Source organism: Sulfitobacter sp. NFXS29, assembly GCF_040148765.1.
Classification (GTDB): Bacteria; Pseudomonadota; Alphaproteobacteria; order Rhodobacterales; family Rhodobacteraceae; genus Sulfitobacter.
Genome location: NZ_JAGDED010000001.1, coordinates 168160 through 278934, shown reverse-complemented (window position 1 = coordinate 278934; position 110775 = coordinate 168160). Strand labels below are relative to the sequence as shown.

The following is a 110775-nucleotide window of genomic DNA, read 5'->3' as shown; positions in this document are numbered from 1 at the left end:
AGAGCCGCCTTCGGGCGTGCGCACCGGCTTGAGGTTGCGCCCCGAAATATCGACCGAATAGAGCGAGGACGACCCACCCGCCCCTTGGGTTTCACGGGCAAACATGATCACCCGACCATTGGGTGCCCAAGTCGGACCTTCATCAAGGAAAGAGGCCGTCAGCAGACGCTCTTCGGAGCCATCGAGACGCATCACGCCAATGTGGAAACGACCCTTGTTCTGCTTGGTGAAAGCCACCAAATCCCCGCGCGGCGACCAAACGGGCGTGCCATACCGCCCTTCGCCAAAGGAAATCCGCGTCGCCTCTCCGCCTGTGGCGGGCATGACGTAAAGCTGCGGACTGCCGGAACGGTCGCTCTCAAAGACGATTTTGCTGCCATCGGGAGAGAAGCTGGGTGCCGTCTCAATGGCGGGGGTATTGGTCAGCCGCACCGATTGGCCGCTGTTGATATCCATGGAGAAGATGTCGGTATTGCCGCCTTGGCTCAACGAATAGACCACCGTCTGGCCACTGGGCGAGAAGCGCGGCGCAAAGGCCATGGAGCCTTCGGCGCTTTGCAGCGCGCGGCGTTGGACGGTGCCGATGTCCAGCACATAGATGCGCGGGAAACCGCTCTCATAGCTGGTGTAAAGCACCCGGTCGCCGCTGGGAGAGAATCGCGGGGCAAGCACGATTGAGCCGGAATCGGTCAGGTACTTCAGGTTGGCCCCGTCGTAGTCCATCACCGCCAAACGCTTCTGGCGGTCGTCCTTCGGCCCGGTTTCGGAAACAAAGACAACACGGCTGTCGAAATAGCCGCCCTCGCCGGTGATCCGGCTGTAAACCGCATCGGCCACCTTATGCGCCATGCGGCGCCAGCCATCAACGGTGCCGCTGAATTGCAGACCGCCCTGCCCGCTGCTGTCGAGCAATTCCTCGCCCGAGAAGACATCGTAGACGCGGAACTTCACATTCACGCTGTTGCCGGTGACATTGACCGCCCCAGTGATCAGCGCCTGCGCGTTGATCGCTTTCCAGTCGGCATATTCCACCGGCGCGTTAAAGTCGCTGACGGTCGAAATATAGGCGCTGGCCGGGATTTCGCGGAAAAGGCCCGTGCCGGTCAGGTCTTCTGAGACGACGCGCGCCAGATCGACGGCCAGTTGCCCAGCCTCACCGCTTTCAGGCTGAAAGCTGGGCACGGCAAAGGGCAAAGGCTCAATCGTCGGGTCGTCGATCACGATGCGCAGCGGTTGGGCCTGCGACGCATTGGGGGCCAGGGTGAACGTGGCCGCCGTGGCGCAGAGCGCCAGTAGTCCCAGAAGTCTAGTCAGCATGTTATCGGCTCCTCATTGGGTCGAATGTCATCTCGATGTCTTGCCATTGGCTGTATTTTTCCTGCGGCAGTTTGTAACCGCTGCTGCCGCAACGAATGACCGCGCGTTTCGCGGCTTCAAAGGCCTGACGTGCGGCGGTGTCGCTGCCACCGCTGGAACTCAGCAGGCGGATCGAACTGGCCACGGGCGTGCCGTCGGTGTTCATCTGCATGCCGACAACGACCGTGGTACGCGCCGCTTCGGTCGACAGCGCGCCGATGTTCCAGCAGGCCGATACCGCGACGCGCAGAGACTCGCGCTCGCCCGATGACAGCGGCGGGCCGCTTGGCACGGGCGCGGTTGTCTCTGGCTGGCCTAGGACTTCGCTCAACGCATCCGCGATGGCATCCTCGGTCGAGCTGGAGGTTGTGGGCTCCTCAACGGGCTCAGGGGTTGGCTCAGGCTCGGGCGTTGGTTCGGGCGTCGGGGCGGGCGCTGGCGTCTCGGCGGGCTCTTCCGGTGCCTCGGCCACCTCGACAGGGGGCGGCGGTGTCGGGCGGCGGCCGGGGGGGCGCGCAGACGCCGCCGGTGCCTTGTCGGCTTCGGTGACGATCTCGGTTGTGCTGTCCTCAGGCGTGCGGGCCTCTTGCGGCTCTTCCACGACGGTTTCCGCCTCGGCTTCGGCATCCGGCGCGACGGCGGGCTGCTCGTCCAGATCGGGGCGCAGTTCGGGGTCGGGCTGCTCTACCGGTTCGGGGGCCACGCGGGGCGCTTCGCGCGGGCGGGCTTCGGGCGCGATCTCGGGCACCAACACAGCGGTATCGCCCACCGGCTCGTTCATTTCGGGCGGCGTGTCATCCACTTGGGTCTGCGGTGGCAGTTCCAGCTCCGTCACCTCGGGGGGGAGGTCTTCGGGCGGGGTTTCGGTCTGCACCGGTTCTGGCTGTTCAATCTGCGTGTCCGGCTCCGCCGTCACCTCGGGGGTCTGTTCGCTTACCTCAGGCGGGGCGGGCTGGGCCACTTCGGTGGCCGAGGCGGGCGGCTGCTGGGCCGCGACCAGCGCGTCATATTCGGCGGCCGAGATCACCGAGACCTCGGTCATCTCAACGGGCTCAGGCTCGGAGGTGAAGATGCTTCCAAACAACAGCCAGCCGATAAGACCCAGATGCCCGGCACCTGATATGTAATGCCCGGTATGCACCGCTCAGCCACCCGACGTGTCGCTGCCGTCCAACGCCGGGCCACCGATGTCGGTCACCAGACCGATGTTGGAAAAGCCGCCTGCGTTGAGCGCGCCCATGACTTCCATGACCTGCGCATAAGACACTTTGCCATCCGCGCGCAAAAACACCCGGTCGCTGGCCCGTTCAGAGGCGATGGCGCGCAGCTTGGTCACCAGTTGATTGCGCGGGGTTTCAGTGGTCTGAATCTGCACCGAGCCTTCGGCGGTCACGGTCACGGTCAGGGGCTCTTCTTGATCCGACGGCAGGGCGCTGGCGGCGGTTTTTGGCAATTCCACCGGCACGCCGACGGTCAGCAGCGGGGCCGCGACCATGAAGATGATCAAGAGTACCAGCATCACGTCGACGAAAGGCGTGACGTTGATCTCGGCCATCGGCTGTGCGCGTCCGCGACGCCGCCCCTTGCCGCCTTGCTTTTTCATGACACCTGCGCCCATGGCTTAGCTGTCCAACTGGCGGCTGAGGATGGTGGCGAATTCGTCCGAGAAAGCCTCGTAATTGCCCAAGATGCGGTCACTGTCGGCGCTCAGCTTGTTATAAAACACAACCGCCGGGATCGCGGCCAGAAGGCCGATGCCGGTCGCCAAAAGCGCCTCGGCAATGCCCGGCGCCACAACGGCGAGGTTGGTGTTCTGCTGGGCTGCGATTTCGATGAAAGAGTTCATGATGCCGAAGACGGTCCCGAACAGACCGACGAAGGGCGCGGTGGAGCCCACGGTCGCCAGCACCGGCAGTCCCTTTTGCAGACGCTCCGCCTCTTTGGCGATGGCCACGTCCATGGAACGGTCGATCCGGGCAGTGGCACCGGGGATCAGCGCGCCATCTTCACGGTGCGAACGGCGCCATTCGGACATGCCAGCGGCGAAGATCTTTTCCGAGGGTCCATCCGGGTCAGCGCCGATGGTGTCAAAGAGCCCGTCGAGCGGCTCGCCCGACCAGAACGCCTGATCGAACTGCGCGGCCTCAGCACGGGCTTTGCGGTACTGGATGGTCTTTTGAACGATGATCGACCAAGACCAGAAAGAGGCCCCGATCAGCATGATCATTACAAGTTTGACCGTGACTGTCGCCTTCGCGAACAGACCCCACAGGGAAAAATCCATCCCCTGTGCCAATGCCAGCGTCTCTGCTTCCATTTAACTATGCTCTTTTACTGCCGCCCCTTTGGGGCATTCTGCCTCTTGGGCCGTATTTTTCCGGCCTCAATTTGGAGCAAAGCTAACGGACTGCAACCGAGATTGCCAGAATTATGGTATCAGGCCGCAGGATCGCCGTCCGACAGGCGGAGTTTCGCTGGCAAACGGGTGGGTTTACCCGCTGTGGTCATGCAAACGGCGGTGACTTTGGCACGAAAGATGACCTTGCCATCGCGTAGCACGTCTTGGTCGAACACCCACCGGACCGGCCCTTCGGCCTGATGAGTGGTCTGCACTTCCAGCCGGTCGCCAAAGCGTGCGGCACCCAGATAATCCGCCTCTACCCGCGTCACGACAAAGACCAGCCCCTCATCGCGCATGGCGCGTTGATCAAGGCCAATCTGTTCGACGATATCCGAGCGCGCCCGTTCGATATAGCGCAGGTAGTTGGCGTAATAGACCACGCCCGCCATGTCGGTGTCTTCGTAGAAAATGCGGACCGGAAAAGTATGGCTCATGCCGACACCTGCACCCGCGCAGCAAGGCGCAGCGCATGGCTTGCGTCATTGGCGGCGGGCGGCATCACCGGATCATAGGCGGCGCGGATCACGTCGGCCACTTCGGGGCGCAGCACCAGCGCCTCATCGGCCAGCGCCAGCGGCGATTGCTCGGCAAAGGCGTCTTCGGACCAGAGCAGGATGACCTGCACCGCTTGGCTCAGCGCCAAGACCTGCGCCGACATATCGCGCAAGCTGTCGTCCATGCGCAGGAAGACAAAGGCCGCCTTGATCGCGCCGTTTTCTTCAAAGCGGAAGAAACGGTACTGATTGGCCCCTGCCGCCTGCAAGCGTTCGACCTGCCCTGCGAGATCCGGCACCAGCCCGTCCATCCCCGGCACGTCCAAAAGCTCCGCCCAATCGGCGAAGAAGAACATCATCAGATTGCTGCCCAGTTCGGGATCGGTCTCGACCATGTCGTGACCGGCGAGTTTGGCGACAGCCTCAAGCGCGCCTTTCACCACCGGCAGCGCCGCCTCTTCGATCCCAAAGGCCACCGGCGCGATGGGGCGGCCCCAGCGGGCAAAGGCGAACTGCCCATCGCGGCGGGTGAAAAGGGTCTCGATTTGCTCTGCGGTCATCGTCATCTGTCTTACCTTCGCTCTGGGGGCGTCAGCCGAAAAGGTCGTTCTGCCCTTTGGGCGCGGCCATGCCGAGGTGGGTCCAAGCCTTGGCCGCCAACATTCTGCCGCGCGGGGTACGCTGGATCAGCCCTTGCTGCAACAGGAACGGCTCGATCACCTCCTCCAGCGCATCGCGGCTTTCTGACAGCGCGGCGGAGAGGGTTTCGATCCCCACCGGCCCGCCTTGGTAATTCTCTGCGATTAGTTTGAGGTAACGTCGGTCAGCGCCATCAAGGCCCAGATGATCGACGCCAAGCCGCGTCAGGGCCATGTCGGCCAAATCGCGGGTCACGCGGCCATCGCCCTCTACAACCGCGAAATCCACCACCCGGCGCAGCAGGCGGCCCGCGATGCGCGGCGTGCCGCGGGCGCGTTTCGCAATCTCGCGGGCACCGCCTTCGTCGGCGGGCGCACCCAGTTTGCGAGCGTTGCGGTCGACGATGATGTAAAGTTCGTCTTCGGTGTAGAATTGCAGCCGGGTCGGGATACCAAAACGGTCGCGCAAAGGCGTGGTCAGCAGGCCCATGCGGGTGGTGGCCCCGACCAGCGTGAAGGGCTGCAACTCGATCCGCACGGTGCGCGCGGCGGGGCCTTCGCCGATCACCAGATCAAGCTCGAAATCCTCCAGCGCCGGATACAGCACCTCTTCCACTGCGGGGTTCAGCCGGTGGATTTCGTCGATAAACAACACGTCACGCGCTTCGAGGTTTGTCAGGATCGCCGCCAAATCGCCCGCCTTGGCCAACACCGGGCCAGAGGTCATGCGAAAGCCCACGCCCAACTCCCGCGCCATAATCTGCGCCAATGTGGTTTTGCCTAGGCCCGGAGGCCCGTGAAACAACGTGTGATCCATCGCCTCGCCGCGCTGGCGGGCGGATTGAATGAACACGGCAAGGTTCGCGCGCGCCTCGGCTTGGCCGACAAATTCCGCCAGCATCTGTGGCCGCAAAGCGCGGTCAAAGTCTTCGGGCATCGGCTCAGGCCGCACGGTGGGGTCAATGTCGGTCATAGGGCCTCGTTATGGCGCAGGGCGGAGGGTTCTGCCAGAGGGGGCGTCACCCCTTGGGCGCCAACAGCTTGAGCGCCGCGCGGATCAGCGTCGGCGTGTCCGCATCCGGCATCTCGCCCGCCGCCTGCGCCACGGCGCCCGCCGCATCACCGGGGCCGTAGCCAAGGTTGCCAAGCGCCGAAAGCGCCTCGGACTGGGCCGAAGCATTGGGCGCGGCGGCTTTCGGCGCGGGGCGTGGGGTCGCGGCTTCGATCACGGTCTCATCGGCGGCGGCCTGCGCCTCTCCCAGAGCGTCGGCCACGGTGCCGGTCATCGCCATCACACCGGGGGCCTTATCCTTGAGATCAAGCACGACGCGCTGTGCGATTTTGGGGCCAATGCCCTTGGCGGCCTTTACCGCGTTCCAATCGCCAAGCGCGATTGCGCGGCTCACGCCATCCGGGCCGAGCGTTCCGAGGATCGCCAGCGACGCCTTTGCCCCGACCCCCTGAACCGAGGTCAGCAACCGGTGCCATTCCTTTTCCACCAGCGTTTGAAAGCCAAACAGCTGCATCAGGTCTTCGCGCACCACCAGATCGGTATAAAGCGCCACGACTTCGCCCACACCGGGCAGCGCGGCCATGGTCCGGTCAGAGACATAGACGAGGTACCCCACGCCGCGCACGTCGATCAGCACATGGTCGGCGGCACGGTAGTCAATGCGGCCCGAGAGTTTGCCGATCATACGCTCGCCCTCGCCACCGCCTGCGCGAGGGTGCTGGCCCCGCCGTGATGCGCGTGACAAATTGCGATGGCCAGCGCGTCGGCGGCATCCGGGCCTGCAATCTCGATCCCCGGCATCTGCATCTTCACCATATGCGCCACCTGCCCCTTATCCGCGTGGCCCACGCCAACCACAGTTTTCTTGACCTTGTTGGGGGCATATTCGCCCACCGTCAAACCAAACTGCGCAGGCACCAGCATCGCGATGCCCCGCGCCTGACCCAGCTTCAGCGTCCCGGCACCGTCTTTGTTCACGAAAGTCTGCTCAACCGCCGCCGCCTGTGGTTGCCACTTGGTCAGCACGCGCGTCAGCTGCCCATGCAAGGACAAAAGCCGCGCGCCAAGGTCGTCGCCTTCGGAATGACAGATGCCATTGGCCACATGGGCGATTCGGCTGCCCGAGACGTCGATCACGCCCCAGCCCAGATTGCGCAGCCCCGGATCTATGCCGATCACCCGTATCATCTCTGCCCTCGATAAAATTGTTGCTTTTTTGGTGCACTAGCACGAAACGCGAACATCGCAAAGCCCTGATGCGCGGCGGGCGCTTTGCGACACGCATCCTGTCGCTTTTGAACCGCGGTGTCGGATTGCGCCTCTCCATGCCGCAAAACCGACATCCGGAAGCCGGAATTTTTCCCGTAAAGATAGTGAGTTAGCCGTCATTTCGACCTATGCAAAAAACGCAAGCCTCACTGTCGTTTTTGAGGGATTGCGCGGGGCGGTTTTCAGGCATAATTGCCGAAAATCACGTTTTGCAGAGCGCGCTTTCCTCGCCCCCTGCAGACACAACCGACGATCAAACAAAGGACGGCCCCATGGCAGCTTTCGACACCACCCGCACCGCTTACGGCTCCACCCCGGCCGTCACACGTATCCTTGCCTTTTTCGGCGCGTTCTTCGCGGCGGTCGAAGATTGGCAAGACAGCCGCGCGACCCGCAAGGCGCTGTCGGACCTGACCGACCTTGAATTGCAGGACATCGGCTTGATCCGGGGTGACATCGACCTCGTCGCACAGAACCACTTTGTGCGTTAAGCCTGCGCGCGCATCGAAACCTACCCAAACGAAAAGCCGCAGCGGAAGGCATCCTCTGCGGCTTTTTCAGGTCAAAAGTCGGTGGCTTAAGATCACCGCATGATCGGGCCAGTCAGCCCGGCCACCGCCTTGGTCAGCGGGTCGATGGCCATCATTTTGGCGCCGATCTGCTCTAGGTTTGAACCATTGGCAAGCCGCGACAGGCGTTCGTTATAGGTCACCGGGCCGATCGCGGCGAGGGTGAAGGCTTTGAAGCCGAAAAATACCAGAACGATCAGGAAAAACCCCATCATCGGGAAACCCCGACGGGCACGTTTCGGCAAGACGGAGATCAACCCGTCGCGCCCGACGCGGGTGACATATCCCCGTTCCATCTTCCGATGCTTGCGCCCTAGAAGTTCGATCCGTTTCGCGAATTGAGCGTGTCCTTCAGCCATCACAGCCTCCGTAGCAATCCGGCCCCCACCGTTTGCTGCCAATTTGAATAAAGGCAAATTGTGGCAACAAAGCGGCAAAAGGGTCAAATGCAACGAAAATGAGGCGCGAATTATGCGTTAGTTTGCAGCGTTAGTGTCGTCCAGTCACCAATGCTCTCACGGTGCACCAGATTGATGCCAGATCGTGCATAAACCTCGATCACCTCCTCGGCCTGCTCGTTCAGAAGACCCGAGAGAATCGCATAGCCCGCAGGTTGCAGCGCCCCGGCCATATCGGGGGCCAAGGCGACCAGCGGCCCTTTGAGGATATTGGCAAAGACCAGATCAAAGGGGGCTGCTTCGGCCAATTGGGGATGATCAAAGCCTGCGGCCTCGACGCAGGTCACGCGGCCCGACAGATTGTTGGCGTCGACATTGGCCTGGGCCACTTCGACCGCGACCTCATCGATGTCACTGGCCAATACCGGCTCGGGCCAGATGCGCGCGGCGGCCATGGCCAGCACGGCGGTGCCGCAACCGATGTCGACCACGTTCTTGCCGTGAAACCCCTCGCCCGCCAGACGGTCCAGCGCGCGCAGGCAGCCCAGTGTCGTGCCGTGGTGCCCGGTGCCAAAGGCCATGGCGGCCTCGATCAACAGCGGTTCGCAGTCTTCGGGCACCTTGTCAGCGTCATGGCTGCCGTAGACGAAAAACCGGCCCGCCTCGACGGGGGCCAACTCGCGGCGCACATGGGCGACCCAGTCGGTTTCGGGCAGTTCAGAGACGGTGAAATCCTTCGCGCCCATCGCCTTGGCCAGCACCGCCAGCGCAGCTGTGTCGGGTGCTTCTTCGAAATAACCGCCGACTTCCCACAGGCCCGAGCCGTCTTCGACCTCAAACACGCCAACGCCGGTGGGCTCGGGGATCAGCCGCTCCATCGCCTCGCCCAAGGCATAGGCGGGGTCGCGGCCCGTGAGGGTAGTGAGGGCGGTGAAAGTGGGCATGGCGCGGTCCTTTGCTGCGGTGCGGTTGCGCTTCGCCTAGGGCTGTGCGCGTGTCGGGTCAAGCCATGCTGGGTTTCGCGGCCTATTCGGCAGCCTGCGGCACAGCAGTTTGAAAGATCGTCTCATGCCCCGGCGCCGGGTGGCGCGGGATCAACAGTGACAGCATCAGCGACACTGCCGCCATCCCTGCGGCAAGGAAGAACACCGCCGCAGGCGAGACGAGCCAAAGCAGGCCGAGCCCGACTGGCAGGAACACCGCCGCGATGTGGTTGATGGTAAAGGCGACCGCCGCCGTGGGGGCGATATCTGCGGGGTCGGCGATCTTTTGGAAATAGGTTTTCAGCGCAAGCGCCAAGGCAAAGAACATGTGATCCAGCACATAAAGCGTTGCCGCGATCACCACGCCCCAGCCAAGGTAATAGACGCCGCCATAGGCAAGGAAGACGATGATCAGCCCGACATATTCGACGGTCAACGTCCGGCGTTCGCCGAAATGACCCACCGCGCGCCCCATCAGCGGAGCGAACAGCATATTGGCGACAAGGTTGATGAGGTAGAGCATCGTGATCTCATGCACGTCAAAACCGAAGCGTTCGACCATCATGAAGCCTGCGAAGACCACGAAAATCTGCCGCCGCGCGCCTGACATGAATTGCAGCGCGTAATAGAGCCAGTAACGCTTGCGCAGGATCATCTTTTTGTTCTGCACCGTGGGCGCTTCGAACTGCGGATAAGCCAGCATCGCGATGAGGGCCACCGCGACGGTGACGCCGCCGCCGATCATGTAAACGATGCTGTAGCTGAGGTTCAGCGTTTCCCACAGCGCCATAATCGCCAGATAGGCCACCAGCGTCGCCAGCGATCCGGCCGCCATGAGCCAGCCGATCATGCGCGGCGCGTCTTCGATCTTAAGCCATTGAAGTTGCAGCGATTGGTTCACCGTCTCGTAATAATGGAACCCGATCGAGCTGAGCATGGTGATTGTCAGGATGCCGCCCATTGAGGGGAAATAAGCGGTGATGGCCGTCGCCGCGCCGAGCAGCGCGAGCGAGATCAGCCCCAGCACCTGTTCGCGGACAAAGAGCAAGATCGCGATGACGCCAATGGCCAAAAAGCCGGGAATTTCGCGCACCGTGTGCAACAGGCCAATGTCGGACCCGTCGAAGTCGGCCACCTCGATGACGAAGTTATTCAGCAGCGCCGACCAGGTGTTGAACGCAATCGGCATCGCCAGCGCCATAAGGAACAGCAGGGCCACGGGGCGACGCCAGAACGGTAGGCGCTTGGCTTCTTCGAGGGTGATATAGCGGGTCATGCGGATTTATTACGCCCGGTATTCGAGAATGGCGAGAGAAAAGGGAGACTTGGAACGCGCCTCAATGCCACGAGGCCCGGAATCAAGCCGCAGGCGCCGGGCCATCGCCTGCCCTCCCCCCGGGCAAGCGCTGGCCCTCAGCTCTAAGCCAGCCAGCCTCAATAAAAACTCTGCGGATCAATATCCACCGCCAGCCGCAGGTCGCCTTTCAGCCGCACCGATCCAACCCAACGGCTCAGCGCCTCCTGCAAGGCGACGCTCTTATCCGCCTTTACCAAGAGCCGCACCCGATGCCGCCCGCGCACCCGTGCAATCGGCGCGGGCGCTGGCCCAAAAACCTGCGCCCCAACCGCCCGCAAAGGCCCGTCATGCCGCGCCAGATGGTTGCCCAGATCAAACACCGCCGCCGCATCGCTGCCGCTGAGGATGATCCCTGCCATACGGCCGTATGGCGGCACCCCGGCCTGCCGCCGCTCGCCAGCCTCGGCAGCCCAGAACTTCTCCTCCTCGCCTGCGAGAATCGCCCGGATCACCGGGTGCTCGGGCTGATAGGTCTGCAACAACGCCGCCCCCGGTGCTTCGGCCCGCCCTGCCCGGCCTGCCACCTGCCGCATCAGCTGAAACGTCCGCTCCGCCGCGCGCAGATCCGACCCGGTGAGGCCGAGGTCCGCATCAATTACCCCCACCAGCGTCAGTTTGGGAAAGTTGTGCCCCTTGGCGACCAGTTGCGTGCCGATGATGATGTCCGCCGCCCCTTCGGCGATGCCCGCGATCTCGGCCTTCAAAGCCCGGGCCGAGCCGTACATGTCCGAACTCAGGGTCGCGATGCGCGCCTCAGGCCAAAGCGCTGTGGCCTCCTCTCCCAGCCGCTCCACGCCGGGGCCGATGGGGGCGAGCTTGCCTTCGACTTCGCAGGAGGGGCAGACCTCGGGCATCGGCTTGGTCTCACCACATTGGTGGCAAACGAGCCGTTTGAGAAACCGATGCTCCACCATCCGCGCATCGCATTGATCGCAGCCAATCTGCTCGCCACAGGCCCGACAAAGTGTGATCGGCGCATAGCCGCGACGGTTGATGAACAGCATCGCCTGCTCGCCGCGTTCCAGCCGCGCGTCGACCTCGCGTTTCATCTCGGCCGAGATCCATTTGTCACCGGGCAGCCCCGCTTGCCGCATGTCGATCGCGCCCATCTGCGGCATCACCGCGGGGCCGAAACGCGAAGTCAGCTCCAACCGGCGATATTTGCCCGCTTCGGCATTAGCCCAAGTCTCAAGGCTGGGGGTCGCACTGGCCAGCACCACCTGCGCGCCGCAGATTGAGGCGCGCAGCACCGCCATGTCGCGCGCGTTATAAAGGACTCCGTCTTCCTGCTTGTAAGAGGTGTCATGCTCCTCATCGACAACGATCAGCCCGAGGTTCTGGAACGGCAAGAACAGCGCCGAACGTGCCCCGATCACGAGCTGCGCATTGCCCTGCCCCACCATGCGCCAGATGCGGCGACGCTCTGTCATGGTGACGCCGGAATGCCACTCGGCGGGCTTGGCCCCGAAACGCACTTCGACACGGTCCAAGAACTGCTCGGTCAGGGCGATCTCGGGCAGCAGCACCAGCGCTTGCCGCCCGGCCTCAATCGCCGCCGCCACGGCTTCGAGATAAACCTCGGTCTTGCCCGACCCGGTGACGCCGCGCAGCAGGGTCGTGCCATAGGTCTCGGCTTTGATCCCTTCGCGCAGCACCGCCGCGGCTGTCGCCTGATCCTCGGTCAGCGCCTTGCCGGGCAAAGACGGATCGAGCCGCCGGAACGGCAGGTCGCGGGGGCTTTCCTCTTCGCGCACGGCACCTTGGTCGACCAAGCCTTTGACCACCGAAGAGGTCACCCCGGCCATCTCCGACAACTCCTTCAACGTGAAGGCCAGATCGCCGTATTCCTCCAACACCGCCATCACCCGCTGGCGCGCGTCGGTCATGCGGGTCGGTACGCCGTCGCCCGCGCGGTAAATCTTGCGCATCGACGGCGGATCGCCCAAACCCGGCGCACGGGTGGCCAGCCGCAGCATCGCGGGCAGCGGGGTCAGCGTATAGGCCGCCGAGCGCAGCAAAAACTCGCGCATCTCATCGCGCATCGGCGGGGCATCCAACACCCGGATGACATGGCGCACCTTGTTGATGTCATAGTCCCCGGCCCCCGCCCCCCAGACCACGCCCATCACCTTGCGCGGACCCAATGGCACCTCGACGAACGCGCCCGCATGGCAACCGCCTTCGGGGGCGCGATAGTCCAACGCGCGGCCCAAAGGCTGGGTGGTCATCACCGACAGCAACTCGCCATGATGGTAGAATTCAGCCATGTCTGCCGCATGCTCCGTGTCACTTGGGGGAATTGAGGCTTTAAGCATCGCAGATCATGCGGTAAAGCCAAGGCAAGCAATAGACCTGTTAGCGATCACATTCCAACCCGGAAGGAAAGCCCATGAAATTCTTTGTAGATACCGCCGAGATCGACGCCATTGCCGAACTCAATGACCTTGGCATGGTCGACGGCGTGACAACCAACCCCTCCCTGATCCTGAAATCAGGCCGCAACATCCTTGAGGTTACCAAAGAGATTTGTGACCTCGTCGACGGCCCCGTTTCCGCCGAAGTGGTGGCGCTGGAAGCCGACGCGATGATCGCCGAAGGCCGCAAACTGGCCGAGATCGCCGACAACATCACCATCAAGCTGCCGCTGACATGGGACGGGCTCAAAGCCTGTAAGGTTCTGTCGGGCGAAGGTCACATGATCAACGTGACGCTCTGCTTCTCGGCGAACCAAGCGCTGATTGCTGCTAAAGCTGGCGCGACCTTCATCTCGCCCTTCATCGGGCGTCTGGACGACATCAACCTCGATGGCATGGACCTGATCCAAGACATCCGCACCATCTATGACAACTACGGGTTCGAGACGCAGATCCTCGCGGCCTCCATCCGCAGCGTGAATCACGTACTCGACGCCGCGCGCATCGGTGCCGACGTGATGACCGCGCCGCCAGAGGTGATCAAGAAACTGGCCTCCCACCCGCTGACCGACAAAGGTCTCGAGCAGTTCATGGCCGATTGGAAAAAGACCGGTCAGAACATCCTCTGATCCGGCCTGAGCGCCAAGACATCAAACCCCTTCCGCCCCTGGCGGAGGGGGTTTTTCTTTGCCCTATGCGGCGTTGCCTTCGACGGTCAGGTGATCGCCCGACCACAGGCCGGGGCGCACCTCGGCCTCGGCCGCGCCTGCGCGGATGCGACGGCACTGCCCCACGGGAATCGCCGGAGCCTGCAACACCAGGTCCATACCCTGCGCCGCCGTCTGGGGCGGCAAGGCCGCGTGCATCCCGTCCAAGGCCACCGACACATCGCAGGGCAGATAGACGCTCGCCCCGCCCACGCCGGTATCCTCTTGCCACGGGGTCAACGGCGCGCCCACCGCGCCGACACAGCACACGGCGGTCTGCAATTCGATCGCCCGCGCCCGTGCACAGCTGAACACACGGTTGTAGCCAGTGATCATGTCGGTCTTGGCAGGGATAATGACCAGATCGAGGTCCAGCTCCCCCAGTTTCGACCAGAGCGCGGTATATTCCGCATCGAGACAGATCGCGATGACACAGCGCAGCCCGTTCCAATCGAACAGGTTGATCCCGGTGCCTGCGATGGTCACACCGCTGGCGCCATTTGCCTCAAGCGGCGTCAGGCTCAGTTTGTTTTGCACCTGCATTCCGCCATCCGGGGTCAGGAACCACGCCTGATTGAGATACCCCTCGGGCGCGTCGACCGATGGAAAGGCCACAGGAAATGTGCCGGGCAGCAGGGCGACGCCTGTTTGCTCCACCATGCGGCGCATCGGGTCAAGCGCCAGCGCGGCGGTCTGCGCGAGCCAGCCCAGTTGCTGCTCTGCGGGCAGGTCCGCCGGGGCAAAGCTCAGCCATTGTGCGCAGCAAAACTCAGGCATCACCAAAAGCTGCGCCTCGCGCGCGGCGGCCTGTTGCAGACGCAGTTCCACACTGGCAAGCCAGCTTTGCAGCGAATCCGGCGTGACCTGAAGGTTGGCGGCCCAAAGATCGACAGAGACATGTTCCATGTAAGATTTCCTCTCCCGGTAAGGCCATTTCGCCACATCCGGGGATATGCAGCAGGCTTCGATCAGGCGCGCGTGCCTTGCGGCTGAAATCCGCGCGTCGACCGGGGCCAACACACCCGCGCCGCTTTTGTTCCCGTGGGCTTCGTTCTACATCCCGGCCTGACGCAAGGCGGCAACAAAGACCGCAGGCGGCAAGACCCGTGACCAATTGGGGGCAGATCTTGACGCCCCACCATGCTATGACACCGCAAATCAAAAAGAGACGCCCATGAGCAGCAGCCCCAAAATCGACGACGCCCTGCGCGAGGCGATCATCTCAGCGCCCGATGTCATCCTTGACGACAGCGATGTGATGCAGGCACTGATTGCAGCGAATGAGAAGGCCATGGGCGGTAACATCGTCGACCTGCGCGGCATCGCGATGGAGCGTTTGGAAACCCGGCTTGATCGGTTGGAAGACACCCACCGCAGCGTCATCGCCGCGGCCTATGAAAACCTCGCCGGGACCAACCAGATCCACCGCGCGATCCTGCAAATGCTGGACCCGGTGGAGTTTGAAACCTTTCTGCGCAATCTGGGTGGCGAAGTGGCCGACATTCTGCGCGTTGATGCGGTGAAACTGGTGCTTGAGTCGGTGCAGAACGACAATGATCCGGCAGTACAACGTTTGGGCGATGTGCTGACCGTGGCCGAGCCGGGCTTTATCGACGACTATCTGTCTCATGGGCGCGGCGGCATGGTGCGTCAGGTGACCCTGCGCGCGATCCAAGACGGTTCTGAGGCGCTGTATGGCACCAAGGCGGGGTGGATCCGTTCTGAAGCCTGCCTCAAGCTTGATTTCGGCACGGGCCGCCTGCCGGGTCTGCTGGTCATGGGGGCCGAAGACCCGCATATGTTTGGCCCGCAGCAGGGCACCGATCTGCTCACTTTCTTTACCGGCGTGCTGGAATGCACCATGCGCCGCTGGCTGTCTTGAGCGAGAAGGCAAATCCGCTGCTGATCAGCCCCGCCGCGCGGGACGCGCTTCAGATGTGGCTGGCGCACCAGAGCGCCTTGAAAGACGCGGCAGAGAATACGATCATCGCCTATCGGGGCGATGTGACCGAGTTTCTCACCTTCATGACCCTGCATAAAGGCGATACCCAAGGCCTTGGCGCGCTGGCGAAAATCACCATCAGCGACATGCGCGCTTGGATGGCCAGCACGCGCAGCGGCGGGGTCGGCTCACGCTCCGTGGCGCGCAAACTCTCGGCAGTGAAAGCCTTTTATCGCTGGCTGGCCGAGCGGGAGGGGTTTGAGCCCACCGCCGTCCTGCTCGCGCGCTCACCCAAGTTTCAGAAAAAACTCCCCCGCCCGCTGGCCGAAGATGCCGCCCGTGCGCTGATCGACTGTGTAGAAACCCAAGCCCGCGCCCCATGGGTCGCGGCGCGCGATGTCGCTGTTCTGACGATGCTTTGGGGCTGCGGGTTGCGGATTTCCGAGGCGCTGGCGCTCAAGGGTTGCGATGCGCCCCTGCCGAATAGCCTGCGCATCATCGGCAAAGGCGGCAAGGAACGGGTCGTACCGGTCTTGCCTGCTGCACGCGCCGCTGTCGAAGATTACCTCGCTGTCTGTCCCTACCCGCAAGAGCCGCAGGCCCCGTTGTTCCGTGCCATTCGCGGCGGCGCATTGGGCGCGCGGGCCGTGGCGCAGGTAATGGCCGATGCGCGGATGCAACTGGGCCTTCCGGCGACGGCCACGCCCCATGCCATGCGCCACAGCTTTGCCACGCATCTGCTCGATGCGGGCGGTGATCTGCGCGCGATTCAGGAATTGCTGGGCCATGCGTCGCTGTCGACCACGCAGGCCTATACCGCCGTCGACACCGCGCGGCTGATGGAAGTCTATAACAACGCCCATCCCAAAGCGGGCCGCTGAGCCCTTCCAAGCTGACCCTCTTGCACCCCGCGCCCCAATCGCCATATTGAGACCAAGCGAGGACGACCTCCCCCATTTGGGCAGCCACTCGGGACGACCCGACCAATACCGGGACCACCCCATGCGCAGCACCGCAGACCGCATCCGCCACGCCCTCAGTTTTGAAGTTCTCGCCCTTTTGATCGTCACACCCATGGGCGCTTGGCTGTTTGACAAGCCACTGCATGAGATTGGCGTCGTCACCATCGTCAGCGCCAGCATAGCAACGGGCTGGAACTACCTCTACAACCTTGGGTTCGACCACGCCCTACGCCGTCTGCGCGGCACGGTGCGCAAGACTGTGCTGATCCGCGTGCTCCATGCCGTCATTTTTGAGATCGGCCTGCTTTTTGTGCTGATGCCCTTCATCGCGTGGTACCTGAGCATTTCGCTGATGGAGGCCTTCCTGATCGACGTGAGCTTTGCACTCTTCTACCTGATCTACGCCTTTGTCTTTAACTGGGTTTACGACGTGATCTTCCCGGTGCCAGAGCCTGCCCGCCCGTCTTAATCAGCGCGCAGGCGGCTGACGAACTCAGCCGCCGCCTCTGCCGGATCGCGCGCGCCTTCGGCCACGGCATCACTGAGCCGTGCCAGATCGTCCTTCGCCTGCGGTGTCTCCAACTGCGCCAAGAGCCGGTGCTTCACGTCTTGCTCAAACCAATAGCGCGCCTGCGCGGCCCGTGTTCGGTCCCAAAAGCCATTTGCGCGCCGCCAGTCGATCAGCTCCTGCAAGGCGGTCCAAGTCTCATCTAGCCCATGTTCCTCCAGCGCCGACACGGCCGTCGCTCGGGGGTAGCCTTCGGGGTCTTGCGGACGCTTGCGCAGAAGACGCAGTGCCCCGGCGTAATCCGCTCGGGTCCGCGACGCGGTGGATTTCAAGTCACCATCCGCCTTGTTGATCACGATAAGATCGGCAATCTCCATGATACCGCGTTTGACGCCCTGCAACTCATCACCGCCTGCCGGGGCCAGCAACAGCACAAAGGTGTCAGACATCTCGGCCACCACCGTCTCAGATTGACCCACGCCCACGGTCTCGATCAACACCACGTCGAAGCCGGCCGCCTCGCAGAGCCGCACCGCCTCGCGGGAACGGCGGGCGACACCGCCAAGATGGGTCTGGCTGGGCGAAGGACGGATGAAGGCGCGCGGCTCCCGGCTGAGCCGGTCCATCCGCGTTTTGTCGCCCAAGATCGACCCGCCCGAACGCGCCGAACTGGGGTCCACCGCCAACACCGCAACGCGCTTGCCTTGTGCCGTCAGCATCATGCCAAAGCTTTCGATGAAGGTGGATTTGCCCACCCCCGGCGTGCCCGAAAGCCCGATGCGCAGCGCCTGCCGGTCGGAGGGCAGTTTCGCCAGCAGCTCCGCCGCCGCCGCGCGATGGTCCGCGCGGCCCGATTCCACCAGCGTGATCGCCCGCGCCAGCGCGCGGCGCTCACCTGCTATGAGGCCCTTGGCCAGATCGTCGATATCCATGGGCCAACTTTTGCGGGGGTGGCGGGGAATTGTCCATCCCCACCCTTGGCGCGGCGGCGGCTTTGCCCGATAACCGCGCCATGTCCAACGCTGATTTCGCCCTGCCCATCGACGCCGTTCTGCCTGACGTGATCGCCGCCCTGCGCGACACGGGCCGCGTGGTGCTGCAAGCCCCCCCCGGCGCGGGCAAGACGACCCGCGTGCCGCTGGCGATGCTCGACGCTCGCCTGACCCAGGGCCGCATCCTGATGCTGGAGCCGCGCCGCCTCGCCGCCCGCGCCGCTGCCGCGCGCATGGCCGAAAGCCTTGGCGAAGAGACCGGCCAGACGGTGGGTTTTCGCGTGCGCGGCGCTTCGGCGGTGTCGAAAAACACCCGCATCGAAGTCGTCACCGAGGGCATCCTGACCCGCATGTTGCAGGACAACCCCGACCTGCCCGGCGTCGGCGCGGTGATCTTTGACGAATTCCACGAACGCTCGCTGAACGCCGATCTGGGCCTCGCGCTCTGCCTTGAAGTGGCGGGCGCCTTGCGCGACGACCTGTTGCTGGTCGCCATGTCCGCCACGCTTGATGCCGCCCCGGTGGCAGAGTTGATGGAAGCCCCCATCGTCACCTCCGAAGGCCGCAGTTTTGAGGTAGAGCCGCGCTGGCTCGACAAGCCCATAGGCAAGCAACGGCTTGAGAATGCGGTGGCCGACCTGACGCTGAAAGCGCTCGCCGAAGCCCCCGGATCGGCGCTGGTCTTTCTGCCCGGCGAAGGTGAAATCAGGCGGGTCGAGGCGCTGTTGCGCCCCGCGCTGCCTCCGGATTGCACCTTAGCCCCGCTCTTCGGTGCGCTGGATTTCAAAGCGCAGCAGGCCGCCATCGCGCCTGTGCGGTCGGGGCGGAAGGTCGTGCTGGCGACCTCCATCGCGGAGACGTCGCTGACCATCGAAGGCATCCGCATCGTCATCGACGCTGGCCGCTCGCGCCGCGCGCTGTTCGACCCGGCCTCTGGCATGTCGCGGCTGGTGACCGAGCGCGTCACCCGGGCCGAGGCCACCCAACGCGCGGGCCGTGCCGGACGGGTCGAAGCGGGTGTGGCCTACAAGCTCTGGACGCGCGGCGAAGAAGGCGCGCTCGCCGCCTTCCCCCCGGCAGAGATTGAGGCGGGGGACCTCACCGGCTTTGCGCTGGAACTGGCGCTTTGGGGCGCACAGGCCGAGGACCTCAGTTTTGTCAGCCCGCCCCATCCGGGCCGTTTGGCCGAGGCGCAGGCGGTTTTGCGGATGCTCGGCGCGCTCGACGCCGCAGGCCGCATCACCGACCATGGTCGCGCCTTGGCGAAACTTCCCCTGCACCCGCGGCTGGCGCATATGGTGGCGCGCGGCGGGCCGCGTGCGCCGCTGCTCGCCGCACTTTTGGCAGAGCGTGACCCGATGCGCGGCGCGCCGGTGGACCTGTCGCTCAGGATGGATGCATTGGACGGAAAGCGCAGCGCCACCCCGCCCCATGCCCCGACGCTGGCGCGGATCAATGCCGAGGCCAAGCGGCTGGGCCGGATGACAAAGGGCAACGGGCCGGACGGACTGGGCGTGTTGGCAGCCCTCGCCTACCCTGACCGCGTCGGGCTGCGCCGCAAGGGCGAGGCACCGCGCTATGTCCTATCGGGCGGCAAGGGCGCGATCCTGCCCGCGGCCGACCCGATGGCAGGCACGCGATTGCTAGTGGCCACCGACCTTGACGGCGACCCGCGTGAGGCGCGTATCCGGCAGGCGGCGCTGATCTCGGACGCTGAGTTGCGCAGTACTTTTGCCGACCAAATCCGGTGGCAGGAAGTCTGCATTTGGTCGCGCCGCGAGGGGCGCGTGCTGACCCGGCGGCAAGAGGTGTTCGGTGCGCTGGTACTCGAAGACCGCACATGGCCCGATGCGCCAGCGGATGCGGTGGCGGTCGCGATGCTTGACGGTGTGCGGCAATTGGGGCTGAACCCCGGCAGGGCGGCGGCGCTGTTTCTGGCCCGCGCCCGGTTGATGCCCGCGCCCTTCCCCGATTTCAGCGAAGCACATCTGATGGAGACGCTGGACGACTGGCTGCTGCCGCATCTGGCCGGTGTGCGCAGCACTGGCGATTGGAAAGGGTTCGACATCACCCCGGCGCTCAAGGCGCGGCTGACGTGGGAGCAACAGCAAGAGTTGGACCGCAACGCGCCCGCGCATTTCGAAACCCCATTGGGGCGGCGCGTGGCAATCGACTACAGCGGTGAGACCCCCGGCATCGCCCTGCGCCTGCAAGAGATGTTCGGCGTTACCCGGCATCCGACGGTGGGCGGGCAGCCATTGCAGGTCACCCTGCTGTCCCCCGCTCAGCGTCCGGTGCAGGTCACGATGGACATCCCCGGATTTTGGGCAAGTTCCTACGGGGATGTGCGAAAAGACATGCGCGGACGTTACCCGCGCCACCCGTGGCCCGAAGACCCCACGGTCGCGGACCCGACCCTGCGGGCCAAACCGCGCGGCACCTGAAACGACAACGCGCGCCGAAAGCGGCGCGCGGTCTAATCGTCATAACGCCCGTACTCAAACGGCGGTGAATTTCAACGAGACACCGTTGATACAGTGCCGCTTGCCCGTGGGTTCGGGTCCGTCGTCAAAGATATGGCCCAGATGGCTGCCGCAACGGTCGCAATGCACCTCGGTCCGGCGCATGAAGAAACTGTTATCGGACATCGTCTCGACCGCATTTTCTAGCGGTTGGTAAAAGCTCGGCCAGCCGGTGCCGCTTTTGAACTTGGTCGCGGCATCGTAGAGCGGCTGGTCACAGCCCTTGCAAACGAACGTCCCGGCGCGCGTCTCATCATTCAGGGGGCTGGTAAAGGCGCGTTCCGTATCGCCTTCGCGCATGACCGCATACTCGGTATCGCTCAGCATGGCGCGCCACTCGGCTTCCGTTCGCTCAACCTCAAAATCGCCTTCGACATAGGCTGCCAAAGCGCCGCGTGCGCCCAACCCGATGGCGGTGGCGCCCAAAAAGGTCGATGTCAGAAAATGACGTCTTTTCATGGTGTTACTCCTCGGGTTTCGGGTTGGATAGCGCCGGGCCAGTATGGGGGTACTGACCCGGCTACAATCGTGTGGGTTGCCTCTTATTTGGGAACCAACACGCTGTTTACAACGTGGATCACGCCGTTGGACTGGTTCACATCTGCGATAGTCACGCGCGAGGCATTGCCGCTTTCGTCAATGATGTAGACGTTTTTACCCTTCACCTGCGCCGACAGCGCGTCGCCGGAGACGGCGTTAAAGTGGTAGAACCCATCGCTGGAGGCGCGCGCCTTGGCGGCGATGTCGGCAGCAGACCAGTTGCCCGCGACCACATGCGCGGTCAGCACTTTGGTCAGCATGTCTTTGTTCTCGGGCTTGAGCAGCGTGTCGACGGTGCCAGCAGGCAGCGCATCAAAGGCGGAATTGACTGGGGCGAAAACAGTGAAGGGACCTTCGGAGGCCAGCGTGTCGACCAGACCGGCGGCCTTCACGGCGGCGACCAGCGTGGTGTGATCGGCGGAGTTCACGGCATTCTCGACGATGTTCTTGTTCTCGAACATGGGCGCGCCGCCCACTTCGGGATTGGCGGCAATGGCACCGGTGGCCAACAGGGCAGCAGTGGCGGTCGCGGCGGCAAATGTCTTGAGCGTTTTCATCTGGTTTCCTCCTCAGATGCCCCCCGTTGTGGGCGGCGATACTGGACCCACGGGCCAAGAGTGAGAGGAGTTTCAGAATGGTTCAAAAAATTCGAAATAAAATTGTAGCGCGTTGTTTTACCCTAGAAAAGTGAAACGCCCCACTCGATTAGAGAAGGGCGTTTCGGGGTCTAGAGTTCGGCCACGGTACCGGCGGCCATGATGGTGCCGGTGGGGGCGCCGTCAGGCGCGCCGCCCGGTGGCTCATCCGTGATGGCCAGTGTGATCTGCGCGGCCTCGGGCGCCAGATCGGCGGGCAAGACCACGCGGTTGACCTCGCCCTCAGGCAACACGCCCAAGGAGATCGGCGCGCGGTCCGGCAAGATGGCCCAAAGCTCCAGTACGCGGCCTTCGGGTGCGGTGCCCGAGACCCGGCGCAGCGCGATATCGCCGCGCGACATGTCCATGACGGCCAGCAGTTCCAGCGCGCTGTCTTCGGCGGCCATGCGGGTGGCATAGACCTCGCCCGGTGTCTGAACCGGTGGCTCGCGCAGCATCGGCAAGGCTAGGAAGGCCACGGTGGCAAGAGCCGCAACCGATATCCCTTGCCAGAGCCAGAGCCGTTGCATCAACGGCACCTGCCGCGCGGGGAAGAGCCGCGACATCAGCGTGCGGCGCAGTTTCGCAGGCGGTGCGACGGGCGCGATATCGTCGGTCATCGCCACGAAACGCTCCTGCCAATCGGCAACGCTGCGGGAAAAATCACGGTCGTGCAGCAGGCGCGCGCGCGCCGCCGCACGGTCTTCGCCTTCCAGCAGGCCCAAGGCCACTTCGGCGGCCAGAAGATCGTCGTCTCCGGCTGGGGTGATGGGGGTGTCACTCATGCGCTCATACACTCCCGCAAGCTCAACAGCCCGCGCCGTAGCCAAGTGCGCATTGTATTGAGCGGCACGTTAAAACGCGCGGCAAGGTCGGCATAGCTGTCGCCATCAAGATAGGCACCGCGGACGGCAGCCCCCCGATCGGCCTCAAGATCATTCAGACAACCAGTCAGGCGCTTGGCTTCAGAAGCAGCGACGGCAGATTGTTCAGGGTTCGGCCCCGGCGCGGCCAGTTCCAGCCCCGGCGTGTCGATATCCTGATGCCCCTTACGGGTCGCGCGCAGCCGGTCGATTGCAGTGTTGCGCGCAATGGTGATCAGCCACGTCATCGGCGACAGGCCATTGGCCTGATAGCGGTCGGAATGGTTCCAGATTTTGACGAAACTGTCCTGCATGGCGTCCTCTGCTGCGGCCCGTGTATCCAACACACGCAGGCAGACCCCGAATAGTTTCGCAGACACCCGATCATAAAGCGCCTCAAAGGCGGCACGGTCCCCCAATGCAACCTGTGCAATCAGACGCTCAATCTCTTCACGGTCGCTGTCCAAGGGCCACTCCTTTGGGCGGTGATGTCTTTTACGGCACATCAATCATGGTGCGACAGCCGCTACAAAAGTCAACGATGCAATAGAACCGCATCTTTCGAATGCCACCCTGCCCCAACCTAGGGCAGTCGCGCAACCCATCGCGGAAAAACGAAAAATCGCCCCGCCGTTCACAGAGATTGCAGGCTCTGGATGCTTAGGCTACCCACGATTCAGAGGGGAATGCGCAAAGGGAGACTGTGCATGCAAAACGCGCTTGAGACGTCATATGACGTGGTGATCGTGGGCGGGGCCATCTACGGCTCGGCCTTGGCTTGGTGGCTGACCAACACGCCGGGGTTTGACGGCGAAGTGTTGGTGGTCGAGCGTGACCCCACCTATGAATTCGCCTCGACCAGCCACACGAATTCCTGCATCCGGCAGCAGTTCACCGCGCCGGTGAACATCCAGATTTCGCAGTTCGGGGCCGAATTCATCAAGAATTTCCGCCACTTCATGCATGACGACCCCGAAGTGCCGGAACTGGCGCTGCAAAGCTTTGGCTACCTCTACCTTGCCGACACGCCCGAGTTTGCCCAGACCCTGCGCGAAGCGCAGAGCATTCAGGCCTCCATGGGCGCGCATACACAGCATATGACCAAGGATGAGATCGCCGCGCGCTATCCGTTTTACATGCTCGACGATGTGATCGCAGGCAACCACAACACTGTGAATGAGGGCTATTTCGACGGCGGCACCATGTTTGATTGGTTCAAGCGTATGGCCAAGCGCCGGGGCGTGACCTTTATCCATGACGAGGTGACGGGCATGACCCTGAACCCCGCAGGCAGCGCGGTGGATGCGGTGAAGCTGAAATCCGGCGCAACGGTCTCTTGTGGCACGGTGGTCAACGCCTCTGGCCCCCGCGCGGCAGCGACGGCGCAGATGGCGGGCATCGCCCTGCCGGTCGTACCGCGCAAACGCTACACCTTCATCTTTGACGCCGCCGAGCCGCTAGAGATGGACCTGCCGCTGACCATCGACCCCAGCGGTGTGCATATGCGGCAAGAGGGTAAGTATTATATGGCGGGTTGCCCGCCCGAAGATGACTATGACGCGGCCTATGATGATTTCACCTTTGACCATTCGATCTGGGAGGAGAAGGTCTGGCCCATCATCGCCACGCGCGTCCCGGCTTTTGAACGGGTCAAGGTTATCAATGAATGGGTCGGGCATTACGCCTTTAACACTGTGGATCAGAACGCAATTGTCGGGCGGCACGACAAGGTCGAGAACTTCGTATTCATGAACGGCTTTTCCGGCCATGGGTTGCAGCAAGCCCCCGCCATCGGGCGCGGCACGGCTGAGTTGATCACCCATGGCGCCTATCGCACGCTGGACCTCACCCCATTGGACTACGGGCGCATCACGCGGTCGGAGAAATTTATCGAAAAGGCCGTGATATGAAACTGCGCGAAAACACATTCCTCACGGCCATCCGCGCCGGGAAAAAGCAGTTGGGCCTCTGGGTCTCCCTCTCGGATAGCTATGCCGCCGAGGTGGTGGCCCATGCCGGCTATGACTGGGTGATGCTGGATATGGAGCATGCGCCGAGCGATATGAAGTCCGTGCTTGGGCAGCTTCAGGCGTTCTCGGGCAGTGACACCACGGCGATGGTGCGGCCCGATTGGAACGACGCGGTCAAGGTCAAACGTCTGATGGACCTCGGCGCGCCGGGGCTGCTGTTTCCGATGGTACAGACCCCCGACGAGGCCCGCGCTGCTGTCGCCGCCTGCCGCTATCCGCCGCGCGGTATCCGGGGCGTGGCCGGGCTGAACCGCGCCAACCAGTTTGGCCGGGTCGAGGATTACAACACCGAGGTTGAAAACCAGACCGCGATCCTGATCCAGCTTGAAACCCGCGCCGCCGTCGAAAATGCCGCCGCCTTTGCCGAGGTTGAGGGGATCGACGGCATCTTCTTTGGCCCCGCCGACATCGCCGCTGATATGGGCCACCTCGGTCAGACCCTGCATCCCGAGGTTTGGGATCTGATACGCCCCGCCGCCAAACTGCTAATGGACAAGGGCATTCCCGTGGGCACGCTGGTCACCGACCCCGATTTCGCTGCCCAATTGCTGAACGAAGGCTTCACCTTTGTCGCCTGCGGCACCGACGTGGGCCTTTTGGCCAAAGGGGCCGATGCTCTGCGCGCCCAAGTACGCGACAAGATTTCTGAGACGTGAAAGGAAAATATTATGAAATTTAAGAAACTGGTCCTGACAGGTGCCGCCGGACGGCTTGGCTCCTACCTGCGTGAGCCGCTGGCCGCGATGTGCGAAGAATTGGTCAGCTCTGACATCGCCGAGGACATCGGCAAGCTCTATGACGGCGAGCGCTATCAGAAGGCCGATCTGGCGGAATACGATCAGGTTGCAGCCCTGATGGAAGGGGCCGATATGGTGGTGCATTTCGGTGCCATTGTGGACGAGAAGCCTTTCATGGAACTGCTCGGCCCGAACTTTGTCGGTTCCTACAACGTGTGGGAGTCCGCCTATCAAGCAGGCGCACGCCGCGTCGTCTATGCCTCCTCGATCCATGCCGTGGGGATGCATAAGAAATCCGATTTCATCGGCATCGACGCCCCCCATAAGCCCGACACGTTCTACGGCCTCGCCAAATGCTTCACCGAAGACCTCGGCTCCATGTATTGGGACAAACGCCAGCTTGAATCCGTGCACCTACGCATCCTCAGCGCCGCGCAGGTCAACAACTCCCGCGCGCTTGGCTCGTGGCTCAGCTATGACGATCTGATCCAGCTTGTGACCCGCGCCGTTGACACGCCCTCGGTCGGTTTCTCGGTGATCTACGGCGTGTCGAACAACGACCGCGCCCCGGTGGACAATGCCAAGGCCGCCTTCCTCGGTTACCGGCCCAAGGACAACGCCGAGCAATTCGCCGCAAAAGTGCTGGCCGAAGAAGGCCCCGTCGACATCACCGACCCCGGCCAAATGTGCCACGGCGGCCCCTTCGCCAAGGTCGATCTGGGCGAAAGCGGCATTGCACAGATGACCATCGTCGACGACAAAAAAGAGACCTGATCAAGCGCGCAGGAGAGACCGTCATGAAGCTACAAGACCTCGACATCATTGTGACGGCCCCGCCCGCTCCCGGCTGGGGCGGGCGCTATTGGATATTGGTCAAGGTGACCACCGACACCGGCGTGACCGGCTGGGGCGAATGCTATGCCGCCAGCGTCGGGCCCGATGCGATGCGCGCGGTGATCGAGGATGTCTTTGCCCGTCATATGCAGGGCGAGAACCCCGAGAACATTGAGCTGATGTTCCGCCGCGCCTATTCCGCGGGCTTCACCCAGCGGCCAGACCTGACCGTCATGGGTGCCTTTTCGGGGCTAGAGATCGCCTGTTGGGACATTCTAGGCAAAGACCGAAACCGCCCAGTGCATGCGTTGATCGGCGGGCGCACCAATGACCGGGTGCGCGGCTATACCTACCTCTACCCGCTGCCGCATCATAGCATGGCGGATTTCTGGACCTCGCCCGAGATGGCGGCGGAATCGGCGGCGGACTGCGTGGCGCGCGGCTATACGGCGGTAAAATTCGACCCCGCCGGCCCCTATACGCTGCGCGGCGGGCATATGCCTGCGATGTCGGATATCAGCACCTCCGTCGCCTTTTGCAAAGCCATCCGCGAGGCCGTGGGCGACCGTGCCGATCTGCTCTTTGGCACCCATGGGCAGTTCACCACCGCAGGCGCGATCCGGCTGGGGCAAGCGTTAGAGCCCTACAGCCCGCTCTGGTACGAAGAGCCGATCCCCCCAGACGCGCCCGAGCAGATGGCTAAGGTCGCGCGCGGCGTGCGCATTCCGGTGGCCACGGGCGAGCGCCTGACGACAAAGGCCGAGTTCGCGCCCCTGTTGCGCGCCGGTGCGGCAGAGATTTTGCAACCGGCGCTTGGCCGCGTGGGCGGTATCGCCGAAGCCAAGAAGATCGCCGCCATGGCCGAGGTCTATAACGCGCAGGTGGCACCGCATCTCTATGCAGGGCCGGTAGAATGGGCAGCGAATGTGCAGCTTGCCACCGCGATCCCGAATATCCTGATGTGCGAATGTATTGAGACGCCGTTTCATGACCAGCTGATCAAAGGATCGATCCGGGTGGAAGATGGCTTCATCACTGCCCCCGACGCGCCCGGTCTGGGGATCGAAGTCGATGAGGAACTCGCCCGCGCGCATCCCTATACTGGCGACGGGCTGCATCTGGAAATGCGCGAAGAGCCTTGCGATTATGTGAATGGGAATAATTTTCAGGGCGGTGCGCCAGCGGATAGCCACTAGGCGCGCAGGGCCCTGGGCCACGGAAAACCGAGGGCCGTCGCCTGCCTGCGGGTCGGCGATCCTGAGGGTGATCCATACCACTTTATGGTGCAACCTTGGAGCTTGCCTTCTAACCGGGCTCCCAGCCTCACCAAATCGCCTACCCGGTCGCACCGAAGGTGCGCCCAGTATAATATGGCACGCCTCCGGCTTGACGGGCGGGCAGGCGATGGCCCGGCGCCTACGGCTTGGTTCCGGGCCGGGTAGCTCCTACGCCCTACCCCAACAACTCCCGCGCCGCTGCAACGATCCCCTCGCGCGAAGGTAGGGTCGCCGCGTAGGCTGGCCCCGTGGCGATAAAACTGTCCTCCGCCGTAAGCCGCGTGAACCGCTTCACACCACGCTCCGCCATCAGCGCCATCAGCGCCTCGGCCTGCCCGCCCGTCCGCCGACATTCATCGACGATCAGCACCGGACGATCCCCGATGACCTCGATCAACGCACCCTCAGGCAAAGGCGCCAGCCAACGCAGGTCGATCACCCGCGCCGCGACACCCTGCTCGGCCAGATCATGCGCCGCCTGCTGGCTCAGATAATGCCCATTGCCATAGCTCACGATCGCCAAATCGGCACCGTCGCCCGAGATACCAACCTCGCCCAGAGCGATCCGCTGGTCCGGCGCCGGGTAGTGCCGCATCCAGCCGCCGTCCCCGGCCTCCAGCAGGTCCCGCATCGGGTAGAGCGCGATGGGCTCGACAAAGACCACCACCCGCTGCTCTTCGCGTGCCAAGCGGTGCGCCTCGCGCAGCATCATCGCCGCATCATCCCCCGCAGAGGGGCAAGCAATGACGATCCCCGGAATGTCGCGCAGCACGGCCAGCGAGTTGTCATTATGGAAATGCCCGCCAAAGCCTTTCTGATAGCCCAGCCCAGCGATGCGCAGCACCATTGGATTGCTCCATTGCCCGTCCGAGAAGAACGGCAAGGTCGCCGCCTCGCCGCGCAACTGGTCTTCGGCGTTGTGCAGATAGGCGAGGAACTGGATCTCAGGCATCGGCACGAAACCGTTATGCGCCATACCGATGGCCAGCCCCAGAATGCTCTGCTCATCAAGCAGCGTGTCAATCACACGCCCCGGCCCAAAGCGGCCCTGCAACTTCTGTGTAACGCCATAAACCCCGCCCTTGCGGCCCACGTCCTCGCCCATCAGCATGGTCTCGGGATGCGAGAGCATCAGATCATGCAGCGCCCAGTTGATCAGCCGCGACATCGGCTGCGGGTTGTCCATCTGCGCCATGTCACTGCCGAAGGCTTCGGCCCGCATTTCCGCGCTCGGCCCATTGCTCGGCGCGCAGTCGCGTTTGGGCGGCACAAGGCTCGCCATGACATCGGATGCCGTCTTGAGACGCGGACGTTTGACCACCTCCTCCGCCGCTTTCGCCACGGCATCTTGGGTCTCACGGTAAATCGCCAGCGCCTCATCGGCGTTCATTCCGGCCTCCACTAACAGGCGCGCAGAATGCAGCAGCGGATCATTCGCCTCATCGGCCTCAACCTCTGCACGCGGCAGATAGGAAGTCGCCACATCTGCACCAGCATGACCGTAAAGCCGCACGGTCCGCAGGTGCAGGAAGGCAGGCTTGCGATGCACCCGCACGTAATCCGCCGCCTCTTTCGCCGCAGCGAAAGCCGCATGCAGATCGAGCCCGTCGCCCTCGAAATACTTCAAGCCCGGTCGGGCAGACATGGAGGCTTTGATCCAGCCCGTCGGGGTCTTGGTTGAGATACCGATGCCATTGTCCTCACAGACGAAAAGCAGCGGCAGCGGCACGCCCTGAACGGCAGTCCAGCAGGCGGCATTGATCGCGCCCTGCGCGGTGGAGTGGTTGGCCGAGGCGTCGCCGAAACTGCACATGGCGATTGCATCGCGCGGCAGGATCGCATGCTCGGGCCGGTTGCGCCGTGCCATGCCGATGGAATGCGCCGCGCCCACCGCCTTGGGCAGGTGGCTGGCAATGGTCGATGTTTGCGGCGGGATCATCAGCGGGCGCGAGCCCAGCACCTTGTGCCGCCCGCCGCTGATTGGATCGTCGGCGGAACAGGCGAAACTCAGGAGCATGTCGCGCAGCATGTCCTGCCCCTCGGCTTGATCCGCGCGGGCGATCTGGAAAGCCGCATCACGGTAGTGCAGGAAGGCGATGTCATCGACCCGCAGCGCCGCCGCCACCGCCGCCATGCCTTCGTGCCCGGACGAGCCGATGGTGTAAAACCCCTGCCCCTCTTTCTGCATCACGCGGCTTTGCAGGTCGAGCGCACGGCTCAGCACCTGTGCGCGGTAGAGCTGCTCTAACGCAGCACGATCAAGCGCCATTTTGTCGGAGGTGGAAACGGGAAAATCCCCCGCCGCAACGCGACGGAGGAAGTTCTCATGAACGATGGCAACGCGGTCCATGGGGCCTCTCGGTATTTAGAAATTTTGTTTTCGGCGAGGCGAGATGGGGGAGGTGATCCCCCCCAAACCGTTTCTTAAAAGAACGCCTGCAGGCCGGTCTGAGCGCGGCCCAAGATCAGGGCGTGCACGTCATGGGTGCCCTCATAGGTGTTCACCGTCTCAAGGTTCATCATGTGACGGATCACTTGGAATTCACCCGAGATACCGTTGCCGCCGTGCATGTCACGCGACATGCGCGCCACGTCGAGCGCCTTGCCACAGTTGTTGCGCTTGACGATCGAAACCATCTCGGGCGCGGCATTGGCGGCATCCATCAAACGACCCACCTGCAGCGAGCCCTGCAGGCCGAGCGAGATCTCGGTCATCATGTCGGCTAGCTTTTTCTGGAACAGCTGGGTTTGGGCCAGTGGCTTGTCAAACTGTTTGCGGTCCAACCCGTACTGCAGCGCGGCGTGCCAGCAGAATTCCGCAGCACCCATCGCACCCCAAGAGATGCCATAGCGCGCGCGGTTCAGACAGCCGAACGGCCCCTTCAGACCCTGCACGTTGGGCAGCAGCGCGTCTTCGCCCACTTCGACGCCGTCCATCACGATCTCGCCGGTGATCGAGGCGCGCAAGGACAGCTTGTTGCCCACTTTCGGCGCGCTCAGGCCCTTCATGCCCTTCTCCAGCACGAAGCCGCGGATCTTGCCGTCATGCGCCTCGGATTTGGCCCAGACCACGAAGACATCGGCGATGGGGGAGTTCGAGATCCACATCTTGGAGCCGGTCAGCTTATAGCCATTCTCGGTCTTCACGGCGCGGGTTTTCATGCCCGCAGGGTCGGAACCTGCATCGGGCTCGGTCAGACCAAAGCAGCCGATCCATTCGCCCGAGCAGAGCTTCGGCAGATACTTCTGGCGCTGCTCTTCGGAGCCATAGGCATAGATCGGGTACATCACGAGGCTCGCCTGCACCGACATCATCGACCGGTAGCCGCTGTCGACCCGCTCAACTTCGCGCGCGACGAGGCCGTAGGAGACATAGCTGCCGCCCAGCCCGCCATATTCCTCGGGGATGGTGACGCCCAGAAGGCCCATCTCGCCCATCTCGCGGAAGATTTCGGGGTCGGTCTTTTCCTCGGCGAAGGCTTCGATGACGCGCGGTTGCAGCTTTTCCTGCGCATAGGCACGGGCGCTGTCGCGGATCATGCGTTCGTCTTCGCTCAACTGGCTGTCGAGGCGGAAGGGATCCTGCCAATCGAAGGTGCCAAGATCGGGTTTGTCCTTGGCGCGCAGCTTGGGGGCGTCTGCAGTCATGATGCATCCTTTCGGGTGATGTGATTTGCGGCAGTATTGCAAATTGACGGCGCAAACTCTATCGCTGCTTTGTCCTGAGTTCATGAGAAAAAGTCATATGATCGCGCCCCGCCGATTCCTGCCCTCGATCTCGGCCCTGCTGTCCTTCGAGGCTGTGGTGCGGCTGGGCACCGCCACGGCGGCGGCGCAGGAACTGAACCTGACGCAGAGCGCGGTAAGCCGCCAGATTAAGACGCTGGAGGAACAGCTGGGCGTGTCGCTGATGATCCGTCAGGGCCGCCGGCTGAGCCCGACGCAGGCGGGGTTGGATTATGTAACGCAGGTGCGCGACATCCTTAACCGGCTGGCGCAGGCCTCGGTCTCGGCCCGGACGAACCCCACGGGCGGCACGCTGGATTTGGCGATCTTGCCCGCCTTCGGCATGCATTGGCTGGCCCCCCGGTTGCGCGATTTCGCAAGGGATCATCCTGAGGTGACAGTCAACCTCTCCACCCGGTTGCGGCCCTTCGCCTTTGCAGGCAGCCGATTCGACGCCGCCATTCATTTTGGTCATGAAGACTGGCCCGGCGTGCGCTATCTGCCGCTTTTGCCGGAAACGGTGGTGGCGGTCTGTGCGCCTGATTTGCTGGCCGAACCGTTGGAGGATGCGCGCGATGTGCGGCATCTGCCGCTGTTGCATCTGGAAACCCGCCCGCGCGGGTGGGCGCGGTGGTTGTCCTCGCTGGGGGTGACCGATGAGCCGCCCGGCGGGATGATGTTCGACCAATTCTCGACCATGGCGCAGGCGGCGATCCACGGGCTGGGGGTGGCACTGCTGCCGACCTTTTTCGCCCGCCCCTACCTGCGCGACGGGCAATTGGTGCTGGCCGCGTCGCAAACCACGCAGAGCATCGGCAATTACTATCTCGTCTGGCCCGAAGACCGGGATGAGACCGCGGCGCTCGCGTCTTTCCGCGGCTGGCTCGCCCAGCAGGCATTGCCCGCGACAGAGAAATAATCAGCCCGAACCGGCCAAAGATATGCCGCATTTACCTTGTATGAAACCGGCTAACCCGCCCGCATCGGGCGATCCAAAGGAGCAGATGATGCTAAGTTCATATCGCAAAAGCGCCGGTGCTCTGGCCCTCGCCCTGAGCGTTTGCGCAGCCAGCGCCATGGCCGAGAACCGCAATGTGCTGATTGTTGACGGTGCCTATTTCCCAGCGCTTTCGCATGTGCAGCCGGGCGATCAGGTGGTCTTTACCAACAATGCCACGGGCAGCCACACGATCACCGGTGAAGGCGATGCCTGGACCAGTGACGCGATCCCCGTGAACGGGAGCTACACGCTCGACATCACGGCAGAGACCCCGACGACCTTCAGCGGCCAGACCTTGGAAGAGCCTGCCTTTGAAGGGGCGATCAGTTTCGACTAACCGGCCCCGCGGTTGCACGGCCCATTCAGACTTACCAAAGCCCCGCCCTCAACCGCGGGGCTTTGGTGTTTCATCGCTTGGCCTTACTGGGCAAAGACACGTTCCATATCGGCAAAGCCTTTGACCTCGATCGGGTTGCCCGAAGGGTCGCGGAAGAACATGGTCGCCTGTTCGCCCGGCTCCCCTTCGAAACGCAGCGACGGTTCGATCACGAAATCAACCTTCGCGCCTTTCAGCCGCTCGGCCAGCGCCTTCCAATCGTCCATCTGCAAGACCACCCCCAGATGCGGCATCGGCACCATATGTTCGCCCACCTTGCCGGTGGCTTCTGTGGCGAAAGGCTCCCCCAGATGCATCGAAATTTGGTGACCAAAGAAGGAATAATCGACCCATGTCTCGGTCGAGCGGCCCTCGGTGCAGCCCAGCACATCGCCGTAGAAGGCGCGGGTCTCATCAAGGTCGCGGACGTTATAGGCAAGGTGGAAGGGGGTGAGCATGGGTGATCTCCTATCTATCTGCTGCCCTGTGTAGCCTGCCCGGTGGAAGGTGCAAGGGTGCTACGTTCCTCTCGGATCACCAAATCAAAAGGGCGCGCCTCTTGCAGGACGCGCCCTTTCCGATCAGGTCGTACCCTGTCGTTACTTCATGGTGATACGACCGTCGGTATAGGGCTTATAGGTGCCATCCTTGGCCAGATACTCGGCCGTGACATCCGCCAGATCGGGGCCATAGTCATAGGCATTGGCCGCATCTTTGAACATCGCGTAGCCATCGCCGCCGTTGCGTACGTAGTTGTTCGAGACGGCGCCATAGGTCTTTTCAAGGTCAATCGGCTCACCTGCCACCATCACATCGCTGATCCGGCTGCCGGCTTCGGCCTTGGGGTCAAAGGCAAAGGACATGCCCGCCACCTGCGGAAAACGGCCAGCCTGCTCTTCATGCTGGCTCACGCCGTTCTCGAGCGCCTCGATCAGTTGCGCCCCTGTGACCTGGAAGGTCGACAGCGTGTTTTGGAACGGCAGCACGGTGAGGACTTCGCCCATGGTCACCTCACCCGCGTCGATGGAGGCACGCAGCCCGCCCGAGTTGGCAATCGCCACGTCGATGCCCTGATCCTTCACCCGGTCGAGCATCGCATCAGCCACAAGGTTGCCCATTGAGCATTCCTGCGCGCGGCAGTTGCCACGTTCACCATCAATCGCCTCGGCGGTTTCAGCGACGACGCGATTGCGAATTTCCTCAAGCGGTTTGGCAGCTTCGGCGATACGGTCAACGGTGGGCTGATCCTCGGTCACGGCTGCGTCCATGATCAGCGGCTCGCCCTCGGCCTTGGTGATATTACCCTCATCATCGAAGGTCACATTCAGCTCACCCAGAAATTTGCCGTAGGCATAGGCCTGCACGATCGCGGTCTCACCCACCATCGTCGGATAGGGGCCCTCCGCGCGCTCATCCGTGTTGCTGAGCAGTGTGTTGGTATGGCCGCCCACGATCACATCGACGCCCGTTGTTTCTGCCGCAACCTTTTGGTCGACACCATAGCCTGAGTGGCTGAGCACGATGATCTTGTTCACGCCTTTGGCGATTAGAAGATCGACCTCCCCCTGCACCGCTGCGACCGGATCAGAAAAGGTGATCTTGTCGCCGGGGCTGGCGAGCTCATGAGTATCTTCCGGGGTCAGACCGATCAGGCCGATTTTCTCTCCCCCCTTCTCGATCACGGTGGATTTGGCAAGCTTATCGGCGAGAAGCGGTTCGCCCGAGACATCTGCGTTGGACATCAGTACCGGGAATTCCACCGCATCCATAAAGCCGCGCAGCACTTCGGGACCATCGTCGAATTCATGGTTGCCCACGGTCATCGCGTCATAGCCCATCTGGTTCATCATCTCAGCGGCGAGTGTACCCTTGTACTGGGTGTAAAACAGCGTGCCCTGAAACTGGTCACCGCCATCCACAAGGATGCTGTTGCCTGCCCGCTCGCGCGCCTCGGCGATCGCGGTCATCAGACGGGCAGAGCCGCCGAAACATTCGCCAGCGGTATTGTCTTCGGCACCGCAGGGACCGTCATATTTGCTGATCGGTTCAAACCGAGCATGGAAATCATTGGTGTGCAAAATGGTGAGATTATACTCAGCCGCCGCCATGCCACTGGTCAAAGCCAGCGCTGCGGTCGCGGTCAGGAATCGTTTCATGATAGTTCCCCTATTGGTTGTTATGCCTGTATCGTGGCGCGGGGTTTGGTCCGTGTCAAAGGTCATATCACCTGCCCTATGGTCACCCGCGGGTCTTGACCCCGCCCCGCCCGGCGGGCATCAGAAGTTATGCTGATTTTCAAGATATTCCGCGCCGACGAATGGGCGGCGCTGCGCAAGAACGGGGTCTCGGACGGGGCGCCGATTGATGTGACCGACGGCTATGTGCATTTCTCCACCGCCGAACAGGCCGAGGAAACCGCCGCCAAGCATTTTAAGGGCGAAGAGGGTCTGTTCCTGCTCGCTCTTGAGGCCGATGGCTTGGGCGATGCGCTGAAATGGGAGCCGTCGCGGGGCGGTGCGCTTTTCCCGCATCTCTATCGCCAGCTGAAACTCGAAGACGTGGTCTGGGCGCAGCCCCTGCCCTTGGTGGATGGCGCTCATGAATTCCCCGCCGGTCTGGGCGCAGCAAGCGCATGATGCCGGTGATCGAGAAAATGGGCCTTAACGCGCTGCACCGCATTGACCCCGAAGCGGCGCATGGGCTGGCGATCCGGGCTTTGCGAGCGGGTTTGGCCCCGGCCCCCGGGCCGCAGACTTCTGCACGCTTACACACAACGGTTGCTGGGCTGGACCTGCCGAATCCCGTCGGGCTGGCCGCGGGTTTTGACAAGAACGCGACCGCGGTCGCCCCGCTTTCCCGCGCCGGTTTCGGCTTTATCGAAGTGGGCGCCGCCACGCCCCTGCCCCAGCCCGGCAACCCGCGTCCGCGTCTGTTTCGCCTGACCGAAGACCGCGCCGCGATCAACCGTTTCGGTTTTAACAACGAGGGGATGGAGGCGATCTGCGCCCGGCTTTCGCGCCGCGGCGCCGGTGTGCCGGTGGGGCTGAACCTTGGCGCGAACAAGACCAGCCCAGACCGCGCTGCCGACTTTGCCCGGGTGATGACCGCCGCACGCAATCACGTCGATTTCGCGACGGTCAATGTTTCCTCCCCCAACACCGAGAAGCTGCGCGACCTTCAGGGCAAGGCGGCGCTTTCCGCCCTGCTCGAAGGGGTGATGGACGTGCGCGGCGCCACGCCCGTTTTCCTGAAAATCGCCCCCGATCTCAGCGAAGCCGAGATTGAGGACGTGGCCGAGGTTGCCCAAAATTCAGGCGTCGCTGCCATCATTGCGACCAATACCACGCTCGACCGGACGGGTCTTGCCAGCGCCCATGCGGCTGAGGCGGGCGGCCTTTCCGGTGCGCCGCTGTTTGAACGGTCGACACGCGTCTTGGCGCGGCTGGCGAGGCTGACGGATATTCCGTTGATCGGCGTCGGCGGGGTGTCGGATGCGCAGACCGCCTATGCCAAGATCTGCGCCGGTGCCTCGGCGCTGCAACTCTACACGGCACTGGTCTTTGGCGGGCTTGGGCTGGTGCGTGAGATCACCACGGGGCTCGATGCGCTTTTGGCGCGCGATGGTTTCGCCACCGTGGCCGAGGCCGTGGGCAGCAAACGCGAGGATTGGCTTTGATCACCCTGTGGCACAATCCGCGCTGTTCGAAATCGCGGCAGGCGCTGGCCTTGATCGAAGAGGCGGGCGTGGACGTGAGCCTCCGGCGTTACCTCGAAGACGCCCCGACGCGAGTTGAGATCATCGCCGCCCGCGACGCCCTCGGCCTGCCCGCGATCGAGATGATGCGGACGGGCGAGAACCTGTTCAAAGAGTTGGGTCTGACCAAGGAAAGCCCCGAAGAGACGCTGATCGACGCCATGGCCGCCCATCCGATCCTGATCGAACGCCCCATCGCCTTTCGCCAAAGCGGCGCCGTGATCGGGCGCCCGCCGGAAGCGGTGCAAAGGCTGCTCTAGCCCGCCGCGCGCTCCAGCGCTGGATAGCGCAGCGCCAAGGTGATCCCCCGCACCACGAAGGACACCAATAGCGATATCCACAGCCCGTGGTTGCCCAAGCCCGGCACCAAAATCAGCGCCGTAACGACATAGACCAGAAATGACACCAGCATCATATTGCGCATGTCACGCGACCGCGTGGCACCGATGAAGATGCCGTCAAACATATAGGCCGCGCAGCCCAGAATCGGGGCCGCGACCATATAGGGCAGATAGACCCGGGCGAGGTCTTGCACCTGCGGCGCCTTGGCCATCAGATCGATGATCACACCGCCCGAAACGGCAAAGACCAGCGCCAGCGCCAAGCTGACCAGCAGCGCCCAAGCGGAGGTCAGCACCGCTCCGCGCCGCAGGACATCACGCTGCCCCGCGCCGTAGGCCCGGCCAATGATCGCCTCGGCGGCAAAGGCAAAACCGTCCAGCCCGTAGGAGGTGATCATCAGGAATTGCAGCAGCACCTGATTGGCCGCCAGCGTCACATCGCCCAAGCCCGACCCCATGAAGAGGAAAGACACGAAGATCGCCTGCAACAGCAGTGAGCGGATCAGGATATCCGTATTCACCCGCATCATGCGCGTCCAGCGCGGCCCGTCAAAGACCTGTGCCCAGTCGCGCCAGGCTACCCCGGCAAAGGCCGCCCGGCAGAACCACAGCCCCAAGGCCGCCCCGCTCCACTCCGCGAGGAAGGTGGCGATGGCCACGCCCTCGACACCCCAGCCGAGGCCCAGCACGAACCAGAGATCCAGCAGAATATTCAGCCCGTTCATCCAGACCTGCAACACCAGCACGGCACGGCTGCGCTCCTGCGCGATGAGCCAGCCGGTGATCGCATAGATCGAGATGGCAGCAGGCGCGGACCAGATGCGGATCGCCATATATTGCCGCGCCAGCCCTTCGACCTCCGGTGATCCGGGGGCGAGTTGAAACGACGCCCAAAAGAGAGGCAGTTGCAGCGCCATCAGCGCCAGTCCGGCGCCCGCGCCGATCAGCAGCCCGCGTGTCAGCAGCGCCGCGACCTCGCCCTCTTCGCCATTGCCCGCTGCCTGCGCGGTCAGGCCCACGGTGCCCATCCGCAGAAAGCCGAAAATCCAGTAAAGCGCCGATAGGATGATCGCCCCCAGCCCCACCGCGCCGATGGGTGCCGCGGCCCCCATCTGCCCGACCACGCCGGTATCGACCGCGCCAAGGATCGGCACGGTGGCATTGGAAATGACAATGGGAACGGCGATTTTGAGCACGCGGCGATGGGTCACCACATCGCGCGCCACCAGCGTGCCACGCTTGACCGCGCGCACCTCGGCCTCGCTGAGCGGCTCGGCTTCTGCTTTGGGGTCAGCCACGCCGCTGCGGCATCAGGAAATGGCCCGTGGCCTGAGCGAAAATGCGGCTGCGGTTGTCCTGCCACGCCTCGACATGAACAGAGGCATAGCGCCGCCCCGACCGGTTGATCCGCGCCCGTGCATAGGCATCGCGCGGCAGGCCCGACCGCAGGTAATCCACGGTGAAATCGATCGTTTTCGGCAGCCGGGGCAAATGGTCGGCATCCAGATTGTCCAGATCAAGCGCGCCGCTTTCCATGTCCTCCCAAATCAGCCCCCAGCTTAGGGTGATGATCGCGGTCACCTCCAAGAACGCCGCTGTCGCCCCGCCGTGCAGCGCAGGCAGGATCGGGTTGCCGATCAACTGTTCGGAAAAGGGCATGATCCCTGTCAGCTCATCCCCACGCCGCTCAAACTCGATGCCCAGAAAGCGGATATAGGGCACGCCCTCGACCATGGCGCGCAGCACCCCGTCGCGGCGTTGCTTGATCACCTGAACCGGCTCTGGCTTGCGATGTGTGGTCATTTGTGCCCCTCCACGGTGAAGGTTCCTGTGGCTGTGGCCACGAAATTCTCGGCGTCCTCATCCGTCGCCGTGGCGCGCACAAAGGCGACCGAGCGGGTGACGTGATAGCAGGTCGCGCGGGTAGTGATCGTCTGGCCCGGCGTGGCGGCGCGCAGGTATTCGATCCGCAGATCCATGGTGGCGGTGGCCGAGGGATTGCTGGGGTGGCTCATCACCGCCGCGCCACAGCAAGTATCCATCAGGGCCGAGACCGCCCCGCCGCTGATCACTCCGGTTTTGGGGTCGCCCACCAGTTTGTCATCATAGGGCATGGTGATCACGGCAGAGCCATCGCCTAACTCCTGCAACTCCATCCCGAGCGCCATGGAATGGGGCAGCGCCTGAATGAACTGTCGCGCCATTTTCAACTTATCCGACATGCAGCCCACCCCTTTGCGTCTGGTTTTGACCTTTATCATGGGGGGATGGCGAAAGGGCAAGACCACCTGTTGCGCATCCCCGCGCGTGACCATAGTTTGCCTGAAGGGAGTAGATGCTTTGGACGATGAACGCCTGACATTCAAAGAGATGTGCGCGGCATTTGACGTGACGCCACGGACGTTGCGCTATTACGAGTATATCGAATTGCTGCAACCGCACCGCGAGGGGCGCTCGCGTTTCTATGGCCCGCGTGAACGGGCGCGGATGAAGCTGATCCTGCGCGGCCGCAAGTTCGGCTTTGCGCTGGAAGACATCCGGCAGTGGCTGTTGATCTATGAAAAAGAGGGGACCGAGGCGCAGATGCGCGCTTGGGTCACCATGGCGGACGGGCAGCTGGAAGAACTGGCCGAGCAGCGCCGCCAGTTGGACGAAGCCATGGCGGAGCTGCAAAAGCTGCGCGACGACACCGCCGCGGCAATCGCTTCGAACAAGGGCTGACCCGCAGCCTCAGCGGCCGCCGGGCTGTGACAGCTGCGCGATTAGCATCTGCAAATCCGCGGTGAGGCGGATGAGGTCGGAAACCACATCTGGGCTCGCATTGCCCGCCAGATCGAATGCGCTGTTCTCGATGGTTTCGGAAGCGGCTTTCAAATCCGCGATCACACGTAGGCGCGTCTGCGCATCGGAACCGTTGTCAGCCCCGTTACTTGTCTGTTCTTGTTTTTGTGACATGCTTCGAACCTCTTAGGGTGAAGCACCCGGACCTATAGCCGGTCCGACGCGGGGTCATGTCACGCAGTCACGCGACAATGACGCGGGGCCAGCCTACCGCCTAGGGCGGCCCTTCTTTTGGACGGCGCAGCAGCCCCGCGCCCAGACCCCGGATGGCGGCGGTGGTACGGTCGTTCACGTCGAGTTTGGAGAATATCCGCCGCACGATCGTATCGACCGTATGAGGCGAAATCCCCAGTATTTCGGCAATGACGCTGTTGCTCTTGCCGGTGGCAATCCACTCCAACACCTCAACTTCGCGCGGAGAAAGGCCGAAATCCCGCCCTGATTGGCTTTCAGCCAAGGCGCAATAGCGCAGATGCGCGATTTGGGCCGCGCCGAGAAGTTTGTACAAGGCCCCCGGCGACAGACGCGCCTGTTTGGCGGCAAACCCCAGCCCCACAACGGCGGAATCCCCACCCGGGCCATGCACTTTGAGGGAGATGCCGTCATTCGGGTAGCGCCGCATCAACCCCTTCATATAGACGCTTTCCGCAGGAGTCAGCCGCGCCGCGCCCGCCACATCCGACCAATAGAGCGGCATCACCTGTTGTCGGGCCAGCGCTTCGACAGGGCTTTCGCGGAGCGTCTCTACATCCAGAAATTGCGAATGCCACTGCGGCCCCTCCGCGCCCTTGCCGTTGAACTTATAGAGGATCGCAGGCGCGCCGGGGCTATCCCCGTGGTAGCTGACTAGATCAATCCCAAGCCCTTGATAGTAGCCTAGACCACAGGCCAAAATACCCGCAGCGGAGGTGGCGTTCTGCGCGCAGTGAACCAGTTCATCCAGCGTTTTCGGCTCGTTTTGATCGAGGTTTGCCATCTCCTACTCACTTTGATGCCCAAGCCCATCAGGGGCGAGGGGCGCCCCACTTGGCCCAACCTATAGGAAATCCCCCCGCGCACAAAGTGACGCAACGTATCGCTTACGTCAACGTCAACTCCCGTTGTATCAGCAAGGTCAGCCCCCAACTGAAGTCTCGAAACGACGATTGGAGAGTGAAGAAATGACCGCCGACACGCTGACCATTCGCCAGATGTGCGACGCTTTTGAAGTCACCCCGCGGACCCTGCGGTTCTATGAGGCGAAAGAGCTGCTCTTTCCGTTGCGCGAGGGCCAAAAACGCCTGTTTACCAAAAGTGACCGTGCCCGGCTCAAGCTGATCCTGCGGGGCAAACGCTTTGGTTTCAGCCTCGAAGAGATCCGTCAGTTGCTCGACCTCTATCACATGGGTGACCAGCAGCAGACGCAAATCGCCGCAGCCTATGAAATCGCCCGCGCCCGTCTGGCCGACCTCGAATCGCGCCGCGAAGAGCTGAATGAAGCAATCGAAGACCTTAAAGACCAGTTAACATGGGGGGAAAAGATGATTTCCTCCATGAACCAACCCCGCCGCGCCGCTGAATAAACGCAGCCAAACAACCCCGGCGGCAATGCCTGCACCCACATCCATAAAAAGACGACCCGGAGAGCAAAGATGCCCAGTTACACAGCCCCCACCAAAGACCTGCAATTCGTTCTGCACGACGTGCTGAAAGTGACCGAAAGCAAGACCCCCGGCTATGATGAGCTGGAGCCTGATTTCACCTCCGCCATTCTTGAAGAAGCAGGCAAGCTGACCTCCGAAGTCCTCGCCCCGCTGAACGCCGTGGGGGACCAAGAAGGCTGCCGCTTGGAGAACGGCGTCGTCTATACGCCCAAAGGCTTCAAAGAAGCCTTTGAAAAGGTGAAAGAAGGCGGCTGGACGGGCCTCGACATGCCCGAAGCCTATGGCGGACAGAACATGCCATATGTCCTCGGCACCGCAGTGGGCGAGATGTTCTCTGCCGCGAACCAAGCCTTCACCATGTATCAGGGCCTGACCCACGGCGCGGCCTCGGCGATCCTTGCCCATGGCAGTGACGCGCAGAAAGACACCTATCTGCCCAAGATGGTGTCTTGCGAGTGGACCGGCACGATGAACCTGACCGAGCCGCATTGCGGCACCGATCTGGGCTTGATGCGCACCAAAGCCGCGCCACAGGATGACGGCAGCTACAAAATCTCCGGCCAGAAAATCTTTATCTCGTCGGGTGAGCACGACATGGCCGACAACATCATCCATCTGGTGCTGGCCAAGATCGAAGGCGGGCCTGAGGGCATCAAGGGTGTGTCGCTCTTCATCGTGCCCAAGTTCATGGTGAACGAAGACGGCTCCCTGGGCGAGCGCAATGGCGTCTCCGTCGGCTCCATCGAAGAAAAGATGGGCATCCACGGCAACTCGACCTGCGTGATGAACTACGACGGCGCCACTGGCTATCTGCTGGGCACCGAGCACAAGGGCATGCGCGCCATGTTCACCATGATGAACGAAGCGCGCGTCGGCGTTGGCATGCAGGGTCTGGCACAGGCCGAAGTCGCCTACCAGAACGCCGTGATTTACGCCAATGACCGCCTGCAAGGCCGCGCCGTGACCGGTGCCGTGGCGCCCGAAAAAGCGGCCGACCCGCTGATCGTGCACCCTGACATCCGCCGCTCTCTGATGGACCAGAAAAGCTTTGTCGAAGCCGCCCGCGCCTTCATCCTTTGGGGTGCCACCATGATCGACGCGGCCCACCGCGCCGACGACAAAGACGCTGATGGCCTCGTGTCGCTGCTGACCCCCGTCATCAAAGGCTTCCTGACCGACCAGGGCTACGACATGACCGTGAAGGCCCAGCAGGTCTACGGCGGCCACGGCTATATCGAAGAATGGGGCATGTCCCAATTCACCCGCGACGCCCGGATCGCCCAGATCTACGAAGGCGCCAACGGCGTGCAGGCGCTCGACCTCGTGGGACGCAAACTGGCCCAAGACGGCGGCAAACACGTCATGGCCTTCTTCGATCTGGTCAAAGGCTTCATCAAAGACAACGCAGGCCAAGATGCCGAGTTCGACGCGGCCTTCCTCGACCCGCTGAAAGCAGCGAGCAAAGACCTGCAATCGGCGGGCATGTACTTCATGCAAAACGGCATGAAGAACCCCAACCACGCGCTCGCAGGCTCCAACGACTTCATGCATATGTTCGGCCATGTCTGCCTTGGCCTGATGTGGGCCAAAATGGGTCTCGCGGCGAATGAGGCGTTGAAGAACGGCAGCGGCGACGCCACGTTCTATGAGACGAAGTTGGCCACCGGGCGCTACTATATGGCACGGCAACTGCCCGCCACGGCGCTGCACCTGACCCGCATCCAATCGGGCGCGGATACTGTCATGGCGCTGGAGGCCGCAAACTTCTAAAACGGGTGGTGGGGGCCTGTCCCCCACCCTGCCCAACACCCGGAGAGACCATGCCCAAACGCTTCCGCCTGACCCGCCGCTTCCCCGTCGCCATGACCGAAGAAGGCTACCGCAGGCTCAAGAAGTTCAGCACGGATGCAGGTCTTGATGAAGGGGAAGCACTGTCGTTCCTGTTCGAGAATTTCAACTCGGTCATGAACGAAGAAAACCTGACCGCGCGGCTGCGCCTGTTCAACGCCGAACTGGAAAGCCGCAAACGCTGAACCCTTGGGGAGGGGGCCAGATAATGCAGAACAAAACATCCACATGGATGACCGACGAACACCAGATGATCGCCGACATGACGGCGCAGTTCATCAACACCGAATGGGCGCCCAAGTTCGAGAAATGGCGCAAGCAGGGCCAGATGGACCGCCAGACTTGGGCGCAAGCCGGCGAGCTCGGCCTGCTCTGCCCCTCGGTGCCCGAAGAATACGGCGGTGCCGGCGGTGATTTCGGACACGAAGCCGCGATTCTGATCGAGGGCTCGCGCGCCAACCTCGCCTCTTGGGGCCATGGCATCCACTCGGGCATCGTGGCGCATTACATCCTCGCCTATGGCACCGAAGACCAAAAGAAGCGCTGGCTGCCAAAAATGGTCTCGGGCGAGTTGGTCGGCGCGCTGGCGATGACCGAACCCTCTACCGGCTCGGACGTGCAGCGGATCAAAACCAAAGCGATCCGCGACGGCAACGCCTATAAGCTGTCGGGCCAAAAGACCTTCATCACCAACGGTCAGCACGCCAATCTGATCATCGTCGCCGCCAAAACCGACCCCAAGGAAGGCTCCAAAGGCGTCTCGCTCGTTGTCGTCGAAACCGACGGCGCACAGGGATTCCAGCGCGGCCGTAACCTCGACAAGATCGGCCTGCATGCGGCGGACACCTCGGAGTTGTTCTTCGACAATGTCGAAATCCCGCCAGAAAACATTCTTGGCCAAGACGAAGGCCAAGGCTTCTACCAAATGATGCAACAACTCCCGCAAGAGCGCCTGATCATCGGTTGCGGTGCGGTCGGCGCAATGGAAGGCGCCGTGGCGCGCACGATCCAATACTGCAAAGAACGTGAAGCCTTCGGCGGCCCGCTGACCCAGTTCCAGAACACCCGCTTCCAACTGGCCGAAGTGAAAACCAAAACCATGGTGGCCCGTGCCTTCCTCGACGAATGCATCAGCGAACATCTGCGCGGGGAACTCAGCGTCGATAAGGCCGCGATGCAAAAATACTGGCTCACCGACACCCAAGGCGAAGTGCTCGACGCCTGCCTGCAACTGCACGGTGGCTACGGCTTTATGCAAGAATATGCCGTCGGTGAAATGTGGGCCGACGCGCGGGTGCAGCGCATCTACGGCGGCACCAACGAGATCATGAAGGAACTGATCGCGCGCAATCTCTAACCGCGCGCCCAGCCCCGGCCGCAGCGCAGAGGTATTTAAGAAAGGATGAAGATATGGGCGCAAGACCTCCTCTTCATCCTTTTCCAAATACCGTCCGACCGTGCCGCGAACGATGACAGATTGAGGAGGAATGATACGTGACCATCCAGCTTTACTGCTTTGGCGAATCCGGCAACGCCTATAAGGCCGCGCTTGCCTTGGAGCTCTCAGGATTGGACTGGGAGCCGGTGAAGGTCGACTTTTTCGGCGGCCAGACGCGGCAGCCCGACTACCGCGCGCAGATCAACAACATGGGCGAGGCCCCGGTGATGATCGACGGCGATCTGCGGCTCACGCAGTCGGGCGTGATTCAGGATTACGTCGCGGAAAAGACGGGCAAATTCGGCGGCCGCGACGCGACGGAACGGCGTGAAATCATGCGGTGGGTGCTATGGGATAACCACAAGCTGAGTGGTGTTGCTGGGATGACCCGTTTCCTGATGAATTTCCTGCCCGAAGACAAACGCCCCGCCGAGGTCATCGCCTTTAGCCAAGGGCGACTCAAGGCAGCCTACGGCGTGCTGAACGACCATCTCGACGGCCGCGATTGGATCGTGGGCGACGAATTGACCAACGCGGACATTAGCTGCTGCGGGTATCTTTATTACCCCGAGCCCTTTGGCTTTGACCGCAGCGATTGGCCGCATATCGACGCGTGGCTCACGCGTTTGAGCGAAACACCGGGCTGGAAAGCCCCATACGACCTGATGCCCGGCAGCCCAGCTGACCGCGCCTGACCCTCGGAGGACATGAACATGACCCAAGACGTTTACATCTACGACGCGATCCGCACCCCCCGCGGCAAGGGCCGCAAGGACGGCGCGCTGCATGAGGTCACCTCGCTGCGGCTGTCGGCGCAGACATTGAACGCGCTGAAAGAGCGCAACAACCTTGAAGGTCATGCCGTTGAGGACGTGATCTGGGGCAACGTCACGCAGGTGATGGAACAGGGCGGCTGTCTGGCCCGCTCGGCAGTGTTGGCGTCCGATTTGGACGAGCGTATCCCCGGTTTGGCCATCAACCGTTTCTGTGCCTCCGGCATGGAAGCCGTGAACCTTGCCGCCAACCAAGTCAAAGGCGGCGCGGGCAATGGGTATATCGCTGGCGGTGTCGAGATGATGGGCCGTGTCGCGATGGGCGCTGACGGTGCCGCGATTGCCGTGGACCCGACGCTGGCGATGGAGAAATATTTCGTGCCGCAGGGTATTTCGGCCGATATCATTGCCACCGAATTCGGTTTCACCCGTGACGAGGCCGACCAGCTGGCCATGCAGTCCCAACAGCGCGCGGCGCGGGCTTGGGAAGAGGGCCGCTTCGACAAATCCGTGATCACTGTGCGCGATCAGAACGGCCTCGCGATCCTTGATCGTGACGAATACATGCGCCCGCAGACCGACATGCAGTCACTTGGCGGCTTGAACCCGGCGTTCCAGCAGATGGGTGAGGTCATGCCCGGCTTCGACAAGGTCGCGCTGATGAAATACCCGCATCTAGAGCGGATCAACCACATCCACCATGCGGGCAACTCGTCGGGCATCGTCGACGGTGCCGCCGCCGTTCTGGTCGGCAACAAAGAGTTTGGCGAGCAGCACGGGCTGAAGCCCCGCGCCCGCATCCGCGCCACCGCCAAGATCGGCACCGACCCGACCATCATGCTGACCGGCCCGGTGCCTGTGACCGAGAAGATCCTCAAGGACAACGGCATGACCATCGACGACATCGATCTGTTTGAGGTCAACGAGGCTTTTGCCGCGGTCGTCATGCGTTTCATGCAGGCCTTTGATGTGGACGACAGCAAGGTGAACGTGAATGGCGGCGGCATCGCCATGGGCCACCCTCTGGGCGCCACCGGTGCCATGATCATCGGCATTCTGCTCGATGAGATGGAGCGCGCCGACAAGGAAGTGGGGCTCGCCACGCTCTGCATCGCCTCCGGCATGGGTGCCGCCACCATCATCGAGCGCGTGTAAGCCGCGTAAGGGAGCAAGAGAATGACCGATTTTACATTGAATAAAGACGCCGACGGCATCGCCACGATCACATGGGACGTCCCGGGCAAAAGCATGAACGTGATGTCCTTTGACGGGCTGCGCGATCTGGAAAAACATATCGACGACGCGCTGGCCGATGACGCCGTGAAGGGCATCGTGATCACCTCGGGCAAGGAAGGGTCTTTCGCCGGGGGCATGGACCTGAACCTGCTGGCCAAAATGAAGGAAGACGCGGGCGACGATCCGGCCAAGGGGCTTTTCGAGGGCACGATGCAGATGCACGCACTGCTGCGCAAGATCGAGCGCGCGGGCATGGACCCCAAGACCAACAAGGGCGGCAAGCCTGTCGCCTGTGTGATCCCCGGCACCGCCGCGGGCATCGGGCTGGAGTTGCCGTTGGCCACGCATCGCACCTTTGCCGCGGATAACCCGAAGGCGCGGATTGGCCTGCCGGAAATCCTTGTCGGCATCTTCCCCGGGGCCGGTGGCACCACGCGGATGGTGCGCAAGCTGGGTGCGATGGCGGCCTCGCCCTTCCTCTTGGAGGGCAAGATGGTCGCCCCTGCTGCTGCCCAGAAGGCCGGGATTATTGATGAGGTCAGCGCAGATCCGATGGCCGCAGCGCGCGATTGGGTGCTGAGCGCCAAGGACGCCGATCTGGTGAAGCCATGGGATGCCAAGGGCTACAAGATGCCCGGCGGTGCGCCTTATCATCCAGCGGGTTTCATGACCTTCGTGGGGGCCTCGGCCATGGTCAACGGCAAGACGCAGGGTGTGTATCCCGCCGCCAAAGCGCTGCTGTCGGCCGTCTATGAAGGGGCCTTGGTGCCTTTCGACACGGCGCTCAAGATCGAGGCGCGCTGGTTCACCAATGTTCTGATGAACCCGTCGTCGGGCAACATGATCCGTTCGCTCTTCCTCAACAAAGAAGCGCTTGAGAAAGGTGCCGTGCGTCCTGAAGGTGTGCCGGACCAGCGCGTGAAGAAGCTGGGCGTTCTGGGTGCAGGAATGATGGGTGCAGGCATCACGCTGGTGTCGGTGCAGGCGGGCATCGAGGTTGTGCTGATCGACCAGACCCAAGAAGCCGCTGACAAAGGCAAGGCCTACTCCGCGAGCTATTTCGACAAGGGCATCGCCCGGAAGAAATCGACCGAGGAGAAGAAGGCCAAGGCGCTTGACCTGATCACTGCGACCACCGATCTCGACGCGCTCAAGGGCTGTGACCTGATTATCGAAGCGGTTTTCGAGGACCCCAAGGTCAAGGCCGAGATGACCCAGAAGGTCGAAGCTGTGATCCCCAAGGATTGCATCTTTGCCTCAAACACCTCGACCCTGCCGATCACCGATCTGGCCAAGGCGTCGAGCCGTCAGGAGCAGTTCATCGGCATCCACTTCTTCTCGCCCGTTGAGAAGATGCTGCTGGTGGAGATCATCAAAGGCCAGCAGACCGGCGACCGGGCTGTGGCCAAGGCGCTCGACTATGTGCGCCAGATCCGCAAGACGCCGATCGTGGTCAATGACGCGCGCTTCTTCTATGCCAACCGCTGCATCATTCCTTACATCAACGAGGGTGTGCGCATGGTCCAAGAGGGTGTCGAGCCTGCGCTGATTGAGAACGCGGCCAAGCTCGTTGGTATGCCTTTGGGGCCGCTGCAGTTGATGGATGAGACCTCTATCGACCTCGGCGCCAAGATTGCCCGCGCAACCAAGGCGGCGATGGGTGATGAGTACCCGAACGACGATCTCGATCCGCTGGTGTTCTGGATGGAAAGCGAGGGCCGTCTGGGCCGCAAAGCGAACGCGGGCTTCTACAGCTATGACGCCAAGGGCAAGCGCGAGGGGCTGTGGAAGGGCATGGGGGACAAGTACCCCGTGGCCGACGAACAGCCCGATCTGATCGAAGTGCAGCATCGTCTGCTCTTCTCGCAGGTCCTGGAGGCCGTGCGCGCGCTGGAGGAAGGCGTGTTGATGGACATCCGTGAGGGTGACGTCGGTGCGATCCTTGGCTGGGGCTTTGCGCCTTGGTCCGGTGGGCCGCTGAGCTGGCTTGATATGATCGGCGCGCCCTATGCGGCGGAACGTTGTGATCAGTTGACTGAGAAGTTCGGTGAGCGGTTTGCTTGCCCCGAGTTGCTGCGCGAGATGGCCCAGAAGAACCAAAGCTTCTACGGGCGGTTCAACCCGGATGCCTCGAAGGCAGCATGATAGATTGGGGCGCTTCGGCGCCCCTTTTTCTTTGTCATGAGGGCCATCGCCTGCCCGCGGGTCGGCGATCCGACAGGGCCTTATACCACTTTATATCTCAACCATGATGTGCGTTTTCACTGTCGCACCCAGCCTCACTAAATCGCCTACCCGGGGGGCGGGCAGGCGATGGCCCGGCGCCTCCGGCTTGTCCCGGGTCTAGTGCCCTTCGTAAACGTAGCCAAACCGCGCGATGTCTTCAGCGCAGATCTCCGCCACCACGTCCCGCAATTCCGGCGTATAGGCCGCAGCCCCTTCTGAGGCATTCACCCGCGGCAACTCCAACTCAAACCCCAGATGCTCAAACAGCGGCCCGGCATCATCGGGGAAATGCTCCAACCGGATATAGCGATCGCAGCGCTCCCGCCCTGCCGCATCCTCCATATACCGCCGCGCGGGCCACGCCCGTAGGCTGGCCTGCGTCTGCGGATGCCGTAAGAACCCCGCGAAATCCGACTGTTTCGCCAGCCCCACCGCCGGATGATCGAACCCCTGCCCGCGCAGCCAGCGGTAGTAGCTCGCCACCCGGTCCCAAGGGTTGCGCACCAGCGTGAAACAAAACAGCCCCTTCAACTCCTCAGGCCGCAGCAGCCCGTCGGCATCCGCCAGCGTTGAATGCTTCCAGAGCCGCCCCGCCGCCTGCACGCCCTGCAACCGCCGCCGCCGTTTCAGCGCCTTCGGCGTGTCGCCCAGCATCAGATCGTCCTTCATCGCCCGCCCTTCCAAAGCCAGCGCCAGCGAGGTGCCCCCGGTTTTGGGGATATGCACAAAGACATAGCGACGGCCCCGGCTGATGATCACTCCACCGCCTCCGGCGCGCGCAAGGTAGATGGCTCATCACTGCGCAGCGCGATGACCGCCCCCGCCAGTGCGATCAGTGCCATGCCTGCAAAGCCCATGGGCGGCACCTGCTGGTCCCATAGGACGTAGGCCCAGAAGCTGGCGAAAATCAGCAGGGAGTATTCAAAAATGGCGACATGCCCGGCCTCGCCCAATTGGTAGCCGCGCACCAGAAACCCGATCCCGATGAGCGAGCCTACCGCCTGCACCGCGATCCAGAACCACATTGCGCCATCCAGCGGACCCCATGTGCGGCTGACGAAACCTTCGGGCCCCGCCACCTCTGCACCCGGCAAAACCATGACACCGATACCGCCCATGACCGCCAACATGCCGAAAAAGCCAGCGGTCATGACCATCGTGCTCTCCCCTTCGCACCATGCCCGCGTCGCCACGGCGCCGATCGCATAGAGCGCCCCGGCCAAGAGCGGCAGAAAGGCCACGGGGTCAAGATCGCTCGGGTCAGGGCGGATCACCATCAATGCCCCGGCAAAGCCCACCGCCACGGCCCCCCACCGCCATGGCCCGACGCGCTTGCCTTGGAACAGGGCCGAGATCATCAGCACGAAGAGCGGCGAGGTGAAAAGCCCGGCCACCACGACGCCGATGGGCAAAAAGGCCAGACAGCCGAAATAGATCAACATGGCGCCCGCCTGAAACAGGCTACGCCCCGCCACGGCCCAAAACCGCTTTGGCCGCAGGATGCCGAAACCAAAGGCCGCCAGCACCATCAGAATGGCCACCGCCATGACACCGCGTACAAAATGAAACTGCCAGAGCGAGCCGCGCTCGGTTATGAAGGGAACGAAGTTATCCGTCAGCCCCAAAGCCGCCATACCGCTCACGGCGCAAAGCGCCGCCAAGCCTGATTTCACCGCTGCGTCTTGCATCTGCCCTCCTTTTCGCTCCTGCCCTCTTTTCAAAGTCACGTCTCGGCAGCAATACTCAACCCCAAATCGCAACCAATGCCTTGGGAGGGGTCACATGGGGTGGATGACGGATGAGCGCGGGCTGGAAAAATGCGCAGCGAATTTTGTGGCGCTGACGCCGCTGTCGCATCTGCGCCGGGCGGCTGAGGTCTTTGCCGGGCAAACTGCGGTGATCTACGGTGACCACCGCGTCACCTATGCCCAGTACCATGACCGTTGCACCCGCCTTGCCGCCTTGTTGGCCGAGATCGGTGTGACCCCGGGCGACGTGGTCGCGACCCTGATCCCCAACCTGCCCGCGCAGGCCGAGGCGCATTTTGGCGTGCCCGCCTGCGGGGCCGTGCTTAACACCATCAACATCCGCCTCGACCCTGAAACGGTGGCATACATTCTCGACCATGGTGGGGCAAAGGTGCTGCTCGTCGATACCGAATTCCTGCCGCTGGCCGAAGACGCCTGCGCGCGGATGGACGGCACATGCCCTGCGATCATCGAAGTGCCCGACCCCGCCGTCGGCCTCCCTCCCAGCGGGCGGCATCCGCAATATGAAGACCTGCTGGCCGAGGCCAATCCGAACTTTAGCTGGATCATGCCCGACGACGAATGGGAGAGCCTCGCGCTGAACTATACCTCTGGCACCACCGGGCGGCCCAAGGGCGTGGTCTATCACCACCGCGGGGCCTATCTGATGACCATGGGCACGGTCGTTTCTTGGCAGATGGTGCTGCGCCCGGTCTTCATGCAGATCGTGCCGTTGTTTCACTGCAACGGCTGGAACCACACTTGGATGATGCCGCTCTTGGGCGGCACGCTGGTCTGCTGCCGCGACATCACGGCGGGCGCAATCTATGACGCCATCGCGGATCACGGGGTCACCCATTTCGGCGGCGCGCCCATCGTGCTGAACATGCTGGTCAACGCCAGCGCGGAAGACCGCCGTGCCTTCGATCACCGCGTCGAGGTTTTCACCGCAGGCGCGCCCCCTGCCCCCGCGACCCTGTCAAAGATCGAGAAACTGGGTTTCAACGTCACACAGGTCTATGGCCTGACCGAGACCTTTGGCCATGTCACCGAATGTCTGTGGCAAGGCGATTGGGACGGGCTGCCCGAGGCTGAACGCGCCGGAATCAAAGCCCGCCAAGGCATCGCCATGCCGATGATGGAGGAGATCACGGTGATGGACGCCGAGATGGCCCAGACCCCACGCGATGGCACCGCACAGGGCGAAATCATGATCCGCGGCAATGCGGTGATGAAAGGCTACCTCAAGAACCCCGAGGCCACCGCCGAAGCCTTTGCGGGCGGTTACTTCCATTCCGGCGACATCGCGGTGCAGCATCCCGACGGCTATATCCAGATTGCCGACCGCGCCAAGGACATCATCATCTCTGGCGGAGAGAATATCTCAAGCGTTGAGGTCGAAGGCGTGCTGATGGGCCACGGCGCGGTCAATCTGGCTGCCGTGGTGGCCCAACCGCATGAAAAATGGGGCGAGGTGCCCTGCGCATTCGTTGAGTTGAAGCCGGGGTCGGAGGCCAGCCAAGAGGAACTCATCGCCTTTGCCCGCGAACGTCTTGCCGGGTTCAAAACGCCCAAGCGGGTGGTTTTCGGAGAGTTACCCAAGACCTCTACCGGGAAGATCCAGAAGTTCGAGTTGCGCAAGCAGGCGGCGGACCTCTAAGGCGGGGCATTATGTCACCTGCCATTGCTGATCCCGCAGCGCGTGGTAGAGTGGCGAAAACTGACAGGCCCGCAGCAGAACCCCATGACCGCCTTGACAAAATACGCCCGGCTCGAAGCGACGGGCCTTTGGCGCGCCACGCCCGATGCGCAGCGGCGCGAGGTGATCGTCTCTATCGGTGACGCGACACTGGTGATCAGCGATCTCAGGGATCAGGCGCTGACCCATTGGTCGCTGGCTGCCGTCGACAGGACCAATCCCGGCCAGACCCCCGCGCTCTATCATCCGGACGGCGATCCGGGAGAGACGCTGGAACTGCCCGACAATGAAACCGAGATGATTGAGGCCATCGAAAAGCTGCGCCGCGCCATTAACCGCAGCCGCCCGAAGCCGGGCCGCTTGCGGTGGGTGGGCATGGTCGCCTCTGTCGCCGTGGTGGCGGCGCTGGCGGTCTTTTGGATGCCCGGCGCGCTGCGCGATCACGCGATCAAAGTGGTGCCAGAGGTCAAGCGCGTCTCTTTGGGCACGGCGCTGCTGAAGCGGCTTGAACGGGTGTCCGGCCCCGCCTGCGAAAGCCCCGGCGGCAGTGCCGCGCTGACGCGGCTTACCAAACGGTTGGAGGTGGGGCGCGTGGCGATCCTGCCAGATATGACCCGCGCCAGCCTGCATCTGCCGGGGCGTCTTATCGTGCTCGACCGCGCGGTGCTGGAGGATTACGAAGAACCCGATGTCGCCGCGGGCTATGTGCTCACCGAAGATGTGGCACGCAGCGAACATGACCCGCTGCGCGCGCTGCTAGAGGCCGTGGGCCTGCGCGAAAACTTCCGCCTGCTGACCACCGGCGATATCTCTTCCGAGGCGCTGGACGCCTATGCCGAGCAACTGTTGATGCGCCCCGCCGCGACACCGAAAGTCGAGGCCCAGTTGGCACGATTTGCCAAGGCCGAACTGCGCAGCAAACCCTATGCTTTTGCCCGCGACATCACTGGCGAAAGCACCCTGCCCCTGATCGAAGGCGACCCGATGAACGGCAAGCTGACCGCGCCGCTGATGTCGGATGCCGATTGGCTGCGACTGCAAAGCATCTGCGGCGGCTGACTGAACGACCCGCCAAAGAAAAAGGCCAGCCGGGGGGACACCGCGGCTGGCCTTTTTTCTTGCTATCGCGACCCGCTTAGCGGCGCAGGTAGGCGTCCCGGTATCCCGCCCGGCGCAGCTGTCCAAGCGCCGCTTGGGCCGAGCCACCCGCGATGGGGCCCGCCTGAACGCTGTGATAGGTCTTGCCGCCGCGTGTCTGTTTGCCGATGCGGGCAGGCATGCCCATGGATGCGATCTGACGCGCCGCGCGCTGCGCATTGGCCGGGCTGCCAAAGACACCAACCTGCACATAGCCTGCCTTGGTGCTGACCTGCGCTGCCGGGGCCGACCGGCTGGAATAAACCGGTGCAGCCTTAACCGGCGCAGCCTTCACCGGCGCTCTCTTAACCGGGCGGGCATCGCGATGGATCGGCGCGGCATTGCGGTAGCGCAGAACCCGTTTCACCACTTGACCGTCCCGCTCAACAATCTTGACCACCCCCAGCTTGCGGCGCTGCGTTTCGATATCAAGATAGGGATAGATAAGCGGAACTTTGGCGGTCACATCTTCGCCGGTGGCCTTGTTCACCAAACGGCGCGGCACGGTCTGGGTCCAGACCAGCAGCATATCGGCGCGGCCTTCCAAGGTCTGCTCGGCGCGATGCGGGTTCAGACGGTCGTCCTCCCAGACCCTACGATAGCCGTGGGGAACTTTGACGTTTGTCGTGTTCAAACGGTTGATCGCCACATGTTTCGGCACGATCCGTGTCTGAGTGCCCACGGCCCGGGCAGGCGGCGCGCTGACCACCGGCGCGGCAACCACGGCGGGGGCGACGACACGTGCGGGCGCTGCGGCAACGCCGGGCATCACCCCTGCGCTACGGTAAGGCTGAGGGGCCGTGCCGCGCTGTGGGGTGGTGGGCGCAAGACGGCCTGTCACGATAGGCTCGGCCTGCGGGCCACAACGCACGCTATAGCCATCCCCGCGCCGCATATAGCGCTGCGACAGAGGCGAAGCGCCGGGGCAAGCGGTCACGAACCCAGCCGGTGCCGGAGCGGCCAGAGCGACGGGTCGGCTCGGCACCACCGGCACGGGGCGCGGTGCAGTTTCGCGCACGACTTTGGGGGCGGATGCGCGAACCGGGGCCGGAGCCACACGGCGCACCACCTTTTGCGGTGCGGGCCGGGCCACGGGGGCTTTTGGTTTCACCTTGGGCGCTTGCACTTCGGCGACGCGGGTCGGCGGCGTTTTGGCGGGGACGGCTTCGACCTTGGACTTCGCTGCTGTTGTCGCCTGTGCAGCCGCCACTTGCACGCCGTTCGTGGGCTGGAAACCACAGATCTGCTGGCGCGCGCGGCTCATGCGGGGGACCCATGACACATCGCCGTCGATGCCCGCACGGATGAACACACATCCCGCGCTGTCGACATATTGCTTGCCCTTGTAGGAAGACGGCGGAAACTCCGCTGGCTGGCTGCGGCTGTCTTGCGCTTGGGTCTGCGATCCGCCGACGCCCAAAGCGGCCACGATCACTGCCATGGCAATACTTTTGGTAAGTGTCATCTAATGCCCCCACACTATCTAGTAGAACGATGCCTCAGCGCGCGGCCTGAGTAAAGCACCACGCGCTGAATAGCGAAACTTACCGGATCACTTTGTGCCGAACATCCGGTCGCCCGCGTCACCCAGACCCGGAATGATATAGCCCTTCTCGTTCAGCGCTTCATCCAGCGAGGCTGTGACGATGCGCACGTCCGGATGCGCGGCCTTCATTGTGGCCACACCTTCGGGCGAGGCGAGCAGGCAAAGGAAGATGATGTTGGTGGCCCCTGCCTCTTTCAGCAGGTTGATCGCCGCGACTGAGGAGTTGCCGGTGGCCAGCATCGGATCCACGGCGATGACCAGTCGGTCTTCCATCGCCTCGGGCACCTTGAAATAATACTGCACCGGCTGCAGCGTCTCTTCGTCACGGTAAAGACCGACAAAACCGACCCGCGCCGAGGGGATCAGCTCCAGCACCCCGTCCATCAGCCCGTTGCCCGCCCGCAGGATCGAGATCAGCGCAAGCTTCTTGCCGTCGAGCGTCGGCGCGTCCATCTCCTGCATCGGGGTCTCAACCCGCTTGGTCGTCATCGGAAGGCCGCGCGTCACCTCATAGGCCAAAAGCTGGCTGATCTCGCGCAGCAACTGCCGGAAGGCGGCGGTCGAGGTGGTTTTGTCGCGCATGATGGTCAGCTTGTGCTGCACCAGCGGATGGTCAACGATCGTCAGATGATTGGGGGTATCGGTCATGCGGCAGGCTCCTTTATTTGCCTCGCTTCTAGCCGCACATGCGCCCCGCTCGCAAGCAAAGGCTGCGCGGCTAGGCTGGCACCTCTACCCCCAGATGCCCGGCGACAAGCGCTGCCACATCAGCAAAACCGATCTGACCCAACTCCCCTGCCCCGGTCCCGGCGACCAGCACCGGCACCCTTTCGCGCGTGTGATCGCTGCCTGCCCATGTCGGATCATTGCCGTGATCCGCCGTCACGACCAGCATGTCCCCCTCGCGCAGCGCGTCGATGACCTTGCCGATCTCACGGTCGAACCACTCCAGCGCGCGGGCATAGCCCGACACATCGCGGCGGTGGCCATAAAGGCTGTCGAACTCCACGAAATTGGCGAAGGTCAGGCTGCCGTCTTCGGCCTCTTCCACCAGATCATGCAGATGGTCCATCAGCTTGGCATCCGGTCCTTTGCGCAATTCATCAATGCCTTGCATGGTAAAGATGTCGCCGATCTTGCCCACCGCATAGACCCGCCCCCCGGCGTTTTGCACCCAATTGGTCAAGACTGGTTTCGGCGGCATGATGGCATAGTCGCGGCGGTTCGCGGTGCGCTGGAATGCGCCCGGTTCGCCGGTGAAGGGCCGCGCGATGACACGGCCCACCTTCATCTCATGCAGGCGGGGTGCGATGTCCTCGCAAAGCTTCAGGAGGCGGTCGAGGCCAAAGGTCTCTTCATGGGCGGCGATCTGGAAAACACTGTCGGCGGAGGTATAGCAGATCGGCCAGCCGCTTTCGCAATGCGCTGCCCCCAGCCGCTCAATGATCGCCGTGCCTGAGGCATGACAATTGCCCAAGATGCCATCGGTGCCCGACAGCCGCGCGACCTCTTCGGTCAGGCCCACCGGAAATGCCGGTGCTTCATCCGGGAAGTAATGCCAAGCCCAAGGCACCGGCAACCCCGCCAACTCCCAATGGCCCGAGGGGGTATCCTTGCCCTGCGAGATTTCCGTCGCGGCACCCCAGCGGCCCTCTGGTGTCGCACAGAAACCCGGCGCCTCCATCCCGCTGGCGAGCGTCAGCGCAGCGCCCAGCCCCAACCGGTCAAGATGCGGCAGGGCAAGCGGCCCGCTCCGCCCCTCTTCGGCCTTTCCCGCGGCACAGGCCCGCGCGATATGGCCCAGCGTATTGGCCCCGGTATCGGGCAGATCGCCGTTAAAGAAATCCCCCGCGTCCGGCGCGCCGCCGATACCCACGGAATCAATCACGACCAAGAATGCACGTCCCATCAGCCGATCCTTTCCAAAATCAATTCCGGCGCTTTGATCGGCGTATCGCCCAGCGTCATTGCCGCCAAAACCGCCGCCTCTGCCGCATCCGCCGCCTCTGGCCCCGCCGCATGGATCAGCGCCATGGGCTGGCCCACACGGACCTCATCGCCCAAGCGCAGCACTTCCGACAGGCCCACTGCCGGGTCGATCTGGTCCGCCTCAATCACCCGGCCACCGCCGAGATTGACCACCGCCATGCCAAGTGCCGCCCCGTCGATCGCGCTGACGGTGCCGCCGCGCGGCGCAGGGACAGCGCGGATCACCGGAGCTTTGGGCAGGATGCGCGCCCAGTTTTCGGCGAAATCGGCGGGCGCGCCCATGGCGCTCAGCATGCGGGTGAAATGATCCAATGCGCGGCCATCGGCGACCGCCGTGCGCAGGGCATCGGCCCCGGCCTCGGCACTCGCGGCCAGACCGCCATTGGCGAGCAGACCGCCTCCCAGTTCAGCCGTTACATCAAGGATTGGCCCGGTGGCCGCCCCGCTTAACACCCGCATCACCTCGGCCACTTCCAGCGCGTTGCCAAGGCTCGGCACCAGCGGCTGGTTCATGTCGCTGATCACCGCCGTCGTGGGGCAACCCGCCGCCGTGGCGGTGCCGCTCAGCGCTTCGGCCAAGGCGCGCGCCTGCCACAGTTCTTTCATGAAAGCGCCCGAGCCGACCTTTACATCCAGCACCAGCCCATCCAGCCCAGCGGCAAGCTTTTTCGATAGGATCGAGGCGGTGATCAGATCAAGCGAATCCACGGTCGAGGTCACATCCCGCACCGCATAAAGCCGCCGATCCGCCGGGGCGATGTCGCCGCTGGCGCTGACGATGGCGCAGCCCACGTCCCGCACGACCGCGCGAAACTGCGCCTCTTCCAATTGCGTGCTAACGCCGGGGATCGCCTCCAGCTTATCCAGCGTGCCGCCCGTGTGCCCCAAACCCCGGCCCGAGATCATCGGCACATAAGCGCCGCAAGCCGCCAGCGCCGGGGCGAGGATCAGCGACACGCAGTCGCCCACGCCGCCTGTGGAGTGTTTGTCGAGCACGGGACCGTTCAAATCCCAGTCCAACACCTGCCCCGAATCGCGCATCGCAAGGGTCAGCGCCACCCGGCCCTGCTGGTCCAATCCATTGAGGCAGATGCCCATGGCAAAGGCCCCGGCCTGCGCGTCGCTGACACGGCCATCGGCCAGCGCTCGGGCCATCCAAGTCAGCGCCTCTACGTCCAATGCCTCACCATGGCGCAGCCGCGCTAGAATATCTCGCGCGCTCATGGGGTTAACCCTGCATATGGGCGGCGCCAAAGGCCCCCGGCAGCAGGTCGCCCATGGTCATCTTCTGCTCTTTTCCCGCTACGGTCGCCATTGTCACCGACACCTTGTCGCCCGAAAACTCGGCCAGTTTTTGGCGGCAACCGCCGCAGGGGGTCACCGGCAGATCGCTGCCCGCCACGACATAGACCTCGGCGATCTCACGCTCGCCCGCCGCGACCATGGCGGCAATCGCCCCGGCCTCGGCACAGGTGCCCTGCGGGTAGGCGACGTTTTCGACATTGCAGCCGCTGAACACCGCGCCCGACGCCGTGCGGATCGCCGCACCGACCTTGAAATTCGAATAGGGCGCATGGGCATTTTCCCGCACCATCACAGCCGCTTCGCGCAAATCAGTCATTAGGCTCTCCCTTTTTTCGGACTATAGAAAATTGCCCCGCCCTGTGCGATGCAAAACCACATGTCACCTTAATCGCCTCATAAAGCCTGCGTAAAATGACCCGCAAGGACGACGCTGGGGCAAAGCCACCTGCCGTGAAGATCGCCCCCCTGAAATGCCGCTTTGCTTGCGCGCAAAAATTAGTTTAACGCTAAACCATTATTCGGGAGGAGCATGAACGATGTCCGACACCCCCAACTTGCGCCAAGCAGCATTGGACTACCACGAACACCCCCGGCCCGGTAAGCTGGAGGTCCGCGCGACCAAACCGCTGGCCAATGGCCGCGATCTGGCCCGCGCCTATTCACCCGGCGTAGCCGAGGCCTGCATCGAGATCAAGAACGACCCCGACACCGCCGCCCGCTATACCTCGCGCGGCAATCTGGTGGCCGTGGTTACCAATGGCACCGCGGTGCTGGGGCTGGGCAATATCGGGGCGCTGGCCTCCAAACCGGTGATGGAGGGCAAAGCCGTGCTCTTCAAAAAGTTCGCCAATATCGACTGCTTTGACATCGAGCTGGACCAAGCCGACCCCGAAAAACTGGCCGAAATCGTCTGCGCGATGGAGCCGAGTTTCGGCGCGATCAACCTCGAAGACATCAAAGCCCCCGATTGTTTCGTCGTCGAGAAAATCTGCCGCGAGCGGATGAACATCCCCGTTTTCCACGATGACCAACACGGCACCGCCATCGTCGTCGGCGCCGCTGCGAAAAACGCGCTGCATGTGGCGGGCAAGAAGTTCGAGGACATCAAGATCGTCTCGACCGGTGGCGGGGCGGCGGGGATCGCCTGCCTCAACATGCTTCTGAAACTCGGTGTGAAGCGTGAAAACGTCTGGCTGTGTGACATCAACGGGCTGGTCTATGAAGGCCGGACCGAGGACATGAACCCCAGCAAAGCGGAATATGCGCAGAAGTCCGATCTGCGCACGCTGGACGATGTGATCGACGGGGCGGACCTCTTTCTTGGCCTGTCGGGCCCCGGCGTGCTGTCGCCTGAAATGGTCGCGAAAATGGCCAAACGCCCGATCATCTTTGCGCTGGCGAACCCGACGCCCGAAATTCTGCCCGATCTGGCCCGCGCCGTGGCACCCGACGCGATTATCGCCACCGGCCGCAGCGATTTTCCCAACCAAGTCAACAACGTGCTGTGTTTCCCCTTCATCTTTCGCGGTGCGCTGGATGTGGGCGCGACCACGATCAACGACGAGATGAAGATCGCCTGTATCGACGGTATCGCCGCCCTCGCCCGCGCCACGACAAGCGCCGAAGCGGCAGCGGCCTATCAGGGCGAGCAACTCACCTTTGGAGCCGATTACCTGATCCCGAAGCCCTTTGATCCGCGCCTCATCGGTGTGGTATCCTCTGCCGTGGCCAAGGCCGCGATGGAAACGGGCGTGGCCGCACGGCCCATCGAAGACCTCGACGCTTACAAACGCAAACTCGACGGGTCGGTCTTCAAATCCGCGCTGATCATGCGGCCGGTCTTCGAATCCGCCCGCTCCTCTCCGCGCCGTCTGGTCTTTGCCGAAGGCGAGGACGAGCGCGTGCTGCGCGCCGCCCAAGCGATCATCGAAGAGACGGTGGAACGGCCCATCCTCATTGGCCGCCCCGAGGTGATCGAACGGCGCATCGAAAAGGCCGGGTTGAACCTGCAACTGGGTCAGAACGTCGATCTGGTGAACCCCGAAAACGACCCGCGCTACCGCGACTATTGGGAGACCTATCACAGCCTTATGTGCCGCCGCGGCGTCAGCCCCGACATCGCGCGGGCGATCATGCGCACCAACACCACCGCCATCGGCGCAGTCATGGTGCATCGCGGAGAGGCCGACAGCCTGATCTGCGGCACCTTTGGCGAGTTTGGCTGGCATCTGAACTACGTCAATCAGGTGCTGGGCCGCGACGGTTTCCGCCCGCATGGCGCGCTGAGCATGATGATCCTCGAAGACGGCCCGCTGTTCATCGCGGATACGCAGGTGAACCTGCACCCCACCCCCGAACAGATCGCCGAGATTGCCATCGGGGCCGCCCGCCACGTCCGGCGCTTTGGGATTGAGCCTAAAGTCGCGCTTTGTTCGCAAAGCCAGTTTGGCAATCAGGGCGAAGGGTCGGGCAAACGCCTGCGCGCGGCGCTGCAAATCCTCGACGCAGGCAACCACGATTTCGTCTATGAAGGCGAGATGAACATCGACACTGCGCTTGATGCGGAATTGCGCGCGCGGCTGCTGCCTTGCAACCGGATGGAAGGGGCCGCCAATGTGCTGGTCTTCGCCCATGCCGATGCGGCCTCGGGCGTGCGTAACATCTTAAAAATGAAGGGCGATGGGCTTGAGGTTGGACCGATCCTAATGGGCATGGGCAACCGGGCGCATATCGTCTCACCCTCGATCACCGCGCGCGGGCTGCTCAACGTGGGTGCCATCGCGGGCACACCGGTCGCGCATTACGGCTAAGCCCCCAAGCAAAACGCCGCCCCCTTCGGGGGACGGCGCTACGTGGTCGGGAATAGGTTTATTTACGGGGCGTGGCGGGCTTGATGTCCGCGACGGAGGACGGGGCCTTGGCGGCGGGTTTTGCCGCGGCCTTGGCTTGCTTCTTCTTATTGCCGATTTTGTCACCCATGGTCGGGCCCTTTGTCATGCGAGGGGCGCTGGCCTCATGCCGCGCCTGCCCTCATCATGGCAAAAAGCGCGCCTCACGCTAATCCGTTTTCGACCATGATGTCGCAAACGAAGCGCCGCCCCGAAAGGCGGCGCAATGCCGCTTAGAACCGCCAGTTGAACGCGCGGCTGACGCCGATGCGCATGGTCCATTGATCATCAGAACCGGCCTGCGTGATCGGGCTGTCGGCCGCGTCATTCAGCAGACGTTGATAGGCCACGGCCCCCTCAAGCGCCCATGCCTCATCCAAGCGGTAGGTCGCCTGCACTTCGACGCCCGCCCCTAGCAGACCGCCTTCGGCCTCATAGGCCGCCAAGGTCGGCGTGGCCGTGTCGACGCCGAAGTAGGTGTCGGCGTAGGTGTCATTGCCAAGGCTGAAACGCGGGCCTGCGGTGATGGTCCAACGCTCATCGGGGCGGAAGATTACGTCAGCGCCGATGTCGCCGGTCACGCCTTCATGCCCGCCAAACCCTTGGCGCACTTTGCCGAAGACCTGCCAGTTCACCTCGCGGTAGACCACGCCAAAGCCAAGTTCGACCGCGGCGTCGATATCCTCAAGCCCCGCTAGTTTGGGGTGATCGGAACTGTCACGCTCGCCCAGATAGCGGAACGCGCCGGTAAAACCGAAACCGGTTTTGGGCGCTTCGCCGATGTTGGTGCCGATCTTGCGCCCGCCCCATTCGATCGAGCCAAAGGTAAAGGCCAAATCCGGCGTCGCGCGGTAGCTGCTGGCGCCCGGATAATCAGGTGCCGCCCCCACCCCGCCACGCAGGGCGAAGTTAAACGAACGGTCCTGCGCCGCCACCGGCAGCGCGGCAACCATGGCGAGGCAGGAGGCAAGGGGCAGAGAAAGGGCGAGACGCATGTGGGCAGGCTCCAAAGGTAATAGGGTTTCGAGGCAATCTAGCATGACGCGCCGCAACTGACAGGAACAATAGCGATCCGCTTGCCGAAATCTTTCTAAGCGGCCAGAGTGGCTGGAAATATTTGCGCGTCAGTACAGCTATACCCGGCCCGCGGGTTTGCCGCACAGTGCAACAGGAGGAGGAACACCATGGGATACCGCGACACCTACGACCGCTGGCAGGCCGATCCGGAAGCCTATTGGCTGGAGCAGGCAGAGGCGATCGATTGGGACATCGCGCCGACGCGCGCCCTGTTTGACCGGGGCGACCTTATCTATGAGTGGTTCGCCGATTCCAGTGTAAACACCTGCTACAACGCTGTGGACCGCCATGTGGAACAGGGCAACGGCAAGCGCGTGGCGATCATCTATGACAGCCCGATCACCGGCAATAAATCGACCCTGACCTATAGCGAATTGCAGGCACATGTCGCCTCGCTCGCCGGGGCGCTGGTGGCCCAAGGCATCGAGAAAGGCGACCGCGTGGTGATCTATATGCCCATGGTCCCCGAAGCGGTTGAGGCGATGCTGGCCTGCGCCCGGATTGGCGCGATCCATTCGGTGGTCTTTGGCGGTTTTGCCTCAAGCGAGCTGGCGGTGCGGATCGACGATTGCAAACCCAAGGCGATCATAGCCGCCTCTTGCGGGGTCGAGCCATCCCGCGTGGTGGATTACAAACCTTTGCTGGACGGCGCCATCGAACAGGCCACGCATAAGCCTGACACCTGCATCATTCTGCAACGGGGCCAGAAACCCTGTGAGTTGAACCCCGAGCGGGATATCGACTGGTACGCCGCCCAAGATGGCGTGCGTCCCGCGCCTTGTGTTCCGGTTGAGGGGAACCACCCGGCCTATATCCTTTACACCTCTGGCACCACCGGCGCGCCCAAGGGCGTGGTGCGCCCCACAGCGGGGCATCTGGTGGCGCTGAACTGGACGATGAAGAACATCTATAACGTCAATCCGGGCGAGGTGTTCTGGGCCGCGTCAGACGTGGGCTGGGTCGTGGGCCACAGCTACATCTGCTATGCCCCGCTGATCGCTGGCAACACCACCGTTGTGTTCGAGGGCAAGCCCGTTGGCACCCCCGATGCGGGCACCTTCTGGCGGGTGATCGAAGAGCATGGCGTGTCGAGCTTCTTCACCGCCCCCACCGCGATCCGCGCCGTAAAACGCGAAGACCCCAAGGGCGAAGAGATCAAAAAATACGACCTCTCCAGCCTGCGTGCGCTTTACCTCGCGGGGGAACGGGCCGATCCGGATACCGTCGAATGGGCGCAGGAAAAGCTGGGCAAACCGGTCTACGATCACTGGTGGCAGACCGAAACGGGCTACACCATCGTCGGCAACCCCGCAGGGCTTGAGGCGCTGCCGGTCAAGGTCGGCTCCCCCACCGTGCCGATGCCGGGCTATGACGTGCAAATCCTTGACGAGCGGGGCGAACCACTGCCTGCCGGAGAGTTGGGCGCGATTGCCATCAAACTCCCCCTTCCCCCCGGCACCCTGCCAGGCCTGTGGAACGCCGATGACCGCTTTCGCAAATCCTACCTCACCACCTTCCCCGGCTATTACGAGACCGGCGATGCGGGCCGGATTGATGAGGACGGCTATGTCTGGATCATGGCGCGCACCGATGACGTGATCAACGTCGCGGGCCACCGCCTGTCGACCGGCGCGATGGAGGAGGTTCTAGCGGGCCACCCCGATGTGGCGGAATGCGCGGTTGTGGGGGTCAGTGATGACCTCAAGGGCCAATCGCCCGTTGGTTTCTTGTGCCTCACCAAAGGCGTCGACCGCCCGCATGAGGAAATCGTCGCGGAATGCGTCACCCGAATGCGCGAGCAGATCGGCCCCGTCGCCGCCTTTAAACAGGCCGTGGTAGTGGACCGCCTGCCCAAGACCCGATCGGGCAAGATCCTCCGCGCGACCATCGTTAAAATCGCGGATGGGGAGGATTTCAAGCCGCCCGCGACCATCGACGACCCTGCGATTCTGGACGAGATTCGTGACGCGCTAAGGGGCATCGGCTACCCGCAAAGCTAACCAATCAGACCTATGGCGGTGGACCTTTGCAGGACTGGCGCTAAACTCAGACCCAAGGAAACGCGCGTGCCGTCCAGCCCGCGCGTTTTTTTTACAATTGCGTTGCTTGCGCGAAATATGCGAAGCGCCACCGGAAATGCCCTCTAGCGGGGCCAACCACGACAGCACATTCAGTGGGTCTTTTCCCTCCCGGAGCTTGCCCTCCGGCCGCGCAGAAAGGTTTTCGACGTGCAGACACCCTATTACCTGATCGACAAGGCCAATCTCCGCGACAATATGGAGAAGATCGCCCGCCTTCGCGCCCTTTCAGGCGCCCGTTGCCTGCTGGCGCTGAAATGCTTCGCCACATGGTCGGTCTTCGACTTCATGTCAGAATATATGGACGGCTCGACCTCCTCCTCGCTCTACGAGGTGCGGCTGGGGGCCGAGAAATTCCCCGGTGAGACCCATGCCTATTCCGTCGCCTATGCCGAGCATGAGATCGACGAGGTGTTGAGCCACGCCGACAAGATCATCTTCAACTCCATCGGCCAGCTCGACAAGTTCGACACCCAATCCTCGGGCCACATCCGCGGCCTGCGGGCGAATCCCGGCGTCTCGACCTCCGAGTTCGACCTTGCCGACCCCGCGCGGCCGTTCAGCCGTCTGGGCGAGCATGACCCGGCGGCGATTGACGCGGTCGCAGACCGGATTAGCGGGCTGATGTTCCACAACAACTGCGAGAACGAGAGTTTCGAGCGGTTCGACGAGATGCTGACCCTGATCGAAGACCGCTTTGGCGAAGTGCTGCATAAGATGGACTGGATCAGCCTTGGCGGCGGCATCCATTTCACCGGGGCGGACTACCCGCTTGATGATCTGGCGCTGCGGCTGAAATCCTTCGCCGAAGCTTTTGGCGTGCAGGTATATCTTGAGCCGGGCGAGGCCGCGATCACCGGGGCGGCGACGCTGGAGGTCACCGTGCTCGACACGATGCACAACGGCAAGAACCTTGCCATCGTCGACAGCTCGATCGAGGCGCATATGCTCGATCTGCTGATCTACCGCGAACCGGCCATGATCGCGCCCGACACAGGCGACCACGAATGGATGATCTGCGGCAAATCCTGCCTTGCGGGCGATATCTTTGGCGAGTTCCGTTTTGACGCGCCGCTGAAGGCGGGCGACCGCCTCTCGTTCCAAGACGCTGCCGGTTACACGATGGTAAAGAAAAACTGGTTCAACGGCGTCAAAATGCCCGGCATCGCAGTACGCGAGCTGGACGGAACCACCCGAATGGTGCGCGATTTCGACTATGACGATTTCGCCGCCGCCCTGTCGTGACAAGAAAGAGGTCAACACTATGAAACGCAATGTTCTTATCATCGGCGCGGGCGGCGTCGCACAGGTTGTGGCGCATAAATGTGCCCAGAATAATGATCGTTTGGGTGAGCTTCATATCGCCAGCCGCACGGTTTCCAAATGCGAGGCGATCATCGCCAGCGTGCATGAGAAAAACGCGATGAAACAGGACGGCGTGTTCAAGGCGCACGAAGTCGACGGTATGGACACCGACGCTGTCGCCGCCCTGATCAAGGAAACCGGCTGCCAGATCGTGATCAACGTGGGCTCGCCTTTCGTGAACATGACCGTGCTGCAGGCCTGCATCGACACCGGTGCCGCCTATATCGACACCGCGATCCACGAAGACCCCCGCAAAATCTGCGAGACCCCGCCGTGGTATGGCAACTACGAATGGAAGCGCCGCGAGGCCTGCGCCGAGGCGGGTGTGACCGCGATTCTAGGCGCTGGTTTCGATCCGGGCATGGTCAATGCCTTCGCCCGTTTCGCGGTTGATGAGTTCATGGACGAGGTCAAATCCATCGACATCGTCGACATCAACGCAGGCGACCACGGCAAGTATTTCTCGACCAACTTCGACCCCGAAATCAACTTTCGCGAGTTTACCGGCACAGTCTACAGCTGGCAGGAAGGCGCGTGGCAAGAGAACAAGATGTTCGAAGTGGGCCGCGAATGGGACCTGCCCGTGGTCGGCAAGCAGAAAGCCTATATGTCGGGCCATGATGAGGTGCATTCGCTGGCCGCGAACTACCCCGAGGCCGATGTGCGCTTCTGGATGGGCTTTGGCGATCACTACATCAATGTCTTCACCGTACTGCAGAACCTCGGCCTCCTGTCCGAGCAGCCGGTAACCACTGCCGAGGGGCTGGAAGTCGTACCGCTGAAGGTAGTGAAAGCCGTACTCCCCGACCCGTCTAGCCTTGCGCCGAACTACACCGGCAAAACCTGCATCGGCGACCTGGTGAAAGGCGTGAAGGACGGCGAGGAGGTTGAGGTTTTCGTCTACAACGTCGCCGATCACAAGGACGCCTATAACGAGGTCGGCAGCCAGGGCATTTCCTACACCGCAGGTGTGCCGCCCGTGGCCTTTGCGATGCTGATCGCCGATGGCACCTATGACACCGCCACCATGGTCAATGTCGAAGAACTGGACCCGAAACCGCTGTTCGACCTGCTGGATGACATTGGCCTGCCGACCCGCGTGAATGACGACAAGGGCGACCGCGCTTGGCACGAGGCGTGAGCCTCTCTTGAAACGCAAAAGGCGACCCCCGAGGGGGTCGCCTTTTTTAATGCCAGCTACGAAAATTAGTATTTCGCAGCGAAGTCATCGACTTGACGCTCGGCCTCATCTTTGGCGATGCCATAGCGTTCTTGAATCTTACCCACCAGTTGCTCGCGATTGCCGCGCGCTTCGGTGATTTCATCATCGGTCAGATCACCCCATTGCGATTTCACCGCGCCGGTCATCTGGTTCCAATTGCCTTCGATACGGTCCCAATTCATGTCAGGTCTCCTTTCATAGGCTGTGAAGATGCGGGATTGTCCCGCTCTTGCAGGCACAACGCTGGCGCGAAGTCAGGGTTCCCTGCCGGAGGAGCGCAGAGGCGGAAAGACGCCGTCTGCAGGGCCGCAGTGACGGGGGACGTTAGTTGAACTGTTCCGAGATTAACCGCTCTTCCAACCCATGACCGGGATCGAAGAGGATCCGATGGCTCACGCTTGGATCCGAAGAGACCTCAACCGTGGTCACATCGCGGTGCGATTGCCCGTCGGCATCCGCCATCACGGGGCGTTTTTGCGGCTCTTGCACATCAAAGCGCACCGTCGCCCGTTTCGGCAGCAACGCCCCGCGCCAGCGGCGTGGACGGAAGGCGGCGATCGGGGTCAAGGCCAGCACGTCCGAACCAATTGGCAGGATCGGCCCATGCGCGGAATAGTTATAGGCGGTGGAGCCCGCAGGCGTCGCGACCAGCGCCCCATCACAGACCAGTTCCTCCATCCGCTGCCGCCCATCTATCGTGATGCGCAGCTTGGCCGCCTGCGGCCCGGCACGCAGCAGGGACACCTCATTGATCGCCAGCGCGGTCGAGATGGTCCCGTCGATATGAGTGGCACGCATGACCAGAGGGTTGATCACCGCCTCTTCCGCCGCCGCCAGCCGCGCTTGCAAGTCGCCCTCGCGGTAAGCGTTCATCAAAAAGCCGATGGTGCCGCGGTTCATCCCATAGACCGGCGCGTCCATGTCTTGGGTGCTGTGCAGCGTGTGCAGCATGAAGCCGTCACCCCCCAAGGCCACGATCACCTCGGCCTGACGCAGGGGCACGTCACCATAGCGCCCTATCAAAGCGGCCCGCGCCGTTTGGGCCACGCTGGCCCGGCTGGCCACAAAAGCGATCTTTAGAGACATGTCAGCAGGCTCATTCCGGCGAAGTTTCCGATCATCGGCGTTTGGGGCCAAAACAATCACATTATTCCGCGCGCCACCAGTGTTGACGCACATATCTTGCAACCTGTCGGTTTACAGCCTTCACCTCGGCCCGCGTTTCCGATAGGCAACACGCGAAACCAGCCCCAATGAGGATCCCCTGATGTCCGATTTCTTCACCAAATCTCTTGCTGATTCCGACCCGGCCCTCGCCGCTGCGATTGATGCCGAACTGGGCCGCCAGCGCGACGAGATCGAGTTGATCGCCAGCGAGAACATCGTCTCTGCTGCGGTGCTCGAGGCGCAGGGCAGCATCATGACCAACAAATACGCCGAAGGCTATCCGGGCCGTCGGTATTATGGCGGGTGCGAGCATGTCGACGTGGCCGAGAACCTTGCCATCGAACGCGCCTGTGCGCTGTTCGACTGCGCATTCGCCAACGTCCAGCCGAACTCGGGCAGCCAAGCGAACCAAGGTGTCTTTACCGCGCTGCTGCAACCCGGCGACACCATTCTGGGGATGAGCCTTGATGCCGGGGGTCACCTGACCCACGGGGCCAAGCCGAACCAATCCGGCAAATGGTTCAACGCCGTACAATACGGTGTGCGCAAGCAGGACAACCTGTTGGACTACGATCAGGTTGCCGAACTGGCTGCCGAGCATAAGCCCAAAATGATCATCGCCGGCGGCTCCGCCATTCCGCGCCAAATCGACTTTGCCAAAATGCGTGAGATTGCCGACAGCGTCGGTGCCTACCTGCTGGTCGATATGGCGCATTTCGCGGGCCTCGTGGCGGCGGGTGAGCACCCCTCCCCCTTCCCGCACGCGCATGTGGCGACGACCACGACACACAAGACCCTGCGCGGCCCGCGCGGCGGCATGATCTTGACCAATGACGAAGCGATCTCGAAAAAGATCAACTCCGCCATTTTCCCCGGCATTCAGGGCGGCCCCTTGATGCATGTGATCGCGGCCAAGGCCGTGGCCTTTGGCGAAGCACAGCGCCCCGAGTTCAAAGCCTACGCCAAGCAGGTCATCGCCAATGCGCAGGCGCTGTCGGATCAGTTGATCAAAGGTGGCCTCGACACCGTGACCCATGGCACCGACACCCATGTGGTGCTGGTCGATCTGCGCCCGAAAGGCGTGAAGGGCAACGACACCGAAAAGGCTCTGGGCCGGGCGCATATCACCTGCAACAAGAACGGCGTGCCGTTTGATCCCGAAAAGCCGATGATAACTTCGGGCATCCGTCTCGGCTCCCCTGCTGGCACGACGCGCGGCTTTGGTGAGGCTGAGTTCCGCCAGATCGCCGATTGGATTATCGAAGTGGTCGACGGGCTTGCGGCCAATGGTGCTGAAGGCAATGCCGAGGTTGAGGCGAAAGTCGCCGCCAAAGTCGAAGCGCTGTGCCAGCGTTTCCCGATGTATCCGAACCTCTGAGAAGTTTGGCCCTCGCAGGGATGCGGGGGCCTTTCTTTGCCCGGAATCAAGGCGCCCCGCGCCGCCGGGCAGCACCCGACCGCCCCATGGGCGGGCGCTTTTGCAGCGGCACAAGCCAAACCAACCCCACATCAAACTTGAGAAATTAAGTGGTATCGACATCGCTTGTGATGCTCACCCGCGGTCCGGCGCTGCCCTCTGGTGCATTGTTACGCTTCCCCTTGCCGATCCCCCCTCCCCGCGCCACATTCTTCTGCAAAGGAGAACCGCATGATCATTCACCCCAAAGGCAGCCGCCCCTCTGAACCCGGCCCCGAAGATTACTTCACCGGAGAGGTCGAGATGGCCCCGCTGATCTCTGCCCCGGCCCCCGCGCGCCTGCGCGGGGTGACGGTGACCTTCCAGCCCGGAGCGCGCACGGCGTGGCATGTCCACCCCTTGGGCCAGACCCTGATCGTCACCGAAGGCACCGGCCGCGCCCAGACCGAAGGCAGCCCGGTGCAAACGCTGAACAAAGGCGATGTCGTCTGGTTCGGGCCCGGAGAGAAACACTGGCACGGCGCCGCGCCAGACAGCGCCATGACCCATATCGCTCTGCAAGAGGCGCAGGTCGGCGAGGCTGTAGAATGGATGGAAAAGGTGACGGACGCGGATTACGACCCGGCCTGAGCCCTTGGGCGCGGCGGCTTAAACGTAGCCGCGCCACCAAAGCCAGATCACGAAGCCCACGAAAACCACGAGGATGTTAAAGGCCACCCCCGCCAAGCGATCCAGAATGATCCCGCGCCGCCGGGCCTTGGGGTCGATCTCACGCAGATGCGCCGTGACCCGGTTGAAGGCCGCCCAAACGGGGGCATCCTCCAACTGGCGGGCGATATGAGGGTTGGCGACCAGATGTTCGGTCTTGCTCAGCAACACCCCATCGCCGCGAATGCCGCGCGGCAGTTCCGGCCCGGCGCGGTGAAACGCCTCGCGCAGATCGCGGGCTTTGATGCGCAGCCGATCCTCGAACAGGGGGCGCAGCGCCTCGGCGCGGGTGTTGAAATCTTGGCGGTCAATCATGCGTGCATCTAATCGCTCTGGTCCCCGGGCTGCAATGCCCGTAATTTGACCGCATGTTGAATTACACCGAATATGGCGAAGCCGCCGCCGACCGTCCGTCCCTGTTTATCGTTCATGGCCTCTATGGCTCTGGCCGCAACTGGGGCGTCATCGCGAAACGCCTGTCAGACGAGCGCCACGTCGTCACGGTGGACATGCGCAACCACGGCAGCAGCCCGCATCACGACACCCATAGCTACCCCGAGATGGCGCAGGATCTGGCCGAGGTAATCACGCATCTTGGCGGCCCGGTGGACATCTGCGGTCACTCCATGGGCGGCAAGGCGGTGATGATGCTGGCGCTGACCCAGCCCGATCTGCTGCGCCGGGTGATCGTCGCCGATATCGCGCCCGTCACCTATGGCCACACACAACAGATGTTCATCGACGCCATGCGCGGCGTGGACCTCACCCAGATCGAACGCCGCTCGGACGCCGAAGCGCAACTGGCCACAGCCGGGGTAGAGCGCGCGCTGCAGAGCTTCTTTACCCAATCGCTCGACGTGCCCGGAAAACGCTGGCGGCTGAACCTTGACGCGCTCGAGGCTGAGATGCCCAAGATCATTGGCTGGCCCGAGGACGTGAGCGGGCAGTTCGAGGGGCCGACCCTGTTCCTCTCGGGAGGGGCCTCGGACTATGTCCAGTCCGAACACCGCGAGGCGATCAAGGCGCTTTTCCCGCAGGCGCGCTTTGCCAAAATCCCCGGCGCGGGGCATTGGCTTCACGCAGAAAAACCGCGCGAGTTCGAGGCGACGCTGCGCATCTTCCTCAATACCGAAGGGTCCGACCAGCCAAGCTGATCCCTTCAGCAGCCCCAGCAGCCCCCGGATCGCTGCCCTTGAGGGGGTGAAGCCACAACGCCACCCTTATTTCTCGGGCCGTGATGGCCATTCCCCCCTTGCAGCCAGAGCCGCCTTGCCTATAAGGCAGGACAATTTGCAAATTTAGGGGGCCGCCATGCCGAAACGTACCGACATCCAGTCGATCATGATCATTGGTGCGGGGCCGATTGTCATCGGACAAGCCTGCGAGTTTGACTATTCCGGCGCTCAAGCCTGTAAGGCGCTGAAAGAGGAAGGCTACCGCGTCATCCTCGTCAACTCCAACCCGGCCACGATCATGACCGATCCAGGGCTCGCCGATGCCACCTATATCGAGCCCATCACACCTGAAATCGTCGCCAAGATCATCGAAAAAGAGCGCCCCGACGCGCTGTTGCCCACCATGGGCGGCCAAACCGGGCTGAACACCTCGCTCGCGCTCGAAGAGATGGGTGTGCTTGAGAAATTCGGCGTCGAGATGATCGGTGCCAAGCGCGAAGCCATCGAAATGGCCGAAGACCGCAAGCTCTTCCGCGAGGCGATGGACCGTTTGGGCATCGAAAACCCCAAAGCCACCATCGTCACCGCGCCCAAGCGCGAGGACGGCAAGAAAGACCTCGCCGCTGGCGTGAACCTCGCCCTTGAGGCGCTGGAATACGTCGGCCTGCCCGCGATCATCCGCCCCGCCTTTACCATGGGCGGCACCGGCGGCGGCGTGGCCTACAACCGCGAGGATTATGAATTCTACTGCCGCTCAGGCATGGACGCCTCGCCGATGGGGCAAATCCTCGTCGATGAGTCGCTGCTGGGCTGGAAAGAATACGAGATGGAGGTGGTGCGCGACACCGCCGACAACGCCATCATCGTCTGCTCGATCGAGAACATCGACCCGATGGGCGTGCATACCGGCGACAGCATCACCGTGGCCCCAGCCCTGACGCTCACGGACAAAGAATACCAGATCATGCGCAACCACTCCATCGCCGTGCTGCGCGAGATCGGGGTGGAGACCGGCGGCTCCAACGTGCAATGGGCCGTGAACCCCGCCGATGGCCGCATGGTCGTAATCGAAATGAACCCGCGCGTTTCGCGCTCCTCGGCGCTGGCGTCCAAGGCCACCGGCTTCCCCATCGCCAAGATCGCGGCGAAGCTCGCCGTGGGTTTCACGCTGGACGAGCTCGACAACGACATCACCGGCGTTACGCCCGCGTCTTTCGAGCCGACCATCGACTATGTGGTCACCAAGATCCCCAAATTCGCCTTTGAGAAATTCCCCGGCGCCGAGCCTTACCTCACCACCGCGATGAAATCGGTGGGCGAGACCATGGCCATCGGCCGCACCATCCACGAAAGCCTGCAAAAGGCGCTGGCGTCGATGGAATCGGGCCTCACCGGCTTTGACGAAGTGGCCATCACCGGTCTCAACAGCGACCTGCCCGGCGACGCGCCAGAGAATATGGCAGCGCTGATCAAAGCCGTGTCGGCGCCCACGCCCGACCGAATGCGCACCATTGCCCAAGCGATGCGTCACGGCATGTCCGACGACGATCTGCACGCACACACGATGTTCGACCCGTGGTTCCTTGCCCGCATCCGCGAGATCATCGAAGCCGAAGAGGGCATCCGTGCCAGCGGCTTGCCCGACGATGCCGATACCTTCCGCGAGTTGAAGATGATGGGCTTCACCGATGCCCGGCTCGCCATGCTGACCGACAGCCGCGAAGCGCAGGTTCGCGACGCGCGGCTGGCTCTCGGTGTCAAAGCCGTCTTCAAACGCATCGACACCTGCGCCGCCGAATTCGAAGCGCAGACCCCCTACATGTACTCCACCTACGAAAGCCCATTGATGGGCGAGGCGGAATGCGAAGCGCGGCCATCAGACCGCAAAAAGGTCGTCATCCTCGGCGGTGGCCCAAATCGCATCGGCCAGGGCATCGAGTTCGACTATTGCTGCTGCCACGCCTGCTATGCGCTGACCGACGCGGGCTATGAGACCATCATGGTCAACTGCAACCCCGAGACGGTTTCGACCGACTATGACACCTCGGATCGTCTGTACTTTGAGCCACTGACCTTTGAGCACGTCATGGAAATCCTGCGCGTCGAGCAGGAGAACGGCACGCTGCACGGCGTCATCGTTCAGTTCGGCGGCCAGACCCCCTTGAAGCTTGCCAACGGCCTGCAAGAGGCCGGCATCCCGATCCTTGGCACCACGCCCGACATGATCGATCTGGCCGAAGACCGCGAGCGTTTCCAGCAGCTTGTGCTGAACCTTGGCCTGAAACAACCACACAACGGCATCGCCCATTCCGACGCCGAAGCGATGGAAATCGCCAAGGAAATCGGCTTTCCGCTGGTGATCCGCCCCTCCTACGTTCTGGGGGGCCGCGCGATGGAGATCGTCCGCGACCAAGCCAGCCTTGAGCGCTACATCACCAACGCGGTGGTCGTGTCCGGCGACAGCCCCGTGTTGCTCGACAGCTACCTCTCGGGCGCGGTTGAGCTGGATGTCGACGCCCTCTGCGACGGCGAGAATGTCCATGTCGCGGGCATCATGCAACATATCGAAGAGGCGGGCGTTCATTCCGGCGACAGCGCCTGCTCCCTGCCGCCCTACTCGCTCCCGCGCGAGATCATCGCAGAGGTCGAAGAGCAGACCCGCGCGCTGGCAAAAGCGCTTAACGTCGTGGGCCTGATGAACATCCAGTTCGCGGTGAAGGACGGTGAGATTTACCTCATTGAGGTCAACCCCCGCGCCTCGCGCACTGTGCCCTTCGTGGCCAAAGCGACGGACAGCGCCATCGCTTCCATCGCCGCGCGGATCATGGCTGGGGAGCCGCTCAGCAACTTCCCGCAGCGCCCGCCCTACCCCGATCAAGCCGCATATGAAGACACCCTTCCGCTGGGCGATCCGATGACACTGGCCGACCCGAATATGCCGTGGTTCTCGGTCAAAGAAGCGGTGCTGCCCTTCGCCCGTTTCCCCGGCGTCGACACGCTTTTGGGGCCGGAAATGCGCTCTACCGGCGAGGTCATGGGCTGGGACCGCGACTTCCCCCGCGCTTTCCTCAAGGCGCAGATGGGCGCGGGCAACCCACTGCCGCGCAACGGCTGTGCCTTCCTCTCGGTCAAGGACGCCGACAAGGGCCAGAACATGCTGGAGGCCGCGGAAATCCTGCTGGGCCAAGGCTTTACCCTGATCGGCACCCGCGGCACCGCAGAATGGCTCACCGCCAATGGCCATGCCTGCGATGTGGTGAATAAGGTCTACGAAGGCCGCCCCGACATCACCGACATGATGAAAAACGGCGATGTGCATCTGGTGATGAACACCACCGAGGGCGCGCAGGCGGTCGAAGACAGCAAGTCGATCCGCTCCATCGCGCTCTATGACAAGATCCCCTATTTCACCACCGCCGCAGGCGCCCATGCCGCGGCACTGGCGATCAAGGCGCAGGCCGAGGATGCAATCGGTGTGAAAGCACTTCAGGGGTAAGAAATCGGGGCTGTCCATTGGGCAGCCCCTTTTTTCAGGCGGCACAGTGCCCGCTTAGCTGATGATGCACCTTATCCAGCAAAGCTGGGGCGCAAAACGCATCCGTGTGGCGTGCGACACGCTGACCTCTTTGGCCTCCAAGCCGATCTGCGCAATCGGTTCGTGGGTAAAACTTGTCTCGACCAGCACCAGACGGTCGCCATCGGCCATCAGCGGCACGCGCTCACGCGAGAGACCGGCGACAAAGTCGAGATCGAGCAGGCTGTCCAGACCGATCCCCTGCGAGAAATCCACTGCGAGGATCCGACGGCCTAGACTGTCACAGTCCAGAATGCAGCGCACCTGAGTGATCCGCAAAGAAACCTCATACCCGGTGAGCTGCTCTGCGACCGATTGCAGCCCCAAGAGATCATCGGCGGTGATCGGCGTTGTCTGGCGCGACAGGCTGTCGGCGATGACGGCGGCGGCATCGGTCGCCATCCCGCGCACCCGAAACGCATCCGTAAAGGTCAGCATCGCCATGATCGACCAGACCAACAAAGGCAGCAACACCAAGAAGGCAATTGTCTGGCTGCCCTCTTCGGACTGGAAAAAACGCTTTAATGAAATCGCCCTCATCCGCGTGGCTCCGTTACGAAAGCGGTGGTGACCCGCACGCCATATTGCCCGTCGGACCCTTCGGGCAGTTGACGGCCTAAACCGGTCCCCGGCAAAAGCGGCTCAAAAAGACGACACACCCGCATCATCATCAGATTGTTCTGCTGGCCGGGTAGAAAACCGTTTGCGGGATCGAAATCTTCGTCCCGGTCCACGCAAGGCGCAGGGCCGCTCAAATCGGCCCAATCGGCAATCGGCAAGGCGCGCATCTCGATCCGGATATTCTCCAGGCAGCCCGCATCAAAGACCGAACGCTCGCAAATCAGCGCCTTCATCGCGTCATAGCCCGGCGTGGCGCCGGTCGCCAAACGCACGTCCCGAACCGCCAAATTCGTGGCACGGCGCAGCATGATCTCACGCGCGCTCCACAGGCCGGTCTCAAGCGCGAGGAAAAAGAAGTAAAAGACCAGCGGCAACAAGATGACGAACTCAACGGTGACCCCGCCCGCCTCGGACCGGCGAAAGCGGTCTTTGAGAAAGCGGATCATTTCGTCAGCCTCAGCATAGAGATGGATGCGGCGATCATGTCGAATGCGGTTTGAATTTCCAAACCCTGAACGTCGAAGTAATGGGCCTCGGATGAGGCGCAATCTTTCAGGAGGTTGAGCGAATTGGTACTGTCGACATCCATACCGATGGAATAGACCACGACCCCAGCGGTATTTGCGACACCGCAGATTTGACGCAGCCGCCGGTCCTTCTCGCTCGCACTGGTTGTGTTGGTTACATAGTCTCGGAAATCTATGGCTCGATTTGCAGCACCTGAACGCCGTCGGATGCCATATAGGTTGTAACCAAAGTAATAGGGGGACATTTCGGCCCAAACCTGAGGCCAAGTCAGGTCCTCTTCTTCCGCGCGCCATGCATCACCGAAATTTGGATGGTCAATTAGCCTGTAATCGCTCCAAATTCGGTCATTGGAAGAGGAATGGGTGGCGTAGAAGTATCTTTCTGGATAGGGGTACTGCCCATCGTTTTCATAGGAATTTTCGGGAGAATCTACAGTATAGTAGTCTGTATTTCCTACACTGGTTCGCGTCACCCCAGATGGGCCGGACGTATAGTTTGGGTGAAGCCGGTATTCCTCACGGTTCTCGCCGTCAGTCATCAAGACCAAAACCTTCATACTGTTATCGGCGTCATAGGGGTGCGGACGGCCTCGAAACTCCGGCTCAATGCGCCCTGATGTAACCAAATTTGCCACGGGGACTTGTGCGGAAGGGTCAAGCAATGCCAACCCCCACTTGGCCCCGATATCAATTGAGGTCGACCCCTCCCCCGTTAAAGCCGCAATCTGAGCTTGCAATTCACGCACCGAGCTGGACAGCGGGGTAATGGGAAAACCGGCATCAAATCGGCAGACCCACTGTCCTGCGGTGGGATACCATGCGGACATATTTCCGATCAAAAAATGGCCTGTGCGCTGTAGCTCCTTGCTTGTGCTTAACCCTAATTGGATGAAATCATCCGCATCGAAATCAACACAGTCTGAATATGCGTGTTCCTCCGTTACTGAATATTGGCTAAGAAGCTCTTCTCCGGCATTCACCTTGGTCGAATACGGAACGATAGAAATCGATACACGCCCCTCTTCGGAATCGCTCAGGATCGTCTCAACAAAATCACTGGCCGCATTTTTGAGTAGGTCAAGCTTGATCATCCTACTGCGGTCGCTGGTCCTTTCATTCATCGAGCCCGACACGTCGAGCACGAGCGAAATCTCGATATCTTCCACCCGCTCGGTCGCCTCTGACGTAACCGTCATGCCAAGCGTGTCGATGTCGAAAAACCGGAAGAAATAGGTGTTCAGCCCGGCGGGAAGCGAGGCTTCGACCGTCCGCCCCACCAGAATGCCGCCGATCTTCTCTTCGCTCGTGTCGATCGCCACCTCGGATGGGTCAAGCCCCGCAGAAGTCAGGTAGCTGCGCACGACCTCTTCGGGGTCGAGGTCTTGCGACAGGCTGGCCGCGGCCAACACGGCGTTGTCGAGATGGGTCTGAAATGTGGTCCGCGTCCGCTCGTGGTTCGCCAGATCCACGGCGAGACCGCCAAAGATCGTAATGCCGAAAAACACGACCAACATGAGGACCAGCATCCCGCCGGCCTCGTCTTTGGAAAACCGCTTCACCCGATCGAAAAGCATTCGACTAATAACTTTGCGCCTCATGACACCTCTCTTTTTCGGAGGTTGAAATCGTAAGTAAATTCTGTGCTCTAGGCTGCGGCATCCGCCATTGGTGGACCTGTAAATCACGCGCCGAAATGGCCGCTGCCCTAAAAAAATCTGTCTGTCTTGTTCAATTAATGATTGCTAACGAGCGATCACTGCGCCCTAGCGGTTGCATAGTCAAGCCAGCGCGTATCGCCCTAGGCGCTCAAATTTTGCAACTGTAGCGGCATTCACACGCCTGCCACCTCAAAGCCGTGGCAAGTCCTGCGCGGTTTCGCTAAACTATGGAACCTGCACCTTGCTGCCCCCTGCGTCAGCGTGCGCCGACCATGACAACGGCCCCTTGCAATTCCACCGGGGCTGCTCAGCTTTAGTAGACCAGCCACGCCGTTGGAGAGAAAGGGATCACACCGATGTATCAAGCCGCCATCACCGGCACGGGCGTTTTCACGCCTCAGCAGACCATCACCAACGCCGAACTGGTCGAAGCCTTCAACGCCTATGCCGACCTCTACAACGCCGAGAATGCCGAGGCGATCGACGCGGGCACCCTAGAGGCCAAGGCGCATTCTTCGGAAGAGTTCATCGTCAAAGCCAGCGGCATCGAGCAGCGCTATGTCATGGACAAATCCGGCGTGTTGGACCCTAATGTCATGCATCCCCTGCTGCGCCAGCGCGCGGATGAGGAACCCTCCCTGATGGCGGAAATGGCCGTTGATGCTGCACAAAAGGCGCTCGCCGCCGCTGGAAAGACCGCCGAAGATGTGGATGCGGTGATCTGCGCGGCTTCCAATCTTGAGCGCGCCTACCCTGCCGTGGCCATCGAAATTCAAGAGCTTCTGGGCGTGAAGGGATTTGCCTTCGACATGAATGTGGCTTGTTCTTCGGCCACATTTGGCATTCAGGCGGCGGCGGATATGATCCGCTCTGGCTCTATCCGCTCTGCCTTGGTGGTGAACCCGGAGATTTGCTCCGCCCACCTCGAATGGCGCGACCGGGATTGCCACTTCATCTTTGGCGATGTCGCCACCGCCACGCTGCTGGAGCGTGCCGAAGATGTCGAAGGCCCCTGTTTCGATGTCATCTCCACCCGATGCGCGACTGAGTATTCCAACAACATCCGCAACAACAACGGCTTCCTCCGCCGGTCCCGCCCCGACGGGCTGAGCGACCGACGCGATATGCAGTTCATGCAGAATGGGCGCAAAGTGTTTAAGGAAGTGTTGCCCATGGTGGCCGATCATATCGGCGGGCATATGGCCGACAATGGGCTGGTCTCCGACGACCTTAAACGCATTTGGCTGCATCAGGCGAACAAATCGATGAACGATTTCATCGGGCGCAAGGTGCTGGGCCGGGAGCCTGAGCAGGGCGAACAGCCCAACATTCTGCAAGACTACGCCAATACCTCCTCCGCTGGCTCGATCATCGCTTTCGCGAAGAATTCCGATGACCTGCAAGACGGGGACACAGGACTGATCTGCTCTTTCGGCGCGGGCTATTCCGTCGGATCGGTGATCGTTAAAAAGCGCGGTTAACCGCCCGCGCCTTGCCCCGCCCGCCTGCGAGATTGAGGCGGGGTTTCTATCTTGATCCGCTGTCATGGGCGGCGTAACACCCTGCCCATGGCAAAGCTCTACTTCAATTACTCCACCATGAACGCTGGCAAATCCACTGTGCTGCTACAGGCGGCGCATAACTATGTGGAGCGCGGCATGGTGCCCTTTTTGCTGACCGCGCAGTTCGACAATCGCGCTGGCGAAGGGCGCATCGCCTCGCGCATCGGCATCGGGCAAGAGGCCGATACCTTCGCCCCGGGCGAAGACCTTTTGGCCAAAATCGAAAGCCGGTTGGAGCAAGGCCCCTGCGCCTGTATCTTTGTCGATGAGGCGCAGTTTCTTGAGGTCGAGCAGGTCTGGCAACTGGCCCGCGCGGTGGATGATTTGGGCGTGCCGATCATGTGCTTTGGGCTGCGGGTCGATTTCCGGGGTGAGCTTTTCCCCGGCTCTGCCACGCTGCTCGCGCTGGCCGATGAGATGCGCGAAGTGCGCACCATCTGCCACTGCGGCAAGAAGGCCACGATGGTGGTGCGCCGCGACGCCGAAGGGCAAGCGATGCGGGACGGCGCGCAGGTGCAGATCGGCGGGAACGAGACCTATGTCTCACTCTGCCGCAAACACTGGCGCGCCGCCGTGGGCGATGGCTAAACCCGGTTCGGCGGGGTGCTTCCGTCGATAAAGGCTTGTAGATTGGCCACCGCCATCAGCCCCATATCGACGCGGACCTCATGCGCCGCTGTGCCTAGATGCGGCAGCAGCACGACATTGTCGAGATCCCGCAGCGCCTCCGGCACTTTAGGCTCGAATTCATAGACATCCAGCCCGGCGCCGCCGATGCGCCCCGCTTGCAAGGCCGCGATCAACGCCGCCTCCTGCACCACATCGCCGCGGGCAATGTTGATCAGACGCGCATGGGGCTGCATCGCCCCGAGCACGGCCTCATCGATCAAATGCCGCGTCGCACCGCCGCCGGGCACGGCCACGACAAGCACATCAACAGCCTCCGCCAGCGCAGTCAGGCTTTCGACACGGGTGGCCGGGAACTCCACCTCCTTCGCGCTGCGGTTAAAATAGCTGACCTGCATCTCGAACCCATAGTGACACCGCCGCGCGATGGCCTGCCCGATCCGACCCATGCCGACGATGCCGACCCGCTTGCCGGTCAGGTGCAGCCCCAGCATCTGGGTCGGGTGCCACCCTTCCCACGCGCCCGCGCGGACCAACCGCTCCCCTTCGGCGGCGCGGCGGGCGGACATCAGCATCAGCGTCATGGCGACATCCGCCGTCGCATCGGTGACAGCGCCGGGGGTGTTGGTCACCTCCACCCCCGCCGCGCGGGCCGCCGCGGCGTCGATATGATTATAACCAACGCCGAAATTGGCGAGGATCTTGCAGCGCGGGGCGGGCACATCGGCAAAGACTTCGGCCGAGAACACATCCCCCAAGGTCGGCATCACCCCGTCATAGTCGCGCAAAGCCGCGCGCATTTCTTCGGCCGAGAGGGGCGCGGTTTCCCCGCGAACGGTTACTTCGCAGCCCGTCAAGGTGCTGGTGACCTCTTTGGGCAAGGGCCTGGCAATCAGTATCTTTTTCAATGCATCCGCCCTCCTTCGGGCACTTTTTGATCGGGCGACAACAGCACGATCTCTCCGTCCTTATCCGGCAGACCAAGCACCAGCACTTCGGACATGAAAGGCCCGATCTGGCGCGCGGGGAAATTCACCACGGCAACGACCTGTCGCCCCACCAACGTCTCGGGTGTATAATGCGCCGTGATCTGGGCAGAGGTCTTACGCTCCCCGATCTCAGCGCCGAAATCCACCCAGAGTTTGATCGCCGGTTTGCGCGCCTCGGGGAAGGCTTCGGCCCGGGTCACGGTGCCCACGCGAATGTCGACCTTGAGAAAATCGTCAAAAGTGATCTCAGCCATTGGCCAGTTCCCGCGATCTGTCCGCGGCAGCGGCCACGGCGCGTTTCAACAAGGGCAGGAAGCCTTCGGTCTCATCCATCAAAACCTCAAGCGCCGCTTGGGTGGTGCCATTCGGGCTGGTCACGTTGACGCGAAGCTGGGCGGGGTCTTCTTCGGCCTGCATCGCCAGCGCCCCTGCCCCGGCCACGGTCGCCTTGGCCAATTGCATGGCCAATTCTTCGGGCAAGCCTTGGGCCACCCCGGCGGCGGCCATGCATTCGATCATGTGAAAGACATAGGCCGGGCCCGAGCCGCTGACCCCCGTGACCGCGTCGATCTGCGCCTCTTCGGACAGACGTACGACATCCCCCACGGCGCTGAGCAGGGTCTCGGCCTCATCCAAAGATCGGCTGCCCGCCTTGGCGTTGCCAACGATGGCGGTGATCCCTTTGGAAATGGCAGCGGGGGTATTGGGCATGGCCCGCACGATGGGTGTGTCGCCGCCGAGGACGTTTTCGAAATAGCCGATGGTGGTGCCCGCTGCGACGCTGACGAAAAGCGTCTCGCCGTTGCCCATCGCCTGAAGCGTCGGCAGCGCATCCGCCATCATCTGCGGCTTAACCGCCACCAGCACCACGGCCGGAGCGGCAGGCAGCGTGGCGTTGAGGTTCACGCCCGTGCTTTGCAACCAATCGGAGGGCTTGGGGTCTACCACCCAAACCGAGCTTGCGGGCAGTCCCTTTGCCAGCCAGCCTTCCAACATGGCCGATCCCATTTTGCCACAGCCCAGCAAAACCAAGCCGTCGCGCGCCACTCTGCCGTCTTTCATCGTCATCCCCCGAAGTTGTTCGGGGACTTTGTTACGCCCGGCCGTAAGCCTCTGCAATGGCGACGTCGATCGCGGCCTTGGGGGTTTGATCGCCCCAGACGAGCAATTGCAGCGCGGGGTAGTAGCGTTCGGCGCTCATGACAGCGGCACCGATCATCGTATCAATCTGCTCTGGCCCCGCGACCTGCCCACCGGCCAGCACCAAGCCGTAGCGGTAGACCATCAGCTGCTGATCCGGCCAGAAACTGAAAGCCCCCGCCCAGCATTGATCGTTGACCAGGTTTAACAATTCGTAAAGCTGCGGCAGTTTTTCGGCAGGCGGCTCCATCTCGAAGGTGCAAATCAGGCGCAGCGTTTCGTCATAGGCAGACCATGCCAGCGTGATCGAATAAGTTCGCCATTGGCCTTCGACAGCCATGGCGATCTGGTCATCCGCCACGCGGTCGAACTCCCAATCATGGTGCGCCGCGATATTTTCAACGATATCAATCGGGTGAACGTCTTCTTCAAGGTAATGCTCGGACAGGGCCATTTCGCCACCTCTCAATCTGTTCCACGGGGCGGGACGTGGCCCACCATTCATGGAAGCCTGCACAAATAGGCGTGTAGGTTCACATCACCTATACAAGATATGGTGCTTCTAGCGGAACAGTCTGGCAAGGTTTTTCTTGGGGATAACCACAATTGATAGGGGATAACCGCAATAACTTGTGGGTAAATCGCGGAAAACGTCTACAATTTGGAGAGCGGTGCTGCGCCGGGGCATAATTAGCCTTAGTCGGCGCGGAGGATCCCCGCCCCACCTTGGGGGCGGCAGATCAGATTTGGCCTAGGCTCGGGCCTCAGCCTTTTGCTTCGAGCTTCTCGAGCCGCGCTTTCAGCGCTTCGTTCTCTTCGCGGGCCTTTTGCGCCATGGCACGCACCGCGTCGAACTCTTCGCGGGTGACAAAATCACGATCAGCGAGCCAACGGTCGAGCATGCCCTTCATGGCAGTCTCGGCCTCATCCTTGGCACCTTGGGCGACGCCCATCGCATTTGTCATCATCTGTGATACGTCATCGAAAAACTTGTTACGGGTCTGCATGTCTGGCCTCCGGAGGTTTGTTAGCCTCTATATGGGGCGCGAAGCCCTTACTCGCAAGGTTGACTTCCCCGCGTGGCCTTGCTCAATCAGCACCATGATAGCCATGCTCCCCTTCCCCGATATCGCGCCGGAGATCTTTTCGGTTAACCTGTTTGGTGCCACCTTCGCGCTGCGCTGGTACGCGCTGGCCTATATCGTGGGCATATTGCTGGGCTGGCGCATCGCCACCGCGGCAGTCAAACGCCCGCAACTGTGGAAGAATGACACGCCCGTCATGAAGCCCGGACAGGTCGAGGACCTGCTCTTTTGGGTGATCTTGGGCGTAATCCTCGGCGGACGCTTGGGCTATGTGCTCTTTTACCAACCCGCCTATTACCTGTCGAACCCCGCTGCGATCTTGCAGCTTTGGGAGGGCGGCATGTCCTTCCACGGTGGGGCGCTTGGGGTTATTCTGGCCGGACTCTTCTATACACGGCGGCATCGCATCCCGGTGATCTCAACCGGGGATATGGTCTGTTTGGGGCTGGCCCCGGGGCTGTTTCTGGGGCGGCTGGCGAATTTCATCAACGCCGAGCTCTGGGGTCGTCCGACCGATCTGCCTTGGGGCGTGGCCTTCCCCGGTGAGGCAGCGCAATTCTGCCCCGACGTGGCCGGCATCTGCGCCCGGCACCCCTCGCAACTCTACGAGGCGCTGCTGGAGGGGCTGATCTTGGGCGGCGTGCTGATCTGGCTGGCGTGGAAACGCGGCGCGCTGAAAATGCCCGGCCTAATCGGCGGCACCTTCCTTGCGGGCTATGGTGCGGCACGTTTCGCGGTTGAGTTCCTGCGCCAGCCAGATGCGCAATTCGTCACCCCCGGCAACCCCCTGGGGCTGGCGTGGCATATCGGCGGCTGGGGGCTGACCATGGGGCAGATCCTATCACTGCCGATGATCGCCGTTGGCATCTTTCTGATCATCCGGGCGCGGCGGCAGGCATGAGCCTGAAGGACCATCTGCTCGCGCGGATCGCACTGGAAGGGCCGATGCGGCTGGACGACTATATGCAGTCCTGCCTGCTTCATCCCGACTGGGGCTATTACACGACCCGCGCGCCCTTTGGCGCGGAGGGGGATTTCATAACGGCGCCGGAGATCAGTCAGATGTTTGGCGAGTTGATCGGCCTGTCGCTGGCGCAAAGCTGGCTGGATCAAGGTGCGCCTGCGCCTTTCACATTGGCCGAGCTTGGGCCGGGGCGCGGCACTTTGATGGCCGATATGCTGCGCGCCTGCGCGCAGGTGCCGGGATTTCTGGCCGCAGCGACGATTACGCTGGTCGAAGCCTCCCCCGCTCTGCGCGACGTGCAGCGTGAGACGCTGCAAGGCCATGACGTCACCTGGTTGGATAGCGCTGCAGACTTGCCCGATGCACCGCTTTTCCTGATTGCGAACGAGTTTTTCGACGCGCTGCCGATCCGCCAGTTCATCCGCCAAGGCGCGGGTTGGGCGGAACGGCGGGTCGGCGCGGCAGAGGGCGCGCTAACCTTCGGCCTTGGGCCCGCGACCCCGCAGCCCACCCTCACGCACCGGCTGGAGGATACGAAGGACGGCGATCTGATCGAGCTTTGCGCCCCGGCAGCAGAGATCACGCAACAGATCGGCAGCCGCATCGCAGCCCATGGTGGCGCCGCGCTGATCGTCGACTATGGCGATTGGCGGGCCTTGGGCGACACCCTGCAAGCCCTGCAGAATCACGCCCCCGTCGACCCGCTGGCCAGCCCCGGCCACGCCGATCTGACCGCTCATGTCGATTTCGAGGCGCTCGCCCTCGCTTGCCCCTGCCCCCATAGCCGCGTCGTCACCCAAGGCGTTTTTCTTGAGCGTTTGGGCATCACCCCCCGCGCGCAAAAATTGGCCGAACTCCTGACCGGTGACGCGCTTGGCAGTCACATTGCCGCACATCGGCGGTTGACGCACCCGGCGGAAATGGGAAACCTGTTCAAAGTAATGGGGCTCTACCAAAAAGGTCAGACCCCACCCCCGGGGACAGAAGTATGACGCTCGAAATTCTCACATCAGATGCGCTTGCCCCTCTGCGGCACGGGTTCTTCACCCGCCGTGGCGGCGCGTCATCGGGGGTGTTTTCCGGGCTGAACTGCGGCAGCGGCAGCTCGGACCAGTCCGAGATCGTGCGCATCAACCGCGCCCGCGCTGCCGAGGCGATGGGCCTCCCCGCCGACCACCTTGTCGGGGTGCATCAGGTCCACTCTGCCACCGTCGTCACCGTGACGGAACCGCGCGACGACAAGCTCCGCGCCGATGCGCTGGTGACCAAAACCCCCGGCATCGCCCTGTCGATCCTGACCGCTGACTGCCAGCCCGTGCTCTTTGCGGATGCGCAGGCCGGTGTGGTCGGCGCGGCCCATGCGGGCTGGCGCGGCGCGCTTGATGGGATACTTGAGGCGACTGTAGATGCGATGGTTGATCTGGGCGCTACGCGCGAAAAGATCACCGCGGTGATTGGCCCGTCGATCAGCCAGCGCGCCTATGAGGTCGGGCCAGAGTTTCTTGACAACTTCATGAGCGCCGACCCAGAGTTTGCCCGTTACTTTGCCCAAGGCGAAGGTGACCGTCTGCATTTCGACTTGCCGGGCTTTGGCCTGAACCGTCTGCGCGCGGCGGGTGTGGGCCATGCGGAATGGACGCGGCATTGCACCTATGCCGACGCCTCGCGATTCTATTCCTACCGGCGCACGACCCACGCCAAAGAGGCGGACTATGGCCGCCTGCTCTCGGCCATCACGCTCTGAACGGGGCGAGATTGGGGCAAGGGTCGCCCGGTTCGTGCCGCATTGCTGTTGCCAGACTGGACGCAATTGCGCCCGATTTGCTGAATTGTTTCCCGAGTGGGCGGTATCTGTAGGATTTTAAACACTTTAGAGATTGTGGCATCCCCGCCCCAATGCGCCCAGCCTATCCGTCAAATTTGCGCAAGTTTCTCACCCATCGTCAAAAACCGGCCCGATTGCACTGCGATAGTGAATGGAACGATGCCCGCATGACCGAAGAGGAACCGAGCCATGAAAAAGAACCCGCGCTTCATCAAGTCCGTCGTTGAGACTGCCGCAAAGACGGACACCGTCATGCCATGGGCGCGTGGCGCGCGCCGCGCCGCCTTTATCGCAAAGCGCGCTGGCAACGCCCCGGTCCGCAAGACCGCCTGAAAAGTTTCCCCCGGTACCGGCGCCAAAGCGTCCGGTACAAATGACCGCCCCTCGGGACATTGATTCGTCTCGGGGGGCGTTTTCATGCAAATATGGCAGCCAAGAGCCGGGCCAAGAAACATACCGCGGTTTTAGCCAAAATTGGCGCGGGATGGGCTGTGAATATCCCGGATATTTTGACAATTCCGGCAGAACATGGCGCATTATCTATCAGTCCGCGCCCAAAAGGGCCGCGTTCCGCCCCGCTGCGCCGGGTAGATAAGGGGTTTTGCATGGTACAGACCGCCGCCGCCGATCTTGAAGTCCCGCCGCCTGCGCCGATGCGCAGCTATGAAGTTGCCGCCCTGCGCACCGATGGTTCACTTTATATCGGGCAAGACACTGCGCCCGCCGCGCCGCTTTTCGAATCCGCCTTTGCGGCCTTCGCCCGCGGGACGCTGATCCAAACGGTGCAGGGTGACATCGCAATTGAGGATCTTCAGCCCGGCGACATGATCAACACCTCATCGGGGGAACCCGCGCGATTGATCTGGATCGGATCCAGCAGCTTTATCCCGGCGGACAGCGGGCGGCGGCTTTCGCTGATCCGCATTATGCCCGACAGTTTCGGAGAGGGGCGCCCCAGCTCGTTCCTCACTCTAGGTCCCGCCGCACGGGTGTTACACACGCCGCCTCACCTGCGGGCAGAGGCGGGCAGCACCCGTTTGCTGACCCCGGTTCGCGCGTTTTTGGATGGGGTCAACGTGATTGAGGTCGCCCCGCCGACCCCGGTGCGCCTGTTCCATATCTGCCTGTCGCGCCATGCGGCGATCAAGGCAGGCGGGTTGGAGATGGAGACTTTTCACCCCGGTGCGCAAGCTCTGCGCGACGCCGCGCCCAGCCTTCGGGATCGGTTTTTGTCAATGTTTCCGCAGATCGCGCAAGCGACGGATTTCGGCCCCCTCGCCCATCCCCGCGCGCCTGAAACCACTGAAGACAGTCCAAAGGACTGATTCAGGGCGCGGTCGACAGCCGCGCTTCCAGCACGTCGAAGGGCACGCCGGGATCGTCCTTGGCCCCACGGATCACAAGGCTCGTCTTTACGCTTTCCACATTCGGCGTCGTCAGCAATTGCCCCGTGAGGAAGCTTTGAAAGCTCGACAGGTCCGGCGCCACGCATTTCAGGATGAAGTCAACCTCACCGTTGAGCATATGGCACTCGCGCACCAGCGGCCAACCGCGACATTTCTCTTCAAAAGCGCTCAGATCGGCCTCGGCCTGACTGGCAAGTCCGACCATGGCGAAAACCTGCACCTCAAAGCCCAGTTCGCGCGCATCCACATCGGCGTGATAGCCTTTGATGTAGCCTTGTTCTTCCAAGGTGCGGACCCGACGCAAACAGGGCGGCGCAGAGATGCCCACGCGCTTGGCCAGTTCGACATTCGTCATCCGGCCATCCGATTGCAATTCGGCCAAGATCATCCGGTCGATCGGATCTAGTCGTGTACCCGCCATATCATCCTCAGTGAATTTTCGATTCTTATAGCATCCTGCGTGGTACGCGCAATAAAGTTTCACACAGGCGCAATATTCTTTGTCTCACCCATCGAGCCGAACCGGCCGCCTGCTCACGCAAGCGTAATGGCAGGGCGGTGACGGTGGGGGTTTAACGGCTTCCCTGCTATCGCTATATGAGGCGGGCAATATCAATGACAGCCCGGGGGCGCCAGATGGCCGAGACACGTAAAACCAAGGTACTGATCATCGGCTCCGGCCCTGCGGGCTATACCGCCGGGGTCTACGCGAGCCGCGCCATGTTGGAGCCGATCCTCGTTCAAGGGATCGAGCCCGGCGGCCAGTTGACCACCACCACCGAGGTCGAGAACTGGCCCGGCGACAGCGAGGTCCAAGGCCCCGACCTGATGATCCGCATGCAGGACCACGCCAAGGCAATGGGCACCGAGATCATCGGCGACATCATCACCGATCTCGACCTGTCCAGCCGTCCGTTCCACGCCAAGGGCGACAGCGGCACGACCTATGTCGCCGACGCTGTGATCCTTGCCACCGGGGCGCGGGCCAAATGGCTGGGGCTGGAGAGCGAGGAAAAGTTCAAAGGGTTCGGCGTCTCGGCCTGCGCCACCTGTGACGGGTTCTTCTACCGGGGCCAAGAGATTGTGGTGATCGGCGGCGGCAACACCGCCGTGGAAGAGGCGCTGTTCCTGACCAACTTCGCCTCCAAGGTCACGTTGATCCACCGCCGTGATGAGCTGCGCGCAGAGAAAATCCTGATCGACCGGCTGATGAAGAACCCCAAGATCGAGCCGCTGTGGTTCCACGAGCTTGAGGAAGTCTATGGCACCGACAGCCCGCTGGGCGTCGAAGGCGTGAAGGTTAAACACGTTAAGACCGGCGAAATCACTGATATCCCGGCCAAAGGTGTCTTTGTGGCCATCGGTCACGCGCCCTCGAATGAACTGGTTAAGGACACCTTGGAAACCCACATGGGCGGCTATGTCGTGACCAAACCGGACAGCACCGAAACCTCCATTCCCGGCGTCTTTGCCGCGGGCGATCTGACGGATCATAAGTATCGCCAGGCGGTGACAAGCGCCGGCATGGGCTGCATGGCCGCGCTGGAAGCTGAGCGTTTTCTGGCCGAAGTGGGCGATGATGAGGGAAAAGACACCTCCCTTCCGCTTGGCTATGGGGCCGAAGTGAAGGAAGACGTTTAAGTCAGTGCATGGGAGGGCGGACAGAATTCTTTCTCTGTTTCGCTCTCCCCATGTCTTTACTGCAAATCGGACTTTCTAGGGGACTTCCGACCCTTCTGGCCCCTTATTCTAAAGTGCTATAGACTTTCCTAGCCTTCAGGCGCTAAGGCGGCCCCACCGGGATCCGCCCCCTTTCTTGTTGCGAAAAGTGATAGTTATGATGCAAAACAACCTCGCCCCTATTTCCGAACTCTATGTCTCTTACGAGTCTGCGCAGAAACTGAAGATCGAAGCCGGCAATCTGGTGAGCCTTGATCTCACCCCGCGTCAGATTTGCGATCTGGAGCTTTTGATGAACGGCGGTTTCAATCCGCTCAAAGGTTTCCTGTCCGAGGAAGACTATGACGGCGTGGTTGAGAACATGCGTCTGGCGGATGGCAGCCTCTGGCCGATGCCGATCAACCTCGACGTCAGCGAAGCCTTCGCCGAAAAGCTAGAACTCGGTCAGGACATCGCCCTGCGCGACCAAGAGGGCGTGATCCTTGCGACGATGACCATCACCGACCGTTGGACCCCAAATAAGGCACGGGAGGCCGAGAAGGTCTTTGGCGCGGATGACGTTGCGCATCCGGCGGTGAACTATCTGCACAATCAAGCCGGCAACGTCTATCTTGGCGGTCCGGTGACCGGCATCCAGCAGCCCGTGCACTATGATTTCCGCGCGCGCCGCGACACGCCCAACGAATTGCGCGCCTATTTCCGCAAGCTGGGCTGGCGCCGCGTCGTGGCCTTCCAAACCCGCAACCCGCTGCACCGCGCGCACCAGGAACTCACCTTCCGTGCCGCCCGTGAGGCGCAGGCCAACCTACTGATCCACCCCGTGGTCGGCATGACCAAACCCGGCGACGTGGATCACTTCACCCGCGTGCGCTGCTATGAGGCCGTGCTCGACAAATACCCTGCCGCCACCACCTCGATGAGCCTCTTGAACCTCGCCATGCGCATGGCTGGCCCGCGTGAGGCCGTCTGGCACGGGCTGATCCGCAAGAACCACGGCTGCACCCATTTCATCGTGGGCCGCGACCACGCTGGCCCCGGTAAGAACTCCGCGGGTGAAGATTTCTATGGCCCCTATGACGCGCAGGACCTGTTCCGTGCGCATCAGGAGGAAATGGGCATCGAAATGGTCGATTTCAAACATATGGTCTGGGTGCAGGAACGCGCCCAATATGAGGCTATGGATGAGATCGAGGACAAGGATAGCGTCACCATCCTGAACATCTCGGGCACCGAGCTGCGCCGCCGCCTGCGCGAAGGGCTGGAGATTCCTGAGTGGTTCTCCTTCCCCGAGGTCGTCAAGGAACTGCGCCGCACCTCTCCGCCGCGCTCGAAACAGGGTTTCACCGTTTTCTTCACTGGTTTCTCCGGCTCGGGCAAATCCACCATCGCCAACGCGCTGATGGTCAAGCTGATGGAGATGGGCGGCCGCCCTGTAACGCTGCTGGATGGCGATATCGTGCGGAAAAACCTCTCCTCCGAGCTGGGCTTCTCCAAAGAGCACCGCGACCTGAACATCCGCCGCATCGGCTATGTTGCAAGCGAGATCACCAAGAACGGCGGCATCGCCATCTGTGCGCCGATCGCGCCCTATGCCACCACCCGCCGTGCGGTGCGCGAGGATGTGGAGAACTTCGGCGCCTTCGTAGAGGTGCATGTCGCGACCTCTATCGAAGAGTGCGAACGCCGCGATCGCAAGGGGCTCTACAAGCTGGCGCGCGAAGGCAAGATCAAAGAGTTCACCGGCATTTCTGACCCCTATGATGTACCGCAGAATGCCGAGCTGGTGCTGGAGACCGAGAATGTCGAGGTCGACAACTGCGCGCATCAGGTGTTGCTGAAGCTCGAAAACATGGGGCTAATCGCGGGTTAACCTCCCCCGATTCAGTTCAACCGAAAACGCAGCCCCTCGGGGCTGCGTTTTGCGTTTGGGTCAGGCCGTTTCCGGCATGAGGACCCGCCCCGACATCACAACACGCCCCTGCCCCGCCACGCGTACGCCCGTGATCGCATCGCGCGGGCCCAGCACTTCGACCTCTGCCCGTCCTGGACGGCCCATGAGGTGCCCCTGTTCGGCGACAAATCGGGGGCTATCGATCAGCCCCCGCGCCCAGAGATAGGCCGCCATTGCGCCTGTCGCCGATCCGGTGAAAGGGTCTTCGGCGGGGCTCGGCGGGGCCAATAGCAGCCGCGCATAGGTGTCGCCCGCCGCAGTTGCGCCGTCGAGTGTGACCCAAAAAGGCTCCATCATATCGCTGTCTTGCCCCAGATGGGCGTTGTAATCCGCCAGCGCGCGGGGGTCGAGCTTCAGCCCTTCCAGGGCCGCGCGGCTGCGCAAGACCGTGATGCAAAAGGGCAGCCCGGTAGAGACCACCTGCGGCTGCCCGATGATATCGCCCGGCTCCAACCCGCCCACGTCTGCGACGAGATCAACAGGCACTTCGGCCCCAAAAACCGGCGCAATCTGGGTCATTGCGATCTGGGCGCCGCGGACCTCTACCTCCACGATCCCCGCGCCGGTCTCCAACCGCAGCGGCCCATCACCGATCAGCCCGCGATGGCGCAGGGCCGCGACGGTGGCGATGGTTGGATGGCCGGCAAAGGGTATCTCGCGGCTGGCGAGGTAGTATTTCACCTTGAAGTCAGCGATCTCGGACGGCCCTGTAAAGGTGCATTCTACCAAAGATGTCTCACGCACATAGGCCGTGCAAATGGCATCAGGCAGCACCGCCCCGCCATGCACCACGGCACAGCCGTTGCCGCCAAAGACCTGATCGGTGAAAGCATCCACCCAGTCGAAATCGAAATCCATACGCCCGCTCCCAATAACAAAAGGCCGCAGCGGACTGCGGCCTTGCATCGGGCTTAGCGTATCGTGATGAACGTCGGCGTCAATGCACCATGACCGGGCGGTAGTCGTGCTCTCGTGCCAGTGAGAAGGCGAGTTTTTGATCGCCCACCAGCGCCAGCTGCTGCCCTTCGGCGTCATGGACCGCATAAAGAAGCTCAAGCCCTTCCGCCTGGTCGCGCACTTCGCGCGGCAGATCGGCGACAGCGATGGTTTTGACATAGACCATACGGTCATTTCCGTGGGTGATTGCGTCTTGCATGATGTTACCCCTTCTTGATCTTGATGGTTTGAACCACCGTTTCAGGCTTGGCACGGGTCAGGTCGACATGCAGCAGACCATTCTCCATAACGGCTTCGCCCACATCGACCCCATCGGCCAGAACGAACGAGCGCTGAAATTGTCGCGCGGCGATCCCACGGTGCAAAAACACCCGATCTTCGCCATCGTCAGACTGACGCCCACGGATCACGAGCTGTCTATCCTCAACTGTTATCGACAGATCCTGTTCCGAAAAACCAGCCACGGCAAGTGTGATCCGGTAGCTGTAGTCAGATGTTTGTTCGATATTGAACGGCGGATAACCTTCGTTTCCGGCTTTGGCGCTGCGTTCAAGCACCCGTTCCAATTGTTCAAACCCAAGCATATGTGGGTAAGAGGCAAGCGTTAATTTCGTCATGCGACACGTCCTTATCAGGTCAAGCGACAGTGTTTCACAGGCCCCGCAACCGGCAGCCCGTTGCATTGAATATGGGGGGGCTTTCTTGCCTGCGCAAGGGCTATGCCAAATGATCTCAAGCGCTTATATTCAAGGTTCAGCTGCCCAACGGAATCACCTACCCATGAATGCCCCTACCGATCTGTCGATGAAAACGGACGAAGTGCTGCGTGTTGAACTTGAGGTCTTCCGACGGGAACATCGCGATCTAGACGACGCCATCCATGCGCTGGTCGAACGCGGCACGGGCGATCAACTGACCCTGCAACGGCTGAAAAAGCGCAAGCTGCGGCTCAAGGATCTTATCGCCCAGATCGAAGACCGCCTGACCCCCGATATCATCGCCTAAACCTTGATCTCTGTTGCCCGCGGCAATCATCGTTGCCACATGGGCCGGGATGGGTATAGTGCGCGCTCTGATCCACCAAGAGAAGGCCCTGCGCAATGACCACGCCCCCGGTTGGCATCATCATGGGGTCCCAGTCCGACTGGGCCACCATGCGCGAAGCAGCAACCCTGCTGGAAGAGCTTAACATCCCCTTTGAGGCGCGCATCGTGTCTGCGCATCGCACGCCCGACCGGCTGTGGGACTATGGCAAAACGGCCGTCGACCGTGGCCTGCAAGTGATTATCGCAGGCGCTGGCGGTGCGGCGCATTTGCCGGGCATGATGGCCTCCAAAACCCGTGTGCCGGTGATCGGCGTGCCGGTGCAAACCAAAGCGCTGTCGGGTGTGGATTCGCTCTATTCCATCCTGCAGATGCCGCGCGGCTTTCCGGTCGCGACCATGGCCATCGGTGCCGCAGGCGCGGCCAATGCGGCTTTGATGGCGGCGGGCATCCTTGCCTTGCAAGATGCGGGACTGGCCAAGCGGTTGGACGATTGGCGCGACGCGCTTAGCGCCTCGATCCCCGAGGTGCCGCATGACTGAGCCCCTGCAAACCGGCGCCACCATCGGCATTCTGGGCGGCGGTCAACTGGGACGCATGCTCTCGGTCGCCGCCGCGCGGCTTGGCTTTCGCACCCATATCTTTGAGCCGGGCGCCAACCCGCCCGCCGCCGATGTGGCCCATGCGGTGACCACCGCAGGCTATGACGACCACAGCGCGCTAGAGGCTTTCGCCCGCGTCTGTGACATCGTTACTTTCGAGTTCGAGAACATCCCGACCGAGGCGCTCGACGTGGTGGAGGCAATCACTCCGCTCCGTCCGGGCCGCGAAGCCCTGCGCATTTCCCAAGACCGGCTGACCGAGAAGACCTTCCTCGGTGACCTCGGCCTGCGGGTGGCGCCTTTTGCCGATGTGACCGATGCCCCCACGTTGAAAGCCGCCGTGGCGCAGATCGGGACGCCCGCGATCCTCAAGACCCGGCGTTTCGGCTATGACGGCAAAGGCCAAGCGCGGCTGAAAGACGATGCCGATCTCGACACCGCTTGGGCTGAGATGAACGGCGCGCCTTCAGTGCTCGAAGGGTTCGTGAACTTTAGCGCCGAGATTTCCGTCATCGCCGCGCGCAGCGCCACGGGTGAAGTCGCCTGTTTCGATCCCGGTGAGAACGTCCACCGCGATGGCATCCTGCACACCACCACCGTCCCGGCAAAGATCAGCAACGCGCAGCGCACCGATGCGGTCTTGCTCGCCGGTCGGGTGCTTAACGCGCTTGAGTATGTCGGCGTCATGGGGGTTGAGCTTTTCGTCACGCCGCAGGGGCTGATCGTGAATGAGATAGCGCCGCGGGTGCATAACTCGGGCCATTGGACCCAGAACGGCTGTGCCATCGACCAGTTCGAGCAGCACATCCGCGCCGTGGCCGGGTGGCCCTTGGGCGATGGGCAACGCTTTGCCGATGTGGTGATGACCAACCTCATCGGCGACGATATGGACCGCGTGCCAGAGCTTGCCCGCGCGCGCGACACCGCGCTGCACCTCTACGGCAAGGCCGAGGTGAAGCCGGGCCGCAAGATGGGCCATGTGAATCAGATCATCCGCGCCTGAGATCAGGCGACGAAACGCTCCGCTGCCGCGCCGGACATGAAGCTTACCCGCCCCGCCACGAAAGTGGCGGCGACGCGGCCCGTGGCCTTGTCCAACACAACGATATCGGCACGCTTGCCCGGCGCCAGCGTGCCACGATCGGCAAGCCCCAACACCTGCGCCGGTCCGGACGAGACCAGCGCCCAAGCCCCCGCAAGGTCGAGCAGCCCGCTTTGCGCCAGCATGAGGGCGGCACGGCGCGGCGAAGGGTAATGGTAGTCTGACGCCAAGGCGTGGCACAGCCCCATGCTGATCAGGTCCAGCGCCGACAGATTGCCGTTATGCGACCCGCCGCGCACCACATTGGGCGCGCCCATGATCACCGCATCGCCCGCCACATGCGCGGCCTCGGCGGCCTCCTGCGTTTCGGGGAATTCTGCCAGTGTCACACCCCGCGCCCGCCACAGGTCGCGCCCCTCGGCGGTCTGATCATCATGGCTGCCCATTTTGACCCCGCGCTGCGCCAGTTCTGCGCACAGTCGATCCAAGGCCGCTGGCACCTCATCGCGCCGGGCGTGCATCTGCTGCATCTGCGCCAGATGGCTCTCGGGGCTACGCCCGGCCTTCAGCGCCTGCCCCACCAGCCGTTTCGGCATCTTACCCGCCGCCAAGCGGTCATGCGGCAGGTGATCGTTGAACACCACATAGCCCACGCCCCACTCCGCCATACGCCGCGGCAGACTGTCGTAGAGGTCGAGCATATGGGTCTCAAACCGCAACTGCGGGCGGATATCAGTGACCAATTCCGGCGCCGTGTCGCGGATGCCGCTAAAGACCTGATCGGCAAATTCCAGCCCCCGCAGGCCGCCCTCCCAGCTGACGAACTGGGCCAAAACCGCCGTGGTCATGCCATTGGCCGCCAGTTCCGCCTCTGCAGCGACCAGCCCTTCGGAGAGCTGCTTCATCGCTCCGCGGCGCGGTGCCAGATGCCGCTCGAACGCATCGCCATGCAGATCGACAATCCCCGGCAGCACTTGGAAGCCAGTTAAATCAACGCTCCGCCCCACCCGGCGGTCATTAATCACCCCCTCGGCAAAAGACAGCGGCGCGCGGCTAAGCCCTTCAGGATGCAGGACCTCTGCGTTTATCAGGTCAAGGTTTGGCATCGTCCCCTCCCAACCCCGGCAGGCACCCGCCTTCGGGGCAGCCGATCGCATTCAATACACCATCGATAAAGGTCATCGACCGGTCAAAACTGCCGGTTTTCAAAAACGCCATGGTCTGCGCGATAACGCGCGGGTTGTTCATCATGAAAGTATGGGTCACGGGCAAGACGATATGCTCTTTCATCCCCGCCACTCGGGTCGACGCGACCGAAACCTTCCCGTCATCCGGACCCGGCAAAAGGCTTGAGAAATAAGGGTTTAGAGACTGTGACCCCGCGATCACGCCCAACTCAAACGGCACAGGCGGCAATTGGTTCGGGAGCGCCCCATCCCCGGTGCCGATCTCGGCCCCGGCCGGGCCATTCAACCACTCAAAGGCGGGGTTCTCGACCAATTCGTCGACCACTTCGCTGCCGTGATTGGGTGGCCCCAGCATCACCACGCGGCCGACACGATCGGCGCCAGCCTCTGCCACCCATTTGCGCACCAGAATACCGCCCATGGAATGGGTCACGAAATCAATCTGCGCGGTGCCACAAGCGGCAATCGCCTGCGGCAGGGTCTGCTTGGTCAACTCGGCGATATTAGCCTCGGTCGAGGGATAGCCGGGGCGCACCACGCGGTACCCTTCGGCGGCCAAGGCGGCTTCCATAACGGCGAAAGACATCTCGGTTCGGGCCAGCCCATGCAGCAATACAACACAGCGGCCCGCCGCCGTTTCAGCCGCCGCGGGCAAAGGAATCGCCAGCCAAATCGCGGCGATCAGCAAGGTGAGAGGTTTCATCATGCCCTCCAGATAGACTGATTGGCGGGACTGTGAAATGGTCTTGGCGCGTTACCTGACGAAAGTATGCCGATGCCCCGCCCCTGCCCCCGATTGGCCGCCCGCGCTGTCTTGTTGCACGAGGACCGCCTGCTGCTGGTCAATGCCTATGCCGATAATCGGCTGGGTTTGATGTGCGCCCCCGGCGGTGGAGTAGAGGCCGGCGCCTCCCTGCCCGACAACCTGCGCCGCGAGGTTTTCGAAGAGACGGGTCTGACAATCTCTGTCGGTGCGCCCTGTCTGGTCAACGAATTCCACGAACCCGGTGGCGATTTTCATCAGGTGGATATCTATTTTAGGTGCCATATCCTCGGCCCCGCCCAGATCGCGTCAGACTGGAAGGATCACGAAGCCATCGTCACCCGACATCAATGGGTCACCAAATCCGAATTGGCGCAGATTCCACACAAGCCCGACAGCCTCGGCGGGGTCGCCTTTGGTCCGGAGGAGGCGGCGATCACCTACGATCCGTTGGAGCCGATCTTGCGCTGATCGCCCAAGCAATCCCGCCCAAAACCAACGCCGTTGCGATAAGCAGCGTGAGGTTCAGCGGTTCATCCAAAAGCAGCGCGCCAGCAAGAATGGCGATGATCGGCACGCTAAGCTGCGCCACTGCCGCCGTGCCTCCGTCGATCCGGGCCAGCACTGCATACCACAATGCGTATCCAAGGCCGGAAGTTACCCCACCGCAAAGCACGCCCAATAGAAGCCCCGCTATACTGAAATGCGTCCCTGCCAAAGCGGGCAGGATAAGCATGAAAGGCAGGCAAAGCAGGAAGTTCGCCGAAGTCGCTGCCAATGGATCGCCCGATGTGCGGCCAATGATCGTATAGGCGGCCCAGCCCATCCCCGCGGCGACCATCAACCCAGCGCCCATGAAATCTGTTGAACCCTGGCCATCCGGCCAAAGAACAAGCACCAATCCGGCAAAGGCCGCCGCGGCGCCTGTGATTTGCCGTGCGGTGGGGGCCGCGCCGATCATCGCGGCGTAGGTAAACATGGTAATCTGCACGACACCAAAAAGAATAAGCGCGCCGAGCCCGGCATCCAACGTCAGATACGCGAGGCTGAAACCAATCATATAGACGGCAAGGCTCACGGCGCCGCCGATCCTATTGCGTCGCAAGAGCGGCAGCCGCCCGCCCCGTAGCGCCACCATGACCCCCAAAACCAGAGCACCTGCGGCGACGCGAACAAGCGCAAAGCCAGCAGGATCAATATGCCCTCCGTCTACCGCCATCCGCGTCAAAATGGAGTTTGCCGCAAAAGCGCACATGGTGAGAGCGGAGAGTAGGAAAAGCTGCATGACCATTCGCTTAGCCTCCCGACCCGTCTGCGCCAAGCGCCGAGTTTCTTCTCCATAGCAATTTAACTGGGTCGTGATGACAAACCCCCTCAATTTGACCAGCGCGATCGGGTGAGGCGGTACAAACAGCGCATCATCCCGACAGGTGAAGCCAGATGCCTTTGCCAGGGGCATTCGAGTTTCATGTTGCACTGCCTATATTGCCCCCTCCAAACGCACCTCTACCGACGTACCGCGTTCGGCACCGGTCGAAATCAAACGGGCATGTCCGCCATAATTCCCGGCGATCTTTTGAACCAAAGCCAGCCCAAGCCCGGAGCCTTCCACCTCGTCCCGGGATCGCAACGTGGTCATCGGCTTGAAAACACGCTCGTGAAATCGCGGATGAATCCCCGGCCCATCGTCTGAAACGGTCACCATCAGGGCAGACCCTTCGCGCCATGCCGCCACCGCGACCCTTCCTGAAAACTTGTCATGATGCTTGATCGCGTTCTCAATCAATGCCGAAAGGAGCGTGTGAAGGTCTCCTTCATCGATTAGAAATGAGCCGCAACCAAAGCTATGATCGATCCGAAAACCACTGGTCGGCCCAATCTCCTTTATCACAGCATCGAATGTCTCTTGGAGACTAACCTCTCGGATATTCGCCATCTTTCCTGCACGGGAATACTGCAAAAGATCGAACAGCATCCGATCCAAACGCTGCGTATGCCGTTTCATCAAAGCGACGGAACTATGCACCGAAGGACTTACCTCAAGCCCAGACTCCTCGATATCCTCTGCAATCCATTCTGGCAGCTCCAATAACGCGCGGATTGAACCGCGCAGATCATGGCTTACCAAATGGATAAACTCCTCTGCGTCCGGCGCCGTATTTGGCTGTTTCCTCAAAGTTATTTCAAAGTCGAGGGACGAATCTAGCTGGGGATGAGTCATATCACTAACGCCCTACGCATGACCGTTGGACAGAGCCCCGCACCTGCCGGATCGAAGAATAAGGCTGCCATTACGCGATATCCCGCAGCAAACGGCGCGCATTCGGCGGATACTTTTGGCGAAGCCGCGCCCAACGTTGTATCTGCTTCTCGCGCCCCGCTCGGCTGGTGATAAGCTGCCACTGCTGCGCCACACGGCTCAGGGCCATTTTCGGCGCAACCTCGCCCTGCAGCGCCCGATCCAAGCCTCTTCCTAAAGCCTGAAAATACTCAGATTGCCCTTTCAGGTAGAAATCTGGAATTGCCCCGTCAAGCGACGCGCGATGCACCTTGAGAAACGATTTTGAATAAGCATCTTCAACGCCCGGATCGCTATAGTGTTCCTTTCGGTAAGGGTCAAAAAAGCCCTCTGGCTGCCGAACGGCCAGTGTCGACATCTCAGGTGTGACCGCGAAAAGAGCAAATAAATAGGCGAGTTCCTTCTGCGTCGATGTTGCGCTGACGACATAGCTCCACCCCCAGTTGAAATAGGGTGTTGCAAGGAGTTCCCCCCCAACTTTCCCACCGGGCGTCGGGCCGTAAATCATCCGCCCCCTCATTGGCGACCGAGCAGAATTCAGATATTTCTGCGTCCCTCCCCAGCCAATATTGCAATAGACATCGCCCTTCGCGTATCGCTCCCAGTTTTCGAATAGCCCGAGGTTAGAAGTATCGGAGACGAGGCTGTCCGTAATCGCAATCAATTCTTCCAACGCTGCCACACCCGGGTCTTCAGCAATTTGTGGTGTCATATCGGGGGACAACGGCCAGAACCCTTTGGCGTGAAATCGAACCCACCACTCCCACGCCAGATACCCCGGGGTGCGAAACAACAACCCGCCATATCGACCAGTTTCCGGCGCATGAAAGAACCGTATCTGCCGATCCAGTTCCCCCCAAGTCTTTGGCATGGCGAGAGAATAACCAAAACGATCCGCATAGCGGGCCTGCTCATCCGGATCGTGAAGTATTTCGCGGTGGTAGAACATCACATAGGCGTCGCCATCTGTTTGGAAACCATAGGTCTGACCGTCAAACCTATCCCCCTCTTGGTAGAGCATAGGACCGCGAAATCCCGGCGGCTCATAGCGTGCGGCGTAGTCATCCAACGCATGAATCGCCCCGGCGGCAACGAGGTCTGCCACCCCAAAGGTCGCGGGCAAGGCAACGTCATATTTCGCCCCACCAAGTACACTATTTAGCATAAGTTCCGCGTTGATCTGATCGACATGCACCTCTTGAAGGTCGACTTTCACCCCGGTTCGCTTCGTAAACACCGCTGCGACCGGTTCAAGATTGGCACGCGATCCTTCCGGAAGCAGCACAGAGAGCGTTCTAACATTTCCAGCCAAACCACGGGCTTGCGCGGTCACCTTCATATCAATTGTCTCCCCGAATACCGGACCGGCGATAAGCGTGCTGAGGCCCGCTCCCAGGCCGATAGAAAACCTTCGCCTTGTCAACCTGCGCCCTTCTAACACACTGCAATCCTCCAATCAGCGGCTGGGGCATGCCCCCTCTCGCTCTGAACCCGGTTTTAGGTCCGTGGCGATTAACATTGCGTTAATTGGTCCCAGCTATTCAGTCAGCATGGTTTCGATGCATCCCCCATGGCCGCTGCTGCAGTTTCTCGGCAGTCGTATCAGCTCCCGCCTAAGGGCAGCGCTCCTTCTCGTGGCGGCCATCATTGGCGTGGCGGGATGGGCAGCTACGGGTCAGATGAGGTCTGTGCTGGTTAGTCACGCTCATTTAAGCGAAACGGCGCTTCCTACGTTGGCCATTTCCCAACAAATTGAGCGGTCCTTGAACGGTGTATTCCTCTCGATTGAGCAGCTTAATCAATTAGATACCTCCGTGTCGCCGGAGACGCTCGCAAAAGACATCACAACAAAAATCGACGAAACTTTGGAGCTTTTAGAAAATCTGAAGACAATGGAAATTGCGCTCCCGTTGGCAGCGCGGCTGGAGGGGCGGCTACATATGGCACGGCGTGCATCTGATGCGACAGTTTTCAGCCTTCTAGAAATGCGGCGCGCCGAGGGCCAGATCCTCACAACGCTTGATCTTGTCGAGCAAATTCAAGAACAGAATCATACGACTATCGATGATTTGGCCTACCGGCTTTCACAGCAAACTGAGGCCCTGTTAAGCGAAGCCTCTGAAAGCTCTGCGTCCGACGATGTTGCCCCAGCAAATCGCCCTTCAGGCTTTCCCGAGACGCTGTTGAGCGCAATTAATCTGAATGACATTCGGCTAAGCCTCGACACGCTTATTAACATCATCAATTCACAAGGGCTACAGAACCAACTTCTTCAACCCGAGCGCGCGCGGCTCCTTGTCGAAGAACATTTCCAAGATGCCATAACCCGATTGCCGCGCATTCATGAAGCAGCCAGTAGACGGACGCTGGCCCGCCAAATTGACGCGCTGCGCGACGTGCTGCTTGATCCCGAAAAGGGCTTCTTCGCGCATTCAGCGGCACGTCTGCGGTTTCACGAAAGCGTTCAAACGCTGCAAGCCGAACACCTGCCCATGATCGTGGGGATTTCCGACATATCCTCCGATCTGACTCAGAACACTTTACGGCGAGTGGACCTCGCGACCGATGAGCTGCGCGACACCATCTATCGGGTTATATGGACCGTTGGCCTCACCGTTGGAAGCGCGCTTCTCGTGATTGCCCTTACCAACGGCTTTGTTGTTGAGCGGCAGTTCAACCGTCGCATCAATCGGTTGACCGATTCCGTCACGGCTATCGCTCGGGGTGACCTTGATCACCCCGTCACCGTGCGAGGGCAGGATGAACTAGGAGAGATGGCACGTGCATTAGTTGTGTTCCGCACAACTGCGGAAGAGTTGCGGCGCTCGAACATCGAGCTCGAGAAATTCGCCTATGTGGCCGCCCACGACCTGCGCTCTCCCCTCCGTGCGGTGCATGAATTAAGCCTTTGGGTACTAGAGGATGAGGAAAATGCGCTGAGTGCGGAAAGCCGAAGCTATTTGCTTATGTCACAACAACGGATTGATCGGCTTAACCGCCTTCTGAACGATCTTTTGGACTACGCCCGGGCGGGACAGGACCAACCTGCGCCAGAGCCGGTGCACCTTGCGCGATTGGTGGCAGACCTTGCCCGCTATACCGACACCGAGGGTCGGTTCAAAATTAGCTTTGCCGGGACAAATCAAGTCATCGATTTACAACTTACGCCGTTGCAGCAGATTTTGGGCAACCTGATCTCAAATGCAATCAAACACCATGACCGGGGTCATGGCATCATCCATGTTAACGCCGAGGTAAAGCAGGACCGTGTTGTTCTAAGCGTCCGCGATGACGGGCCTGGAATAGAGCTTCGGCACCAAGCAAAGATATTTGAGCTGTTTCAAACACTTAAACCGCGTGATGAGGTTGAGGGGAGCGGCTTGGGCCTCGCCATCGTAAGCAAGCTCGCCACCCACCAAAAAGGCAAGGTCACGCTGTCCTCCGACCCCAACAAAGAGCGCGGGTCGACCTTTGTTGTGGAGCTTCCATTGGCACCACGTGCACACCGCAATCTGCCCGTGGCGGCGGCGGCGTGACCCAAGCCGAAAAGGAAAATTGGATGAAAACGACGCCCGCGAAGTTTCTTATCGTAGACGATGACAAAGTCAGCGTGATGGCCATGCAACGGGCGATGCGCAAGTTGAAGATCGTCAATGAAACGGCGGTTTGTCACGACGGGCAACATGCGCTCGAATTTTTAGCGGAGGAGGTGAAGCGGCATGGTCGATTGCCGCCCTATATCGTCACACTTGACCTCAATATGCCGCGTATGGGCGGGCTTGAGTTCTTAGAAGTTGTCCGGGCCGATCCGGCGTTGGAACGGATGGTGGTTTTTGTCTTTACCACCTCCGATATGCCCACGGACGTGCAATCCGCCTATAGCAAGAATGTCGCGGGCTATATCGTGAAGGAAAACCCCTCGGAGACCTTTGCCAATGCGCTCGGCATGCTCAACGCCTACTCGCGGATCGTAGAGTTGCCGGGGTAATCACTGAGCACCGGATAGAGCGCCGTCAAATGCGGATAGCCCCCACTTTTAACGAAAAGAGGCGCGCCATTGCTGGCACGCCTCCTGAACTTTAGCCAATAGGTCTGGCTTACATCATGCCGCCCATGCCGCCCATGTCGGGCATGCCGCCACCGGCGGGTGCGCCGTCTTTTTGCGGACGGTCAGCGACCATGGCTTCGGTGGTGATCAACAGACCAGCGATCGAGGCCGCGTCCTGCAGAGCAGTACGAACAACTTTGGCCGGATCGATGACGCCGAACTTGAACATGTCGCCATATTCTTCGGTCTGCGCGTTGAAGCCGAACTTCAGGTCGTCGCTTTCGCGGATCTTGCCCGCCACGACGGAACCGTCGACGCCAGCGTTCTCAGCGATCTGACGCAGCGGTGCTTCCAGTGCCTTGCGCACGATGGAGATACCGACGTTCTGGTCGTTGTTGTCGCCGGTCAGGCCTTCGAGCTTTTTGCCCGCCTGAACCAGAGCAACACCACCGCCAACAACGATGCCTTCTTGAACAGCGGCACGTGTCGCGTTCAGGGCGTCGTCAACGCGGTCTTTGCGCTCTTTCACTTCGACTTCGGTCATGCCGCCGACGCGGATAACGGCAACACCGCCTGCCAGTTTGGCAACGCGCTCTTGCAGCTTCTCACGGTCGTAGTCGGAAGTGGTTTCTTCGATCTGGTTACGGATCTGAGCAACACGTGCTTCGATCTCGGCCTTCTCGCCAGCGCCGTCAACAACAGTGGTCTCGTCTTTGGTGATCGCGACTTTCTTGGCAGAACCCAGCATGTCCATGGTCACGGACTCAAGCTTCATGCCGAGGTCTTCGGAGATCACCTGACCACCGGTCAGAACCGCGAGGTCTTGCAGCATCGCTTTGCGACGGTCACCGAAGCCCGGTGCCTTCACAGCAGCAATCTTCAGACCGCCGCGCAGTTTGTTCACGACGAGTGTCGCCAGGGCTTCGCCCTCAACGTCTTCGGCGATGATCAAAAGCGGCTTCTGGGACTGGATCACTTGCTCAAGCAGCGGAACCATCGGCTGAAGGCTCGACAGTTTCTTCTCGTGCAGCAGGATGATCGCGTCTTCCAGCTCGACAGTCATTTTGTCGGAGTTGGTGACGAAATAGGGGCTCAGGTAGCCGCGGTCGAACTGCATGCCTTCGACGACATCGGTCTCTGTTTCCAGGCCTTTGTTCTCTTCGACGGTGATGACACCCTCGTTGCCGACTTTCTGCATCGCGTCTGCGATTTGACGGCCGATCTCTTTTTCGCCGTTGGCGGAGATGGTGCCGACCTGCGCGACCTCGTCGCTGTCGGACACGTCACGGGCCGCGGCTTTGATCGCTTCAACGACCTTGGCAGTGGCCAGATCGATACCGCGCTTCAGGTCCATCGGGTTCATGCCAGCGGCAACCGATTTCATGCCTTCTTTGACGATGGCCTGGGCCAGAACAGTCGCGGTGGTGGTACCGTCGCCTGCTTCGTCGTTGGTCCGGGAAGCAACTTCCTTGACCATCTGTGCGCCCATGTTTTCGAACTTGTCTTCCAGTTCGATTTCCTTCGCCACGGATACACCGTCTTTGGTGATGCGCGGTGCGCCGAAGGATTTGTCCAGAACCACGTTCCGGCCTTTGGGGCCGAGTGTGACTTTCACCGCATCGGCAAGGATGTTTACACCCTTGAGCATCCGGTTGCGGGCATCGGTGTCAAATTTGACGTCCTTAGCAGCCATGTTGTCTTCTCCTAAAATCTTGGATTGATGTGAGCGTCTTCAAAGGGTCGGCAAGCCGGGTGGCTTACGCGATGATCCCCATGATGTCGCTTTCTTTCATCATCAGCATTTCTTCGCCGTCGACGGTGACCTCTGTGCCGGACCACTTGCCGAACAGGATTTTGTCGCCGGGTGCGACGGCCATTTCGATCAGCTCGCCGTTGTCTTTCCGTGCGCCGGTGCCCACGGCGACAACTTCACCCTCGGAAGGCTTTTCTTTGGCGGAATCAGGAATGATCAACCCGCCGGCGGTTTTTTCTTCGCTTTCGGTACGCTTTACCAGCACACGGTCATGAAGCGGTTTCAATGCCATCTTTGCAGCTCCTTAAGGCTCAAAGTTACTCTTCCAAGCCACCCCCTCCGGGCGAGGGGTGCAGCCGTTAGCACTCAACCCTTGTGAGTGATAACGATGCATAGCTAAGCAGCAGTCTGCGTTCTGTCAACAACGGCTTCGAAAAATTTTGCGGGGCCGGGAACTGTTAATCAGCACCCAAAACACGGCCCGCCATGGCCACCGCTTCGGCCCCCGTTGGCGTTAGTCCGTATATGCCTTTGTCGACCTTTTCAAACCAACCGTAGTGGTCATCCCGCATCATGCGGGTTGCCGCCGAGACACCGGTTGCGCGGGCCACATGCGCGCCTTTGCTTGCGCCTGCTTCGAACAGATAGACCGCGATTTTCAACGCATCCTGTCGGTAGGCGGTCACCAGCCCCGCGCGGGTCTGGCCGCCGTCATTCGGATCCCCCTGCCGCCGGGCGAATTCGCGCAAAAGCATCGCCGCCCGTTTGGCATTCTTGCGCGGCGCATAAGGGCCGGGATCGCAATGCACCTCGACCAACCCATCCGACAGCCGCACGGTAATCAGCCCCAACCCCAGCCGCCGCGCCAGCATGACGTTGTCCTTCACCGCCTTAGCAAAGCGTTTGCCCGGTTGGCGCGCAACAGCGAGGTAGACATCATCCGTCACCTTCAGCCGCGCCAGACATTGATGGAACAGCGCCAGCGAAAAGCCGAGCTTCAGCTCCACCACCACCGGCGGCTCGGCCCCGCGCAGCGCCACCACATCTGCCGCGCCGACTTCGGCCTTCACCACATAGCCCTGATCCTCAAGGAAAGCCTTGATCGGCGGGTAAAGATCGGTTTCACGCGGGTTGCTCATGGCGCGCAACTTGCCCCATCGCGCGGCGCTATGCAAAGGGGCTGCGCGGCCCTAGACTGACGCGATGACCCGCGACGAATTCAACGCCTTCTGCGCCGCCCTGCCCCGAACAACCCATGTCGTGCAATGGGGCAATGCGGATGTCTGGAAGGTGGGCGGCAAGGTCTTTGCCATCTGCGGTTGGGCCGAGGATGCGCCCGCCTTTACTTTCAAGGTGACTGAACTGGGGTTTGAGGTGCTCTCCGACAGCCCCGGCTTGCGGCCCGCGCCCTATCTGGCTTCGCGCGGACTCAAGTGGATACAGCATTACGCCGCATCGGGGCTGAGCGATGACAGTCTGCGCGACCACATCCGCGCCTCCTACGACATGATCGTCACCGCGCTCTCTAAAAAGAAGCGCGCGGAACTGGGGCTTTAGCCCCCGGCGCGCAATGCCGCATTGCAGCAGGCGCAGGTGACAAGCCAATTGAACCTGCTATAAGGCCCGCAAATCCACCCGAACAGACAGGACCACCCCATGACAACGCTTGTTTTTGGCCACAAATCCCCCGACACCGACAGCACCGGCAGCCCGATCGTCTGGGCTTGGTATCTCAATGAGATCAAAGGCATCCCCGCCAAACCCGTCCTGCTGGGCGAGCCGAACACCGAAGCATTGTTCATGCTCGACAAATGGGATCTCGATAAGCCGGAAATCCTGACCGCGCTTGAGGCCGACACCAAGGTTGTCATCGTCGACACCAACAACCCTGCCGAACTGCCCGACAACATCAATGACGCCGACATCACCGGCATCATCGACCACCACCGTCTGGTGGCCGGGCTGGAAACACGCGGCCCGATTGAGATCAACATCCAGCCGCTTGCCTGCACCGCAACCATCATGTTCAAGATGATCGGCAAAGACTGGGCGCAGGCCCCGCGTGGCGTGAAAGCCGCGGCCCTGTCCTGCATCCTGTCGGACACGCTGGAATTCCGCAGCCCGACCACCACCCAAGAAGACCGCGCCATTGCCGAAGAGATCGCGCGGGACTTGGGCGTCGACATCAGCGACTACGCGGCGGAAATGTTCGCCGCGAAATCCGACGTGTCGTCCTTCAGCGAGGCGGAACTGCTGCGCATGGACAGCAAGGCATTCGACCTCGATGGCACCAACCTGCGCGTGAGCGTGCTGGAAACCACCTCCCCCGCGCCGCTGTTGGAGCGCAAGGACGCGCTGATGGCTGAGATGCCGAAGGTGGCCGAAGCCGACGGTGCCGCGCAGGTGCTCTTGTTCATCGTCGACATCCTGAAAGAAGAGGCGACGCTGCTGGTGCCCAACGACATGGTCAAACATATCGCCGAGCAGAGCTTTGGCGCTGAGGTTTCGGGCGACACGGTCGTGCTGCCCGGCGTGATGAGCCGCAAAAAGCAGATCATCCCCAACCTCAAGATGTAAGCCAATCGGGCGGGCCAAGTGCCCGCCCTCGCTCTTTGAAAGGCCGCCCCATGACCCGCATTATCTCTGCCCTGCCGCAAGTTTCCGATCAATACGACGCGCTCTTTGTCGATCTTTGGGGCTGCGTTCATGACGGGCGCAAAGCGCTGCCCGATGCGGTGGCGGCCTTGCAGGCCTATCGCAAGACCGGCGGCAAGGTCGTGCTGGTGACCAACTCCCCCCGTCCGCGCACGGGCGTGGAGAAACAGTTGCAGCAGTTTGGCGTGCCGGAAGACGCATGGGACAGCATCGCCACCTCGGGCGATTCCGCGCGCTCTGCCATGTTCCGGGGTGCTGTGGGCGAGAAGGTCTGGTTCATTGGCCACCCCGGTGAGCGCAAGTTTTTCGAGCCGCTGGCGATCCTCGAAAACCCGGTACAAGTGGAAACCGTCCCGCTAGCCGAAGCCGAAGGCATCGTCTGCACCGGCCCGGTCGACCCGATGGCCGACCCCGAGATCATGCGCCCCGAGTTCGAACAGGCCATCGCCCGCGGGCTGAAACTGCTCTGCGCCAACCCCGATATCGTCGTGGATCGGGGCGAGGTGCGCGAATGGTGCGCCGGGGCACTGGCCGCGCTCTATACCGAGATGGGCGGCGAAAGCCTCTATTTCGGCAAGCCGCATGGCCCGATCTACGATCTCGCCCGCCGTCGCCTTGCCGCCCTTGAGGTCGACATCCTCGACAATCGCATCCTCGCCATCGGTGACGGCATCCTGACGGACGTCAAAGGCGCGATGGACGAAGGCATCGATTCGCTGTTCATCACCGGGGGACTGGCCGCCGCGGAAACTGCCACCACCGAGCAACCCGACGAAGACAAGCTCCGCGCCTATCTCGATCGCGAAGCCTCGGCCCCGACCTATGCCATCGGATTCCTGCGCTAACTCAGAAAGGGGCTTGATTTTCTGCATCTGCAAAGTAATAAAGTTGCATCTTGACGCGCGAGCGCGCCACTTTATTGCCAAGGAGCCGTCATGTTGGACAATATGCCACGCGGGACGATCTGCATCGAAGACATCGAAATCGGGATGACTCGCCATCTGCGTAAAGTCGTGACCGATACGGATATCGAAATGTTCGCGCAGGTCTCTACCGACCATAACCCGGTGCATCTGGATGACGATTACGCCCGCGACACGATCTTTGAAGGGCGCATTGCCCATGGGATGCTGACCGCCGGGCTGATCTCGGCGGTGATTGGTGAGCAGCTGCCCGGGCACGGCACAATCTACCTCGGGCAATCGCTCAAGTTCCTCGGCCCCGTGCGCCCCGGCGATATGGTGCTGGCCGAAGTCACCGTGACCGACATGGACATTGCCAAACGTCGCGTGAAAATGGACTGCCGCTGTTCGGTCGATGGCAAACCGGTGCTCGCCGGTGAGGCCACGGTGCTTGCCTCCTCGGCCAAGCTGGACTGAGGGGACGGTTTCGCAGCCTGAGCATCTTGCCCTTGCCCCGCCGCGCAGCTAGGCAAGGCACATGCGGATCATCCGAGATTATCAATTCGTCGACCTTGCAGATCGCGGTGCCACCGCCGCGATTGGCAATTTTGATGGCGTGCACCTTGGCCACCGGTCGGTGATCGAACTGGCGCAGAGTGCCGCTCCCGATGCGCCCCTTGGCGTCGTCACCTTCGAGCCGCATCCCCGCGAGTATTTTGCCCCCGATGCCCCGCCCTTCCGCCTGATGGGCCCCGAATCCCGCGCGCATCGGCTGGAAAAGATCGGCGTTAAGCGGCTCTATGAGCTGGCATTCAACAGCACACTGGCCAGCCTCAGCCCTGAGGCATTCGCCCGCGACGTGCTCCACGACGGGCTGGGGCTGGCGCATGTGGTTGTGGGCGCAGACTTCTGCTTTGGTAAGGGCCGCGCGGGCACGGCGGAAGATCTCGTCCGTTTCGGCGCGCAATTTGGTTTTGGTGTCACCATCGCCCCGCTGATGGAGCGCGATGACCTCACCGTGTCCTCAACCGCGATCCGCGAAGCGCTGACCCGTGGTGAAACCCGCGAAGCGGCGGCAATGCTGGGTCATTGGCACCGCATCGACGGGCCCGTGATCTCGGGCGAGCAGCGCGGGCGTGAATTGGGCTTTCCCACGGCGAATATGTCGATTGACGGGCTGCACCCGCCTGCCTTTGGTGTCTATGCCGTGCTGGTGGATGTGCTGGCGGGGCCGCATAAGGGCAGCTATCACGGGGCGGCCAGCATTGGCGTGCGGCCCATGTTCGGTGAGAACAAAGCCAACCTTGAAACCTATATCTTGGACTTCAAAGGTGATCTCTACGGCGCGCCGCTGTCCGTCGGGCTGGTCGAACACCTGCGCGGCGAAGAAAAGTTTGACAGTCTCGACGCGCTGATCACCCAGATGGGAGCCGACTGCGACCGCGCCCGAACCATTCTGGCGGCGCTATGAGCGATCCGATCCCCCGCAAGGGCCTGACCCCGAAGTTCTGGGAGAAGAAGCCGCTCAAAGAGATGTCGCAGACCGAGTGGGAAGCGCTCTGCGATGGCTGCGGCAAATGCTGCCTGAACAAGCTAGAAGACGAAGACAGCGGCGAAGTGGCCCTCACCCGTGTCGCCTGCCGCCTGCTTGATGATAGCACCTGCCGCTGCGTGCATTACGAAAACCGGCACGAGTTCGTGCCCGACTGCATCGTGCTGCGCCCCGACAACCTCGATACCCACGCCTATTGGATGCCCCAGACCTGCGCTTACCGCCTGCTGTGGGAGGGCAAGCCCCTGCCCGAATGGCACCCCCTGCTGACCGGCACGCCGGACAGCGTCCATGACGCCGGGGTCAGCGTGCAATTTGATACCGTGTCCGAATTTGATACCCCGTTCGAGGAATGGGAAGACCATATTATCGAGGAGCCCACCTGATGTTTTTCGCCTCTGACAACGCCGGCCCCGTCCACCCCAAGGTGATGGAGCGCGTGATCGCGGCCAACAGCGACTACGCCATGCCCTACGGCAAAGACCCGATCATGGATGAGGTGCGCACGCAGATTCGCGAACAGTTTGAGGCACCTGAGGCCGAGGTTTACCTCGTCGCCACCGGCACCGCGGCCAATGCGCTGGCGCTGGCCTGCTATACCCAGCCGTGGCAGACGATCTTCTGCTCCAAGGTCGCGCATATCGAAGAGGATGAGTGCAACGCGCCGGAGTTCTACGCGGGGGCGGCCAAGCTGACGCTGGTAGAGACCGACGACAAGATGACCCCCGAGGCCCTGCGCCGCGCCATCGTCGCGCGGACGGCGGGCGATGTGCACACGCCGCAACGCGGCCCGGTGTCGATCACGCAGGTGACGGAACGCGGCGGGGTGCATAGCCTTGAAGAATTGCAGGCGCTGACAGCGGTGGCCAAGGAATACGGCCTGCCCGTGCATATGGACGGCGCGCGTTTTGCCAATGCGCTGGTGGCTCTGGGCTGCACCCCGGCTGAGATGACGTGGAAGTCGGGCGTTGATGTGGTCAGCTTCGGCGGCACCAAGAACGGCTGCATGGGGGTCGAGGCGGTGGTCTTTTTTGTTCCCAAAAAAGCATGGGAATTCGAGTTGCGCCGCAAGCGCGGTGCGCATCTATTTTCCAAACACCGCTTTCTGTCGGCGCAAATGGCAGGCTACCTTGCGGATGGTGCTTGGCTGGAAACGGCCAAGACGGCCAACGCAAATGCGGCGCATCTGGCCCAAGGGC

General features: G+C 62.0%; 115 protein-coding genes (2 of these 115 cut by a window edge). 55 read left to right on the top strand and 60 right to left on the bottom strand.

Going from position 1 to position 110775, the window contains the following annotated elements; all coding sequences use genetic code 11:
* The 9 genes from tolB to ruvC all read right to left on the bottom strand — a co-directional run.
* Positions 1-1317 carry the 5' portion of a Tol-Pal system beta propeller repeat protein TolB gene (gene tolB, locus J3456_RS01435; RefSeq protein ID WP_259945788.1) on the bottom strand. It extends 30 nt beyond the left edge of the window, so 1317 of the gene's 1347 nt are visible here — the first part of the coding sequence; the start codon lies at positions 1315-1317; its stop codon lies off the left edge, out of view.
* A gap of 1 nt (position 1318) precedes the next feature.
* A complete protein-coding gene (gene tolA, locus J3456_RS01430) occupies positions 1319-2497 on the bottom strand; it encodes a cell envelope integrity protein TolA (protein ID WP_120351652.1) in 1179 nt (392 codons plus the stop codon).
* Between the two features lie 3 nt (positions 2498-2500).
* Entirely contained in the window at positions 2501-2974 is a 474-nt protein-coding gene (tolR, locus tag J3456_RS01425) for a protein TolR (protein WP_349578590.1), read from the bottom strand.
* Positions 2975-2977: 3 nt separating this feature from the next.
* A complete protein-coding gene (tolQ, locus tag J3456_RS01420; RefSeq protein ID WP_120351653.1) occupies positions 2978-3673 on the bottom strand; it encodes a protein TolQ in 696 nt (231 codons plus the stop codon).
* Between the two features lie 119 nt (positions 3674-3792).
* A complete protein-coding gene (locus tag J3456_RS01415) occupies positions 3793-4191 on the bottom strand; it encodes a YbgC/FadM family acyl-CoA thioesterase (RefSeq protein WP_067626446.1) in 399 nt (132 codons plus the stop codon).
* Positions 4188-4811: a hypothetical protein gene (locus J3456_RS01410; protein ID WP_067626452.1), complete on the bottom strand. Its 624-nt coding sequence runs from the start codon at positions 4809-4811 to the stop codon at positions 4188-4190. Before J3456_RS01410 ends, J3456_RS01415 begins: the two co-directional genes overlap by 4 nt.
* 31 nt (positions 4812-4842) lie before the next feature.
* The gene (gene ruvB / locus J3456_RS01405) at positions 4843-5862 is read right to left on the bottom strand and encodes a Holliday junction branch migration DNA helicase RuvB (protein WP_243262441.1); all 1020 of its coding nucleotides are present in this window, start codon (positions 5860-5862) and stop codon (positions 4843-4845) included.
* A 46-nt stretch (positions 5863-5908) separates the two neighbouring features.
* A complete protein-coding gene (ruvA, locus tag J3456_RS01400) occupies positions 5909-6586 on the bottom strand; it encodes a Holliday junction branch migration protein RuvA (RefSeq protein ID WP_349578589.1) in 678 nt (225 codons plus the stop codon).
* Positions 6583-7089 (bottom strand): crossover junction endodeoxyribonuclease RuvC, encoded by a 507-nt coding sequence (ruvC, locus tag J3456_RS01395; RefSeq protein WP_349578588.1) that lies wholly within the window; start codon positions 7087-7089, stop codon positions 6583-6585. Before ruvC ends, ruvA begins: the two co-directional genes overlap by 4 nt.
* 353 nt (positions 7090-7442) lie before the next feature.
* Here ruvC and J3456_RS01390 point away from each other — a divergent pair, with 353 nt between their 5' ends.
* Positions 7443-7661: a DUF1127 domain-containing protein gene (locus J3456_RS01390; RefSeq protein ID WP_349578587.1), complete on the top strand. Its 219-nt coding sequence runs from the start codon at positions 7443-7445 to the stop codon at positions 7659-7661.
* Between the two features lie 92 nt (positions 7662-7753).
* Here J3456_RS01390 and J3456_RS01385 read toward each other — a convergent pair whose 3' ends face one another.
* The 4 genes from J3456_RS01385 to J3456_RS01370 all read right to left on the bottom strand — a co-directional run bounded on the left by J3456_RS01385 (position 7754) and on the right by J3456_RS01370 (position 12744).
* Positions 7754-8098, bottom strand: a complete 345-nt coding sequence (locus J3456_RS01385) for a hypothetical protein (protein WP_067942535.1) — start codon at positions 8096-8098, stop codon at positions 7754-7756.
* Between the two features lie 110 nt (positions 8099-8208).
* Positions 8209-9081, bottom strand: a complete 873-nt coding sequence (locus tag J3456_RS01380) for a 50S ribosomal protein L11 methyltransferase (protein ID WP_349578586.1) — start codon at positions 9079-9081, stop codon at positions 8209-8211.
* A gap of 82 nt (positions 9082-9163) precedes the next feature.
* Positions 9164-10396 (bottom strand): MFS transporter, encoded by a 1233-nt coding sequence (locus tag J3456_RS01375; protein ID WP_349578585.1) that lies wholly within the window; start codon positions 10394-10396, stop codon positions 9164-9166.
* A gap of 158 nt (positions 10397-10554) precedes the next feature.
* Entirely contained in the window at positions 10555-12744 is a 2190-nt protein-coding gene (locus J3456_RS01370) for a primosomal protein N' (RefSeq protein ID WP_349578584.1), read from the bottom strand.
* 122 nt (positions 12745-12866) lie between these two features.
* On the opposite strand from J3456_RS01370, the gene fsa reads away from it, so the two are divergent.
* Positions 12867-13520, top strand: coding sequence for a fructose-6-phosphate aldolase (gene fsa, locus J3456_RS01365; RefSeq protein ID WP_067623130.1), 654 nt, complete (start codon positions 12867-12869; stop codon positions 13518-13520).
* A gap of 63 nt (positions 13521-13583) precedes the next feature.
* Here fsa and J3456_RS01360 read toward each other — a convergent pair whose 3' ends face one another.
* Positions 13584-14504 carry a nitrilase-related carbon-nitrogen hydrolase gene (locus J3456_RS01360; protein WP_162931871.1) on the bottom strand — a complete coding sequence of 307 codons (921 nt, stop codon included), beginning with the start codon at positions 14502-14504 and terminating at the stop codon, positions 13584-13586.
* Positions 14505-14772: 268 nt separating this feature from the next.
* Between J3456_RS01360 and J3456_RS01355 the strand changes: the two genes are divergently transcribed.
* The 3 genes from J3456_RS01355 to J3456_RS01345 all read left to right on the top strand — a co-directional run bounded on the left by J3456_RS01355 (position 14773) and on the right by J3456_RS01345 (position 16971).
* Positions 14773-15480, top strand: a complete 708-nt coding sequence (locus J3456_RS01355) for a DUF484 family protein (RefSeq protein ID WP_349578583.1) — start codon at positions 14773-14775, stop codon at positions 15478-15480.
* Positions 15453-16421, top strand: coding sequence for a tyrosine recombinase XerC (locus J3456_RS01350; protein WP_349578582.1), 969 nt, complete (start codon positions 15453-15455; stop codon positions 16419-16421). The genes J3456_RS01355 and J3456_RS01350 overlap by 28 nt, the downstream gene beginning before the upstream one ends.
* A gap of 121 nt (positions 16422-16542) precedes the next feature.
* Positions 16543-16971: a PACE efflux transporter gene (locus J3456_RS01345; RefSeq protein WP_349578581.1), complete on the top strand. Its 429-nt coding sequence runs from the start codon at positions 16543-16545 to the stop codon at positions 16969-16971.
* On the opposite strand, the gene meaB is transcribed toward J3456_RS01345, so the two are convergent.
* Entirely contained in the window at positions 16968-17942 is a 975-nt protein-coding gene (meaB, locus tag J3456_RS01340) for a methylmalonyl Co-A mutase-associated GTPase MeaB (protein WP_349578580.1), read from the bottom strand. The two genes, J3456_RS01345 and meaB, sit on opposite strands and share 4 nt — an antisense overlap.
* A gap of 80 nt (positions 17943-18022) precedes the next feature.
* Between meaB and hrpB the strand changes: the two genes are divergently transcribed.
* A complete protein-coding gene (hrpB, locus tag J3456_RS01335) occupies positions 18023-20446 on the top strand; it encodes an ATP-dependent helicase HrpB (protein WP_349579124.1) in 2424 nt (807 codons plus the stop codon).
* Positions 20447-20500: 54 nt separating this feature from the next.
* Here hrpB and msrB read toward each other — a convergent pair whose 3' ends face one another.
* The 4 genes from msrB to J3456_RS01315 all read right to left on the bottom strand — a co-directional run bounded on the left by msrB (position 20501) and on the right by J3456_RS01315 (position 23068).
* Positions 20501-20983 carry a peptide-methionine (R)-S-oxide reductase MsrB gene (gene msrB / locus J3456_RS01330; protein ID WP_349578578.1) on the bottom strand — a complete coding sequence of 161 codons (483 nt, stop codon included), beginning with the start codon at positions 20981-20983 and terminating at the stop codon, positions 20501-20503.
* A gap of 83 nt (positions 20984-21066) precedes the next feature.
* Positions 21067-21621, bottom strand: coding sequence for a fasciclin domain-containing protein (locus tag J3456_RS01325; RefSeq protein WP_349578577.1), 555 nt, complete (start codon positions 21619-21621; stop codon positions 21067-21069).
* A 170-nt stretch (positions 21622-21791) separates the two neighbouring features.
* Positions 21792-22484, bottom strand: a complete 693-nt coding sequence (locus J3456_RS01320) for an anti-sigma factor (RefSeq protein WP_349578576.1) — start codon at positions 22482-22484, stop codon at positions 21792-21794.
* Entirely contained in the window at positions 22481-23068 is a 588-nt protein-coding gene (locus tag J3456_RS01315) for a sigma-70 family RNA polymerase sigma factor (RefSeq protein ID WP_349578575.1), read from the bottom strand. The genes J3456_RS01320 and J3456_RS01315 overlap by 4 nt, the downstream gene beginning before the upstream one ends.
* Positions 23069-23269: 201 nt before the next feature.
* Here J3456_RS01315 and J3456_RS01310 point away from each other — a divergent pair, with 201 nt between their 5' ends.
* The 4 genes from J3456_RS01310 to J3456_RS01295 are packed head-to-tail and all read left to right on the top strand — an operon-like array spanning position 23270 to position 27359.
* Positions 23270-24472, top strand: a complete 1203-nt coding sequence (locus J3456_RS01310) for an NAD(P)/FAD-dependent oxidoreductase (protein WP_349578574.1) — start codon at positions 23270-23272, stop codon at positions 24470-24472.
* Complete coding sequence (locus tag J3456_RS01305; protein WP_349578573.1) at positions 24469-25248, top strand: HpcH/HpaI aldolase family protein; 780 nt, start codon at positions 24469-24471, stop codon at positions 25246-25248. Before J3456_RS01310 ends, J3456_RS01305 begins: the two co-directional genes overlap by 4 nt.
* A 12-nt stretch (positions 25249-25260) precedes the next feature.
* Positions 25261-26103, top strand: coding sequence for an NAD-dependent epimerase/dehydratase family protein (locus J3456_RS01300; RefSeq protein ID WP_349578572.1), 843 nt, complete (start codon positions 25261-25263; stop codon positions 26101-26103).
* A 23-nt stretch (positions 26104-26126) separates the two neighbouring features.
* Entirely contained in the window at positions 26127-27359 is a 1233-nt protein-coding gene (locus J3456_RS01295) for a mandelate racemase/muconate lactonizing enzyme family protein (protein ID WP_349578571.1), read from the top strand.
* A 256-nt stretch (positions 27360-27615) separates the two neighbouring features.
* Here J3456_RS01295 and J3456_RS01290 read toward each other — a convergent pair whose 3' ends face one another.
* Together J3456_RS01290 and J3456_RS01285 are read right to left on the bottom strand one after the other, a co-directional pair.
* Positions 27616-29790: a thiamine pyrophosphate-dependent enzyme gene (locus J3456_RS01290; RefSeq protein WP_349578570.1), complete on the bottom strand. Its 2175-nt coding sequence runs from the start codon at positions 29788-29790 to the stop codon at positions 27616-27618.
* 74 nt (positions 29791-29864) lie between these two features.
* Positions 29865-31088, bottom strand: coding sequence for an acyl-CoA dehydrogenase (locus J3456_RS01285; protein ID WP_349578569.1), 1224 nt, complete (start codon positions 31086-31088; stop codon positions 29865-29867).
* Between the two features lie 97 nt (positions 31089-31185).
* Here J3456_RS01285 and J3456_RS01280 point away from each other — a divergent pair, with 97 nt between their 5' ends.
* Both J3456_RS01280 and J3456_RS01275 read left to right on the top strand, forming a co-directional pair.
* On the top strand, positions 31186-32085 hold the full coding sequence (locus tag J3456_RS01280; protein WP_349578567.1) for a LysR substrate-binding domain-containing protein: 900 nt from the start codon (positions 31186-31188) through the stop codon (positions 32083-32085).
* Between the two features lie 88 nt (positions 32086-32173).
* Positions 32174-32503, top strand: coding sequence for a cupredoxin domain-containing protein (locus J3456_RS01275; protein ID WP_067630150.1), 330 nt, complete (start codon positions 32174-32176; stop codon positions 32501-32503).
* An 83-nt stretch (positions 32504-32586) separates the two neighbouring features.
* Here J3456_RS01275 and J3456_RS01270 read toward each other — a convergent pair whose 3' ends face one another.
* Positions 32587-33000 carry a VOC family protein gene (locus J3456_RS01270; RefSeq protein WP_120351671.1) on the bottom strand — a complete coding sequence of 138 codons (414 nt, stop codon included), beginning with the start codon at positions 32998-33000 and terminating at the stop codon, positions 32587-32589.
* Positions 33001-33141: 141 nt separating this feature from the next.
* A complete protein-coding gene (locus J3456_RS01265; protein ID WP_349578566.1) occupies positions 33142-34698 on the bottom strand; it encodes a bifunctional metallophosphatase/5'-nucleotidase in 1557 nt (518 codons plus the stop codon).
* A gap of 129 nt (positions 34699-34827) precedes the next feature.
* Between J3456_RS01265 and J3456_RS01260 the strand changes: the two genes are divergently transcribed.
* From J3456_RS01260 to arsC, 3 genes are read left to right on the top strand one after another with little or no spacing between them, the layout of a single operon-like run.
* Positions 34828-35178 carry a DUF952 domain-containing protein gene (locus J3456_RS01260; protein WP_349578565.1) on the top strand — a complete coding sequence of 117 codons (351 nt, stop codon included), beginning with the start codon at positions 34828-34830 and terminating at the stop codon, positions 35176-35178.
* The gene (locus tag J3456_RS01255; RefSeq protein ID WP_349579123.1) at positions 35178-36218 is read left to right on the top strand and encodes a quinone-dependent dihydroorotate dehydrogenase; all 1041 of its coding nucleotides are present in this window, start codon (positions 35178-35180) and stop codon (positions 36216-36218) included. Before J3456_RS01260 ends, J3456_RS01255 begins: the two co-directional genes overlap by 1 nt.
* Entirely contained in the window at positions 36215-36556 is a 342-nt protein-coding gene (gene arsC, locus J3456_RS01250) for an arsenate reductase (glutaredoxin) (RefSeq protein ID WP_349578564.1), read from the top strand. Before J3456_RS01255 ends, arsC begins: the two co-directional genes overlap by 4 nt.
* Here arsC and J3456_RS01245 read toward each other — a convergent pair.
* Genes J3456_RS01245 through J3456_RS01235 form a run of 3 tightly spaced genes read right to left on the bottom strand, consistent with a single transcriptional unit; the run spans position 36553 to position 38859 of the window.
* The gene (locus tag J3456_RS01245; protein ID WP_349579122.1) at positions 36553-37890 is read right to left on the bottom strand and encodes an MATE family efflux transporter; all 1338 of its coding nucleotides are present in this window, start codon (positions 37888-37890) and stop codon (positions 36553-36555) included. The genes arsC and J3456_RS01245 overlap by 4 nt on opposite strands.
* A 37-nt stretch (positions 37891-37927) precedes the next feature.
* On the bottom strand, positions 37928-38440 hold the full coding sequence (locus J3456_RS01240) for a PaaI family thioesterase (RefSeq protein ID WP_349578563.1): 513 nt from the start codon (positions 38438-38440) through the stop codon (positions 37928-37930).
* Entirely contained in the window at positions 38437-38859 is a 423-nt protein-coding gene (locus J3456_RS01235) for a PaaI family thioesterase (RefSeq protein WP_067938691.1), read from the bottom strand. Before J3456_RS01235 ends, J3456_RS01240 begins: the two co-directional genes overlap by 4 nt.
* Before the next feature lie 118 nt (positions 38860-38977).
* On the opposite strand from J3456_RS01235, the gene J3456_RS01230 reads away from it, so the two are divergent.
* On the top strand, positions 38978-39358 hold the full coding sequence (locus J3456_RS01230) for a MerR family transcriptional regulator (RefSeq protein ID WP_349578562.1): 381 nt from the start codon (positions 38978-38980) through the stop codon (positions 39356-39358).
* Between the two features lie 9 nt (positions 39359-39367).
* Here J3456_RS01230 and J3456_RS01225 read toward each other — a convergent pair whose 3' ends face one another.
* Both J3456_RS01225 and J3456_RS01220 read right to left on the bottom strand, forming a co-directional pair.
* On the bottom strand, positions 39368-39592 hold the full coding sequence (locus J3456_RS01225; RefSeq protein ID WP_349578561.1) for a hypothetical protein: 225 nt from the start codon (positions 39590-39592) through the stop codon (positions 39368-39370).
* 100 nt (positions 39593-39692) lie between these two features.
* The gene (locus tag J3456_RS01220; RefSeq protein WP_349578560.1) at positions 39693-40454 is read right to left on the bottom strand and encodes a helix-turn-helix transcriptional regulator; all 762 of its coding nucleotides are present in this window, start codon (positions 40452-40454) and stop codon (positions 39693-39695) included.
* 184 nt (positions 40455-40638) lie between these two features.
* Here J3456_RS01220 and J3456_RS01215 point away from each other — a divergent pair, with 184 nt between their 5' ends.
* The 7 genes from J3456_RS01215 (at position 40639) to J3456_RS01185 (ending at position 48561) form a co-directional block, all read left to right on the top strand.
* On the top strand, positions 40639-41040 hold the full coding sequence (locus J3456_RS01215; RefSeq protein WP_349578559.1) for a MerR family transcriptional regulator: 402 nt from the start codon (positions 40639-40641) through the stop codon (positions 41038-41040).
* A 69-nt stretch (positions 41041-41109) separates the two neighbouring features.
* Entirely contained in the window at positions 41110-42891 is a 1782-nt protein-coding gene (locus J3456_RS01210) for an acyl-CoA dehydrogenase C-terminal domain-containing protein (protein WP_349578558.1), read from the top strand.
* 50 nt (positions 42892-42941) lie between these two features.
* Entirely contained in the window at positions 42942-43154 is a 213-nt protein-coding gene (locus J3456_RS01205; protein WP_067630099.1) for a hypothetical protein, read from the top strand.
* Between the two features lie 23 nt (positions 43155-43177).
* Complete coding sequence (locus J3456_RS01200) at positions 43178-44326, top strand: acyl-CoA dehydrogenase family protein (RefSeq protein WP_349578557.1); 1149 nt, start codon at positions 43178-43180, stop codon at positions 44324-44326.
* A gap of 137 nt (positions 44327-44463) precedes the next feature.
* Positions 44464-45102 carry a glutathione S-transferase family protein gene (locus J3456_RS01195; protein ID WP_349578556.1) on the top strand — a complete coding sequence of 213 codons (639 nt, stop codon included), beginning with the start codon at positions 44464-44466 and terminating at the stop codon, positions 45100-45102.
* Positions 45103-45120: 18 nt separating this feature from the next.
* A complete protein-coding gene (locus J3456_RS01190; RefSeq protein WP_349578555.1) occupies positions 45121-46335 on the top strand; it encodes an acetyl-CoA C-acetyltransferase in 1215 nt (404 codons plus the stop codon).
* Between the two features lie 21 nt (positions 46336-46356).
* On the top strand, positions 46357-48561 hold the full coding sequence (locus J3456_RS01185) for a 3-hydroxyacyl-CoA dehydrogenase NAD-binding domain-containing protein (RefSeq protein ID WP_349578554.1): 2205 nt from the start codon (positions 46357-46359) through the stop codon (positions 48559-48561).
* 198 nt (positions 48562-48759) lie between these two features.
* Here the strand turns inward: J3456_RS01185 and J3456_RS01180 are convergent, their stop codons facing one another.
* Both J3456_RS01180 and J3456_RS01175 read right to left on the bottom strand, forming a co-directional pair.
* Positions 48760-49401: a sulfotransferase family protein gene (locus J3456_RS01180; RefSeq protein WP_349578553.1), complete on the bottom strand. Its 642-nt coding sequence runs from the start codon at positions 49399-49401 to the stop codon at positions 48760-48762.
* The gene (locus J3456_RS01175; protein WP_349578552.1) at positions 49398-50330 is read right to left on the bottom strand and encodes a DMT family transporter; all 933 of its coding nucleotides are present in this window, start codon (positions 50328-50330) and stop codon (positions 49398-49400) included. The genes J3456_RS01180 and J3456_RS01175 overlap by 4 nt, the downstream gene beginning before the upstream one ends.
* Positions 50331-50424: 94 nt before the next feature.
* Here J3456_RS01175 and J3456_RS01170 point away from each other — a divergent pair, with 94 nt between their 5' ends.
* Together J3456_RS01170 and J3456_RS01165 are read left to right on the top strand one after the other, a co-directional pair.
* Positions 50425-52050 carry an AMP-binding protein gene (locus J3456_RS01170; RefSeq protein WP_349578551.1) on the top strand — a complete coding sequence of 542 codons (1626 nt, stop codon included), beginning with the start codon at positions 50425-50427 and terminating at the stop codon, positions 52048-52050.
* Positions 52051-52134: 84 nt separating this feature from the next.
* On the top strand, positions 52135-53148 hold the full coding sequence (locus J3456_RS01165) for a hypothetical protein (protein WP_349578550.1): 1014 nt from the start codon (positions 52135-52137) through the stop codon (positions 53146-53148).
* 76 nt (positions 53149-53224) lie between these two features.
* On the opposite strand, the gene J3456_RS01160 is transcribed toward J3456_RS01165, so the two are convergent.
* The 5 genes from J3456_RS01160 to J3456_RS01140 form a co-directional block, all read right to left on the bottom strand.
* Positions 53225-54691: an SPOR domain-containing protein gene (locus J3456_RS01160; RefSeq protein ID WP_349578549.1), complete on the bottom strand. Its 1467-nt coding sequence runs from the start codon at positions 54689-54691 to the stop codon at positions 53225-53227.
* 87 nt (positions 54692-54778) lie between these two features.
* Positions 54779-55420 carry a uracil phosphoribosyltransferase gene (gene upp / locus J3456_RS01155; RefSeq protein ID WP_067626049.1) on the bottom strand — a complete coding sequence of 214 codons (642 nt, stop codon included), beginning with the start codon at positions 55418-55420 and terminating at the stop codon, positions 54779-54781.
* A 70-nt stretch (positions 55421-55490) separates the two neighbouring features.
* Entirely contained in the window at positions 55491-56681 is a 1191-nt protein-coding gene (locus J3456_RS01150) for a phosphopentomutase (RefSeq protein WP_349578548.1), read from the bottom strand.
* A complete protein-coding gene (locus tag J3456_RS01145; protein WP_349578547.1) occupies positions 56681-57985 on the bottom strand; it encodes a thymidine phosphorylase in 1305 nt (434 codons plus the stop codon). The genes J3456_RS01150 and J3456_RS01145 overlap by 1 nt, the downstream gene beginning before the upstream one ends.
* A gap of 4 nt (positions 57986-57989) precedes the next feature.
* The gene (locus tag J3456_RS01140; RefSeq protein WP_349578546.1) at positions 57990-58382 is read right to left on the bottom strand and encodes a cytidine deaminase; all 393 of its coding nucleotides are present in this window, start codon (positions 58380-58382) and stop codon (positions 57990-57992) included.
* A gap of 220 nt (positions 58383-58602) precedes the next feature.
* Here J3456_RS01140 and J3456_RS01135 point away from each other — a divergent pair, with 220 nt between their 5' ends.
* A complete protein-coding gene (locus J3456_RS01135) occupies positions 58603-60876 on the top strand; it encodes an NADP-dependent malic enzyme (RefSeq protein ID WP_349578545.1) in 2274 nt (757 codons plus the stop codon).
* 58 nt (positions 60877-60934) lie between these two features.
* Here J3456_RS01135 and J3456_RS01130 read toward each other — a convergent pair whose 3' ends face one another.
* Together J3456_RS01130 and J3456_RS01125 are read right to left on the bottom strand one after the other, a co-directional pair.
* Positions 60935-61045, bottom strand: coding sequence for a malic enzyme (locus J3456_RS01130; protein WP_067267274.1), 111 nt, complete (start codon positions 61043-61045; stop codon positions 60935-60937).
* 142 nt (positions 61046-61187) lie between these two features.
* Positions 61188-61949: a MipA/OmpV family protein gene (locus J3456_RS01125; RefSeq protein WP_349578544.1), complete on the bottom strand. Its 762-nt coding sequence runs from the start codon at positions 61947-61949 to the stop codon at positions 61188-61190.
* 189 nt (positions 61950-62138) lie between these two features.
* On the opposite strand from J3456_RS01125, the gene J3456_RS01120 reads away from it, so the two are divergent.
* The 3 genes from J3456_RS01120 (at position 62139) to J3456_RS01110 (ending at position 66615) form a co-directional block, all read left to right on the top strand.
* Positions 62139-64031 (top strand): propionyl-CoA synthetase, encoded by a 1893-nt coding sequence (locus tag J3456_RS01120; protein ID WP_349578543.1) that lies wholly within the window; start codon positions 62139-62141, stop codon positions 64029-64031.
* Between the two features lie 228 nt (positions 64032-64259).
* On the top strand, positions 64260-65354 hold the full coding sequence (locus J3456_RS01115) for a carboxynorspermidine decarboxylase (protein WP_349578542.1): 1095 nt from the start codon (positions 64260-64262) through the stop codon (positions 65352-65354).
* Positions 65355-65373: 19 nt separating this feature from the next.
* Positions 65374-66615, top strand: coding sequence for a saccharopine dehydrogenase family protein (locus tag J3456_RS01110; protein ID WP_349578541.1), 1242 nt, complete (start codon positions 65374-65376; stop codon positions 66613-66615).
* A gap of 65 nt (positions 66616-66680) precedes the next feature.
* Here the strand turns inward: J3456_RS01110 and J3456_RS01105 are convergent, their stop codons facing one another.
* Entirely contained in the window at positions 66681-66878 is a 198-nt protein-coding gene (locus J3456_RS01105) for a CsbD family protein (protein ID WP_067937510.1), read from the bottom strand.
* 142 nt (positions 66879-67020) lie between these two features.
* Positions 67021-67782: an NAD kinase gene (locus J3456_RS01100; RefSeq protein WP_067267283.1), complete on the bottom strand. Its 762-nt coding sequence runs from the start codon at positions 67780-67782 to the stop codon at positions 67021-67023.
* Between the two features lie 181 nt (positions 67783-67963).
* On the opposite strand from J3456_RS01100, the gene glyA reads away from it, so the two are divergent.
* Both glyA and J3456_RS01090 read left to right on the top strand, forming a co-directional pair.
* A complete protein-coding gene (gene glyA / locus J3456_RS01095) occupies positions 67964-69241 on the top strand; it encodes a serine hydroxymethyltransferase (RefSeq protein ID WP_349578540.1) in 1278 nt (425 codons plus the stop codon).
* A 270-nt stretch (positions 69242-69511) separates the two neighbouring features.
* Positions 69512-69910: a (R)-mandelonitrile lyase gene (locus tag J3456_RS01090; protein ID WP_067916484.1), complete on the top strand. Its 399-nt coding sequence runs from the start codon at positions 69512-69514 to the stop codon at positions 69908-69910.
* Between the two features lie 18 nt (positions 69911-69928).
* Here the strand turns inward: J3456_RS01090 and J3456_RS01085 are convergent, their stop codons facing one another.
* Positions 69929-70303 carry a hypothetical protein gene (locus tag J3456_RS01085; protein ID WP_120351696.1) on the bottom strand — a complete coding sequence of 125 codons (375 nt, stop codon included), beginning with the start codon at positions 70301-70303 and terminating at the stop codon, positions 69929-69931.
* 53 nt (positions 70304-70356) lie between these two features.
* Here J3456_RS01085 and J3456_RS01080 point away from each other — a divergent pair, with 53 nt between their 5' ends.
* Positions 70357-71142: an alpha/beta fold hydrolase gene (locus J3456_RS01080; protein ID WP_349578538.1), complete on the top strand. Its 786-nt coding sequence runs from the start codon at positions 70357-70359 to the stop codon at positions 71140-71142.
* A 157-nt stretch (positions 71143-71299) separates the two neighbouring features.
* Positions 71300-74659 (top strand): carbamoyl-phosphate synthase large subunit, encoded by a 3360-nt coding sequence (gene carB, locus J3456_RS01075; protein WP_349578537.1) that lies wholly within the window; start codon positions 71300-71302, stop codon positions 74657-74659.
* 54 nt (positions 74660-74713) lie between these two features.
* Here carB and J3456_RS01070 read toward each other — a convergent pair whose 3' ends face one another.
* From J3456_RS01070 to J3456_RS01060, 3 genes are read right to left on the bottom strand one after another with little or no spacing between them, the layout of a single operon-like run.
* Positions 74714-75277 (bottom strand): TadE/TadG family type IV pilus assembly protein, encoded by a 564-nt coding sequence (locus J3456_RS01070; RefSeq protein ID WP_349578536.1) that lies wholly within the window; start codon positions 75275-75277, stop codon positions 74714-74716.
* Complete coding sequence (locus tag J3456_RS01065) at positions 75274-75804, bottom strand: TadE/TadG family type IV pilus assembly protein (protein ID WP_349578535.1); 531 nt, start codon at positions 75802-75804, stop codon at positions 75274-75276. Before J3456_RS01065 ends, J3456_RS01070 begins: the two co-directional genes overlap by 4 nt.
* Entirely contained in the window at positions 75801-77483 is a 1683-nt protein-coding gene (locus J3456_RS01060; protein ID WP_349578534.1) for a TadE/TadG family type IV pilus assembly protein, read from the bottom strand. Before J3456_RS01060 ends, J3456_RS01065 begins: the two co-directional genes overlap by 4 nt.
* 416 nt (positions 77484-77899) lie before the next feature.
* Between J3456_RS01060 and J3456_RS01055 the strand changes: the two genes are divergently transcribed.
* Both J3456_RS01055 and J3456_RS01050 read left to right on the top strand, forming a co-directional pair.
* A complete protein-coding gene (locus J3456_RS01055) occupies positions 77900-79024 on the top strand; it encodes a beta-ketoacyl-ACP synthase III (protein ID WP_349578533.1) in 1125 nt (374 codons plus the stop codon).
* A gap of 87 nt (positions 79025-79111) precedes the next feature.
* On the top strand, positions 79112-79693 hold the full coding sequence (locus J3456_RS01050) for a thymidine kinase (RefSeq protein ID WP_120351703.1): 582 nt from the start codon (positions 79112-79114) through the stop codon (positions 79691-79693).
* On the opposite strand, the gene J3456_RS01045 is transcribed toward J3456_RS01050, so the two are convergent.
* The 5 genes from J3456_RS01045 to J3456_RS01025 form a co-directional block, all read right to left on the bottom strand.
* Positions 79690-80640, bottom strand: a complete 951-nt coding sequence (locus tag J3456_RS01045; protein ID WP_349578531.1) for a 2-hydroxyacid dehydrogenase — start codon at positions 80638-80640, stop codon at positions 79690-79692. The two genes, J3456_RS01050 and J3456_RS01045, sit on opposite strands and share 4 nt — an antisense overlap.
* Entirely contained in the window at positions 80637-80975 is a 339-nt protein-coding gene (locus J3456_RS01040; RefSeq protein WP_349578529.1) for a tRNA-binding protein, read from the bottom strand. The genes J3456_RS01045 and J3456_RS01040 overlap by 4 nt, the downstream gene beginning before the upstream one ends.
* The gene (gene proC, locus J3456_RS01035) at positions 80968-81783 is read right to left on the bottom strand and encodes a pyrroline-5-carboxylate reductase (RefSeq protein WP_349578528.1); all 816 of its coding nucleotides are present in this window, start codon (positions 81781-81783) and stop codon (positions 80968-80970) included. Before proC ends, J3456_RS01040 begins: the two co-directional genes overlap by 8 nt.
* 31 nt (positions 81784-81814) lie before the next feature.
* Positions 81815-82315 (bottom strand): type III secretion system chaperone family protein, encoded by a 501-nt coding sequence (locus tag J3456_RS01030; protein ID WP_349578527.1) that lies wholly within the window; start codon positions 82313-82315, stop codon positions 81815-81817.
* 310 nt (positions 82316-82625) lie between these two features.
* Positions 82626-82868 (bottom strand): accessory factor UbiK family protein, encoded by a 243-nt coding sequence (locus J3456_RS01025; RefSeq protein ID WP_349578526.1) that lies wholly within the window; start codon positions 82866-82868, stop codon positions 82626-82628.
* 94 nt (positions 82869-82962) lie between these two features.
* On the opposite strand from J3456_RS01025, the gene lgt reads away from it, so the two are divergent.
* From lgt to J3456_RS01000, 5 genes are all read left to right on the top strand, one after another.
* The gene (gene lgt, locus J3456_RS01020; protein ID WP_349578525.1) at positions 82963-83847 is read left to right on the top strand and encodes a prolipoprotein diacylglyceryl transferase; all 885 of its coding nucleotides are present in this window, start codon (positions 82963-82965) and stop codon (positions 83845-83847) included.
* A complete protein-coding gene (locus J3456_RS01015) occupies positions 83844-84902 on the top strand; it encodes a class I SAM-dependent methyltransferase (RefSeq protein WP_349578524.1) in 1059 nt (352 codons plus the stop codon). Before lgt ends, J3456_RS01015 begins: the two co-directional genes overlap by 4 nt.
* Positions 84899-85654 carry a peptidoglycan editing factor PgeF gene (gene pgeF / locus J3456_RS01010; protein ID WP_349578523.1) on the top strand — a complete coding sequence of 252 codons (756 nt, stop codon included), beginning with the start codon at positions 84899-84901 and terminating at the stop codon, positions 85652-85654. Before J3456_RS01015 ends, pgeF begins: the two co-directional genes overlap by 4 nt.
* Positions 85655-85924: 270 nt before the next feature.
* Complete coding sequence (locus J3456_RS01005) at positions 85925-86068, top strand: hypothetical protein (RefSeq protein WP_162931872.1); 144 nt, start codon at positions 85925-85927, stop codon at positions 86066-86068.
* 272 nt (positions 86069-86340) lie between these two features.
* Positions 86341-87060, top strand: a complete 720-nt coding sequence (locus J3456_RS01000; protein WP_349578522.1) for a Hint domain-containing protein — start codon at positions 86341-86343, stop codon at positions 87058-87060.
* Position 87061: 1 nt separating this feature from the next.
* Here J3456_RS01000 and J3456_RS00995 read toward each other — a convergent pair whose 3' ends face one another.
* Entirely contained in the window at positions 87062-87562 is a 501-nt protein-coding gene (locus J3456_RS00995; RefSeq protein WP_040700523.1) for an Lrp/AsnC family transcriptional regulator, read from the bottom strand.
* A 215-nt stretch (positions 87563-87777) separates the two neighbouring features.
* Between J3456_RS00995 and trxB the strand changes: the two genes are divergently transcribed.
* Both trxB and J3456_RS00985 read left to right on the top strand, forming a co-directional pair.
* Positions 87778-88782 carry a thioredoxin-disulfide reductase gene (gene trxB / locus J3456_RS00990; protein ID WP_067622778.1) on the top strand — a complete coding sequence of 335 codons (1005 nt, stop codon included), beginning with the start codon at positions 87778-87780 and terminating at the stop codon, positions 88780-88782.
* Positions 88783-88978: 196 nt separating this feature from the next.
* Positions 88979-90691, top strand: a complete 1713-nt coding sequence (locus J3456_RS00985; protein WP_349578521.1) for a bifunctional sulfate adenylyltransferase/adenylylsulfate kinase — start codon at positions 88979-88981, stop codon at positions 90689-90691.
* Positions 90692-90751: 60 nt separating this feature from the next.
* Here the strand turns inward: J3456_RS00985 and J3456_RS00980 are convergent, their stop codons facing one another.
* The 3 genes from J3456_RS00980 to J3456_RS00970 all read right to left on the bottom strand — a co-directional run bounded on the left by J3456_RS00980 (position 90752) and on the right by J3456_RS00970 (position 92346).
* The gene (locus tag J3456_RS00980; RefSeq protein WP_349578520.1) at positions 90752-91630 is read right to left on the bottom strand and encodes a PhzF family phenazine biosynthesis protein; all 879 of its coding nucleotides are present in this window, start codon (positions 91628-91630) and stop codon (positions 90752-90754) included.
* Positions 91631-91709: 79 nt separating this feature from the next.
* Positions 91710-91928: a DUF1150 family protein gene (locus tag J3456_RS00975; RefSeq protein ID WP_007119022.1), complete on the bottom strand. Its 219-nt coding sequence runs from the start codon at positions 91926-91928 to the stop codon at positions 91710-91712.
* A gap of 4 nt (positions 91929-91932) precedes the next feature.
* Positions 91933-92346 (bottom strand): Hsp20 family protein, encoded by a 414-nt coding sequence (locus tag J3456_RS00970; RefSeq protein ID WP_067267324.1) that lies wholly within the window; start codon positions 92344-92346, stop codon positions 91933-91935.
* Between the two features lie 163 nt (positions 92347-92509).
* Between J3456_RS00970 and J3456_RS00965 the strand changes: the two genes are divergently transcribed.
* The 3 genes from J3456_RS00965 (at position 92510) to J3456_RS00955 (ending at position 94378) form a co-directional block, all read left to right on the top strand.
* The gene (locus tag J3456_RS00965; protein ID WP_067267347.1) at positions 92510-92734 is read left to right on the top strand and encodes a YdcH family protein; all 225 of its coding nucleotides are present in this window, start codon (positions 92510-92512) and stop codon (positions 92732-92734) included.
* Between the two features lie 95 nt (positions 92735-92829).
* On the top strand, positions 92830-93315 hold the full coding sequence (gene purE, locus J3456_RS00960; protein ID WP_349578518.1) for a 5-(carboxyamino)imidazole ribonucleotide mutase: 486 nt from the start codon (positions 92830-92832) through the stop codon (positions 93313-93315).
* Positions 93308-94378 carry a 5-(carboxyamino)imidazole ribonucleotide synthase gene (locus J3456_RS00955; protein WP_349578517.1) on the top strand — a complete coding sequence of 357 codons (1071 nt, stop codon included), beginning with the start codon at positions 93308-93310 and terminating at the stop codon, positions 94376-94378. The genes purE and J3456_RS00955 overlap by 8 nt, the downstream gene beginning before the upstream one ends.
* Before the next feature lie 2 nt (positions 94379-94380).
* On the opposite strand, the gene J3456_RS00950 is transcribed toward J3456_RS00955, so the two are convergent.
* Together J3456_RS00950 and J3456_RS00945 are read right to left on the bottom strand one after the other, a co-directional pair.
* Complete coding sequence (locus tag J3456_RS00950) at positions 94381-95523, bottom strand: alpha-D-ribose 1-methylphosphonate 5-triphosphate diphosphatase (RefSeq protein WP_349578516.1); 1143 nt, start codon at positions 95521-95523, stop codon at positions 94381-94383.
* Positions 95510-96310 carry an alpha/beta fold hydrolase gene (locus J3456_RS00945; protein WP_349578515.1) on the bottom strand — a complete coding sequence of 267 codons (801 nt, stop codon included), beginning with the start codon at positions 96308-96310 and terminating at the stop codon, positions 95510-95512. The genes J3456_RS00950 and J3456_RS00945 overlap by 14 nt, the downstream gene beginning before the upstream one ends.
* Before the next feature lie 63 nt (positions 96311-96373).
* Between J3456_RS00945 and J3456_RS00940 the strand changes: the two genes are divergently transcribed.
* The gene (locus J3456_RS00940) at positions 96374-96838 is read left to right on the top strand and encodes an NUDIX domain-containing protein (protein ID WP_349578514.1); all 465 of its coding nucleotides are present in this window, start codon (positions 96374-96376) and stop codon (positions 96836-96838) included.
* Here the strand turns inward: J3456_RS00940 and J3456_RS00935 are convergent.
* The 3 genes from J3456_RS00935 to J3456_RS00925 form a co-directional block, all read right to left on the bottom strand.
* Positions 96804-97652, bottom strand: a complete 849-nt coding sequence (locus tag J3456_RS00935; protein WP_349578513.1) for a DMT family transporter — start codon at positions 97650-97652, stop codon at positions 96804-96806. The genes J3456_RS00940 and J3456_RS00935 overlap by 35 nt on opposite strands.
* Before the next feature lie 195 nt (positions 97653-97847).
* Entirely contained in the window at positions 97848-98588 is a 741-nt protein-coding gene (locus J3456_RS00930; RefSeq protein ID WP_349578512.1) for a sensor histidine kinase, read from the bottom strand.
* Between the two features lie 70 nt (positions 98589-98658).
* On the bottom strand, positions 98659-100005 hold the full coding sequence (locus tag J3456_RS00925; RefSeq protein WP_349578511.1) for an ABC transporter substrate-binding protein: 1347 nt from the start codon (positions 100003-100005) through the stop codon (positions 98659-98661).
* A gap of 166 nt (positions 100006-100171) precedes the next feature.
* On the opposite strand from J3456_RS00925, the gene J3456_RS00920 reads away from it, so the two are divergent.
* Together J3456_RS00920 and J3456_RS00915 are read left to right on the top strand one after the other, a co-directional pair.
* Positions 100172-102202, top strand: a complete 2031-nt coding sequence (locus tag J3456_RS00920; RefSeq protein ID WP_349578510.1) for a sensor histidine kinase — start codon at positions 100172-100174, stop codon at positions 102200-102202.
* A 23-nt stretch (positions 102203-102225) separates the two neighbouring features.
* Entirely contained in the window at positions 102226-102654 is a 429-nt protein-coding gene (locus J3456_RS00915) for a response regulator (protein ID WP_349578509.1), read from the top strand.
* A 109-nt stretch (positions 102655-102763) separates the two neighbouring features.
* Here the strand turns inward: J3456_RS00915 and groL are convergent, their stop codons facing one another.
* The 3 genes from groL to J3456_RS00900 form a co-directional block, all read right to left on the bottom strand.
* Positions 102764-104407: a chaperonin GroEL gene (gene groL, locus J3456_RS00910; RefSeq protein WP_349578508.1), complete on the bottom strand. Its 1644-nt coding sequence runs from the start codon at positions 104405-104407 to the stop codon at positions 102764-102766.
* Between the two features lie 64 nt (positions 104408-104471).
* Entirely contained in the window at positions 104472-104759 is a 288-nt protein-coding gene (gene groES / locus J3456_RS00905; RefSeq protein WP_067267338.1) for a co-chaperone GroES, read from the bottom strand.
* 166 nt (positions 104760-104925) lie between these two features.
* Positions 104926-105606 carry a DUF2161 domain-containing phosphodiesterase gene (locus J3456_RS00900; RefSeq protein WP_349578507.1) on the bottom strand — a complete coding sequence of 227 codons (681 nt, stop codon included), beginning with the start codon at positions 105604-105606 and terminating at the stop codon, positions 104926-104928.
* A gap of 64 nt (positions 105607-105670) precedes the next feature.
* Here J3456_RS00900 and J3456_RS00895 point away from each other — a divergent pair, with 64 nt between their 5' ends.
* From J3456_RS00895 to J3456_RS00865, 7 genes are all read left to right on the top strand, one after another.
* Positions 105671-106024: an MmcQ/YjbR family DNA-binding protein gene (locus J3456_RS00895; RefSeq protein WP_349578506.1), complete on the top strand. Its 354-nt coding sequence runs from the start codon at positions 105671-105673 to the stop codon at positions 106022-106024.
* A 99-nt stretch (positions 106025-106123) separates the two neighbouring features.
* Complete coding sequence (locus tag J3456_RS00890; RefSeq protein WP_349578505.1) at positions 106124-107044, top strand: manganese-dependent inorganic pyrophosphatase; 921 nt, start codon at positions 106124-106126, stop codon at positions 107042-107044.
* Between the two features lie 50 nt (positions 107045-107094).
* Positions 107095-107967, top strand: a complete 873-nt coding sequence (locus J3456_RS00885) for a TIGR01459 family HAD-type hydrolase (RefSeq protein WP_349578504.1) — start codon at positions 107095-107097, stop codon at positions 107965-107967.
* A 90-nt stretch (positions 107968-108057) separates the two neighbouring features.
* Positions 108058-108501, top strand: coding sequence for a MaoC family dehydratase (locus J3456_RS00880; RefSeq protein ID WP_349578503.1), 444 nt, complete (start codon positions 108058-108060; stop codon positions 108499-108501).
* 61 nt (positions 108502-108562) lie between these two features.
* Positions 108563-109495 (top strand): bifunctional riboflavin kinase/FAD synthetase, encoded by a 933-nt coding sequence (locus J3456_RS00875; protein WP_349578502.1) that lies wholly within the window; start codon positions 108563-108565, stop codon positions 109493-109495.
* Positions 109492-109962, top strand: coding sequence for a YcgN family cysteine cluster protein (locus J3456_RS00870; RefSeq protein WP_120351725.1), 471 nt, complete (start codon positions 109492-109494; stop codon positions 109960-109962). The genes J3456_RS00875 and J3456_RS00870 overlap by 4 nt, the downstream gene beginning before the upstream one ends.
* Positions 109962-110775: the 5' portion of a threonine aldolase family protein gene (locus J3456_RS00865; protein ID WP_349578501.1), read on the top strand. It continues 221 nt past the right edge of the window; only the first 814 of its 1035 coding nucleotides appear in the window; the start codon lies at positions 109962-109964; its stop codon lies beyond the right edge, outside the window. Before J3456_RS00870 ends, J3456_RS00865 begins: the two co-directional genes overlap by 1 nt.

Coding starts and splice junctions, on each gene's coding strand:
- upp (WP_067626049.1), bottom strand. CDS start 55,420: ATGACCGATACCCCCAATCATCTGACGATCGTTGACCATCCGCTGGTG.
- J3456_RS00885 (WP_349578504.1), top strand. CDS start 107,095: ATGACCCGCATTATCTCTGCCCTGCCGCAAGTTTCCGATCAATACGAC.
- J3456_RS00955 (WP_349578517.1), top strand. CDS start 93,308: ATGACTGAGCCCCTGCAAACCGGCGCCACCATCGGCATTCTGGGCGGC.
- J3456_RS00950 (WP_349578516.1), bottom strand. CDS start 95,523: ATGCCAAACCTTGACCTGATAAACGCAGAGGTCCTGCATCCTGAAGGG.
- groL (WP_349578508.1), bottom strand. CDS start 104,407: ATGGCTGCTAAGGACGTCAAATTTGACACCGATGCCCGCAACCGGATG.
- J3456_RS01300 (WP_349578572.1), top strand. CDS start 25,261: ATGAAATTTAAGAAACTGGTCCTGACAGGTGCCGCCGGACGGCTTGGC.
- J3456_RS01100 (WP_067267283.1), bottom strand. CDS start 67,782: ATGTCTCTAAAGATCGCTTTTGTGGCCAGCCGGGCCAGCGTGGCCCAA.
- carB (WP_349578537.1), top strand. CDS start 71,300: ATGCCGAAACGTACCGACATCCAGTCGATCATGATCATTGGTGCGGGG.
- J3456_RS01130 (WP_067267274.1), bottom strand. CDS start 61,045: ATGGGTGACAAAATCGGCAATAAGAAGAAGCAAGCCAAGGCCGCGGCA.
- J3456_RS01310 (WP_349578574.1), top strand. CDS start 23,270: ATGCAAAACGCGCTTGAGACGTCATATGACGTGGTGATCGTGGGCGGG.
- J3456_RS01165 (WP_349578550.1), top strand. CDS start 52,135: ATGACCGCCTTGACAAAATACGCCCGGCTCGAAGCGACGGGCCTTTGG.
- J3456_RS01255 (WP_349579123.1), top strand. CDS start 35,178: ATGCCGGTGATCGAGAAAATGGGCCTTAACGCGCTGCACCGCATTGAC.
- J3456_RS01240 (WP_349578563.1), bottom strand. CDS start 38,440: ATGACCACACATCGCAAGCCAGAGCCGGTTCAGGTGATCAAGCAACGC.
- J3456_RS01145 (WP_349578547.1), bottom strand. CDS start 57,985: ATGAGCGCGCGAGATATTCTAGCGCGGCTGCGCCATGGTGAGGCATTG.
- ruvA (WP_349578589.1), bottom strand. CDS start 6,586: ATGATCGGCAAACTCTCGGGCCGCATTGACTACCGTGCCGCCGACCAT.
- J3456_RS01055 (WP_349578533.1), top strand. CDS start 77,900: ATGTATCAAGCCGCCATCACCGGCACGGGCGTTTTCACGCCTCAGCAG.
- J3456_RS01150 (WP_349578548.1), bottom strand. CDS start 56,681: ATGGGACGTGCATTCTTGGTCGTGATTGATTCCGTGGGTATCGGCGGC.
- J3456_RS01290 (WP_349578570.1), bottom strand. CDS start 29,790: ATGGACCGCGTTGCCATCGTTCATGAGAACTTCCTCCGTCGCGTTGCG.
- J3456_RS01345 (WP_349578581.1), top strand. CDS start 16,543: ATGCGCAGCACCGCAGACCGCATCCGCCACGCCCTCAGTTTTGAAGTT.
- J3456_RS00935 (WP_349578513.1), bottom strand. CDS start 97,652: ATGCAGCTTTTCCTACTCTCCGCTCTCACCATGTGCGCTTTTGCGGCA.
- J3456_RS01305 (WP_349578573.1), top strand. CDS start 24,469: ATGAAACTGCGCGAAAACACATTCCTCACGGCCATCCGCGCCGGGAAA.
- J3456_RS01000 (WP_349578522.1), top strand. CDS start 86,341: ATGGTACAGACCGCCGCCGCCGATCTTGAAGTCCCGCCGCCTGCGCCG.
- ruvB (WP_243262441.1), bottom strand. CDS start 5,862: ATGACCGACATTGACCCCACCGTGCGGCCTGAGCCGATGCCCGAAGAC.
- lgt (WP_349578525.1), top strand. CDS start 82,963: ATGATAGCCATGCTCCCCTTCCCCGATATCGCGCCGGAGATCTTTTCG.
- J3456_RS01140 (WP_349578546.1), bottom strand. CDS start 58,382: ATGACTGATTTGCGCGAAGCGGCTGTGATGGTGCGGGAAAATGCCCAT.
- J3456_RS01370 (WP_349578584.1), bottom strand. CDS start 12,744: ATGGCTGAATTCTACCATCATGGCGAGTTGCTGTCGGTGATGACCACC.
- J3456_RS00915 (WP_349578509.1), top strand. CDS start 102,226: ATGAAAACGACGCCCGCGAAGTTTCTTATCGTAGACGATGACAAAGTC.
- J3456_RS01225 (WP_349578561.1), bottom strand. CDS start 39,592: ATGTCACAAAAACAAGAACAGACAAGTAACGGGGCTGACAACGGTTCC.
- trxB (WP_067622778.1), top strand. CDS start 87,778: ATGGCCGAGACACGTAAAACCAAGGTACTGATCATCGGCTCCGGCCCT.
- J3456_RS01235 (WP_067938691.1), bottom strand. CDS start 38,859: ATGTCGGATAAGTTGAAAATGGCGCGACAGTTCATTCAGGCGCTGCCC.
- J3456_RS00870 (WP_120351725.1), top strand. CDS start 109,492: ATGAGCGATCCGATCCCCCGCAAGGGCCTGACCCCGAAGTTCTGGGAG.
- J3456_RS01170 (WP_349578551.1), top strand. CDS start 50,425: ATGGGGTGGATGACGGATGAGCGCGGGCTGGAAAAATGCGCAGCGAAT.
- J3456_RS01065 (WP_349578535.1), bottom strand. CDS start 75,804: ATGATCCGCTTTCTCAAAGACCGCTTTCGCCGGTCCGAGGCGGGCGGG.
- J3456_RS01185 (WP_349578554.1), top strand. CDS start 46,357: ATGACCGATTTTACATTGAATAAAGACGCCGACGGCATCGCCACGATC.
- tolQ (WP_120351653.1), bottom strand. CDS start 3,673: ATGGAAGCAGAGACGCTGGCATTGGCACAGGGGATGGATTTTTCCCTG.
- J3456_RS01355 (WP_349578583.1), top strand. CDS start 14,773: ATGAGCAGCAGCCCCAAAATCGACGACGCCCTGCGCGAGGCGATCATC.
- J3456_RS01085 (WP_120351696.1), bottom strand. CDS start 70,303: ATGATTGACCGCCAAGATTTCAACACCCGCGCCGAGGCGCTGCGCCCC.
- J3456_RS01350 (WP_349578582.1), top strand. CDS start 15,453: ATGCACCATGCGCCGCTGGCTGTCTTGAGCGAGAAGGCAAATCCGCTG.
- J3456_RS01220 (WP_349578560.1), bottom strand. CDS start 40,454: ATGGCAAACCTCGATCAAAACGAGCCGAAAACGCTGGATGAACTGGTT.
- J3456_RS01275 (WP_067630150.1), top strand. CDS start 32,174: ATGCTAAGTTCATATCGCAAAAGCGCCGGTGCTCTGGCCCTCGCCCTG.
- J3456_RS01315 (WP_349578575.1), bottom strand. CDS start 23,068: ATGTGCCGTAAAAGACATCACCGCCCAAAGGAGTGGCCCTTGGACAGC.
- J3456_RS01265 (WP_349578566.1), bottom strand. CDS start 34,698: ATGAAACGATTCCTGACCGCGACCGCAGCGCTGGCTTTGACCAGTGGC.
- J3456_RS00970 (WP_067267324.1), bottom strand. CDS start 92,346: ATGACGAAATTAACGCTTGCCTCTTACCCACATATGCTTGGGTTTGAA.
- J3456_RS01125 (WP_349578544.1), bottom strand. CDS start 61,949: ATGCGTCTCGCCCTTTCTCTGCCCCTTGCCTCCTGCCTCGCCATGGTT.
- J3456_RS01120 (WP_349578543.1), top strand. CDS start 62,139: ATGGGATACCGCGACACCTACGACCGCTGGCAGGCCGATCCGGAAGCC.
- J3456_RS01025 (WP_349578526.1), bottom strand. CDS start 82,868: ATGCAGACCCGTAACAAGTTTTTCGATGACGTATCACAGATGATGACA.
- J3456_RS01360 (WP_162931871.1), bottom strand. CDS start 14,504: ATGGAACATGTCTCTGTCGATCTTTGGGCCGCCAACCTTCAGGTCACG.
- J3456_RS01030 (WP_349578527.1), bottom strand. CDS start 82,315: ATGGCCCTGTCCGAGCATTACCTTGAAGAAGACGTTCACCCGATTGAT.
- J3456_RS00900 (WP_349578507.1), bottom strand. CDS start 105,606: ATGAGCAACCCGCGTGAAACCGATCTTTACCCGCCGATCAAGGCTTTC.
- J3456_RS00895 (WP_349578506.1), top strand. CDS start 105,671: ATGACCCGCGACGAATTCAACGCCTTCTGCGCCGCCCTGCCCCGAACA.
- J3456_RS01280 (WP_349578567.1), top strand. CDS start 31,186: ATGATCGCGCCCCGCCGATTCCTGCCCTCGATCTCGGCCCTGCTGTCC.
- J3456_RS00995 (WP_040700523.1), bottom strand. CDS start 87,562: ATGGCGGGTACACGACTAGATCCGATCGACCGGATGATCTTGGCCGAA.
- J3456_RS01325 (WP_349578577.1), bottom strand. CDS start 21,621: ATGAAAACGCTCAAGACATTTGCCGCCGCGACCGCCACTGCTGCCCTG.
- J3456_RS01060 (WP_349578534.1), bottom strand. CDS start 77,483: ATGAGGCGCAAAGTTATTAGTCGAATGCTTTTCGATCGGGTGAAGCGG.
- J3456_RS01320 (WP_349578576.1), bottom strand. CDS start 22,484: ATGAGTGACACCCCCATCACCCCAGCCGGAGACGACGATCTTCTGGCC.
- J3456_RS00985 (WP_349578521.1), top strand. CDS start 88,979: ATGATGCAAAACAACCTCGCCCCTATTTCCGAACTCTATGTCTCTTAC.
- tolR (WP_349578590.1), bottom strand. CDS start 2,974: ATGGGCGCAGGTGTCATGAAAAAGCAAGGCGGCAAGGGGCGGCGTCGC.
- J3456_RS01070 (WP_349578536.1), bottom strand. CDS start 75,277: ATGAGGGCGATTTCATTAAAGCGTTTTTTCCAGTCCGAAGAGGGCAGC.
- J3456_RS01295 (WP_349578571.1), top strand. CDS start 26,127: ATGAAGCTACAAGACCTCGACATCATTGTGACGGCCCCGCCCGCTCCC.
- J3456_RS01385 (WP_067942535.1), bottom strand. CDS start 8,098: ATGGCTGAAGGACACGCTCAATTCGCGAAACGGATCGAACTTCTAGGG.
- groES (WP_067267338.1), bottom strand. CDS start 104,759: ATGGCATTGAAACCGCTTCATGACCGTGTGCTGGTAAAGCGTACCGAA.
- J3456_RS01390 (WP_349578587.1), top strand. CDS start 7,443: ATGGCAGCTTTCGACACCACCCGCACCGCTTACGGCTCCACCCCGGCC.
- J3456_RS01110 (WP_349578541.1), top strand. CDS start 65,374: ATGAAACGCAATGTTCTTATCATCGGCGCGGGCGGCGTCGCACAGGTT.
- J3456_RS01285 (WP_349578569.1), bottom strand. CDS start 31,088: ATGACTGCAGACGCCCCCAAGCTGCGCGCCAAGGACAAACCCGATCTT.
- J3456_RS01200 (WP_349578557.1), top strand. CDS start 43,178: ATGCAGAACAAAACATCCACATGGATGACCGACGAACACCAGATGATC.
- J3456_RS01080 (WP_349578538.1), top strand. CDS start 70,357: ATGTTGAATTACACCGAATATGGCGAAGCCGCCGCCGACCGTCCGTCC.
- J3456_RS01040 (WP_349578529.1), bottom strand. CDS start 80,975: ATGGCTGAGATCACTTTTGACGATTTTCTCAAGGTCGACATTCGCGTG.
- J3456_RS01015 (WP_349578524.1), top strand. CDS start 83,844: ATGAGCCTGAAGGACCATCTGCTCGCGCGGATCGCACTGGAAGGGCCG.
- J3456_RS01105 (WP_067937510.1), bottom strand. CDS start 66,878: ATGAATTGGGACCGTATCGAAGGCAATTGGAACCAGATGACCGGCGCG.
- J3456_RS01270 (WP_120351671.1), bottom strand. CDS start 33,000: ATGCTCACCCCCTTCCACCTTGCCTATAACGTCCGCGACCTTGATGAG.
- J3456_RS01205 (WP_067630099.1), top strand. CDS start 42,942: ATGCCCAAACGCTTCCGCCTGACCCGCCGCTTCCCCGTCGCCATGACC.
- J3456_RS00945 (WP_349578515.1), bottom strand. CDS start 96,310: ATGATGAAACCTCTCACCTTGCTGATCGCCGCGATTTGGCTGGCGATT.
- J3456_RS00940 (WP_349578514.1), top strand. CDS start 96,374: ATGCCGATGCCCCGCCCCTGCCCCCGATTGGCCGCCCGCGCTGTCTTG.
- J3456_RS00930 (WP_349578512.1), bottom strand. CDS start 98,588: ATGACTCATCCCCAGCTAGATTCGTCCCTCGACTTTGAAATAACTTTG.
- meaB (WP_349578580.1), bottom strand. CDS start 17,942: ATGGATATCGACGATCTGGCCAAGGGCCTCATAGCAGGTGAGCGCCGC.
- msrB (WP_349578578.1), bottom strand. CDS start 20,983: ATGAAAAGACGTCATTTTCTGACATCGACCTTTTTGGGCGCCACCGCC.
- J3456_RS01260 (WP_349578565.1), top strand. CDS start 34,828: ATGCTGATTTTCAAGATATTCCGCGCCGACGAATGGGCGGCGCTGCGC.
- J3456_RS01005 (WP_162931872.1), top strand. CDS start 85,925: ATGAAAAAGAACCCGCGCTTCATCAAGTCCGTCGTTGAGACTGCCGCA.
- hrpB (WP_349579124.1), top strand. CDS start 18,023: ATGTCCAACGCTGATTTCGCCCTGCCCATCGACGCCGTTCTGCCTGAC.
- J3456_RS01210 (WP_349578558.1), top strand. CDS start 41,110: ATGCCCAGTTACACAGCCCCCACCAAAGACCTGCAATTCGTTCTGCAC.
- fsa (WP_067623130.1), top strand. CDS start 12,867: ATGAAATTCTTTGTAGATACCGCCGAGATCGACGCCATTGCCGAACTC.
- J3456_RS00875 (WP_349578502.1), top strand. CDS start 108,563: ATGCGGATCATCCGAGATTATCAATTCGTCGACCTTGCAGATCGCGGT.
- J3456_RS01160 (WP_349578549.1), bottom strand. CDS start 54,691: ATGACACTTACCAAAAGTATTGCCATGGCAGTGATCGTGGCCGCTTTG.
- J3456_RS01215 (WP_349578559.1), top strand. CDS start 40,639: ATGACCGCCGACACGCTGACCATTCGCCAGATGTGCGACGCTTTTGAA.
- ruvC (WP_349578588.1), bottom strand. CDS start 7,089: ATGATACGGGTGATCGGCATAGATCCGGGGCTGCGCAATCTGGGCTGG.
- J3456_RS00925 (WP_349578511.1), bottom strand. CDS start 100,005: ATGAAGGTGACCGCGCAAGCCCGTGGTTTGGCTGGAAATGTTAGAACG.
- J3456_RS00975 (WP_007119022.1), bottom strand. CDS start 91,928: ATGCAAGACGCAATCACCCACGGAAATGACCGTATGGTCTATGTCAAA.
- J3456_RS00965 (WP_067267347.1), top strand. CDS start 92,510: ATGAATGCCCCTACCGATCTGTCGATGAAAACGGACGAAGTGCTGCGT.
- J3456_RS01410 (WP_067626452.1), bottom strand. CDS start 4,811: ATGACCGCAGAGCAAATCGAGACCCTTTTCACCCGCCGCGATGGGCAG.
- glyA (WP_349578540.1), top strand. CDS start 67,964: ATGTCCGATTTCTTCACCAAATCTCTTGCTGATTCCGACCCGGCCCTC.
- J3456_RS00880 (WP_349578503.1), top strand. CDS start 108,058: ATGTTGGACAATATGCCACGCGGGACGATCTGCATCGAAGACATCGAA.
- J3456_RS00890 (WP_349578505.1), top strand. CDS start 106,124: ATGACAACGCTTGTTTTTGGCCACAAATCCCCCGACACCGACAGCACC.
- J3456_RS01090 (WP_067916484.1), top strand. CDS start 69,512: ATGATCATTCACCCCAAAGGCAGCCGCCCCTCTGAACCCGGCCCCGAA.
- proC (WP_349578528.1), bottom strand. CDS start 81,783: ATGAAAGACGGCAGAGTGGCGCGCGACGGCTTGGTTTTGCTGGGCTGT.
- J3456_RS01135 (WP_349578545.1), top strand. CDS start 58,603: ATGTCCGACACCCCCAACTTGCGCCAAGCAGCATTGGACTACCACGAA.
- J3456_RS01190 (WP_349578555.1), top strand. CDS start 45,121: ATGACCCAAGACGTTTACATCTACGACGCGATCCGCACCCCCCGCGGC.
- J3456_RS01375 (WP_349578585.1), bottom strand. CDS start 10,396: ATGACCCGCTATATCACCCTCGAAGAAGCCAAGCGCCTACCGTTCTGG.
- J3456_RS01415 (WP_067626446.1), bottom strand. CDS start 4,191: ATGAGCCATACTTTTCCGGTCCGCATTTTCTACGAAGACACCGACATG.
- purE (WP_349578518.1), top strand. CDS start 92,830: ATGACCACGCCCCCGGTTGGCATCATCATGGGGTCCCAGTCCGACTGG.
- J3456_RS01175 (WP_349578552.1), bottom strand. CDS start 50,330: ATGCAAGACGCAGCGGTGAAATCAGGCTTGGCGGCGCTTTGCGCCGTG.
- J3456_RS00980 (WP_349578520.1), bottom strand. CDS start 91,630: ATGGATTTCGATTTCGACTGGGTGGATGCTTTCACCGATCAGGTCTTT.
- pgeF (WP_349578523.1), top strand. CDS start 84,899: ATGACGCTCGAAATTCTCACATCAGATGCGCTTGCCCCTCTGCGGCAC.
- J3456_RS01380 (WP_349578586.1), bottom strand. CDS start 9,081: ATGCCCACTTTCACCGCCCTCACTACCCTCACGGGCCGCGACCCCGCC.
- J3456_RS01050 (WP_120351703.1), top strand. CDS start 79,112: ATGGCAAAGCTCTACTTCAATTACTCCACCATGAACGCTGGCAAATCC.